General features: G+C 63.0%; 108 protein-coding genes, 1 tRNA gene and 1 riboswitch (2 of these 110 running past the window's edge). Of the genes, 83 read left to right on the top strand and 26 right to left on the bottom strand.

The features are described from left to right. Positions 1–761, bottom strand: the 5' portion of a protein-coding gene (locus WDU96_RS12460; RefSeq protein ID WP_337338842.1) for an alpha/beta fold hydrolase. It extends 202 nt beyond the left edge of the window; 761 of the gene's 963 nt are visible here — the first part of the coding sequence; its start codon is at positions 759–761; its stop codon lies off the left edge, out of view. Positions 762–822: 61 nt separating this feature from the next. On the opposite strand from WDU96_RS12460, the gene WDU96_RS12455 reads away from it, so the two are divergent. From WDU96_RS12455 to WDU96_RS12445, 3 genes are read left to right on the top strand one after another with little or no spacing between them, the layout of a single operon-like run. Further along, positions 823–1,323: a carboxymuconolactone decarboxylase family protein gene (locus WDU96_RS12455; RefSeq protein WP_337338841.1), complete on the top strand. Its 501-nt coding sequence runs from the start codon at positions 823–825 to the stop codon at positions 1,321–1,323. Further along, entirely contained in the window at positions 1,320–2,048 is a 729-nt protein-coding gene (locus WDU96_RS12450) for a tyrosine-protein phosphatase (protein ID WP_337338840.1), read from the top strand. Before WDU96_RS12455 ends, WDU96_RS12450 begins: the two co-directional genes overlap by 4 nt. A gap of 51 nt (positions 2,049–2,099) precedes the next feature. Continuing rightward, entirely contained in the window at positions 2,100–2,561 is a 462-nt protein-coding gene (locus WDU96_RS12445) for an SIP domain-containing protein (RefSeq protein ID WP_337338839.1), read from the top strand. Between the two features lie 7 nt (positions 2,562–2,568). Here WDU96_RS12445 and WDU96_RS12440 read toward each other — a convergent pair whose 3' ends face one another. The 4 genes from WDU96_RS12440 to WDU96_RS12425 form a co-directional block, all read right to left on the bottom strand. Further along, on the bottom strand, positions 2,569–3,027 hold the full coding sequence (locus tag WDU96_RS12440; RefSeq protein ID WP_337338838.1) for a Fe-S oxidoreductase: 459 nt from the start codon (positions 3,025–3,027) through the stop codon (positions 2,569–2,571). Then, positions 3,024–3,845: an arginase family protein gene (locus WDU96_RS12435; RefSeq protein WP_337338837.1), complete on the bottom strand. Its 822-nt coding sequence runs from the start codon at positions 3,843–3,845 to the stop codon at positions 3,024–3,026. The genes WDU96_RS12440 and WDU96_RS12435 overlap by 4 nt, the downstream gene beginning before the upstream one ends. A gap of 68 nt (positions 3,846–3,913) precedes the next feature. Further along, a complete protein-coding gene (locus WDU96_RS12430) occupies positions 3,914–4,675 on the bottom strand; it encodes a PspA/IM30 family protein (protein WP_337338836.1) in 762 nt (253 codons plus the stop codon). Positions 4,676–4,731: 56 nt separating this feature from the next. Then, the gene (locus WDU96_RS12425) at positions 4,732–6,735 is read right to left on the bottom strand and encodes a TPM domain-containing protein (RefSeq protein ID WP_337338835.1); all 2,004 of its coding nucleotides are present in this window, start codon (positions 6,733–6,735) and stop codon (positions 4,732–4,734) included. 154 nt (positions 6,736–6,889) lie between these two features. Between WDU96_RS12425 and WDU96_RS12420 the strand changes: the two genes are divergently transcribed. The 15 genes from WDU96_RS12420 (at position 6,890) to WDU96_RS12350 (ending at position 18,691) form a co-directional block, all read left to right on the top strand. Next, complete coding sequence (locus tag WDU96_RS12420) at positions 6,890–7,729, top strand: DUF3097 family protein (protein ID WP_337338834.1); 840 nt, start codon at positions 6,890–6,892, stop codon at positions 7,727–7,729. A 90-nt stretch (positions 7,730–7,819) separates the two neighbouring features. Beyond that, positions 7,820–8,485, top strand: coding sequence for a tRNA (guanosine(46)-N7)-methyltransferase TrmB (trmB, locus tag WDU96_RS12415; RefSeq protein WP_337338929.1), 666 nt, complete (start codon positions 7,820–7,822; stop codon positions 8,483–8,485). A 31-nt stretch (positions 8,486–8,516) separates the two neighbouring features. Then, positions 8,517–9,413 carry a CPBP family intramembrane glutamic endopeptidase gene (locus WDU96_RS12410; protein ID WP_337338833.1) on the top strand — a complete coding sequence of 299 codons (897 nt, stop codon included), beginning with the start codon at positions 8,517–8,519 and terminating at the stop codon, positions 9,411–9,413. 42 nt (positions 9,414–9,455) lie between these two features. Beyond that, positions 9,456–9,520, top strand: a riboswitch (guanidine-III (ykkC-III) riboswitch). Positions 9,521–9,529: 9 nt separating this feature from the next. Further along, positions 9,530–9,850: a DMT family transporter gene (locus WDU96_RS12405; protein WP_337338832.1), complete on the top strand. Its 321-nt coding sequence runs from the start codon at positions 9,530–9,532 to the stop codon at positions 9,848–9,850. 236 nt (positions 9,851–10,086) lie between these two features. After that, entirely contained in the window at positions 10,087–11,646 is a 1,560-nt protein-coding gene (locus tag WDU96_RS12400) for a carbohydrate-binding domain-containing protein (RefSeq protein WP_337338831.1), read from the top strand. 95 nt (positions 11,647–11,741) lie between these two features. Next, positions 11,742–12,596, top strand: coding sequence for a PhzF family phenazine biosynthesis protein (locus tag WDU96_RS12395; RefSeq protein WP_337338830.1), 855 nt, complete (start codon positions 11,742–11,744; stop codon positions 12,594–12,596). A gap of 109 nt (positions 12,597–12,705) precedes the next feature. After that, the gene (locus tag WDU96_RS12390; protein ID WP_337338829.1) at positions 12,706–13,095 is read left to right on the top strand and encodes a DUF1761 domain-containing protein; all 390 of its coding nucleotides are present in this window, start codon (positions 12,706–12,708) and stop codon (positions 13,093–13,095) included. A 27-nt stretch (positions 13,096–13,122) separates the two neighbouring features. Further along, a complete protein-coding gene (locus WDU96_RS12385) occupies positions 13,123–13,485 on the top strand; it encodes a YciI family protein (protein WP_337338828.1) in 363 nt (120 codons plus the stop codon). Further along, entirely contained in the window at positions 13,482–14,714 is a 1,233-nt protein-coding gene (locus tag WDU96_RS12380; protein WP_337338827.1) for an RNA polymerase sigma factor, read from the top strand. The genes WDU96_RS12385 and WDU96_RS12380 overlap by 4 nt, the downstream gene beginning before the upstream one ends. A gap of 101 nt (positions 14,715–14,815) precedes the next feature. Then, entirely contained in the window at positions 14,816–15,520 is a 705-nt protein-coding gene (locus tag WDU96_RS12375; RefSeq protein ID WP_337338826.1) for an alpha/beta fold hydrolase, read from the top strand. Between the two features lie 28 nt (positions 15,521–15,548). Beyond that, positions 15,549–16,289, top strand: coding sequence for an EI24 domain-containing protein (locus tag WDU96_RS12370; RefSeq protein WP_337338825.1), 741 nt, complete (start codon positions 15,549–15,551; stop codon positions 16,287–16,289). Between the two features lie 38 nt (positions 16,290–16,327). Then, positions 16,328–16,699: a hypothetical protein gene (locus WDU96_RS12365; protein ID WP_337338824.1), complete on the top strand. Its 372-nt coding sequence runs from the start codon at positions 16,328–16,330 to the stop codon at positions 16,697–16,699. 115 nt (positions 16,700–16,814) lie between these two features. Continuing rightward, positions 16,815–17,351, top strand: a complete 537-nt coding sequence (locus WDU96_RS12360) for an RBBP9/YdeN family alpha/beta hydrolase (RefSeq protein WP_337338823.1) — start codon at positions 16,815–16,817, stop codon at positions 17,349–17,351. A gap of 119 nt (positions 17,352–17,470) precedes the next feature. After that, complete coding sequence (locus tag WDU96_RS12355) at positions 17,471–18,031, top strand: TetR/AcrR family transcriptional regulator (RefSeq protein WP_337338822.1); 561 nt, start codon at positions 17,471–17,473, stop codon at positions 18,029–18,031. A 3-nt stretch (positions 18,032–18,034) separates the two neighbouring features. Further along, complete coding sequence (locus WDU96_RS12350; protein ID WP_337338821.1) at positions 18,035–18,691, top strand: NAD(P)H-dependent oxidoreductase; 657 nt, start codon at positions 18,035–18,037, stop codon at positions 18,689–18,691. Positions 18,692–18,746: 55 nt separating this feature from the next. Here the strand turns inward: WDU96_RS12350 and WDU96_RS12345 are convergent. Together WDU96_RS12345 and WDU96_RS12340 are read right to left on the bottom strand one after the other, a co-directional pair. Further along, a tRNA-Arg gene (locus tag WDU96_RS12345) sits at positions 18,747–18,819 on the bottom strand. A 44-nt stretch (positions 18,820–18,863) separates the two neighbouring features. Continuing rightward, on the bottom strand, positions 18,864–19,676 hold the full coding sequence (locus WDU96_RS12340) for an SGNH/GDSL hydrolase family protein (protein WP_337338820.1): 813 nt from the start codon (positions 19,674–19,676) through the stop codon (positions 18,864–18,866). A gap of 123 nt (positions 19,677–19,799) precedes the next feature. Between WDU96_RS12340 and WDU96_RS12335 the strand changes: the two genes are divergently transcribed. From WDU96_RS12335 to WDU96_RS12290, 10 genes are all read left to right on the top strand, one after another. Further along, a complete protein-coding gene (locus WDU96_RS12335; protein ID WP_337338819.1) occupies positions 19,800–20,645 on the top strand; it encodes a transglutaminase-like domain-containing protein in 846 nt (281 codons plus the stop codon). Between the two features lie 49 nt (positions 20,646–20,694). Next, entirely contained in the window at positions 20,695–22,362 is a 1,668-nt protein-coding gene (gene argS, locus WDU96_RS12330; RefSeq protein ID WP_337338818.1) for an arginine--tRNA ligase, read from the top strand. Positions 22,363–22,368: 6 nt separating this feature from the next. Further along, positions 22,369–23,181, top strand: coding sequence for an LmeA family phospholipid-binding protein (locus tag WDU96_RS12325; RefSeq protein ID WP_337338817.1), 813 nt, complete (start codon positions 22,369–22,371; stop codon positions 23,179–23,181). 179 nt (positions 23,182–23,360) lie between these two features. Further along, on the top strand, positions 23,361–24,752 hold the full coding sequence (gene lysA, locus WDU96_RS12320) for a diaminopimelate decarboxylase (protein WP_337338816.1): 1,392 nt from the start codon (positions 23,361–23,363) through the stop codon (positions 24,750–24,752). Next, positions 24,749–26,065 (top strand): homoserine dehydrogenase, encoded by a 1,317-nt coding sequence (locus tag WDU96_RS12315; protein ID WP_337338815.1) that lies wholly within the window; start codon positions 24,749–24,751, stop codon positions 26,063–26,065. Before lysA ends, WDU96_RS12315 begins: the two co-directional genes overlap by 4 nt. A gap of 2 nt (positions 26,066–26,067) precedes the next feature. Next, positions 26,068–27,156, top strand: a complete 1,089-nt coding sequence (gene thrC, locus WDU96_RS12310; protein ID WP_337338814.1) for a threonine synthase — start codon at positions 26,068–26,070, stop codon at positions 27,154–27,156. Then, a complete protein-coding gene (gene thrB / locus WDU96_RS12305; protein WP_337338813.1) occupies positions 27,153–28,109 on the top strand; it encodes a homoserine kinase in 957 nt (318 codons plus the stop codon). The genes thrC and thrB overlap by 4 nt, the downstream gene beginning before the upstream one ends. A 159-nt stretch (positions 28,110–28,268) precedes the next feature. Then, a complete protein-coding gene (rho, locus tag WDU96_RS12300) occupies positions 28,269–30,359 on the top strand; it encodes a transcription termination factor Rho (protein ID WP_337338812.1) in 2,091 nt (696 codons plus the stop codon). Between the two features lie 18 nt (positions 30,360–30,377). Further along, on the top strand, positions 30,378–31,457 hold the full coding sequence (prfA, locus tag WDU96_RS12295; RefSeq protein WP_337338811.1) for a peptide chain release factor 1: 1,080 nt from the start codon (positions 30,378–30,380) through the stop codon (positions 31,455–31,457). A gap of 85 nt (positions 31,458–31,542) precedes the next feature. Continuing rightward, a complete protein-coding gene (locus WDU96_RS12290) occupies positions 31,543–31,947 on the top strand; it encodes a hypothetical protein (RefSeq protein WP_337338810.1) in 405 nt (134 codons plus the stop codon). Positions 31,948–32,009: 62 nt separating this feature from the next. Here the strand turns inward: WDU96_RS12290 and epsC are convergent, their stop codons facing one another. Both epsC and cysK read right to left on the bottom strand, forming a co-directional pair. Next, positions 32,010–32,621 (bottom strand): serine O-acetyltransferase EpsC, encoded by a 612-nt coding sequence (gene epsC / locus WDU96_RS12285; RefSeq protein ID WP_420063960.1) that lies wholly within the window; start codon positions 32,619–32,621, stop codon positions 32,010–32,012. A gap of 5 nt (positions 32,622–32,626) precedes the next feature. After that, positions 32,627–33,565: a cysteine synthase A gene (gene cysK / locus WDU96_RS12280; RefSeq protein WP_337338809.1), complete on the bottom strand. Its 939-nt coding sequence runs from the start codon at positions 33,563–33,565 to the stop codon at positions 32,627–32,629. A gap of 130 nt (positions 33,566–33,695) precedes the next feature. Between cysK and prmC the strand changes: the two genes are divergently transcribed. From prmC to WDU96_RS12180, 20 genes are all read left to right on the top strand, one after another. Beyond that, on the top strand, positions 33,696–34,574 hold the full coding sequence (prmC, locus tag WDU96_RS12275) for a peptide chain release factor N(5)-glutamine methyltransferase (RefSeq protein WP_337338808.1): 879 nt from the start codon (positions 33,696–33,698) through the stop codon (positions 34,572–34,574). A 53-nt stretch (positions 34,575–34,627) separates the two neighbouring features. Further along, positions 34,628–35,299, top strand: a complete 672-nt coding sequence (locus tag WDU96_RS12270; RefSeq protein ID WP_337338807.1) for an L-threonylcarbamoyladenylate synthase — start codon at positions 34,628–34,630, stop codon at positions 35,297–35,299. Next, complete coding sequence (locus WDU96_RS12265; RefSeq protein ID WP_337338806.1) at positions 35,296–36,450, top strand: MraY family glycosyltransferase; 1,155 nt, start codon at positions 35,296–35,298, stop codon at positions 36,448–36,450. Before WDU96_RS12270 ends, WDU96_RS12265 begins: the two co-directional genes overlap by 4 nt. Next, complete coding sequence (locus WDU96_RS12260) at positions 36,447–36,986, top strand: Cg1360 family ATP-synthase-associated protein (RefSeq protein ID WP_337338805.1); 540 nt, start codon at positions 36,447–36,449, stop codon at positions 36,984–36,986. The genes WDU96_RS12265 and WDU96_RS12260 overlap by 4 nt, the downstream gene beginning before the upstream one ends. 106 nt (positions 36,987–37,092) lie before the next feature. Beyond that, a complete protein-coding gene (gene atpB, locus WDU96_RS12255; protein ID WP_337338927.1) occupies positions 37,093–37,908 on the top strand; it encodes a F0F1 ATP synthase subunit A in 816 nt (271 codons plus the stop codon). Positions 37,909–37,953: 45 nt separating this feature from the next. Beyond that, the gene (atpE, locus tag WDU96_RS12250) at positions 37,954–38,187 is read left to right on the top strand and encodes an ATP synthase F0 subunit C (RefSeq protein WP_045274135.1); all 234 of its coding nucleotides are present in this window, start codon (positions 37,954–37,956) and stop codon (positions 38,185–38,187) included. Positions 38,188–38,217: 30 nt separating this feature from the next. Beyond that, a complete protein-coding gene (locus tag WDU96_RS12245; RefSeq protein ID WP_337338804.1) occupies positions 38,218–38,778 on the top strand; it encodes a F0F1 ATP synthase subunit B in 561 nt (186 codons plus the stop codon). After that, a complete protein-coding gene (locus WDU96_RS12240) occupies positions 38,778–39,569 on the top strand; it encodes a F0F1 ATP synthase subunit delta (protein ID WP_337338803.1) in 792 nt (263 codons plus the stop codon). Before WDU96_RS12245 ends, WDU96_RS12240 begins: the two co-directional genes overlap by 1 nt. A gap of 78 nt (positions 39,570–39,647) precedes the next feature. Then, the gene (gene atpA, locus WDU96_RS12235; protein ID WP_337338802.1) at positions 39,648–41,285 is read left to right on the top strand and encodes a F0F1 ATP synthase subunit alpha; all 1,638 of its coding nucleotides are present in this window, start codon (positions 39,648–39,650) and stop codon (positions 41,283–41,285) included. A 20-nt stretch (positions 41,286–41,305) separates the two neighbouring features. Then, positions 41,306–42,202 (top strand): F0F1 ATP synthase subunit gamma, encoded by an 897-nt coding sequence (locus tag WDU96_RS12230; RefSeq protein WP_337338801.1) that lies wholly within the window; start codon positions 41,306–41,308, stop codon positions 42,200–42,202. A 21-nt stretch (positions 42,203–42,223) separates the two neighbouring features. Beyond that, positions 42,224–43,672: a F0F1 ATP synthase subunit beta gene (gene atpD / locus WDU96_RS12225; protein WP_337338800.1), complete on the top strand. Its 1,449-nt coding sequence runs from the start codon at positions 42,224–42,226 to the stop codon at positions 43,670–43,672. A gap of 1 nt (position 43,673) precedes the next feature. Beyond that, complete coding sequence (locus WDU96_RS12220) at positions 43,674–43,934, top strand: F0F1 ATP synthase subunit epsilon (RefSeq protein ID WP_337338926.1); 261 nt, start codon at positions 43,674–43,676, stop codon at positions 43,932–43,934. A gap of 68 nt (positions 43,935–44,002) precedes the next feature. Then, positions 44,003–44,752 (top strand): YaaA family protein, encoded by a 750-nt coding sequence (locus WDU96_RS12215; protein ID WP_337338799.1) that lies wholly within the window; start codon positions 44,003–44,005, stop codon positions 44,750–44,752. A gap of 131 nt (positions 44,753–44,883) precedes the next feature. Further along, a complete protein-coding gene (locus tag WDU96_RS12210; protein WP_337338798.1) occupies positions 44,884–45,630 on the top strand; it encodes a large exoprotein in 747 nt (248 codons plus the stop codon). A gap of 71 nt (positions 45,631–45,701) precedes the next feature. Then, entirely contained in the window at positions 45,702–46,694 is a 993-nt protein-coding gene (locus WDU96_RS12205; RefSeq protein ID WP_337338797.1) for an aldo/keto reductase, read from the top strand. Positions 46,695–46,834: 140 nt separating this feature from the next. After that, the gene (locus WDU96_RS12200; RefSeq protein WP_337338796.1) at positions 46,835–48,568 is read left to right on the top strand and encodes an ABC transporter ATP-binding protein; all 1,734 of its coding nucleotides are present in this window, start codon (positions 46,835–46,837) and stop codon (positions 48,566–48,568) included. Beyond that, positions 48,565–50,598 carry an ABC transporter ATP-binding protein gene (locus WDU96_RS12195; protein ID WP_337338795.1) on the top strand — a complete coding sequence of 678 codons (2,034 nt, stop codon included), beginning with the start codon at positions 48,565–48,567 and terminating at the stop codon, positions 50,596–50,598. Before WDU96_RS12200 ends, WDU96_RS12195 begins: the two co-directional genes overlap by 4 nt. Positions 50,599–50,652: 54 nt before the next feature. Then, positions 50,653–51,444: a PP2C family protein-serine/threonine phosphatase gene (locus WDU96_RS12190; protein WP_337338794.1), complete on the top strand. Its 792-nt coding sequence runs from the start codon at positions 50,653–50,655 to the stop codon at positions 51,442–51,444. A 157-nt stretch (positions 51,445–51,601) separates the two neighbouring features. Further along, positions 51,602–54,505 carry an FtsK/SpoIIIE domain-containing protein gene (locus tag WDU96_RS12185; protein WP_337338793.1) on the top strand — a complete coding sequence of 968 codons (2,904 nt, stop codon included), beginning with the start codon at positions 51,602–51,604 and terminating at the stop codon, positions 54,503–54,505. Between the two features lie 9 nt (positions 54,506–54,514). Further along, complete coding sequence (locus tag WDU96_RS12180; protein ID WP_337338792.1) at positions 54,515–56,017, top strand: APC family permease; 1,503 nt, start codon at positions 54,515–54,517, stop codon at positions 56,015–56,017. Positions 56,018–56,065: 48 nt separating this feature from the next. Here the strand turns inward: WDU96_RS12180 and WDU96_RS12175 are convergent, their stop codons facing one another. Continuing rightward, positions 56,066–57,055 carry an asparaginase gene (locus WDU96_RS12175; RefSeq protein WP_337338791.1) on the bottom strand — a complete coding sequence of 330 codons (990 nt, stop codon included), beginning with the start codon at positions 57,053–57,055 and terminating at the stop codon, positions 56,066–56,068. Between the two features lie 52 nt (positions 57,056–57,107). Here WDU96_RS12175 and WDU96_RS12170 point away from each other — a divergent pair, with 52 nt between their 5' ends. Next, a complete protein-coding gene (locus tag WDU96_RS12170; protein ID WP_337338790.1) occupies positions 57,108–57,593 on the top strand; it encodes an OsmC family protein in 486 nt (161 codons plus the stop codon). Here the strand turns inward: WDU96_RS12170 and WDU96_RS12165 are convergent. After that, positions 57,562–58,278: a lysophospholipid acyltransferase family protein gene (locus WDU96_RS12165; protein WP_337338925.1), complete on the bottom strand. Its 717-nt coding sequence runs from the start codon at positions 58,276–58,278 to the stop codon at positions 57,562–57,564. The genes WDU96_RS12170 and WDU96_RS12165 overlap by 32 nt on opposite strands. 236 nt (positions 58,279–58,514) lie before the next feature. Here WDU96_RS12165 and WDU96_RS12160 point away from each other — a divergent pair, with 236 nt between their 5' ends. Together WDU96_RS12160 and dxr are read left to right on the top strand one after the other, a co-directional pair. Then, positions 58,515–59,459, top strand: coding sequence for an FKBP-type peptidyl-prolyl cis-trans isomerase (locus tag WDU96_RS12160; RefSeq protein WP_337338789.1), 945 nt, complete (start codon positions 58,515–58,517; stop codon positions 59,457–59,459). Positions 59,460–59,487: 28 nt separating this feature from the next. Beyond that, positions 59,488–60,579 (top strand): 1-deoxy-D-xylulose-5-phosphate reductoisomerase, encoded by a 1,092-nt coding sequence (gene dxr, locus WDU96_RS12155; RefSeq protein WP_337338788.1) that lies wholly within the window; start codon positions 59,488–59,490, stop codon positions 60,577–60,579. A gap of 13 nt (positions 60,580–60,592) precedes the next feature. On the opposite strand, the gene WDU96_RS12150 is transcribed toward dxr, so the two are convergent. From WDU96_RS12150 to WDU96_RS12140, 3 genes are all read right to left on the bottom strand, one after another. Continuing rightward, positions 60,593–62,248 (bottom strand): Mur ligase family protein, encoded by a 1,656-nt coding sequence (locus tag WDU96_RS12150; RefSeq protein WP_337338787.1) that lies wholly within the window; start codon positions 62,246–62,248, stop codon positions 60,593–60,595. Positions 62,249–62,347: 99 nt separating this feature from the next. Continuing rightward, the gene (locus WDU96_RS12145) at positions 62,348–63,115 is read right to left on the bottom strand and encodes a YcnI family copper-binding membrane protein (protein WP_337338786.1); all 768 of its coding nucleotides are present in this window, start codon (positions 63,113–63,115) and stop codon (positions 62,348–62,350) included. Positions 63,116–63,192: 77 nt separating this feature from the next. Then, the gene (locus WDU96_RS12140) at positions 63,193–63,795 is read right to left on the bottom strand and encodes a hypothetical protein (RefSeq protein WP_337338785.1); all 603 of its coding nucleotides are present in this window, start codon (positions 63,793–63,795) and stop codon (positions 63,193–63,195) included. A 75-nt stretch (positions 63,796–63,870) separates the two neighbouring features. On the opposite strand from WDU96_RS12140, the gene WDU96_RS12135 reads away from it, so the two are divergent. Next, the gene (locus WDU96_RS12135; RefSeq protein ID WP_337338784.1) at positions 63,871–65,190 is read left to right on the top strand and encodes a M50 family metallopeptidase; all 1,320 of its coding nucleotides are present in this window, start codon (positions 63,871–63,873) and stop codon (positions 65,188–65,190) included. Positions 65,191–65,209: 19 nt separating this feature from the next. Here WDU96_RS12135 and WDU96_RS12130 read toward each other — a convergent pair whose 3' ends face one another. Then, entirely contained in the window at positions 65,210–67,156 is a 1,947-nt protein-coding gene (locus WDU96_RS12130) for an anthranilate synthase family protein (RefSeq protein ID WP_337338783.1), read from the bottom strand. A gap of 242 nt (positions 67,157–67,398) precedes the next feature. Here WDU96_RS12130 and ispG point away from each other — a divergent pair, with 242 nt between their 5' ends. From ispG to WDU96_RS12105, 5 genes are all read left to right on the top strand, one after another. Then, positions 67,399–68,529 carry a flavodoxin-dependent (E)-4-hydroxy-3-methylbut-2-enyl-diphosphate synthase gene (gene ispG / locus WDU96_RS12125; RefSeq protein WP_337338782.1) on the top strand — a complete coding sequence of 377 codons (1,131 nt, stop codon included), beginning with the start codon at positions 67,399–67,401 and terminating at the stop codon, positions 68,527–68,529. Positions 68,530–68,533: 4 nt separating this feature from the next. After that, positions 68,534–69,412 carry a phosphotransferase gene (locus tag WDU96_RS12120; protein WP_337338781.1) on the top strand — a complete coding sequence of 293 codons (879 nt, stop codon included), beginning with the start codon at positions 68,534–68,536 and terminating at the stop codon, positions 69,410–69,412. 73 nt (positions 69,413–69,485) lie between these two features. Next, complete coding sequence (locus WDU96_RS12115; protein ID WP_337338924.1) at positions 69,486–70,643, top strand: benzoate/H(+) symporter BenE family transporter; 1,158 nt, start codon at positions 69,486–69,488, stop codon at positions 70,641–70,643. 25 nt (positions 70,644–70,668) lie between these two features. Beyond that, a complete protein-coding gene (locus tag WDU96_RS12110) occupies positions 70,669–72,465 on the top strand; it encodes a proline--tRNA ligase (RefSeq protein WP_337338780.1) in 1,797 nt (598 codons plus the stop codon). A 59-nt stretch (positions 72,466–72,524) separates the two neighbouring features. After that, entirely contained in the window at positions 72,525–73,580 is a 1,056-nt protein-coding gene (locus WDU96_RS12105) for an LOG family protein (protein WP_337338779.1), read from the top strand. A gap of 41 nt (positions 73,581–73,621) precedes the next feature. On the opposite strand, the gene WDU96_RS12100 is transcribed toward WDU96_RS12105, so the two are convergent. After that, positions 73,622–75,133: an alanine/glycine:cation symporter family protein gene (locus WDU96_RS12100; protein ID WP_337338778.1), complete on the bottom strand. Its 1,512-nt coding sequence runs from the start codon at positions 75,131–75,133 to the stop codon at positions 73,622–73,624. A gap of 155 nt (positions 75,134–75,288) precedes the next feature. On the opposite strand from WDU96_RS12100, the gene nusA reads away from it, so the two are divergent. From nusA to rbfA, 4 genes are all read left to right on the top strand, one after another. Continuing rightward, positions 75,289–76,278, top strand: coding sequence for a transcription termination factor NusA (nusA, locus tag WDU96_RS12095; RefSeq protein WP_337338777.1), 990 nt, complete (start codon positions 75,289–75,291; stop codon positions 76,276–76,278). A gap of 29 nt (positions 76,279–76,307) precedes the next feature. Continuing rightward, positions 76,308–76,580, top strand: coding sequence for a YlxR family protein (locus tag WDU96_RS12090; RefSeq protein WP_337338776.1), 273 nt, complete (start codon positions 76,308–76,310; stop codon positions 76,578–76,580). A 56-nt stretch (positions 76,581–76,636) separates the two neighbouring features. Next, positions 76,637–79,483, top strand: a complete 2,847-nt coding sequence (gene infB / locus WDU96_RS12085; protein WP_337338775.1) for a translation initiation factor IF-2 — start codon at positions 76,637–76,639, stop codon at positions 79,481–79,483. Between the two features lie 92 nt (positions 79,484–79,575). Beyond that, complete coding sequence (gene rbfA, locus WDU96_RS12080; RefSeq protein WP_337338774.1) at positions 79,576–80,115, top strand: 30S ribosome-binding factor RbfA; 540 nt, start codon at positions 79,576–79,578, stop codon at positions 80,113–80,115. A gap of 25 nt (positions 80,116–80,140) precedes the next feature. Here the strand turns inward: rbfA and pcp are convergent, their stop codons facing one another. Both pcp and WDU96_RS12070 read right to left on the bottom strand, forming a co-directional pair. Then, entirely contained in the window at positions 80,141–80,773 is a 633-nt protein-coding gene (pcp, locus tag WDU96_RS12075; protein WP_337338923.1) for a pyroglutamyl-peptidase I, read from the bottom strand. Between the two features lie 55 nt (positions 80,774–80,828). Then, entirely contained in the window at positions 80,829–81,689 is an 861-nt protein-coding gene (locus tag WDU96_RS12070) for an HhH-GPD family protein (RefSeq protein ID WP_337338773.1), read from the bottom strand. Between the two features lie 72 nt (positions 81,690–81,761). On the opposite strand from WDU96_RS12070, the gene truB reads away from it, so the two are divergent. From truB to WDU96_RS12035, 7 genes are all read left to right on the top strand, one after another. After that, positions 81,762–82,655, top strand: coding sequence for a tRNA pseudouridine(55) synthase TruB (gene truB, locus WDU96_RS12065; protein ID WP_420063959.1), 894 nt, complete (start codon positions 81,762–81,764; stop codon positions 82,653–82,655). After that, complete coding sequence (locus tag WDU96_RS12060; protein ID WP_337338772.1) at positions 82,652–83,020, top strand: hypothetical protein; 369 nt, start codon at positions 82,652–82,654, stop codon at positions 83,018–83,020. Before truB ends, WDU96_RS12060 begins: the two co-directional genes overlap by 4 nt. Positions 83,021–83,070: 50 nt before the next feature. Next, positions 83,071–83,499, top strand: coding sequence for a hypothetical protein (locus WDU96_RS12055; RefSeq protein WP_337338771.1), 429 nt, complete (start codon positions 83,071–83,073; stop codon positions 83,497–83,499). Beyond that, positions 83,496–84,470: a bifunctional riboflavin kinase/FAD synthetase gene (locus tag WDU96_RS12050; protein WP_337338770.1), complete on the top strand. Its 975-nt coding sequence runs from the start codon at positions 83,496–83,498 to the stop codon at positions 84,468–84,470. Before WDU96_RS12055 ends, WDU96_RS12050 begins: the two co-directional genes overlap by 4 nt. Positions 84,471–84,592: 122 nt before the next feature. Then, positions 84,593–85,624, top strand: a complete 1,032-nt coding sequence (deoC, locus tag WDU96_RS12045) for a deoxyribose-phosphate aldolase (RefSeq protein WP_337338769.1) — start codon at positions 84,593–84,595, stop codon at positions 85,622–85,624. A gap of 11 nt (positions 85,625–85,635) precedes the next feature. Next, on the top strand, positions 85,636–87,075 hold the full coding sequence (locus WDU96_RS12040; RefSeq protein WP_337338768.1) for an aldehyde dehydrogenase family protein: 1,440 nt from the start codon (positions 85,636–85,638) through the stop codon (positions 87,073–87,075). Continuing rightward, positions 87,072–87,929 carry an aldehyde dehydrogenase family protein gene (locus tag WDU96_RS12035; protein WP_337338767.1) on the top strand — a complete coding sequence of 286 codons (858 nt, stop codon included), beginning with the start codon at positions 87,072–87,074 and terminating at the stop codon, positions 87,927–87,929. The genes WDU96_RS12040 and WDU96_RS12035 overlap by 4 nt, the downstream gene beginning before the upstream one ends. A 10-nt stretch (positions 87,930–87,939) precedes the next feature. Here the strand turns inward: WDU96_RS12035 and WDU96_RS12030 are convergent, their stop codons facing one another. Beyond that, complete coding sequence (locus tag WDU96_RS12030) at positions 87,940–88,659, bottom strand: NRDE family protein (RefSeq protein WP_337338766.1); 720 nt, start codon at positions 88,657–88,659, stop codon at positions 87,940–87,942. A 50-nt stretch (positions 88,660–88,709) separates the two neighbouring features. Here WDU96_RS12030 and coaBC point away from each other — a divergent pair, with 50 nt between their 5' ends. The 3 genes from coaBC (at position 88,710) to WDU96_RS12015 (ending at position 93,507) form a co-directional block, all read left to right on the top strand. Beyond that, positions 88,710–89,927, top strand: a complete 1,218-nt coding sequence (gene coaBC / locus WDU96_RS12025) for a bifunctional phosphopantothenoylcysteine decarboxylase/phosphopantothenate--cysteine ligase CoaBC (protein ID WP_337338765.1) — start codon at positions 88,710–88,712, stop codon at positions 89,925–89,927. Between the two features lie 275 nt (positions 89,928–90,202). Beyond that, the gene (locus tag WDU96_RS12020) at positions 90,203–92,359 is read left to right on the top strand and encodes a DEAD/DEAH box helicase (RefSeq protein WP_337338764.1); all 2,157 of its coding nucleotides are present in this window, start codon (positions 90,203–90,205) and stop codon (positions 92,357–92,359) included. 119 nt (positions 92,360–92,478) lie between these two features. Continuing rightward, positions 92,479–93,507: an ATP-dependent 6-phosphofructokinase gene (locus WDU96_RS12015; protein WP_337338763.1), complete on the top strand. Its 1,029-nt coding sequence runs from the start codon at positions 92,479–92,481 to the stop codon at positions 93,505–93,507. A 44-nt stretch (positions 93,508–93,551) separates the two neighbouring features. Here the strand turns inward: WDU96_RS12015 and WDU96_RS12010 are convergent, their stop codons facing one another. Next, positions 93,552–95,675, bottom strand: coding sequence for a S9 family peptidase (locus WDU96_RS12010; protein ID WP_337338762.1), 2,124 nt, complete (start codon positions 95,673–95,675; stop codon positions 93,552–93,554). A 158-nt stretch (positions 95,676–95,833) separates the two neighbouring features. Between WDU96_RS12010 and WDU96_RS12005 the strand changes: the two genes are divergently transcribed. The 3 genes from WDU96_RS12005 (at position 95,834) to WDU96_RS11995 (ending at position 98,960) form a co-directional block, all read left to right on the top strand. Beyond that, a complete protein-coding gene (locus WDU96_RS12005; RefSeq protein ID WP_337338761.1) occupies positions 95,834–96,742 on the top strand; it encodes a phosphodiesterase in 909 nt (302 codons plus the stop codon). A gap of 123 nt (positions 96,743–96,865) precedes the next feature. Next, entirely contained in the window at positions 96,866–98,359 is a 1,494-nt protein-coding gene (locus WDU96_RS12000; RefSeq protein ID WP_337338760.1) for an aspartate ammonia-lyase, read from the top strand. A 73-nt stretch (positions 98,360–98,432) separates the two neighbouring features. After that, positions 98,433–98,960 (top strand): DUF4190 domain-containing protein, encoded by a 528-nt coding sequence (locus WDU96_RS11995; protein WP_337338759.1) that lies wholly within the window; start codon positions 98,433–98,435, stop codon positions 98,958–98,960. Between the two features lie 52 nt (positions 98,961–99,012). Here WDU96_RS11995 and WDU96_RS11990 read toward each other — a convergent pair whose 3' ends face one another. Further along, positions 99,013–99,879, bottom strand: coding sequence for a fumarylacetoacetate hydrolase family protein (locus tag WDU96_RS11990; RefSeq protein WP_337338758.1), 867 nt, complete (start codon positions 99,877–99,879; stop codon positions 99,013–99,015). Between the two features lie 65 nt (positions 99,880–99,944). Between WDU96_RS11990 and WDU96_RS11985 the strand changes: the two genes are divergently transcribed. From WDU96_RS11985 to WDU96_RS11975, 3 genes are all read left to right on the top strand, one after another. Beyond that, positions 99,945–101,162: a PrsW family intramembrane metalloprotease gene (locus WDU96_RS11985; protein ID WP_337338757.1), complete on the top strand. Its 1,218-nt coding sequence runs from the start codon at positions 99,945–99,947 to the stop codon at positions 101,160–101,162. A 163-nt stretch (positions 101,163–101,325) separates the two neighbouring features. Then, positions 101,326–101,694 (top strand): FKBP-type peptidyl-prolyl cis-trans isomerase, encoded by a 369-nt coding sequence (locus WDU96_RS11980; protein ID WP_337338756.1) that lies wholly within the window; start codon positions 101,326–101,328, stop codon positions 101,692–101,694. A gap of 151 nt (positions 101,695–101,845) precedes the next feature. Continuing rightward, complete coding sequence (locus tag WDU96_RS11975; protein WP_337338755.1) at positions 101,846–102,406, top strand: YceI family protein; 561 nt, start codon at positions 101,846–101,848, stop codon at positions 102,404–102,406. A gap of 6 nt (positions 102,407–102,412) precedes the next feature. Here WDU96_RS11975 and WDU96_RS11970 read toward each other — a convergent pair whose 3' ends face one another. Next, positions 102,413–103,411 carry a DMT family transporter gene (locus WDU96_RS11970; protein ID WP_337338754.1) on the bottom strand — a complete coding sequence of 333 codons (999 nt, stop codon included), beginning with the start codon at positions 103,409–103,411 and terminating at the stop codon, positions 102,413–102,415. A 207-nt stretch (positions 103,412–103,618) separates the two neighbouring features. On the opposite strand from WDU96_RS11970, the gene rpsO reads away from it, so the two are divergent. Next, positions 103,619–103,888 carry a 30S ribosomal protein S15 gene (rpsO, locus tag WDU96_RS11965; RefSeq protein ID WP_337338753.1) on the top strand — a complete coding sequence of 90 codons (270 nt, stop codon included), beginning with the start codon at positions 103,619–103,621 and terminating at the stop codon, positions 103,886–103,888. Between the two features lie 91 nt (positions 103,889–103,979). Here rpsO and WDU96_RS11960 read toward each other — a convergent pair whose 3' ends face one another. Together WDU96_RS11960 and WDU96_RS11955 are read right to left on the bottom strand one after the other, a co-directional pair. Next, positions 103,980–106,103 carry a RecQ family ATP-dependent DNA helicase gene (locus WDU96_RS11960; protein WP_337338752.1) on the bottom strand — a complete coding sequence of 708 codons (2,124 nt, stop codon included), beginning with the start codon at positions 106,101–106,103 and terminating at the stop codon, positions 103,980–103,982. Next, entirely contained in the window at positions 106,100–107,284 is a 1,185-nt protein-coding gene (locus WDU96_RS11955) for an acyltransferase family protein (protein ID WP_420063958.1), read from the bottom strand. Before WDU96_RS11955 ends, WDU96_RS11960 begins: the two co-directional genes overlap by 4 nt. Positions 107,285–107,395: 111 nt before the next feature. Here WDU96_RS11955 and WDU96_RS11950 point away from each other — a divergent pair, with 111 nt between their 5' ends. From WDU96_RS11950 to WDU96_RS11935, 4 genes are all read left to right on the top strand, one after another. Continuing rightward, positions 107,396–108,547, top strand: coding sequence for a N(5)-(carboxyethyl)ornithine synthase (locus tag WDU96_RS11950; protein ID WP_337338751.1), 1,152 nt, complete (start codon positions 107,396–107,398; stop codon positions 108,545–108,547). A gap of 77 nt (positions 108,548–108,624) precedes the next feature. After that, positions 108,625–109,713 carry an LLM class flavin-dependent oxidoreductase gene (locus WDU96_RS11945; protein ID WP_396668880.1) on the top strand — a complete coding sequence of 363 codons (1,089 nt, stop codon included), beginning with the start codon at positions 108,625–108,627 and terminating at the stop codon, positions 109,711–109,713. Next, positions 109,710–110,354, top strand: coding sequence for a CE1759 family FMN reductase (locus WDU96_RS11940; RefSeq protein ID WP_337338749.1), 645 nt, complete (start codon positions 109,710–109,712; stop codon positions 110,352–110,354). Before WDU96_RS11945 ends, WDU96_RS11940 begins: the two co-directional genes overlap by 4 nt. Before the next feature lie 155 nt (positions 110,355–110,509). Next, positions 110,510–112,477, top strand: coding sequence for a glycosyltransferase (locus WDU96_RS11935; protein ID WP_337338748.1), 1,968 nt, complete (start codon positions 110,510–110,512; stop codon positions 112,475–112,477). Between the two features lie 7 nt (positions 112,478–112,484). Here the strand turns inward: WDU96_RS11935 and WDU96_RS11930 are convergent, their stop codons facing one another. Continuing rightward, entirely contained in the window at positions 112,485–113,132 is a 648-nt protein-coding gene (locus tag WDU96_RS11930; RefSeq protein ID WP_337338747.1) for a hypothetical protein, read from the bottom strand. A 25-nt stretch (positions 113,133–113,157) separates the two neighbouring features. After that, entirely contained in the window at positions 113,158–113,340 is a 183-nt protein-coding gene (locus tag WDU96_RS11925; protein ID WP_337338746.1) for a DUF5302 domain-containing protein, read from the bottom strand. 303 nt (positions 113,341–113,643) lie between these two features. On the opposite strand from WDU96_RS11925, the gene WDU96_RS11920 reads away from it, so the two are divergent. Next, positions 113,644–114,666, top strand: the 5' portion of a protein-coding gene (locus WDU96_RS11920) for a polyribonucleotide nucleotidyltransferase (protein ID WP_337338745.1). The gene runs 1,269 nt beyond the window's last position; the window shows 1,023 of its 2,292 coding nt (coding positions 1–1,023); its start codon is at positions 113,644–113,646; its stop codon lies beyond the right edge, outside the window.

Below are 114,666 nucleotides of genomic sequence, written 5' to 3'. Positions count from 1 at the left end.
CCAGTTTCGCCCAGCGAAGACACCGCGGGCGGTGACGGTGCTGTCTGGTCTGCTGTGGTTGCGCTCGCCGCGACCATCGCGGCGGCTAGATGAGCGAAGTGATGCTTCCATTCGACTCGCCCATCGTCGCGAATGCGCGAATTGAAGTAGACGCCACGCTCCACCTTGGCCCGCGAATCACCGCCGAAACCGAAGCTGATCGCACGATCGACGAGTTCATCTCTGCTCGCCCAGTCTGTCGGCCCAGCGAAGAACGCACTCAGCTCAGACGGACCTCCTTGAAGCGAAACCCCCGGCGTGATGTCGACGATCATCAGCTCGTGCACCAGATCGCTGCGTTCGGCGGCGACTGCGGCAGCGGTCAAACCGCCAAGTGAGTGGCCCACCAGCAGCTGCGGCCCATCGGTCCACGCGTCTATTGCCGCGGCAACATCAGGCCACAAGGTCGCGGCGACGTAGGTTGCGTCGCCTCGCCACGAGGAGTCACCGTGCCCTGGCAGATCGATTGCGAGCACAGGCAGGCCGAGCGCAACGATGGTGGTATCCCACGTGTGAGCGTTCAGGCCTGCTCCGTGCAGCAACGTCACTGCGGGGGAGGGTGATTCGCCACCAGGGGGCATATACCGAAGCGCACTCAGCGTTCGACCATCGGCGAGCTGCAGACTCACTCGCTCACCGTGCGGCAGCGCGCCGGTGATGCCGGCGGCGAGTGCCTGGTCGCTGAGAAAGGAGAACTCGTCGTTGGGTTCGTTCACTCTCATAGTCTGACTCACTCGGCATTTGTTCGCGACACGCGAGTGTGGCTCTAGCTAGGCTGGCGGCATGAGCGAAGAATCCCGGGTGCACCTATCGAGATCGGCGCCCAAGGCGTATCAGTCTCTCGCAGCGTTCTCCAAGACCGTCGGCGCGCTGGCAAGCGATGCGGCAATCGACGCGCGGCTCAAAGAGCTCGTACAGATTCATACCTCGCAGATCAACGGCTGTGCCTTCTGTGTGCGGGTTCACGTGGATAGCGCGGGGCGCGTGGGTGTCTCAGCTGACGAGATCGCTCAGATTCCAGTGTGGCGAGAGTCCGGCGTGTTCAGCGCTCGCGAGCGGGCGGGGTTGGAGCTTGCCGAAGCGTTCGCGCATATTGATCGAGGTGGCGTGCCCGATGACGTCTACAACCGGGTCGGCAGTGTCTTCACAGAGGAAGAATATGTCGCGCTGAGCTGGATTCTGGTTGCGATCAACGCCTTCAACCGCGTCGCGATCGCGGGCCGCTATCCTGTGCCGCCGATCGCAGTTGCGGCCGAGGGTGCTACTGCGAGCGAGAGCGAGTGACTTTGGTGAACGGCGCTCCGCTTGTCGCGGGTGCAATGAATTTTCGAGACACCGGCGGTCTGGCCGCGGGCTCGGGCTTCACGCGTCGAAGCATTCTGTTTCGCTCGGGAAATCTGGCGCGTCTCGAACCGGCCGGCACGCGTGCGCTCGGCGAGATGGGGCTGCGTCGCATCATCGACCTGCGTTCCGACGCCGAGGTCACACATGAGCCAAGCCGAATCGAGGGGCTTTCGCTCACGACGCAGCGTGTGCCGCTGTTCTTAGGCTCCGTCGCATCGATGTTCGCAAACGACATCAGCCTCGATGAGATGTATCAGCTGCTGCTCGATGATTCCGCGCTCGGCGTGGTGGCGGCTGTGCGTGGGATCATCTCGGATCAACCCGTGCTGGTGCATTGCACAGTCGGCAAGGATCGCACCGGTGTAGTTGTGGCACTCGCGCTTGCCGCAGCGGGCGTCGACATCGAGGCAGTCGTGAGCGACTACGCTCGCACCGAGAGCCTGCTGCCCGCGCAGCGAAACGAGTATGTCGTGGCGCAGCTGCGTCAACGTCATCCCGAGGCGCGATACATCGAAGACCTCGCAACGCGGTCGCCCGCGCCCGTGATGAGCGCGCTGCTGTCGAGGCTGAGCGAGACCCACGGATCGGCCGGCGACTATCTGCGCGCGCATGGAATCGCCGATGACGAACTCCTCGAGCTGCGCCGAGTGCTCATCGAGCCGTAGCTCCAGGTGAGGTTAGGCAACCCTTTGCTCACGCGGTATAGTGAGGGGACCATGAACTCTTCCACCGAGCACAGCGCGCGAGCATGTCGCGCATCGCGGCATACGCGAGTGCAGCACCTCATCACCGCAGATGAGTCATCGTTGGCAGAGCTAGAGGCGCTCCTGGCGACGCTGCCGATCTGTTCGACCGGACGCGTGTTCGTAGAGATTCCTGACCCGAGCTGGCAGGGCTCGATCAACGCTCCCAGCCGCATGGTGGTCACCTGGCTCGATCGCTCCCAGCGGTCGGGCGCCCCGGGAACAGGCCGTGGCTGTGCCAGCGGTGAAGCGCTGTCACGGGCCGTGACTGCATGGGCCGACGAGATGCTCTGCGAAGAAAACAACTCGACCCGCGTTCACCTGCTCGGCGGCTATCTCGGCACCGCCGACATCGTCGATCACCTGATCGAGATGGGCACAGCGGCCGACTCGATCTACAGTCCGGCGCGCTACGGCCTCACTGCTTCGCGCTAAGCAGCCGTCACCCGTTGCCGCGAGGAACGTAGTTGCCGTCTTCGAGACCTGCTTCGATCTCGAAACGATTGCGAAGCGCATTGCGCCCGGCGAACTGGTAGAGAATCGGCATCAAGATGCCGTAGCGCTCCCACTGCCGCTTGTGAACCGCTTCATGCCGCAGTACTTCATTCGTCACGGGGCGGTCGCCGGTCAGATAGCACCCACCCGCGCAGACGCCACCCCGGGGGAAAGCCCACTTCGGCATGCCCTGAAACACCCACAGGCCTTCGCGGTTCTCCACCCGGCCCGTACTCCACATAGAGCCCCAGATCCATCCCACCGCGTGCCCGTAGAGATAGCCGAGTTGGCTGATCGGCGAGTCGAGAAGCACGCTAGGAATCATGCGGTCGAGGCGCCGACCGCGATCGATCGCCGATGCGGCGTGCTCGCGCCAGTCGGCAGGAGGCTGCGCGATGGGGCTCATGCGAGGCTTCCCACGAGGCGCAGAATCGAGCCGAGGTCGTTTACGGCGGCAGCGGGCGAGGCCGGAGCGAATCCGCAGATGCTGCTGCCGACGAGTTCAACGCGCGAGCGCAGCTGAGATATCGACGCGACGACGTCGGCGACTTGTGCTCCGAATGGCACCGGAGCCGTCACGCCAGAAATGGCGGAGGGGTCGAGCACATCGAGGTCGATGTGCACGTAGACCTTCGTGGCGCCCAGGGCAGATACCGCGTCGGCGAGATCGTCGGGCGCCGCAAGCTGAGCGGGATCGATGACGGTGATCGGCACGCTGCCGACGAAGGCCCGCTCGCTGTCGTCGTATTCGCGCACGCCCGCCATCACGACCTGCGTCGGCGAGAGCGCGTGTGCGTTCAGTCTCAGTGATTCGGTTCCCTCGCCGAGCGCTGCGCGCAGCGCCATGCCGCCGAACGCGCCAGAAGGAGAGGTTTCGGGCGTGTGGAGATCGGCGTGAGCGTCGAACCACACCAGCACGAGATCGGGATGCCGCGAAGCCACGTGCTCAATAGCCCCGACGGCAGCGCCGCAATCACCACCGATCAGCATGGTCGGCTCATCGCTTTGTGCAAGTGCTTCGCGCAGTCGGTCGCGCGTGCGCGCGATCGCGCTATGACGTCGCACCCCAGTGTCTTGCGCATCGCCGGCCTCGGACGCCACATCAATCGTCGTGCACGATGCGCGAGGCAGATCTCCCGCGATCGACTGCGCGCCGTCGATGAGCCGCATCGCGCGCGGTGAATCAGAACCTTGCCACTGCGGCACAATCATGAAACGCGTCATAGTTCCAATCCCTGCGGTGGAGTGACGAGAGGCCCCGATCCCGCGGGACCGGGGCCTCTCATGCATTACTACGGAGTGTACGGCTGGCTGGGGGCGTTGATCGCCGCCGCCGGTGGGGTGCCGCCCGTCTTGATCGCAGCTAGACGCGCCTCGACCTCGGTGAGTTCGCCGACATCTTCGAGGGCTTCAAACTGCGCATCGAGCGATGACGCAGCCAGTTCCTGCTTGCCGGCGGCAAGGGCTTCCTGGCGACGTACCTTGTCTTCGAAACGACCGAGTTCGCTCGTGGGATCAAGCACATCGATCGACTTGACTGCGTCGTGCACCTTGTTCTGAGCCTCGGCCGTCTTCGCGCGTGCGAGCAGCTCAGAGCGCTTCGACTTCAGCTCTTCGAGCTTCTGCTTCATGCCGTTCAGGCCGTCTTTGAGCTTGGCGACGACCTCGGTCTGCGACGCAATCGTCGGCTCGACAGCGCGGGCTTCGTTCTCTTCGCTGATCTGGCGTTGCAGAGCGATCTTGGCAAGGTTGTCGAATTTGTCGGCATCGGCGGTGTTGCCCGCGCCGCGCAGCTCGTCAGCCTTGCGGCTGGCAGCGAGCGCTTTGTTGCCCCACTCGGCTGCGGCCTGAATGTCTTCCTGGTGGTCGCGTTCGAGCAGGCGCAGGTTGCCGATGGTCTCAGCCACGGCCGACTCTGCGTCAGCGATGCTGTTGCTGAAATCGCGCACCAGCTGATCGAGCATTTTCTGCGGGTCCTCGGCGGAGTCGAGGAGCGCGTTGACGTTTGCCTTCATGAGAGTCGAGATACGACCGAAGATGGACTGTTTCGCCATGGGATTTCCTTCCTAGTGGACTGAGAGTGAATGAATGAGGTGAAAAAGAGCGCAGCTCAGAAACGACCACCGCCTCGGCGACCCCGCGAGCCGCCGCCGCCGAAGCTGCCGGTGCTTCTGCCTCGCGAGCCGCCTCGTGAGCGCCCCATGCCGCCGTAACCACGCGATGAGCGTGCACCGCCGCCCAAAAGCGAGTTGATCACGATGCCACCGAGCATGGCTCCCATCATGTTGTTTCCGCCGCCACCTTGTCTATGGACAGAGTTGGTCTGAAAGGTGCCGACATCATTTTGGGCGAGCTGGGCGGCATGCGCCGCGAGCTGATTGGCGCGTTGGGCGTAGCCGAGAGCCTGCTCGGGATCGCTGTTGTGCAAACCCTGCGCGCGCACGAGCGAGGCACCAGCTTCGGCGAGCCGCGTGCGCGCTTCGGCACCAACGGCTCCTCGGCGTGCCGTAATGAAGTCCTCGGCTGCTGACACCTGCGCCTGTGCTTGCAGGATCTGCTCGCTCACCTGTGCGCGAGCGCGCTGCGCATTTGCCGCGGCGTCGCGCACCTGCTGCACAACCGAGTCGATTTCGTTGTTCGCAGCTTCGAGGCTTCGCATCGCCACCAGCGGGCGCTTTGCACTGTCGCCCAAACTCGCGCGTGCTGCAGCGATCTGCTGGCCGGTGGCGGCGATGACTGCGGCGACGTGCCCGTTGCTATCAGGAAGCGTCGCAGCGGTGCGCATATCGCTTTCGAGTTCCGCGATCAGCGCGACAGAGCGCTGCTCGGCGGCGGCCAAATCTGCGGTCAGCTTCTCGATGGCTTCTTCGAGAAGTGCTGCTTGGCCGATCGCTTCCTCGGCAGCGCGTATTCCCACCGCCGCTTCGCCACCGTCGCCGCGAGTGAGCGCGGCAGAAGCCGCGGCGATCTGCTCGTCGGCGAATGCGATGCGTGTGCTTGCCTGCGTGGGGTTGTCGGCGATCGTCGCGAGCGCCTCGGGTGCATAGCGCGATTGCAGCGAGGCAAGGTGCGCGGCGGCCGCGTCCAGCGCCCCGACTGCAGCGTCGCGAGACTTCTGCACCCGCGCGAGTGCGTCAGGGGCGTTCTGCTCCAGCTTGCGAAGGCTGTCGAACTCATCTGCCTTGGCATCAAGCGCCTCGTTCGCTCCGTTGCAGAGCTCGATGATGCGGGCGTTCCACGAGCGCACGTCAGCGGCAGCGTCTGGAACCTCGTCGTCGAGTTGCTGTTTCAGCGCGAATGCGTCATCGAGCTTCTGTTTAGCCTCGGCGAGTGTCTGCTCGAATGATTCCGTCGCGTCATCGCCGAACTGTGCCCTCGCGAATCCCAGTTCTTGAGCGCTTGTCTTGATTGCGTCATCGGTCTCAATCAGACTCGACGCGGCTTGTTGCTGGAGTTCTTCGATCGACACGGGTGGCTCGACGTGTGATCGAGCACCAGCGCCAGCCGGTACTGATGCTTTCTTGCGTCGGCGCGCGAACCAGACGACGAGATAGATGATCCCGCCAACCACCACGATCCCGAGCAGCAGCGGAAAGAACCAGCCGCCGGATCCGTCTGAGGTGCCGCTCGAGCCAGTTCCGTTAACGGCTGATGTGAATCCGTCTGCGGCCGCGTCGATTGCCCCAACCCAGTTTTCGTCTGCGAGTGCGGGCTGCACATCTTCTTGCTCGATGGTGGCGAGCTGTTCGAACGAGACGGGCCCTTCGGAATCGCCTGAGATGTAGTACTGCCGTGTATCAACAGCCACGGCCATCAGATACTGCGTCGGCCCGAGTCCGTTGGCTTGTGCCGTTTCGTTCGCCCAGTCAGCAGAGTCGGAAGGATTGGTGAACTCATCGACGTAGACAACCCATAGGTCGACACCGGTGACACTTTTCAGCTCCTCCAGCCGCGACTGGCCATCGGCAGCGTCGCCACTGGAAAGCACTCCCGCGTCGTCCAGTACGTAACCTGAGCTGAGCGGGACCGGATCGGTCGCGCTGGCTGCTCCCGCTGCCAAGGTGAGTCCAACCGCTACCGTTGCTGCCAGCATCGCTGCCCATCGCGTGCGCATCCAGGTCCCCTCCGGGCGCATCTCCTGCCCCCAAAAGTCGAGTCTATTCAGCGATGGGGGTGGCGTGGTAGCCCGGCCGCCAGTCAGCTGAGGTGCGCGCGTCGCTGGCGTCGTTGGCTTCGCGGCGCGCTATGGTTTCGCCTTCGGAGGATTGATGGACGATCGGTATGGTGCAGACGTGTTGGCGTCTGGTTGGCGCACGCGCGGGCAGCGCGAGATTCCCCGTGTGCAAGCGCAACGAGATCTCGTAGTCGAAGTGGTCGAAGACGGCTTCTGCGGTGCGGTGGTCGGTATCAGCTCGGGAATGGTCGAGCTCGAAGATCGCCGACGCAAGCGGCGACTCTTTCCGCTCGGTGGCGGATTTCTCGTCGACGGCGAACCAGTAACGCTCATCGTTCCGCAACGTGCCGCTGACCGGCCGCGACGCACTGCGTCGGGTTCCTTCGCCGCCCCCGAAGCGCGAGCGCGCGTAGCGCGCGCCAGCCGCATTCTCGTTGAGGGTCGACACGACGCTGAACTCGTCGAAAAGGTATGGGGCGCAGACCTGCGTGCCGAAGGCGTCGTTGTGGAGTACTTGCAGGGAATCGATTTGCTGCACGACTTGCTCGAGGCGGAGCCACCGTCAGCTGAGCGACGCTATGGCGTGCTGGTCGACCACCTCGTTCCCCACTCGAAAGAATCACGTGTCGCGCAGCAGATCGAGCGCGGAAAGCACGGTGCGCACCTGCGCATCGTCGGACACCCGTGGATCGATGTGTGGCAGTGCGTCACGCCTAAAGCGATGGGAATCGCTCGTTGGCCAGAGATCCCTCGCGGTACCGAATTCAAGGTCGGCATCTGCCGCGCGTTCGGATGGCCCGCAGAAGATCAGGCCGACATCGCCCATGCGTGGCAACGCATTCTGTCGCGGGTGAGCACCTACCGCGACCTGGAACCCGCGCTTCTTGGGCGCGTTGAAGAGCTGATCGATTTCGTGACGCAAGAGGGTAGATAGCCTAGAAGGGTGACCGACCTGCCCCCTGCCATTCCGGAACCTTCGACTTATCGTGACCGCCCGGTCTCGTTTGTGCGCCGTGGCGGACGCATGTCAGACGCGCAGGAGCGCGCGTGGGCAGAGCTGGCGGACTTCTATGTCATCGACCCGCCGCGTGATGCGGCTGCCACCAGCATCCTTCCCGGTTCGGCTTTTTCTCCCGCGGACGTCTGGGAACGAAGTGCGCGCCTGGTCGCCGAGATCGGGTCGGGCCAGGGCCACGCGATCATTCACGCTGCGACCGAGAACCCTGACACCGACTTTCTGGCGATCGAGGTCTTCCGCTCAGGTCTCGCTCGCACCATGCTCGCCGCCGAGCAGGGCGAGCTGCGTAACATCCGCCTCGTCGAGGCGAACGCTCCAGAAGTGCTCATGCATTTGATCCCTGCTGCTGCTCTTGACGAACTGTGGGTCTTCTTTCCTGACCCGTGGCACAAGAACAAGCACACCAAGCGTCGAATGGTCACTGATGAGTTTGCTGGCCAAGCGGCCGAGGCGATCACTAACGGCGGCTTGCTGCGCCTGGCAACCGACTGGGAAGACTATGCCCTGCAGATGCGCACCGTGCTTGATGCATCCGCTGATTTCGAGCGGGCCTTCGAGGGTGCGTGGGCGCCTCGATTCGAGGGGCGAGTGATCACCGCCTTCGAGCGGAAAGGTGCGCGAGTCGGGCGCGACATTCGTGACCTCGCCTACCGCCGCCGCGACCGCGCATGAGTGCGTCGTTGATCGCTAGCTCGGAACTCTGATGCCCGCCGCTGACGTGATTCTTCCGGTCCGCTCGGCTCGCTCGTGGGCGCTGCTCCCGGCGTTTCTTGTGTGTCTGGCCGCCCCCGCGTTCTTCGTGGTGCGCATTCCGTGGGTGGGCTGGCTGTTGCTTGCCGCAGGGCTCGCAGGAGCGTTCTGGCTTTCACGAGGGGATGCTGCCGCGCAACCCGCAGCTGCCGAACCGTCGGCCAGCACGGGCGCCATCAGCATCCGCCCACCGAGCCTGGTACGCGACCTGTCTTTGGTAGCCCTTGGGATGCTCATAGTCAGCGCAATCCCTTTGAAAGCCGAACTCGACAACTGGGCCATGGTGCGGTTCAGCCTCGTGCTCGGGGGAGCGGTCGCGGTGCCGTACCTGATCTCACGGTTCGTCTTTCGAGATCATGCCACCCGGTTTCCCTGGCGCGGCGGTGGCCGGTGGACATCATTCCAGTGGGGCTGGCTCGTGCTGGTGTTGGTGCTCGGCTGGCTGATTCTGCCGTTCTATTTCATCACTTCTGGCGTCTACCTCAACTGGCCTGTGGTCGATACTCCCGAGATGATTGCGCGCCTCTTCGTCGGAGTCGGAGCGGTGGGAATCTGGGACGAGCTGTTCTTCATCTGCACTGTTTTCGCGCTGTTGCGACGCCACTTTCCGGACTGGCAGGCCAATCTGCTGCAGATGGTCGTATTTGTGTCGTTCCTCTGGGAGCTCGGCTACCAGGCGTGGGGTCCGCTGCTGACGATTCCGTTCGCGCTGCTGCAGGCATTCATCTTCATGAAGACCCGTTCGCTCGCCTACGTCGTCACGGTGCATCTGCTGTTTGATGCTGTGGTGTTTCTCGTTCTCGTGCACGCGCACAATCCGGGAGCGCTTGACGGACTCTTTCTCGTGTGACGGTGCCCAGGCCGTGATCAGCGACCCTCGCTAGAGTGGGTCGCTGGAACCCGAACTGGTTCCCCGGACGACGGATCAGTACCCGGTGTGCGACAAGACTGGCCAGGAGCACAGTCATGTCGTGGGTCATTCTTGTTATCTCTGGTGTTCTCGAAGCCGTATGGGCGACAGCCCTCGGCAAATCCGAAGGGTTCACCAAACTGTGGCCGAGCATCGTGTTCGCCATCGCGCTGGTGGCAAGCATGGGCGGACTCGCATGGGCCATGCGCGATATCTCGACGGGCACTGCCTACGCGGTGTGGGTCGGCATCGGTGCAGCGTTGACGGTTGCGTATGCGATGGTTACCGGCGATGAGGCGTTCTCGGTTGTCAAGATGCTCTTGCTTTTCGGGCTGGTGGGGTGCGTTGTAGGGCTGAAGATGGTCGGCAGCGAGTAGACGTCGCGCCGGTGATCGCACTGCCGATCGCCCATAGGAACTTCATTGACTGCACAAAGGCCCGTGGTAGCGGCGCGCTGAATAGTGGCCCTTATGGAGATCACACAGCCCCGCGCGAATGTTGTTCGCGTCGCGATGTGCGGTGTCGGCACTCTCCTTCCCGCGAAACCGATCGGGGTGGCGTTTGCCCCCGAGGTCGGGCGAGTTTTGCGTCGACGAATCACAAGGAGCACAAAATGAAAAACAAGAAGTACACGCTCACCGCAGTAGCCGGTTCGTTCTTGATCGGTGGCCTCATTCTTGCGGGATGCGCGTCGCCCGAGACTGCTACCGAAGTATCGCCGGTAGTGACTACCGAAGTGGCGACGACACCCGTTGAGGTCACCGAGTCGATCGGAGCGGTCGCCGCAGAGGTTCTCGCGGCCAACGCGAACACGACGACGGTGAACAGCGACGAGTGGAGCATGGACGGCGCAGTGTCTATCGCGCTTGACGGAACCACGGCGTCGGCAGAGGGCGAGGGGGTCACCGTCGCTGACTCCACGGTCACCATTTCTGCGGCCGGCACCTATGTGCTGAGCGGCCAGTTCGACGGTCAAGTCGTTGTTGACACTGAGGATGAAGACGTTGTCGCTCTCGTGCTCGACGGGGCGGAGATCTCCAACTCGACGAGTGCTGCCATCAACGTCGTGAACGCAGAAGACGTCGTCGTTTCGCTGAGCGGCACCAACGTGCTCACCTCTACCGGCGACGATGAAGAAGCCAACGCCGCGCTGTTCAGCGACGCGGATCTCACGATCACGGGCGATGGTTCGCTCACAGTGAGCAGCGTGAACGACGGCATCACTAGCCACGACGATCTCGTGGTGCTGTCGGGCACCATTGATGTCACTGCGGGCGACGATGGTCTTCGAGGCAAAGACTCACTCGTCGTCGAGGGCGGCACCATCACGGTGGATGCCGCCGGCGACGCGCTGAAGTCAGACCAAGAAGAAGACGACACTCGCGGGTTCATCCACATTGCCGGCGGCACGCTCGATCTTGCGGGTGGCGATGACGGCCTGCAAGCGCAAACTGACCTCGTCATTACCGGCGGCGAGATGACAGTGGATGCTGAGGACGATGGGCTGAAGTCAGAGGTCTACATCGTTGTCTCCGGGGGAGAAACCTCGGTGGTCAACTCATATGAGGGCGTCGAGTCGTACTACATCACGATCGAGGGCGGTGCCCTGGGCGTGCAGGCGAGCGACGATGGGATCAATGCCACCAGCGGAACCAGCACGACGACTGACGTCGGGGGAGTGGTGGAAGAAGACGACGGTGCAATGCTGACCGTCACCGGCGGCGAGACCATCGTCTCTGCTGAGGGCGATGGCGTCGACACGAACGGTTCTGCGCTGATCACCGGCGGCACCCTCACGGTGTTCGGATCGTCGAGCGATCGAGAAGGCGCGCTCGACGCCAACGGGTCGATCGTGGTCGACGGTGGCACTGTGCTCGCAGTCGGAACAACAGGCATGGCGGTTTCGCCCGATGCGTCATCGGCGCAGGGGTGGTTCTCGGCTTCTCTCGACCAGAGCTTCGGCGCCGGAGAGACGGTGCAGGTTCTGGATGACAGCGGTGAACTGATCGTTGAGTTCACCTCGGTGAAGACGTTCCAGTCGGTCGTTCTGTCGGATGCTGCGCTCGAACAAGACGCAAGCTACACGATCACAGTCGGAGGCCAGAGCGCCGGAACCGCGGTAGAGGGCGTTGAAGCTGCCAGCACAATGGGCGGCGCTCCAGGGCGACCGTAGCAACGAGCGGGCCACCGCTGAAGAAGAGAAGATCGCCGTCCGAGAGCGGGCGGCGATCTTCTTGTCGCCGCGCCTTGTCGCTGTACTCTTTCAGAATGCTCGAGCCTGAGGTTCTCAAATACGCAGCATTCAGTGCACTACCCGACGGCGGCAATCCTGCCGGCGTGGTTCTGTCGGCAGGCGAATTGGATGAGCCGGCGATTCAAGGAATCGCAGCCGAGGTTGACTTCGCTGAAACGGCATTTGTCACGGGAGTGAGAGGCGACGGTGCGCTCAGAATCCGCTACTTCTCCCCGATTGCCGAGGTTCCTTTTTGCGGACACGCAACGGTAGCGACCGCCATCGCGTTCGCTGAGAGGAACGAGTCAAGCGGCGACGAGCCGATTACATTCGCGACCCCGGTAGGTGATGTGGTGATCGCGGTATCTCATGAGGAGCAGGGGATCCGGGCGGCATTCACAAGCATCCCCCCGTCAGTCCGCGAACTCACCGGCGGCGACCTCGCGGCGATCCTCCGACTCATTGGGCTCGCGGCCGACGACATAGATCTTGAGCTGCCACCACGTATCGCTCACGCGGGCAACCCGCACCCGGTTCTGGTGCTCGCCGATCGTGAGACTTTCGACAGATTCACCTTCGACCCTCACGAGGCCCGCGCACTCATGGACGACCGAGGGTGGCCCGCAACGATCACCATCGCGCACCGCGTTGCGCCCGACCGGTTCGGTGCACGCAATCTGTTCCCGGTTGGACGGATCACCGAAGACCCGGCCACCGGTGCCGCGGCAGCGGCATTCGGCGCGTATCTGCGAGACCTCTCAGCAGTACCGGTGCCCAGCAGAATCATGATTGAGCAGGGCTCTCACGTCGGACGACCCGGGTTTCTCACCGTCGACATCCCGATGACCGGCGGCATCGTCGTCTCAGGTCACGCCGTGCCCATCGATTGAGTCACACTCGAGTCGAGCCCCCGAAAAAACTCTGGCCCATCTTGTCGATTGCTGACAGGCGTTGCGTCATACCGGTGAGGCGGAAGTGCCGCCACCAAAGGAACGCGCTATGAACGTGCCACTCAACTTCGTCGCAATCGCGGTAGCCACCCTGGCAGCGATGATCATCGGCTATCTCTGGTACGGGCCACTGTTCGGCAAATACTGGCGGCGGCTCTCAGGACTCGACAGCAAACCTGCGCCAAAACCGCAGATCATATATCCCGTCACACTCGTCGCCAGCTTTGCTACGGCCTTGAGCCTGGCATGGGTCAGTAGTGCTACCGGTGTGAACCCGGTGGCGGTGGCCGCTATTCTGTGGCTGGGTTTTTCTGCCTCGAGGGCGCTCATCGTGACTCTGTTCGAAGCGAGGCCTCTGCGGCTGTTCATGATCAACACAGGTCACAACCTGGCCGTCGCACTCGCGATGGCTGTCACTATCGGTCTAATGGGCGCTTAGCCTGGCCGACGTCAGAAGGAAACGCACATGGAATACATGATTCTCATTCACTCTGATGAGTCGTACGCAATGCCCGAGCCCGGTGAACAGGGATTCGACGAAGCAATGGCGGCCTGGATGGTGTTCAACCAGAAGCTCATTGATGGCGGCCATTGGATCGCCGGTGCAAACCTGGAACCCACGACGACCGCAACGACGATTCACAAGGTGCCCGGTGGCGCTCCGACGTTGACGGATGGCCCCTACGCCGAAACAAAAGAGCAGCTGGGGGGCTTCTATCTGGTGAAGGCGGCAGATCTCGACGAGGCACTCGCCCTCGCTTCTTCGTTGCCGCTCCCCGCCGCCTCTATCGAGGTGCGGCCCGTCAAGGTGAGGCCAGACGCAGCTTGACCGGCACGATTGCCGAGGCGATTACTCGGCTCGCGCGTGAGGAGGGCGGGCGCGTCGTAGCCCTCCTCACCCGTCGCTTCGGCAGTTTGGATATCGCTGATGAGGCGGTGCAGGCGGCGCTCGTCACCGCCGTGGAGGCGTGGGAGCTTTCTGGTGTGCCCGATAACCCGGCCGCGTGGCTGTACACGGTTGCCCGCAATTCCGCGATTGACGAACTCAGGCGCGAAGCGGCGATCCGGCGGCGAACGCTCGCTGTCGCATCCGAGGTTCTAGAGAGACAGAGCTGGGAGGCGGAACCGAGCATGATCGAGGACGATCATTACGACGGGTCTGAGAGTCTGCGACTGATGCTGCTCTGCTGTCATCCCTCGCTTGACTGCGACTCGCAGGTCGCCCTTACTCTGCGACTCGTCGGGGGGCTCACAACGCCAGAAATCGCCGCAGCCTTTCTGATTCCCGAAGCGACTCTCGCGCAGCGTATCGTGCGTGCCAAACGCAAGATTCGTGCCGCGGGCATTCCGCTGTCGATACCCGCTTCACTCGATCAACGCGTGGGCGCACTGCTTGGTGTGCTCTACCTGGTGTTCAACGAGGGCTATCTGTCTCGTTCGCGCGAGGGTGTGCGGGTGGATCTCGTCGACGAGGCGTTGCGGCTTACCCGGCACGCGCGCGAACTGCTCCCTCATAACGCCGAGGTAGAGGCGCTGCTTGCGCTCGAATTGTATGCGCACGCGCGCACCACATCGCGAGTCGACCCGCTGGGAGATTTGGTGCTCCTTACCGATCAGGATCGCAGCGCGTGGAACGTGGTTGAGATAAGCGAAGCCAATGGCCTGCTTCGCTCCGCCATGAAACGGCTGCAACCGGGCACGTTCCAGATTCAGGCGATGATTGCCGCCCAGCACGCGAACGCGCGAACTGCAGAGGGCACTGATTGGGCACTGATCGCCGCCCTGTACACCCAACTGCGTCAAATGGCGCCGTCGCCTGTGGTCGCGCTCAATCATGCGGTCGCGGTCGCCATGGCCGACGGGCCCCTCGCAGGCCTCGCACTGTTGGAAGAAGTCGACTCGCTTCAGGATTACCATCTCTTCCACGCGGCACGCGGGGAGCTTCTCCTGCGCGCCGACCAACGAGATCTGGCGCAAGATGCCTTCGTTCAGGCGCGCGCGCTCACAGCCAACGCCGCAGAACGGAGACATCTCGAGCGGCGACTCTCGGCGTGCTAAAGCTGTTGCGCACACCACGGTGGGCGCCGGCGGCTTTCGGTCTCTGATGCGGAACTCGCGCGGCCCTCGACATGCCGGGAAAGGGGTGGGACTATGTGCGCATGAGCACTCAGATCGTCCTCGTCCCCGGGTTCTGGCTCGGCGCGTGGGCTTGGGATGATGTTGCGCCCATGCTGGCCGCCCGTGGATACGCCGTTGCTGCACTGACGCTGCCTGGCCTCGAGCCGAACAGTCGCGGGCGCGGCGAGGTAACGCTTGACGACCACGCTCGGGCCATTGCCGATGCCCTCGATCGCGGCGTCGATCGACGTGTGCTCGTCCTGCATAGCGGGGCCGCGCTGCCGGGCACCATCGTGCTCGACCGGCACCCCGATCTGGTCGACCACGTCATATTCGTAGATACCGCGCCGGTGCCGGACGGATTCGCCATGAACGCCGAGCTTGAAGGCGCGGAGTTTCCACTCTCTGCCGCATGGGAGACCGAGATGGCCGATGGCAGCATGCGCGAACTGACCGACGAGCAACTGAGTACGTTCCGCGATCGCGCTGTACCGCAACCCGGTGGTACCGTCCGCGATCCGGTAGTTCTGCTCGATCCGGCTCGTCTCGCAGTTCCCGGCACTGTCATCTGCACCGCCTTTTCGAGCACGGACTATCGCTCGTATGCCGCGCAGGGGGTCGGGTTCTTGGCCGGGCTGCTAGAGCACACCGCACTCGACCTCGTCGATCTGCCGACTGGGCACTGGCCGATGTGGTCACGACCGGCGGAACTCGTTGAGCTGATCGCCCGCGCTGCGGGCCGCTGACGACGCGGCCACCCGTAGGCTGGAGCCGATGCGCGAGTTCATCCGTGGTGCGGGCCTGCTCTTTCGGGGATTCGCCCATTGGCGTCGACGCCCAGGCGCGATGGCGCTCGGCCTTATTCCGGCAGCGATCGTCGCTGTGCTGTTCGCCGCCGGTCTCGTCGCGCTCGGCTTGCTGCTACCCGGACTCACGAGCTCGCTGACTCCGTTCGCAGATGGCTGGTCGCCCGTCTGGGCGACGATCATCCGTGTCACGCTCGGCACGGCGGTGTTCGGCGCAGCCCTGGCCATCGGCGCGGTGTCATTCACCGCTCTCACCCTGCTGATTGGCGAACCGTTCTACGACCGCATCTGGCGTTCTGTCGAAGCGGCCGAGGGCGAAGGGCCCCTCGAGGCAGACTATGGCTTCTGGCGCGCCGCACGTGACAGCCTCACGCTGATTGCGCGTGGAATTCTGATCGCACTGATCGCCGTGCTCATCGGGCTGGTGCCGGTCGTCGGTTCGATACTGAGCGGCGCAGTTGGCGTCACGCTTACGGGTTGGCTGCTCGCTGACGAGCTGACCTCCCGTGCGCTCACCGCACGGGGCCTGCTCGGTCCCCAGCGACGCGCGGCGCGGCGCGGTCAACGGGCACGAGTGCTGGGCTTCGGCGTCGCCACGCAACTGTGCTTCCTCGTGCCCCTCGGGGCAGTTGCGACGATGCCGGCGGCTGTCGCCGGCTCGACACTCCTCGCACGTTCTCTCCTCGCGGAGGCAGCCGACGCACCCTGAGCGGCGCTGCGCAAACACGTGTGGCTATATTGGGCTCCATGCCTTTCGCTATCGCGCTCAGCGGACTGCTCGGCGTGCTCGCTCTGTTCCAACTTGCACTCATCTTCGGCGCCCCGCTAGGCGCTTTCGCCTGGGGCGGCCAACATCGAGTGCTACCCACGCGGCTGCGGATTGGAAGCGCGGTGTCGATCGTTATCTACGCGCTGATCGTGGTCGTCGCCTGGGATCGCGTAGGCGCCGTCGACATCTTTGATGAGTCGGTTGCAGAGGTCGCGATGTGGGTGATCTTCGCCTACTTCATGCTCGGCATCGTGATGAACGCGGTTTCGCGCAGTAAACCAGAGCGCTACACGATGGTGCCGATGTGTGTTGTTCTTGCAGCGCTGTCGTACTTCATCGCCACGGGATAGAGCGAAATCGCGGTCCGATTCGGACGAATGATCCGCCAACCCGCTGCTGCGTTGAGGAGAATCACCAACCAGCTGCTGCCGCTGTGCGCTCTGTCGTTCTCACTATCATCGTCTCGTGACCAAGAACGCGATCATCTTCCACGGCACGGGTGGCTCCCCGGACGTAGCGTGGTACCCGTGGCTTGACCATCGACTGAGCGAGCGGGGATATCGGGTGGAGCGCCCACACCACCCCGGCATCAATGTCGAGCCGATCGCCGCGTTGTTGCCGAAGGTGCTCGCCGCCCACGACTTCGACGCCGACACCGTGCTCGTCGGTCACTCTGGTGGTGCCGCGCTTCTGCTCGCGGTGCTTGAGAACCTCGAGTGTGCTGTCGCCCAGACGATCCTCGTTGCCGGATATGCCACGCGGGTCAATGGGTCAGAGGAGCCAGTGCTCCAAGACACCTACGACTGGGATCGGATCGGCGCTCACGGCGGAGACCTTTACTTCATCAACTCGGTCACCGACCCTTACGGGTGCGATGCCAGCCAAGGCCGACTGCTCTTTGACCATCTCGGCGGCACTCAGATAGTTCGTGATGACGGGCACTTTGGAGACTACGACCAACCGTTCGACACCTTCGAGCTCTTGGACCGACTGATCCGCTGAGGAGTAGCAACGAGCGCTGCTCGTTGCTGAAACCAACCGGGGCGCTCAAGGATGAACGCACCCGGGCCAGCGACGAGCCAGTGAGAAGAACTGTAAAACGATCGTTGTACAGTTGTCGTATGGAGACGAAGATAAGGATCCTCAGGCAGGCGGAACATGTGTTCGACGAGCATGGATTCGCCGCCTCGGGTGTGGATCGAGTGACCGACGCGGCGGGCGTCTCGACGCGAACGCTTTACAAGCATGTCGGGAGCAAAAGCGCACTCATTGAGGCCGTTCTCAGTGAACGACAAGCTCGATTCTTCGCCAGCGTGAACGGGTCGAGCCTTGACGAGCTCTTCGATTCTCTCGAAACCTGGATGGTCAACGAAGGGGCGAGAGGCTGTTTCTTTCTGCGAGCCGAAGGCGAGAACGCTGGTCAGATCTCAGAGATCACGAACGCTGTAGACGAGTACCACCGGTTGCTTCGCGATCTCATCGACAGGATCGTCAGCAACGAGCTTCACGCGTCCGACCCGATGCTCTCTGACCAGATCCTCATCCTGTTCGAGGGCGCGACGTCTGCGGCAACCTACCGGGGTGCATCAGTTGTTCGCACGGCATCTGCCGCTGCATCCGCCCTGCTTCAGGCTCGCATTTTGGAGATGTTCGACCATTCTGACGATAGAAAGCGATCCTGATCTATGCATCTGCTCACCGTGTTCTCCCACCCGTTCTCCGATCACTATCCAGCCGCCGTGATGGATGCGTTTCATGCTCCGTTTGTTGCGCAAGCGGCCAGCATCGATGTGCTCGATCTGCATGCTGAAAACTTCGACCCGCGGTTCACCGAGGCTGATCACGACCACTTCTGGGGCGGACCGATTCCGGGCGGCATCGTCGAGATGCACCGACGGGTCGAGGCGGCCGACCGCCTGGCTTTCGTCTTTCCCGTCTACTGGTGGGGAATGCCGGCGATGATGAAAGGGTGGATTGAGCGCGTCTTCACCGCAGGATGGGCGTACCAGTACGGTGCCGGAGTTCACGACCGCGGCAAAGTCGCGGATGCATCCTCGCTTCTGCCCCGCATCCCGACCATCTTGATCGGCGTCGGCGGGTCCAAGCAGGCGACATACGACCGATATGGCTACGCCGACGCGATGCGCACTCAGCTTGACGTGGGCACTCTGGCGTATTGCGGACTCACCGACGTCGAGTCACATCTCATATTCGATGTCGAAGGTGATCACAACGCAGACAAGCGACTTGCCGGGCTGGAGCAGGCGCGAGCCGCGGCTGAGAAATTTCTGCTTCCGGATCGCATTCCTCGCGACGCGAAGCGTGATCACTTCGAGGAGTGATCACGCGAACAAAAAATCGCGGGTCGTGAAGACCCGCGATTCCTTGTGTCTGCTGTGCCCCCGGCGGGAATCGAACCCACGACCTTTGGTACCGGAAACCAACGCTCTATCCCCTGAGCTACGGAGGCGCACCGATCGAGATTACCACCCATGCGGCTTCGTCTTTGCCGGGTCAGGGCGTAACGGCCGGTTCGGCATCGCCCGGCGCATCGGCGACAACTTCGGTTGGGGCGACGATGTCGGCAAACGCCGTCATCACGCGCTCAGCAAGGTACGCGTGTCCCTCGGTTGACGGGTGATCCCGCCCGGCGCCGGTGTCGATCACATCAAGGTAGTTCGACGCAATGATCCACGACTCGGCGATCGGCGAGATGTACCACCAGCCACGCTCCGTGGCGAGCGCCGCGAGCTCTTGATCGATCTGCTCGGTTGCCGTCTCGACCGGCAGCACCTGAGGGGCGGGTCCAAGAATGACGATGGATGCGGCAGGGTACTTCGCCGCAAGCTCATCCCACGCGGCGTTGACCGCTAACCGATAGTCAACGGACTCATAGAGGCGACGGTCATTGATTGAACCCTGCACGATGATGAGGTCGGGGGAGACAGCAGCATCCATTGCCTCGATTCGGGTGCCATATGCGGGCCCGTCGATTCCCGGCTTGAGATAGCCGCTGCCACGCACACCGTCAACGCGCACCTGCCAGCCGAGGTCTGCGCCGAGTCGGTAGGCAAAACCCAACTCGGGAACGATCGCCGCGGAACCATAAACCCACGAATCGCCGAACACCAGCACGCTAGGCGACGTGGGAAGAACAAGCGCTTCAGCGGTCGCGCCGACCGGCTGCGACTGCGCACCAGCGACCGGCGCGGACGTCTGCAACCACGGGCGCCATAGCGCCGTAGCGCACACCACAGCGAGAGCGAAACCGACCGCCATCGCCGCCCACCACGGGCGTGACACCCGGGTTGCGGAATGCGATGTCATGCTTCGAGGCTACGCGACGATGAGGCGGGGCGACCCCTTGGCTTCGAGACGGAAGCGCATGCGCGACGAGTGGCCCGCCGACGCGTGGCGCCGGGCTGGTATTTCACGTGCGAGGATACTTCGATGCACCGCTTCGTCACCGCTGAACTGGACCTCGATCTGGGGGCATCCATCGACCTGATTTTCCAGATCACTGCGGCGCAGTCGATGCCCCTTTCGAGCGAACAGCTGACCTTCACCCAGGGTGACCGCGTGTACACGCCGACCGAGATCGTCGACCAGTCTGGCAGCCGTCTGCATCGCCTCACAGGCGAGGCTGGCCGACTCGAAGTGCGCTATGAAGCCGTCGTTGAAGGGCGGGCGACCCACGCCCGCACGAGCGACCTCGAAGCGATTACCTACCTGCGCCCCAGTCGTTACTGCCAGTCCGATGAAGTGTTTCAGCAGGCACGACGGCAGTTCAAAGGTCTACAGGGCCACGAACTGATCGCCGCGGTGTCAGAGTTCGTCTTCACCAGCACGACCTATACCCCCGGACTGAGCCAGGGCACTGACAGCGCCGTGACGACGCTGATGACCGGTCAGGGCGTATGCCGTGACTACGCGCACGTCGTCATTGCGCTGCTGCGCGCCATGGACATGCCGGCGCGCTACACCGCCTGCTTCGCCCCTGGCCTCAGCCCGATGGACTTTCATGCTGTGGCGGAGGCTTACTTCGATGGTGCCTGGTACGTCATTGACGCGACCCGGCTGTCGAACCGAAACTCGCTCGTGCGCATGGCCACCGGACGCGATGCGTCAGACTGCGCTTTCTTGAGCTACCACGGTGGATTCGTCGGGCTTGAGCGCATGCGTGTCGATGCATGGGTGTTGCCAGACGACCATGAAGATGCCGTGCGCGTGGGGGCTCCGGCCGATGTCGCCGACCCCGCCGCGGATGATTTCTTCGAACTTGTGCAGATCGCCTGAGCGATACGGCGGAGTTGAGCTCAGCCGCCACAACTAGACTGGCACGGTTATGAATCCTGATGCCCTCTCTGCCGCTCTGCTCGCCGTCATCGCCCCGCTCATCGAGGCGCGACGCCCGGGCTCGAGCGACGGTCTGACGTCGGCCGACGTTCCGCTCGAGCGTCCCAAGAACCGCGACCACGGCGATTGGGCATCGAACGCGGCGCTCAAGCTGTCAAAGGCGGTAGGGGCGAATCCTCGAGAACTCGCAGCTGAAATCGCCGAGGCGCTCGGCGCGATCGATGGCGTCGCCAGCGTCGAGGTTGCCGGGCCCGGGTTCATCAACATTCGATTGGATGCTGCCGCCGCAGGCGCCCTCGCCAAGACCATCGTCGAGGCTGGCGCTGCCTTCGGCACCAACGAGACGCAGTCCGGTCGCACCATCAACCTCGAGTTCGTCAGTGCGAACCCGACCGGTCCTCTTCACATCGGTCACACTCGATGGGCAGCTCTGGGCGATTCCATCGCTCGTCTGCTGCTCGCCAGCGGGGCCACCGTCGATCGCGAGTTCTACATCAACGACGCCGGCGCCCAGATGGAGCGTTTCGGTCACTCCGTGCTTGCGGCGGCGCAGAACAAGCCGACCCCTGAGGGCGGCTATGCCGGTGCCTATATTGACGAGCTGGCGCGACGCGTGCTGGCCGCAGAACCGCGACTTCTCGAGTTGAGCGACGATGAGCAGCTCGAACGTGCGCGCGAGCTGGCTTACCGATTCCAACTGGCTGAAGTGCAGTCGTCACTGTTGCAGTTCAACGTTCACTTCGACGTGTGGTTCTCGGAACGCACGCTTCACGCCCCCGGTGCGACGGGCGAACCGAGTCTGGTCGACGAGGCAGTAGACCGGTTGCGCGAGCAAGGACACGTCTTCGACGACGGTGACGCGGTGTGGGTTCGCACGACCGACTTCGGTGACGACAAAGACCGTGTTATTCGCCGTTCGAATGGTGAGTACACCTACTTTGCCGCCGACGCTGCCTACTACCTCAACAAGGGCGACCGCGGCTTCGCGCACAAGATCTACCTGCTCGGTGCTGACCACCACGGCTACGTGCATCGTCTGAAAGCGCTCGCCGGTGCGGCAGGAGACGACCCCGAGAAAGACATCGAGGTGCTGATCGGTCAGCTCGTCTCGGTGAATGGTGCGCGTCTGAGCAAGCGCGCCGGCAACATCATCGAGATGGACGATCTTCGCGAATGGCTCGGCACCGACGCTCTGCGCTATTCGCTGGCACGGTATCCCGCCGATTCGCCGCTCACCCTCGATCCAGAGCTGTTGCGCAAGCGCACGAACGACAACCCGGTCTTCTACGTGCAGTATGGCCACGCGCGTACGCACAATGTCGGACGAAATGCGGCAGCATCCGGCGTTGACCGCAGCGAATTCGCTCCTGAACTGCTCACTCACGAGACCGAGTCAGCGCTCCTCGGTGCGCTGCAGGAGTTTCCGCGCATCGTCGCGTTCGCCGCCGAGGTTCGCGAGCCGCATCGCGTCGCGCGATACCTCGAAGAGCTCGCAGGCCTGTACCACCGCTGGTATGACAATTGCCGAATCATTCCGCTCGGCGACGGTGAGATTGAAGCGGTGCATCGCACGCGCCTGTGGCTCAACGACGCCACCGGTCAAGTGCTGCGCAACGGACTCGACCTGCTCGGGGTTAGTGCACCAGAACGGATGTAAGAGCCGATGAGCCTGAACGATACGCAGCCGACAACGGTCATTCCTGACTGGGGTTATGCAGAGCCGCCCAAGAAGCGACGCTGGCCGTGGATCGTGATTCTGGTTCTCGTCGTGGGCGGAGCGATCGTGGCGTGGTTCGCCGCCGAGGCCGCCGCGCGCGACATCGCCGAGAAGATGATCAGCAACGGTGTGGCAGAGCAGCTCGATCTTCCCGCGGATCATGAGATCGATGTCGACATTGAGGGCACTGTGATTCCGCAGCTCATCGTGGGGCGACTCGACACCGTCGTGGTCTCATCCGACGACGTGCCGCTCGGTGATGTCGTCGCCGATGTCAGCGTGACCGCGCACGATGTACGGGTGCGTGAACCGCAGGGCATGAGCGGGGCGATGGCAACGGTCGCTCTGAACGAAGAGCAACTGCGCGGATTGATGTCGACGGTCGAAGGATTTCCCGCTGAGACAATGGGCCTTGATGACTCAACCATCACGATGAACATGGAGCTGTCGCTTCTCGGCATCGGCGTGCCGGTCGGCGCCGCCCTCACACCTTCTGCGGTCGAGGGCGAGCTCGTGCTCAGTCCCGATTCGGTGGAGGTGGCGGGCGCTGAGCTCACCGCCGACCGGTTGCGGGATCAGTTCGGAGTCGTTGCCGACGTCGTGTTGCAGGACTGGCCGGTATGCGTGGCGGAATACCTGCCGACCGGAGTCACGCTGACCAGCGCCGAGGTGAGCGGTGGCAAGCTCATCGCTGACTTCACGGTCGACAGCGCCCTGCTCACGACCGACGCACTGCAGCAGAACGGTACCTGCGAGTGACACCACGCCATCGGGCGTCACAAGTCACGGGCTCGGCATACACCGTGCCGTAGACTCAGAAACTGCCCGGCGTGTGCGCCTGCCGGCCGCGGCTTCTTGCCGCCTTGGCTGTTCTGGCGGCACCGCAACCCAAGTTCCCACCGATTGGTCTTTCTGTGTCCGCCGCTTCGCCCTCTTCCGTGTCGACACGGCCGGATGCTCCCGACGACGCCAACGAACTTGTCGAGACCGTATGGCCGAGTAGCGCGACCCGCGACGAGCGTGGCGAAATCGTGCTCGGCGGCATCACAGCTTCTGCGCTGCGCGAAGAATTCGGCACCCCGCTGTGGGTCGTCGACGAAGACGCCATTCGTGCTCGCGCACGGCAGGCCCTCGCTGCATTCAACTCGGCGGCAGGGCGTCACGGCGTAGACGCCCGCGTCTACTACGCCGGCAAGGCGTTGCTGACTGCTGAGGTCGTGCGCTGGGTCACCCAAGAAGGCCTCGCCGTCGATGTGTGCACGGGGGGCGAGCTGGCTCTTGCGCTCGCGGCAGGGGCAGAACCTGCGCGCCTCGGCTTCCACGGAAACAATAAGAGCGCTTACGAGCTCGAAGCCGCTGTCGCCGCCGGAGTTGGCTCGATCGTCATCGACAGTCCGATCGAGATCGAGCGTCTCGCAGCAATCGCTGAGCGCCTTGGCATCAATCAAGCGGTGCTGATCCGTGTGAACAGCGGTGTGCACGCTGAGACTCACGACTTTCTTGCCACCGCTCACGAAGACCAGAAGTTCGGCTTCACCCTGGCGGATGCTCCAGCCGCCGTCGCGCGCATCCGCGAACTCTCTTCGCTGACCTTCATCGGCTTGCACTGCCATATCGGCTCGCAGATCTTCGGTACCGCTGGCTTTGAAGAGTCAGCCGCGCGACTCATCGAACTGCACGCCGAGCTCGCCGAAGCTGCGCCGGTGCCGGTACTCAACCTCGGCGGCGGATTCGGCATCGCCTACACCGCGTCAGACCAGCCGACCCCGATCGAAGAGCTCGCGGCAGGTATCGCCGATGCCGTCGCTCGAGAGTGCGAGGTGCGCGGCATCGCTATGCCCAACCTGGCATTCGAACCAGGCCGCACGATCGTCGGCCGCGCTGGTGTCACGCTGTATGAAGTGGGCACCACCAAGACTGTCAACCTCGAAGACGGCGCGACGCGTCTCTACGTGAGCGTTGATGGTGGCATGAGCGACAACGCGCGCCCGGCGCTGTACGGCGCGCAGTATTCGGCGCGACTCGCTTCACGCATCAGCGACGCCGACCCCGCGCTCGTGCGCGTCGTCGGCAAGCACTGTGAGTCTGGTGACATCGTGGTCGACGCGGAGTACCTGCCCGGTGACGTCGCCCCTGGCGACCTGCTCGCGGTGCCGGCCACCGGCGCCTACTGCTTCTCGCTGGCAAGCAACTACAACTTCGTTCCCCGGCCGCCCATGGTGGCGCTGCGCGGGGGAGAGGCGCGGGTAATCGTTCGCGGCGAGACGATCAACGATCTGCTCTCGCGTGATGCCGGCCTCACCGAATCTCCGATGGAAGGGATCGCATGACCGATTACCGCCGCCTCCGCGTCGCACTTCTGGGTGCTGGCTCCGTGGGCTCTCAAGTTGCTTCGTTGCTCCGACAGCACGGTGACGAACTCGCCGACCGCGCGGGAGCAACACTCGAGCTCGTTGGCATTGCCGTGCGCGACGTCAACGCACCGCGCGAAGTCGATCTGCCTCAAGAACTGCTCACCACCGACGCGAAGACGCTCATTGTCGGCGCAGACATCGTCATCGAACTGATGGGCGGCATCGAGCCCGCGCGTGAGTACCTGCTCGAAGCGATCAACTCTGGTGCAGACGTCGTCACGGCCAACAAGGCGCTGCTGGCAACCCACGGGCCTGAGCTGTTCGCCGCTGCAGACCAGGTGGGCGCCCAGGTGTACTACGAGGCCGCGGCCGCCGGTGCGATCCCCATCATCCGCCCGCTGCGCGATTCGCTTGCTGGCGACAGGGTGCAGCGCATCATGGGCATCGTCAACGGCACGACGAACTACATCCTCGACCGCATGGACAAAGAGGGCGCCGAATTTGCCGACGTTCTCGCCGACGCGCAAGCTCTGGGATACGCCGAGGCTGACCCGACGGCTGATGTCGAGGGCTACGACGCGGCTCAGAAGGCCGCGATTCTGGCGAGCCTTGCGTTCCACACGACGATTCCGCTCGAGTCCGTGCACCGCGAGGGCATCACTCAGATCGATAAGTCGATGATGGATGCTGCCCGCAAAGCGGGCTACGTCATCAAGCTGCTCGCCGTGTGCGAGCGGCTGAACGACGACGCCGGCGGCGAATCCATCTCGGTACGGGTGTATCCGGCGCTCGTCGACCGTGAACACCCGCTCGCTTCGGTGCACGGTGCGAACAACGCTGTCTTCGTGCAGGCAGAGGCTGCCGGAAACCTCATGTTCTATGGCGCGGGAGCGGGCGGCGTGCAGACCGCATCGGCCGTGCTCGGCGACGTCGTTTCGGCGGCACGTCGTCATATCGCAGGCGGTGTCGGTGTCGGCGAGTCAACCCTTGCCAACCTGCCGATCGTGCCGATCGGGCACGTCACCACGCGCTATCAGATCACGCTCGAAGTGAACGATCGCCCCGGAGTGCTCGCAACGGTTGCCGGCACACTGAGCGATGGCAAAGTGTCAATCGCGACCGTCGAACAGACAGTGATCGACGCAGACGACACCGACGCGGCCACGGCGCGCTTGGTGATCGGCACGCACAAGGCACGTGAACAAGATCTCAGCGACACCGTAGACACACTCGCCGCAAGTGGCGTGGTGGCGCGGGTCGTATCGGTATTGCGGGTAGAAGGAGACTGAAAATGGCACACCTTTGGCGCGGAGTTCTCCGCGAATATGCAGATCGTCTTGGCGTCACTGACGCCTCGAGTGTCGTCACCCTCGGCGAAGGTGGCACGCCGCTGCTGCCGGCGCCATCGTTGTCACGCCGCACCGGCGCCGACGTATGGGTGAAGTTCGAAGGAATGAACCCGACGGGGTCGTTCAAAGACCGCGGGATGACAGTGGCGCTCTCGCGTGCCGTCGAACACGGTGCCAAGGCGGTTATCTGCGCCTCGACGGGCAACACCTCAGCATCCGCCGCCGCGTACGCGGCGCACGCTGGAATCACCGCCGCCGTGCTGGTGCCGGAGGGCAAGATCGCCATGGGCAAGCTCAGCCAGGCGGTCGCGCACAACGGTCGTCTGATTCAAGTGCGCGGAAACTTCGACGACTGCCTCGAGATCGCACGCGAGCTTGCCGATAACTACCCCGTGCACCTCGTCAACTCGGTCAACCCCGACCGCATCGATGGCCAGAAGACGGCCGCCTACGAGGTCGTCGAGGTGCTCGGCGATGCTCCCGACTTCCACTTCATTCCGGTCGGCAACGCGGGCAACTACACCGCATACTCGCGCGGCTACACCGAAGAAGCCGAGCGCGGCGTCTCAACTCGCGTGCCGCGGATGTTCGGCTTGCAGGCCGAGGGCTCAGCGCCGTTTGTTCGTGGTGAGGTCGTGAAGAACCCCGAGACGATCGCCAGCGCGATTCGCATCGGCAACCCTGCTTCGTGGGACCTCGCGCTTGCCGCGCGTGAAGCCACCGACGGCTGGTTCGGCGCAATCGATGACGAGCGCATTCTTGCCGCGCAGAAGCTTCTCGCCTCTGAGGTCGGCATCTTCGTCGAGCCCGCATCTGCGATCAGCGTTGCCGGTCTGCTCGACCGCGCTGAAGCGGGAATCATTCCTGCCGGCTCACGCGTCGTTCTCACTGTCACCGGTCACGGCCTCAAAGACCCGCAGTGGGCGTTGCGCAACGCTGACGGCACCGACGTGACTCCCACGGTTGTTGACGCAGCTACCTCAGAGGTCGCATCGGTTCTCGATCTTCAGCCGGTCCAGGCCTCGGCGTGAACGCGGCGCTTTCGCCGGCGCCCGGGCGGAGTGTCGTCGTCAGGGTGCCGGCAACCAGCGCCAATCTTGGCCCCGGGTTTGACACTCTTGGACTAGCTCTGAGCGTGTACGACGAACTCGTGGTCACCGCCCTTGCGGAGGGCGAACTCGACATCGAGCTCACTGGCCAAGGCATCGACGACGTTCCCCGCGATGCCTCGCACTTGGTTGTGCGCACCATCGCGTATGCGTACGAGGCTGTGGGTCGGCGTATGCCCGGCCTGCGACTGGAAGCACACAACGTCATTCCGCACGGCCGAGGAATGGGCTCCTCTGGTGCGGCCGTTGTGGCCGGCTTGCTCGCAGCCAAGGGTTTGCTTGCTGGCGATGTTGAACTCGGCGACGAAACCCTGCTGCGACTTGCGACGGAACTCGAAGGCCACCCCGACAACGTTGCCCCCGCGCTGTTCGGCGGGTTGACGATCGCGTGGGTCGACGAGACCGGACCGATGCACAAGAAGCTGCTCGTACACCGTGGCGTCTCGCCGCTCGTGTTCGTTCCCGAGTTCACGATGTCGACCAGCGTGGCTCGCAGCCTGCAGCCGTTGCACGTTCCGCGTGAAGACGCCGTTTTCAATGTGTCGCGCTCGGCGCTGCTGATCGCCGCTCTCACGCAGAGCCCTGAGCTTCTGCTCGCCGCAACCGAAGACAAGCTGCACCAGAACTACCGCGCGCAGGCGATGCCCGAGACCACTCGACTCGTGTTGGAGTTGCGCGCACAGGGATTCGCGGCTGTTGTGTCTGGTGCCGGGCCGAGCGTTCTCGTTCTGGCTGACGGGCCAGGGCAGCGGCTCGCTGCCGCCGAGTTCGTGGCCACCCAGATTGACACCCCGTGGGAGGCGCTGATGCTGGCTGTCGACTTCAAGGGTGGTACAGTGAAGGAGTACGCGGAGGGTTCCACGCAAACAGCGTGACTCTGGCCTCCGTCGCAAATCTGCGAAATTTCCGCACGGCCGTCTGTTGACGAACTCTGACCATCACTTGGGTATCCGAACCCGTCTTCAGCAGGTGTCTGCCCCGCAAACATCCCGTGCGAACGTGCATATTCCAATCGTTTTGACAAGGGAGAACTCGTGGAGTCCATCTCCGAGATCCACACCACCGACAATTCAGCTGAAGAGCGCGTAGACGCACCTCAGAAGGCTGAGTCAGTGGAGACCACTACCGACGCCGCGGCATCAGCACCGGCTGAAGCGCCAGCGAAGGCGCCACGTAAGCGCGCCCCCCGACGCGCCAAGACTGCAGATGTCGAGGCAGCAGCAGCTGACGCCGCAAGCGCTCAGCAGAGTGCGCCCGCTGCGGCAGCGCCTGCTGAGGCAGACAGTGCGACCACCGCGCCGGCTACCGCTGAGTCGCCAGCTGCGCCTGACTCGTCTGACGCTGCTGCTGCGGATGACGCATCGAGCGCACCGGTCAAGAAGCCCGTGCGCAAGCGTCCGACCAAGGCTGCTGCTGCGAAAGCTGCTGCGGAAAAGGCAGCCGCCGCAGAAGATGCGAACAGCGCCGCGGCTGGCACCGAAGCGCCAGTCGCTGCCGATGACGCGCCCGCGGCGACCCAGAACGACGGCGCCGCGAAGAACGACAACGCTGCGAAGAACGACGACGCTGCGAAGAACGACGACGCCGCGAAGAACGATAACTCGGCCAAGAACGATAGCGACGCGAAGAACGACGGCGACAACGCGAGCGACAACGGCGCGCAGTCTGACGGCGACGACTCAAGCGAAGGAACTCCTTCGCGTGGGCGCAACCGCAACCGCAACCGCAACCGCAACCGCAACGCACAGGGTGGCCAGAGCAACGGTCAGAACGCGCAGGGCGGTCAGCAGAACAATGGCCAGAGCGGGCAGGGCCAGCAGAACAACGGGCCGCAGCCCGACAGCGACGATGATCAGTCGCAGTCGCAGTCGGGTGGCCGCGGCCGTCAGCGCAACAAGCGTCGCGGCCAGCCGGGTGACGAGTTCGAAACTGAGATCAACGACGACGACGTTCTGATTCCGATCGCGGGCATTCTCGACGTTCTCGACAACTATGCATTCGTGCGCACGTCGGGCTACCTGCCCGGAAACAGCGACGTCTATGTGTCGCTCGGTCAGGTCAAGAAGTACAACCTGCGCAAGGGTGACGCTGTCGTGGGCGCGATCAAGCAGCCACGTGAAGGCGAGCAGTCGGGCCGGCAGAAGTACAACGCTCTGGTGAAGGTCGACGCGGTGAACGGCTTGTCGGTTGACGATGCCGCAGCGCGCGTCGAGTTCAACGAACTCACACCCCTGTACCCTCAGGACCGCTTGCGCCTTGAGACCGCTCCTGAGAAGCTCACGCAGCGAATCATCGACCTGGTGGCACCGATCGGCAAGGGCCAGCGCGGCCTCATTGTCGCTCCGCCCAAGGCCGGAAAGACGATCGTGCTGCAGCAGATCGCCAACGCGATCGCTACGAACAACCCCGAGGTGCACCTCATGGTCGTCCTCGTGGATGAGCGCCCCGAAGAAGTGACCGACATGCAGCGAACGGTCAAGGGCGAGGTCATCGCCTCGACCTTCGATCGTCCGGCAGAAGATCACACCACGGTCGCTGAGCTCGCCATTGAGCGGGCGAAGCGTCTCGTTGAGCTTGGTCGCGACGTCGTCGTGCTTCTCGACTCGATCACTCGCCTCGGCCGTGCCTACAACATCTCGGCTCCCGCTTCGGGCCGTGTGCTCACTGGTGGTGTCGACGCTTCCGCGCTCTACCCGCCCAAGCGGTTCTTCGGCGCTGCACGCAACATCGAAAACGGTGGATCGTTGACCATTCTCGCGACGGCACTCGTAGAGACCGGCTCGAAGATGGATGATGTGATCTTCGAAGAGTTCAAGGGCACCGGCAACAGCGAACTTCGTCTGTCCCGCCAACTCGCCGACAAGCGCATCTTCCCCGCTGTTGACGTCAACGCTTCAAGCACACGTCGCGAAGAGATGCTGCTGTCTAACGACGAGGTCAAGATCACGTGGAAGCTGCGTCGCGCCCTTGCGGGCCTTGACACCCAGCAGGCGCTCGAAGTGGTGTTGGGTAAGCTCAAAGAGACACAGTCCAACGTTGAGTTCCTGGTTCAGATGCAGAAGTCGATTCCGGCGCCAGCATCTGGCAACGGACACGGCCACACAAACGACAACAGCATTCGCTGAGCGACGGGGGAGCACCACGTGTTCGACTCCGTAAAAACGCTGGTCGAAGAGCACCAGGCCCTTCAAACTGAGCTTTCCGATCCCGCTTTGCACGCTGATGCTCGGCGTGCGAAACGAGTCAATCGGCGTTACGCCGAACTGAGTCGCATCGTCGCCGCGCACGATGCGTGGCTTGCAGCTGCAGACGATCTTGAAGCGGCCAGGGAACTCGCGAAAGAAGACGAAGTCTTCGCCGAAGAGGTGCCGGCTCTTGAAGAGCTAGTGGAGCAGACGCAAGAGAAGCTACGCCGTCTGCTCATTCCACGCGACCCCGACGACGCGCGTGACGTGATCATGGAGATCAAGGGCGGCGAAGGCGGCGCGGAAAGCGCGCTGTTTGCGGCTGACCTGTTGCGCATGTACATGCAGTACGCCGCCTCGAAGGGGTGGAAGACCGAGCTGCTCGAGCGCAACGAATCCGATCTGGGCGGCTATAAAGACGTTCAGGTCGCGATCAAGGGCTCGTCGAGTGACCCCGCGCAGGGTGTGTGGGCACACCTCAAGTACGAGGGTGGCGTGCACCGCGTCCAGCGTGTGCCAGCTACCGAGTCACAGGGGCGCATCCACACCTCGACGACAGGTGTTCTCGTCTTTCCCGAGGTCGATGAGCCAGACGAGGTCGCGATCAGCCCCAACGACCTGAAGATCGATGTGTTTCGGTCTTCCGGTCCGGGTGGGCAATCGGTCAATACGACCGACTCCGCCGTGCGCATCACACACATTCCGACAGGCATTGTGGTGTCGATGCAGAACGAGAAGTCACAGCTGCAGAACCGCGAAGCGGGAATGCGCGTGCTGCGCGCGAGGATCCTGGCGAAGCAGCAAGAAGAGATCGACGCAGCAGCCTCAGACGCGCGCAAGTCCCAAATCCGTGGGATGGACCGTTCCGAGCGAATCCGCACCTACAACTTTCCCGAGAACCGCATTGCCGATCACCGAACGGGGTACAAGTCGTACAACCTCGATCAAGTGATGGACGGCGCGCTCGACCCGATCATCGAGTCCGCTGTGAGCGCTGACGAAGAAGCGCGATTGGCCGCACTCGGCTCGGAGTCTTAGGCTCCGCCTTTCTCGGCCGCTGGCTAGCGTTCACTGAAGCGTGTCGACGTTGGGCGCGGGTTCTTTGCAACGCTATGCTCGCGGCATGATCATGTTTCTCATTCGCGCGCTGATTTTCGTTGCTTCGGCGGCACTGGGCATTCTGGTAGCTGACTGGGTCCTTGAGGGATTCGTCATTGACTGGAGCGATTGGTGGGGCTTTGTGCTCGCCGTGCTGATTTTCGCGGTGCTGCAGAGTGTTCTTGCGCCCTGGATCACGAAGGTTGCCCGTCGAAACGCACCTGCTCTTCTGGGCGGCATCGGAATCATTTCGACCCTCGTGGCGCTGTTGATCGTCGTGTTGCTGCCCATCGGCGGCATTCGCATCACCGACGCCCTCTCATGGGTTCTTGCTCCGGTCATCGTGTGGGCGGTTACCGCCTTGGCCACATTGCTGCTGCCGATGATCTTTATCAAAAAGAAGGTAGAAGACCGCCGCGACGCGAATTAGCCGCAGAGACGACAAGCGGCCCTGTCTTCGCCAATCGGCGAGGACAGGGCCGCTGTCGTTATTCAGATGCTGTAATCGGGTGCGGTCAGGATTGCTCTCGTATCTTCACGCTGGCGGCGCGCGCGCGCCTTCGCCGGAATGCCGACCAGCACGCTGTCCGCAGGAGCGTCACGTGTGACCACGGCGTTCGCGCCGACGACGCAGCCGGCTCCAAGTGTGATCGGTCCGAGAACCTTGGCGCCAGCGCCCACTGCTACACCGTTGCCCAGCGTGGGGTGGCGCTTGCCGCCCTCGCGCTGGCGGCCGCCGAGCGTGACACCGTGATAGAGCATCACATCGTCACCGACTTCAGCCGTCTCGCCGATCACGACACCCATCCCATGATCGATGAAAAAGCGGCGACCGATCGTCGCGCCCGGATGGATCTCGATTCCGGTCAGCCAGCGGGTGAGCTGCGATCCCGCTCGCGCGAGAAAACGCAAACGTCGAGACCACAAGGCATGCCAGACCCGGTGCGCCCAGAGTGCGTGAAGTCCTGGGTAGAGCAGCGCAATCTCGAGCGAGCTACGCGCGGCGGGGTCGCGCAGCTTTGCGGCGTTGAGATCCTCGCGAAAGCGCGCAACGACATCTGACGAAGCCACCGCAGCGAGTCCGCGTGGTGAAGCGTTAGGCACAGCGATTATTCAGCGCTGAGGTTCTCGAAGAGCACGGTCGACAAGTAGCGCTCACCGTTCGACGGGATCACGACCACGATGTTCTTGCCCGCGGCCTCGGGGCGTGCGGCGATCTGCAGAGCCGCCCACACCGCGGCACCCGAAGAGATGCCAACGAGAATGCCGTCCTTCGTGCCTACGGCACGCGCGGTCTCGACAGCATCTGACAGCTCCACATCGATGACCTCATCGATGACGCTCTGGTCGAGGATCTCGGGAATGAAGTTGGGGCCGATGCCCTGGATCTTGTGGGGGCCTGGCGTTCCCTTGGTCAAGAGCGGCGAGTCAGCGGGCTCCACGGCGATGACCTTCGCGTTCGGCGCCTTTTCTTTCAAAACCTGTCCGACGCCGGTGATCGTGCCGCCAGTGCCAATGCCCGCGACGAAGTAGTCGACCTGACCATCGGTGTCGCGAAGAATCTCTTCGGCAGTGGTGGTGCGGTGGATAGCCGCGTTTGCCTCGTTCTCGAACTGCCGAGCCAGCACCGCACCGGGGGTCTCGGCGACAATCTCGGCAGCCTTGTCGACCGCACCGCGCATACCCAAGGCGGGCTCGGTGAGAACAAGCTCAGCGCCGTAGGCCTTGAGCAGCAGGCGACGCTCAATCGACATCGACGACGGCATCGCGAGAATCACGCGGTAACCGCGAGCGGCTCCGACCATTGCCAGGGCGATACCGGTGTTTCCACTGGTGCCCTCGACGATGATTCCGCCTGCCTTCAATTCGCCTGACGCTTCAGCGGCATCGACGATGGCGATGCCAAGCCGGTCTTTGACGCTCGAGGCGGGGTTGTAGAACTCCAGCTTTGCCAGCACGTTGCCTTCAACGTCTTCTGCGACGCGGTTCAGGCGAACCAATGGAGTGTTGCCGAAAGTGGAGGTGATGTCGGGATAGATACCGGGCATGTGTGAGCCTTTCACGGGTGGTAGTCGCGTGCGATGGCTAGCCTAAGGGAGCGATCCCGAAAGGGGCCTTGTATGACGATTCAATTCATTTCGCCTGGATTTGACGCCGGGCGTATTGTTTATAGCGCTTATGGCTCCCGTTCATTCCCCCCAGGCGATTTCGCCGTCACTTCGGCGCGCGTCAGCGGCGCTTCAGCGCGCCGGCATCACTGACCCCGACGTTGATGCTGAGTTGCTCGCAGCGTTCGTTCTGGGGTCGAGTCGCGGGGGAGTGCAAGCCAGCGCCGTGCGCGGCGACGATTTCACTGCAGAGCAGACCGCTCACTTTGAGCAGCTTGTCGCACGACGCCTCACCCGCGAGCCTCTTCAACACATCACGGGCTTGGCGCCGTTTCGGCACCTAGAGCTACGCGTTGGCCCAGGAGTGTTCGTGCCCCGCCCCGAGACCGAGATGGTCGCCCAGCTGGCCATTGACGCGCTCGGCGCGGTGGCGTCGCCTGCCCCTATCGCCGTTGATCTCGGCACCGGTAGTGGGGCGATCGCCTTGGCGATGGCAACGGAAGTGACCCACGCTCGCGTTTTCGCGGCAGAGAACTCGGTCGAAGCGTTCTTGTGGACGAAAGAGAATTTCGCGAGGGTGGATGCTGAAAACGCCACCCTGGCATTCATCGACCTCGCGCAGGCCTTTCCTGAACTCGATGGCACAGTTTCGGTCGTGGCATCCAATCCGCCGTATGTTCCCGACGATGCGATTCCGCGGGATCCCGAGGTGCGCTTCTTCGATCCCGAAGTAGCCCTGTACGGCGGCGCAGACGGGCTCGACGTCGTGAGAATTCTCAGCCAGGTCGGTCTGCGACTCGCGCACCCCGGCGGCACCATCGTGATCGAGCACGGCGAATGGCAGGGCGCCGGTATTCGCGAGATCCTGGCCCGTGACGGTTGGTTGGGTGCGGCAACTCACCCCGACCTCACGTTGCGTGACCGCGCGACCACCGCTTTGCGGCCGTGAACTCCCGTTCGATTCGGGCTGCGCTCAGCAGTCACAATTAGACTGTGCCCGACATGTCTGAGATCTTCGATTGCCGTGATGAGGCGCAGGTGCTCTCGGGCATGCGCCAAGCTCGCCAGGCCATTGGCCGTGGTGAACTGGTTGTCCTTCCCACCGACACCGTCTACGGGGTCGCGGCAAATGCCTTCGATGCCGCGGCAGTGCAACGGCTTCTCGACGCGAAAGGCCGCGGACGCCAGTCGCCGCCCCCGGTTCTCGTGGCGGGCGTCACCACGCTGCGCGCTCTGGTCGCCGAACTTCCAGAAGCCGTGGAGCGGCTCGTGGAAGCGTTCTGGCCGGGTGGGCTCACCATCGTGTTGCCAGCCCAGCCCTCACTCACCTGGGATCTCGGCGAGACGCGCGGCACTGTCGCGCTGCGCATGCCCGCACACCGCATTGCGCTCGAACTTCTCGAAGAGACCGGCCCGCTCGCGGTTTCGAGTGCGAACCGAACGGGCAAAGCGGCCGCGATCACGGCAGAAGAAGCGCAGGACATGCTTGCCGACAGCGTAAAGGTCTATCTCTCGGACGGCATGGCTACCACCGGCATTGCGTCGACGATTGTTGATGCGACCGGATTGATCGGCACGGACGAGAAGATCGTCAAAGTGCTGCGCGAAGGCGCGGTGAGCCGTGTGCAGCTGCGAGAGGTTCTCGGGGATCTGTTAGAGCCGGACGTCGCGTGAAGCAATACGTCTTCACGATTCTCTTCACCGCCACGCTGGCCTTCGTTCTTTCGTGGGTCGTATGGCGCGTGAGCATCCGCTACAAGCTGTACCCAGGCATCCGTGAGCGCGACGTGCATAAGACGCCGACTCCACGGCTCGGCGGGGTGGCGATGTTTCTCGCGGTCACCGCAGCCATACTGCTCTCGTCGCAGAACCCATTCTTTGCGATCGTTTGGGCTGAACCGCAGCGCGTATGGGCGATCTTGGGCGCGACCGCGCTGATCGTATGCGTGGGACTGGCAGATGACCTGTGGGATCTGGATTGGACCATCAAGCTCGGCGCCCAGTTCCTTGCCGCTGGCATCATCGCAGGAATCGGCCAACTGCAGATTGTGTCGCTCCCTATCGGCGGCCTCGCGGTGGGCTCGAGTTGGGTGAGCTTCACCCTCACGGTGTTCTCGATAGTGATCGTGATGAACGCGGTCAACTTCATCGACGGTCTGGACGGCCTGGTCGCAGGCGTCTGCCTCATCGCAAACTCCGTGTTCTTCGCCTATTCCTACCTGCTCGTGCGCGACATCGGCGCCAGCAGCTACTTCAACCTCGCCTCATTCATCGCCGCGGTACTCATCGGAGCATGCATCGGCTTTCTTCCACTGAACTGGAGCCCGGCGAAGCTGTTCATGGGCGATTCTGGTGCGCTGATGCTCGGTCTGCTCATGGCATGCTCCGCCATCGCCATCACCGGGCTTGACCCAGCGCTGATCGGTGACAACGATCAGTTCGGACGCTCGCAACTGCTCGGTGCCTTCATTCCGATCATCTTGCCCGTCGTCGTTGTGCTCTTGCCGTTGCTTGATTTTGCGCTGGCCGTGATCCGACGTATGGCTGCCGGAAAGTCACCGTTCTCGCCAGACCGCAAACACCTGCACCACCGCATGCTCGACATGGGTCACTCCGACCGCGACGCCGTGCTGATCTTCTATGCCTGGACCGCCATCTTCAGCCTCGCCGTGCTGCTGATGTACATCGGAACGCAGCAGGAGTGGCCGGGCAACTACTTGATCGGTGTCATCTTCGGCGTCGTGGGCATCATCGCCTGCCTCGTCGTCACCTTCCTTCCCTCGCGCCGACGTGCGCCCGCGCCCGCACTGGAGAACGCCCCATGACCAATTCGCCCGTCTCAAGCACACCGATTCTGCGAACCACCCTCGTGTGGTCGGCAGCCGTCACCGCCGCTCTTGCTGTGATCGGCGCGATCATCGGCTACGTCGTAGACGGCACCACCGGAATGCTCAGCGCGCTGACCGGGGTGCTGATCGCCGCGGTGTTCCTCGCGATCACAGGCGTCAGCATCCTGATCGCGAACCGATGGTACGGCGACGACCTCTACGTGCCGATCTTCTTCGGAGTGGTCTTGGGTGGGTGGATTCTGAAATTCGTCCTCTTCTTGGTTGCCATGCTCGTGCTCAGGGATCAGCCGTGGATCAATCCGACCATCTTTGTGCTTGCCGTGATCGCGAGCGTTCTCGCCTCGCTCGTGGTCGATGTCGTAGTGCTCACTCGCATGCGTGTGCCCCACGTGAGCGATGTCTCACTGCCTACCGACCCCGATGAGGGCGACAAGGTGGACGAGAAGCCTGTGAAAGACGAACTCTCTAAGAATCAGAAGCCGTCTGCGGCGGCAGAGGGCCCGGGAGTTTGATAGGCTCAATCTGCGCCCGCCCGCTTGCCTCGCAAGTACTGCGGCGTGACGCTCATCGACCATCGTCGCAACGGTTTACGCCGGTGCCCCGAAGCTGGAGTCAGCGCTGTTTACTCATGCTGCGACCCTGATCGCCCACGCCACTGCCGACGGAGGGGCCGAATTCCACGGACCCTCGGTCAATGAGTTCTTCCCTGAAGTTCTCTTCGACGCATTCGGTGTCGTTCCGATCACGCGAATTCACCTCATCCAGTTCTTGGCGACGCTCGCCGTCGTACTGATCTTCTGGCTCGGCACGCGCCGCATGAAGGTCGTCCCGGGACGTTTCCAGAGCCTGGTAGAGATGGGCCTGGACTTCGTCCGGGTCAACATCGGTGAAGACCTCCTCGGCAAGAAAGACGCCCAGCGTTTCTTGCCCATCCTTACGACGATGTTCTTCATGATCTTGTTCATGAACATCACGGGAATCATCCCGTTCTTGAACATCGCCGGTACCAGCATCATCGCTGTGCCGCTCACGTTGGCCATCGTGAGCTACGTGACATTCATCTATGCGGGAATCAAGAAGAGCCCGAAGAACTTCTTCAAGAACGCGTTGTTCCCCAGTGGCGTGCCGTGGCCCATCTACATCATCGTCACGCCGATCGAACTCATTTCGACGTTCATCATTCGCCCCGTGACGTTGACGTTGCGATTGCTGATGAACATGATGGTCGGTCACTTGCTGCTGGTGCTGTTCTTCGCGGCTACCCAGTTCTTCGTCGTCGACCTTGGCGGTTGGTGGACGCTTCTCGGCGCCGGCAGCCTCGCCTTCGGGTTCGTCTTCACACTCTTTGAAATCCTCGTGGCCGTACTCCAGGCTTACGTCTTCGCCCTCCTCACCGCGGTCTACATTCAGCTCGCGGTAGCGGAAGAGCACTAAGCGGGTCGGCTGCACGCCGCCCATAATCGAAAGGAAACACAACCCGTGGACGCAACTACGGTTCTCGCAGAGCTCAGCGGCAACGTCGCAACGATGGGCTACGGCCTCGCCGCCATCGGCCCCGCCATCGGCGTGGGTATCGTCGTCGGCAAGACCATCGAGGGTGTTGCTCGTCAGCCCGAGCTGGCTGGTCGCCTCCAGGTCCTCATGTGGATTGGTATCGCCTTCACCGAGGCGCTCGCCTTCATCGGCATCGCGACCTACTTCATCTTCGTCTGATCCGTTGACACTCAGCCTTAAGGAGACAGGATGCTAAACGCTCTTGTCGCGTACGCCGCGGAAGAGGGTGAAGTGACTAACCCACTCATCCCCGCTTGGTACGACATCATTTGGTCGACGGTGTGCTTCGTCGTCATCCTCGTCATCTTCTGGAAGGTCGCCCTTCCCAAGATGAAGGCGCTCCTCGACGAGCGTGGCGCGGCTATCGAGGGGAACATCGCCAAGGCTGACGAAGCGCAGCGCAAGGCCGAAGCCGCTCTCGAGGAATACACCGCTCAACTCGCCGACGCACGCAAAGAAGCCGGTGAGATCCGCGACGCTGCCCGTGAGGATGGCAAGAAGATTCTCGCCGAAGCCAAGGACTCTGCGACGGCTGAAGCCAGCCGTCTCACCTCCTCGGCTCATGCACAGATCGAGGCAGAACGACAGACAGCGTTCGTCTCACTGCGCAGCGAGGTCGGCACACTGGCACTCGACCTTGCTGGTGGAGTCATTGGTGAGACACTCTCAGACGACGCGAAGGCTCAGGCTGTCGTAGACCGCTTCCTCGCTGACCTTGAGGCATCTGAGGCAGAAAAGGCATCGAAGTAATGGGGAGCGCGACCACTCAGGCCCTTGCGGCAACGACGCGGGCACTTGATGCCGCGTCGGGCGTCAACCTCGACGTTGCTCGCGAGCTCTTTGCCGCGGCCCGCGCCGCAGGAGAAACGTCACAGCTGAGCGGCGCGCTTGCCGACTCCGCAGCCCCGATCGAAGCGCGACGGGCTGTCATTGCGTCGGTGTTCTCGCCGACATCAACGGCGACAACGAGCGCCCTGCTGAACGCTGTCGTCGATCAGCGCTGGTCTTCGGCTGCCGACCTCGTTGACGGTATCGAGGAGCTGGCGATCCGCGCGGCAGCGGTAGCAGAGCCTCAGGTCGACCTCGGCGCAGAGCTGTTTCAGTTCTCGCGGACCGTCGCAGAGAACCCTGAACTGGAGCTCGCTCTTGGCAGCCGCCTCGGCGATGTTGCGGCGAAGGGTGCACTCGTGCAGAACCTCCTCGGTACACGCGCGAGCGAAGCAACGACTGTGATCCTCGCCTCGATGGTGCAAGCACCGAACGAACGGCGCGTCCGCGAGCTGATCGCTCGTGCGTCACATCTTGTTGCCGATCAGCGCGGGCGCAGCGTAGCCACTGTTTACACGGCTGCACCGCTCTCGGCCGCGCAAGCCGAACGATTGGCTGCAACGCTCTCTCAGCGCTACGGCAACGCCGTAACGCTGAACACGGTTATCGACCCGTCAGTCGTTGGCGGACTCCGCGTGCAGATCGCGGATGACGTTATCGATGCAAGCGTGTCGGCACGACTGGCGGACCTGCGTCAGCGACTCGCTAGCTAGTACAGACTTCCCGCCCGGGTGGCGGAGAGATTTTGGGGCCACGCCCCACCGAGAAATATTGATTACAAAGGGAAGACAATGGCAGAAATCTCAATCAGCCCCGACGTCATCCGTGACGCGCTGAAAGACTTCGTAGCCGCCTACGAGCCCACCGGCGCTGCGGCTACCGAGGTCGGCACCGTCATCGACACTGCAGATGGCATCGCTCACGTCGAGGGTCTCCCCGGCGTAATGGCAAACGAACTCGTTCGTTTTGCCGATGGCACCGAGGGCCTGGCCCTCAACCTCGACCAGGATGAGATCGGTGTCGTCGTGCTCGGCGACTTCTCCGGCGTTGAAGCCGGCCAGCAGGTCACGCGCACCGGCGAGGTTCTCTCTGTAGCTGTCGGCGATGGCTACCTCGGCCGCGTTGTCGACCCGCTCGGAAACGCCATTGACGGTCTCGGTGAGATCGCGACGAACGGCCGTCGTGCGCTCGAACTCCAGGCTCCTGGTGTGATGCAGCGTAAGAGCGTGCACGAGCCCATGCAGACCGGCATCAAGGCAATCGACGCCATGATCCCGATCGGCCGCGGCCAGCGTCAGCTGATCATCGGTGACCGCCAGACAGGCAAGACGGCGATCGCGATTGACACGATCATCAACCAGAAGGCCAACTGGGACTCTGGCGACACCAACAAGCAGGTGCGCTGCATCTATGTCGCTATCGGTCAGAAGGGCTCGACCATCGCTTCGGTGAAGGGCGCGCTCGAAGACGCCGGTGCGATGGAGTACACCACCATCGTCGCCGCTCCCGCGTCTGACCCTGCCGGCTTCAAGTACCTGGCTCCCTACACTGGCTCGGCCATTGGACAGCACTGGATGTATGAGGGCAAGCACGTCCTCATCATCTTCGATGACCTGTCGAAGCAGGCCGAGGCCTACCGTGCAGTATCGCTGCTGCTGCGCCGTCCGCCGGGCCGCGAAGCATACCCGGGTGACGTGTTCTACCTTCACTCCCGTCTGCTTGAGCGTTGCGCAAAGCTCTCCGACGAGCTCGGCGCGGGTTCGATGACGGGCTTGCCGATCATCGAGACGAAGGCCAACGACGTGTCGGCCTACATTCCGACGAACGTGATCTCGATCACCGACGGTCAGATCTTCCTGCAGTCCGACCTCTTCAACGCCAACCAGCGTCCCGCCGTCGACGTGGGTATCTCGGTGTCGCGTGTTGGTGGTGACGCCCAGGTGAAGTCGATCAAGAAGGTTTCGGGAACGCTCAAGCTCGAGCTCGCGCAGTACCGCTCGCTCGAAGCGTTCGCAATGTTCGCTTCCGACCTCGACGCAGCTTCGCGCCGTCAGCTTGCTCGCGGCGCCCGCTTGACGGAGCTGCTCAAGCAGCCGCAGTACTCGCCATACCCGGTCGAGGAGCAGGTTGTTTCGATCTGGGCTGGCACGAACGGCAAGCTCGACACGATCGAGGTTGAGGACGTCCTCGACTTCGAGCGTGAACTGCTTGACTACCTACGCCGCAACACCTCGGTGCTCGACTCGCTTCGTGAGTCGAACGTCCTTGACGACGAAACCGTGGCGACGCTGAGCGCAAAGACCGATGAGTTCATCCTCGAGTTCCAGGCCGGTAAGGGCCAGGCAATCTCGAAGCCCGGCCACGAAGAGGTCGCGGCGGCTGAGGCGGATGACGTGAACCAGGAGAAGATCGTCAAGGGTCGCCGCTAAGGCGACACCGGACAGAGACAATGGGCGCACAACTCCGGGTCTACAAGCAGAAGATCACTTCTGCTCAGACGACCAAGAAGATCACGAAGGCGATGGAGCTGATTGCTGCTTCGCGCATTCAGAAGGCGATGACGCGCGTGCGCGCATCATCACCTTTTGCGCGAGCAGTGACGCGGGCCGTTTCTGCCGTGGCGACGCATTCGAACACCGATCACCCGCTCACCCACGAACGCGAGACGATCCTGCGTTCTGCCGTCGTGATTTTCACGTCGGACCGTGGGCTCGCGGGCGCGTTCAACTCGCAGATTCTGCGAGAGGGATTGCAGCTCGCTGAGCTGCTTCGCTCGCAGGGCAAAGAGCCGGTGTTCTACCTCGTGGGTCGCAAGGCTGTCGGCTACTTCCAATTCCGCCGCATTGCAAGCGCGGCCGAATGGACGGGCGACACTGACACCCCCCACTTCTCCACAGCGGAGGAGATCGCAGCGGTTCTGCTCGACTCCTACGATCGCGGTGGTGCTGACGGTGGCGTCGATGAGATCAACCTCGTCTACAACCGCTTTGTCAGCATGATGACGCAGTCACCCGAGACAGTTCGGTTGCTGCCACTCGAAGTTGTCGAATCAGACGAGCAGGAAACTGCACAGGTGTACCCGCTCTACGAGTTCGAGCCGGAAGCCGAAACCGTTCTAGACGCACTCTTGCCGGTGTACATCCAGAGTCGTGTCTTCAACGCTCTTCTGCAGTCGTCCGCAGCAAAGCATGCGGCAACTCAGAAGGCGATGAAGTCAGCCTCAGATAACGCCGACAAGCTCATCACCGACTACACCCGCCTGCGCAACAACGCGCGTCAGGCCGAGATCACGCAGCAGATCGCCGAAATCGTCGGCGGCGCCGACGCTCTGGCATCGGGCAAGTAGAAAGACGAAAGAGAAGAAGCCATGAGCCTCACCGAAGAGAAGACCGTGTCAACGGGCGTCGGGCGTGTTGCCCGCGTGACCGGACCCGTCGTCGACATCGAGTTCCCGCACGACTCGATCCCCGAGATCTACAACGCGCTCAAGACCACCATCACGATTGATGGTGAGTCGAACGAGATCACGCTCGAAGTTGCACAGCACCTCGGTGATGACCTCGTGCGCGCCATCTCGCTGAAGCCCACCGATGGCGTCGTTCGCGGCCAGGAAGTGCGCGACACCGGCGGCCCCATCACAGTGCCCGTTGGAGACGTCACCAAGGGCAAGGTGTTCAACGTGATCGGCGAGGTGCTCAACGCAGCCCCCGACGAGAAGATCGAGATCACCGAGCGCTGGGGCATCCACCGCAAGGCGCCGAGCTTCGACCAGCTCGAGTCGAAGACCGAGATGTTCGAGACCGGCATCAAGGTCATCGACCTTCTGACGCCGTACGTGCTCGGTGGAAAGATCGGTCTGTTCGGCGGTGCTGGTGTTGGAAAGACGGTGCTCATCCAGGAGATGATCCAGCGCGTCGCACAGGACCACGGTGGTGTGTCGGTGTTCGCTGGTGTCGGTGAGCGTACCCGTGAAGGTAACGACCTCATCTTTGAAATGGAAGAAGCCGGCGTCTTCGAGAAGACCGCCCTTGTGTTCGGTCAGATGGACGAGCCGCCGGGAACGCGTCTTCGCGTTGCGCTGTCGGCGCTCACCATGGCTGAGTACTTCCGTGACGTTCAGAAGCAGGACGTGCTGTTGTTCATCGACAACATCTTCCGCTTCACCCAGGCCGGGTCTGAGGTTTCGACACTCTTGGGTCGTATGCCTTCTGCGGTGGGCTACCAGCCGAACCTTGCGGACGAGATGGGTGTGCTCCAGGAGCGCATCACGTCGACTCGTGGTCACTCGATCACCTCGCTGCAGGCGATCTACGTGCCCGCCGATGACTACACCGACCCAGCTCCTGCGACCACATTCGCTCACCTCGACGCGACAACTGAGCTCTCGCGAGAGATCGCATCGAAGGGTCTTTACCCGGCCGTCGACCCGCTCACCTCGACCAGCCGCATCTTGGACCCGCGCTACATCGGTGCTGACCACTACCGCGTGGCTACCGCTGTCAAGCAGATTCTGCAGAAGAACAAGGAGCTCCAGGAGATCATCGCGATCCTCGGTGTCGATGAGCTCTCTGAAGAAGACAAGATCGTTGTCTCGCGCGCGCGTCGCATCCAGCAGTTCTTGTCGCAGAACACCTACATGGCTAAGAAGTTCACGGGTGTCGAGGGCTCCACGGTTCCGATCAAGGAGACCATCGAGTCCTTCGACGCGATCGTCAAGGGCGACTTCGACCACGTAGCGGAGCAGGCGTTCTTCAACGTCGGCGGTATCTCTGACGTGGAAGAGCAGTGGGCGAAGATCCAGAAGGAGAATGGCTGAGATGCCGCTCCACGTAAGCCTGGTCTCCGCTGACGCAGAGGTCTGGACCGGAGAAGCTTCGCTCGTCGTCGCCAAGACGGTCGTCGGCGAGATCGGCCTCATGCCGGGTCACGAGCCGATGCTGGCGATCCTCGCCGAGGGACAGGTGCGCATCACACAGCTGTCTGGCGAGAAGATCATCGCCAATGCTCAGGATGGCTTCGTGTCGATGGAAGGCAACGAGCTCACCATCGTCGCCGGCAACGCAGCGTTGATCTCCTAGCGATCAGTCATTTCAGAACGGCCAGCCCCTGCGGGCTGGCCGTTCTGCGTCTCAGGAGAATACTCTGCATGCTGGTCCTGTTACCGCCCTCTGAAACGAAGCGCTCAGGCGGGTTCGCGCAACCGCTCGATCTTGCTCAGATGTCGTACTCATCGCTTACTCCGCAACGCGAGGCGGTGGTGCGATCGCTCGTTGCACTCTCTGACGATCCCCTCAGCGCGACGCGGGTTCTGAAGCTGGGACCGAAGCAGATCGGTGAGATTGAAGTCAACGCCACGCTGCGAGAGTCGCCAACGATGCCGGCCGCCGATCGGTACACCGGCGTGCTCTTCGATGCGCTCGATGCTGTCTCGCTAGATGGTGCGGCACGACGATGGCTCAGTTCTCACGTTCGTATTCAGTGCGCTCCTTTCGGTCTCGTCGGCGCTCTTGAGAAGATCCCCTCCTATCGACTGGGCGCCAGCGCGTCACTGCCAGGACTGCCTTCTCTCAAGCGAGTGTGGGCCGATGCCGTCTCGGCAGCTCTCCACGAGGCGTCGCCGCGTCTGGTGCTTGACATGCGGTCTGAGGCATACGTGGCGCTAGGGCCCGTGCCTGCGACGGTTCCGTCGGTGTACGTTCGCGTCGTGAGCGATAGCGGCGAAGGAGAAGTTCGCGCGCTGAATCACTTCAACAAGCATGCAAAGGGTGCGCTTGTTCGCTTGTTGGCTACCTCGCGCCCGCGGGTTTCTACGTTGACCGGACTCTTGCGCTGGGCATCGTCGGAGGGCGTGAACATGCGGGTGACCAATGACACCGAGGTGCTCCTGATCGTCTGATACCGGAACGTCATTCTTCAGGAATGCTTGTTGGCGAGGAACGTGAGTCGCTAGCATGTAGCACGCGGGCCGAAAGGGTCTGATTCGTATTGGGCTTCGGGCTCGAACAATCCATGGGGGAGCGCTTCACCGTGAACACCACTTATTACGACTACGACGACGCCAGCGGACTGCTGGCGTTCTACCTGGTCCTTATCCCGTTTCTGCTGATCCTCGCCCTTGCCGGCTACATCATCTTCTCAATCTTCCTGATGAAGATCTTCGAAAAGGCCGGGGTGAAGGGCAAGTGGCGTGCATGGGTGCCCGTGTACAACACCATGATCTTCAGCAAGCTGGGCGACCTGAGTCCATGGTTGATCCTGATCGCTGCCGGTGCCGCGATCTTCTTGAGCTGGATCCCCGTAATCGGCCAGCTCTTCGGCCTTGCAGCGTTCTTGGTCACGCTGCTCGCCGCTTGGCGGGTGGGACTCAAGCTGCAGAAAGAGGCAGTTTGGCTGATTCTCTACTTCTTCCTGAGCATCGTCTGGTACGGCATCAACGCGTTCGACAAGTCGCGCTGGAACACCGCGATTCCCGCAGCACCGTGGGCGAGCAACGGGTTCCTCTCTGACAAGACCGTGTGGGATGCAGTGCCCAGCCAGGTTCCCGCCGGTGGCTTCCCGCCCAACCCGACGACCACTCCTGGCGCATACCCGCCCGCAGCTGGCAACACCCCGCCCGCGGCGCCCCCGGTCTACCAGCCGCCGGCAGCACCTGCCGCTCCTCCCGCAGCGGCACCGACACCGCCGCCCGCAGCTCCGACACCTCCGCCGGCAGCAGCTCCGGAGCCACCGGCAGCGACTGAGCCGCCCGCGGCGCCTGAACCGCCCAAGGCCTGACACCTTAGCTGAAGCCCCTCGCCACGCGGTGAGGGGCTTCAGCTGTCGTGGGGGAGAGATAGCGTGGAGGCATGAGCAACTCAGTTCCCCTGCGCCGTGTCGGCGCCTCCGGTCTTCAGGTCTCGGCTGTTGGTCTCGGCTGCAACAACTTTGGGCGCCCAGGCACTCGATCAGAGTCGCTGGAAGGCACCCGTGATGTGCTTTTCGCAGCGATAGACGCTGGGGTGACCTTTCTCGATACCGCCGATATGTACGGCAAAGACCCTGGACTTTCGGAGTCGTTGATGGGGCAGGCGTTGAAGGGGCGACGCGACGAAGTCACGTTGGCCACCAAGTTCGGCCATTTCGGCCGCGACATGGGCTATCCGCCCTCGGGCGCTAAAGCCTCGCGCAGCTACATTCGACGGGCCATTGACGGGTCGTTGTCACGGTTGCAAACGGATTGGATCGATCTCTTCCAGCTTCACACGCCCGACCTTGAGACGCCCGTTGAAGAGACACTCGACGCTCTGAGTGATCTGGTGCGTGAGGGCAAGGTTCGCTACATCGGCCACTCCAATTTGTCAGGTTGGCAGATCGCCGAAGCGCACTATGCAGCGCTGCAGCGGTCGAGCGTTCCGTTCGTGTCGGCGCAGAACCACTACAGTCTGCTTGCACGTGCGGCCGAGCGCGAAGTGATTCCCGCTGCTGCCCGCTTTGAAGTGGGACTGTTTCCTTATTTCCCGCTGCACAACGGGTTGCTGACAGGCAAGTTCAGCCGCGACCACGCGCCAGAGGATTCGCGCATCGCGAGGCAACGTCCTCACATCTGGCAAGACGCTCCCTGGGACGCCCTCGAGCAGTATCAAGCGCTGTGTGATGAATGGGGCATCACGATGCTCGAGGCGACATACGGGTGGATGCTGGCACAACCGGCGATTTCCAGCGTGATCGCCGGCGCCACCAGTCCCGAACAAGTGCGCGCGAACGCCGCGGCCGCTACCGCATGGACGCCGACAAGCGACCAGCTCGAGGCGATCGATGCGTTGTTCCCATTGCCGGAGGACCCGGGCGCGAAAACGTAGGGTTCTTGGCGCCAGATATTGGCGCGAGATATCGCCCACGGCGTACGTCCCGAGTCGCCGCATGCTCAGTTTCGGGCGTAGCGTACCTGTGGGTGTGTGTCGCGCGAGCGGGTTGAGATCACGCTCTAGAAAGGACCGTCGTGCTCGGCAAACTTCTCGGACGCTATCTGCGTCCCGCCTGGCTGTTGATCGTCGCTGTGGTGATCTTCCAGCTTGCGCAGTCGATTGCTTCGCTGCTGTTGCCGACGCTCAATGCCGACATCATCGACAACGGTGTCGTCGTGGGCGACATCCCATACATCTGGTCGACCGGCGGCGTGATGCTGGCGATCAGTTTCGTGCAGATCATTTGCGCCATTGTCGCGGTCTATTTCGGGTCGCGATTGGCGATGGGCATCGGCCGCGATCTTCGCAACGACCTCTTTCACCGCGTTGTCGCCTTCTCACAGCGCGAAGTGGGGCAGTTCGGTCCGCCTTCTTTGATCACTCGGAACACCAACGACGTGTACCAGGTGCAGATGCTCGTGCAGGTTTCTGCGACCCTGATGATTTCTGCACCGATGCTGGCCATTGGCGGCGTGATTATGGCTGTGCGCCAAGACGCCGGGCTCTCCTGGCTGATGGTGGTGTCGATTCCTGTTCTTTTAGTGATCGTCAGTCTCATCGTGTGGCGGATGGTGCCTGCCTTCACCCAGATGCAGAAGCGCATTGACCGGGTCAACCAGATCATGCGTGAGCAGCTCACCGGCATGCGAGTGGTGCGAGCGTTCGTGCGTGAACGCGAAGAGCGGGTGCGCTTCGCCACGGCCAGTGACGATGTGAAAGACACCGCGCTGCGAGCGGGCAACCTGATGGCGCTCATGTTCCCGGCCGTCATGCTCGTGATGAATCTCTCGAGCGTCGCCGTGATCTGGTTCGGTGCTTACCAAGTGCAAAACAGCGGCGTCGAGATCGGCACGCTGTTCGCTTTTCTCACCTACCTGATGCAGATTCTCATGGGCGTCATGATGGCGACCTTCATGTTTGTGATGATCCCCCGTGCAGCGGTGAGCGCTGCGCGCATCGGCGAGGTGCTCGACACTGTGCCCTCGGTGGCAGCGCCAGCGTCAGCATCCACACCTCCAAGCGCGTCAGGCCGTGTGCAGTTCGAGAATGTGGATTTCTCTTACCCAGGCGCCGAAGACGCGGTGCTCAAAGGACTCACCTTCACGGTGGAACCTGGCACGACGACAGCCATTATCGGATCAACCGGCGCGGGTAAGACCACGCTGATTGGACTTGTGCCTCGTCTGTTTGACGCGACTGCGGGCTCGGTCACTGTTGACGGTCTCGACGTTCGCGCCTACGACCCCGACGAGCTGTGGCGGCGCGTCGGCCTGGTGCAGCAGCGCGCGTTCCTCTTCACGGGCACGATCGCTGACAACCTTCGCTATGGCGACCCCGACGCGACCGACGACGAGCTGTGGCGAGCACTCGATATCGCGCAGGGCCGTGTGTTCGTTGAAGCGCTGGCTGAGGGACTGCAGGCTCCGATCGCCCAGGGCGGATCCAACGTGTCCGGTGGACAGCGGCAGCGCTTGGCGATTGCGCGCGCACTCGTGAAGAACCCGCCGATCTACATCTTCGATGACTCCTTTTCGGCTCTTGACCTTCGCACCGACGCAGCGCTTAGACGAGCCCTCGACGACAAGCTGCCGGCTGCCACCCGACTGGTGGTCGCGCAGCGGGTCTCGACGGTGCAGCAAGCCGACCAGATCGTGGTGCTCGATCACGGCCGCATGGTCGGAATAGGCAAACACGATGAGCTCGTAGACACATGTGAGACGTATCGAGAGATCGTGGAATCTCAGTTGGCAGCGGAGGCAGCAGCATGAGCGGCCCGTCACGTCCAGGGCCCGGTCCTCGCGGGCCGGGCGGAAACACCGCACCGGTAGTGAAGGCTCAGAATTTCGGCCCGAGCGCGAAGCGTCTGCTCGGCACGTTGCGCCCAGACAAGCCGCGGCTGATTGTGGTGCTGATCTTCGCCGTGCTGTCGGTAGGACTGTCGGTGCTCGGACCGAAACTGCTCGGCGAGGGCACCAACGTTGTCTTCGCGGGCTTCGTCTCACTTCAGGTACCTGCCGACGCTACCCAGGAGCAAGTGGTAGCGGGCCTCGTCGCCTCTGGGCAGCAAGAGCAGGCTGACATGCTCTCGGCGATGGATTTCACCCCGGGCGCGGGCATCGACTTCGACAAGCTCGCCGGCATTCTCGTGGTCGTTTTGGCGATCTATCTGTTCTCGGCCCTGTTCGGGTGGCTGCAGGCACGCATGCTCAACGGCATCGTGCAACGGGCCATGCACCGCCTGCGCCTGCAGGTCGAAGACAAGGTGCAGCGCTTGCCGCTGTCTTACTTCGATCGTGTGCAGCGCGGCGACCTCTTGAGTCGCGTCACCAACGACGTCGACAACATCGGCCAGACCATGCAGCAGACGGTGTCGCAAGTCGTGATCTCACTGCTCACGGTCGTGGGCGTACTCGTGATGATGTTCATCATCTCCCCGCTATTGGCGGTGATCGCGCTCGTGACCATTCCGTTGACGATCGTCATCACGGTGCTCGTCGCCCGTCGCTCCCAGAAGCTGTTCGTCGCACAGTGGAAGAGCACCGGAGTGTTGAACGCGCGGGTCGAAGAGACCTATTCAGGGCACGCGATCGTCAAGGTCTTCGGCCACCAAAAAGAAGCTGAGGCGGCGTTTAGAGAAGAGAACGAAGAGCTCTACCGGGCCAGCTTCGGCGCACAGTTCATTTCTGGCATCATCATGCCCGCGATGATGTTCATCGGAAACCTCGTGTACGTCGCGATCGCCGTCGTAGGCGGGCTTCAGGTGGCAGCCGGAATCATCTCAATCGGTGACGTTCAGGCGTTCATTCAGTACTCACGTCAGTTCACGCAGCCGCTCAGCCAACTCGGCTCGATGGCAAACCTGTTGCAGTCGGGTGTAGCGAGCGCAGAGCGAGTGTTCGAGCTTCTCGACGAGCCTGAGCAGACGATGGATGCTGATCCCGCCAAGACTGCGCCTGCTGACGCGAGCCACCTTGAGTTCGCGAATGTTTCGTTCCGGTACTCGGCGGACAAACCGCTGATCGAGGGGCTGAACCTGAAAGCAGAGCCGGGAAGCACGGTAGCGATCGTCGGCCCGACTGGAGCCGGGAAAACTACGCTGGTGAACCTCATCATGCGTTTCTACGATGCCGACAGCGGACGCATCAGTCTTGACGGCGTCGACATTCAGACGATGACGCGCGATGATCTGCGTGCCCGCACCGGTATGGTGCTGCAAGACACGTGGCTGTTCTCGGGCACGATCCGCGAGAACATCGCCTACGGTCGGCCGGGGGCGTCAGAAGCTGACATTGTGCAAGCAGCGACCGCGGCGTACGTTGACCGATTCGTGCACGCATTGCCAGATGGCTACGACACCGTGCTGGACGACGATGCGACCAACCTCAGCGTGGGCGAGCGGCAGCTGATTACGATCGCGCGCGCGTTCCTGGCGGATCCGCGCATCTTGATTCTCGACGAAGCGACCAGCTCTGTCGACACCCGCACTGAACTGCTCATCCAACGTGCGATGTCACGGCTTCGCGCTGACCGCACCGCGTTCGTGATCGCGCATCGGCTCTCGACCATCCGTGATGCTGATCTCATCTTGGTCATGGAAGAAGGCGCGATTGTCGAGCAGGGTAGCCACGATCAGCTGCTGCGCGCGCGCGGTGCGTACTGGAACCTCTACAACGCACAGTTCGAAGCACCTATGGAAGAAGAACCCGAAACCGGCGCGGTCGCAGTGGTCACCGGCGCGATCGACGCGCCGCCGGGGGATGGCGATGATGGTCTGAACCGTTCAGCTACTAGTATGTGATGACACGGCAGGCTGAATGGTCTGGAGTGAGAGAGTCTATTGGGAGGACACGGCGTGCCCGAGGTATCCGCCCATTCTGCGACGGTGAGCACTCCTGATGGCCAGGTGAAGTTGAACTGGGCTGGCGTCACCGATACCGGCCGTCGTCGCGAGATCAATCAAGACGCGTTCTTCGCTGAGTATCCGCTTTTCATCGTGGCCGACGGCATGGGCGGCCACATTGGGGGCGAGATCGCCAGCGCGAGCACAGTCGCCCGCATGCAAGCTATCGCAACGGGCGCGAAGATCACGCCCAAGGTCATCGACAAGGCGCTTGCACTCGCTGTGAAGGACATCGCTTCGCACCCTGAGACCACCGATGAGGGAACGGGAACAACGCTCACCGGCGTCTATCTCGATACCAGCGGCAGCGAGCCCCACTGGGTGACGATGAACATCGGTGATTCGCGTGTCTACGTGCTTCGCGATGGCGCCATCGTGCAGATCACCACTGATCACTCGGTCGTTCAAGAACTGATCGCGGCCGGGCGGCTCAGCCCCGAAGAAGCCGAGAACCATCCATATGGCAACGTCATCACGCGAGCGGTAGGTCCGACTGAGGGTGCGACTCCCGACTATGTTCGCCTCGATGTCATCGATGGTGACCGCTTCGTCATCTGTTCCGACGGTCTGACCAAAGAACTCACCGACTACGGAATTCGACACTTTCTCGAAGAGAACGCTGACCCCGCCGACGCGGTCCGCGCGATGCTCGCCGCTGCTCTCGAGAACGGCGGGCGCGACAACGTGACAGTCATCGTGCTCGACGTCGCAGACGAGCGCTCTCGAGCTGCCAGCGACGACTGAGCCGACGTTCGGCTCAACGACTGAGCGCAACGACTGAGCCGACGTCCGGCTCGACGACTGAGCGCAACGACTCCTCCCCAGGCGCTCGCACAGTGCACACCAGCACATGACGCTTGTGCTCCCGGTGGTGTACGGCTTTGTACGCTGAACTCGAGGAGTGCCACACACCTTCCTCGCCGAACCGATCGCTCGCGTGCCCCGTCACCTTTCTCGGGGGGTGCCTTCGTCGAGCGAAGCTCCCGAGGAGCTGCCTCACGCACCCGCGGGACACGAGGCCATCGACGAAGACGCGCTGAGGCTGCCTGCGAAGTGGACGGCACCTGCGCGACCGCCGATCCCGGTGGTGGCGTCTGTCGTCCCGCTGATGGGCGCCGTTGTGCTCTGGCTGGTCACGGGATCTCCGATGATGCTGTGGTTCGCACTGCTCGGCCCGCTGATCGCTGTCGGGTCGATGATCGATGGCAAGCGCGCAGCGCGTCGCGGGCGCCGCCAGGCAGAAGCGGATGCCGCACAGCAACGCGAACGTGTGGCCGACACCATCGCCAAGTGGCAGTCTCGCGAACGTGCGAAGCTCTGGGCGCGCCACCCCGATGTTGCGCTGCTGATGCGACGCGACGCTGAAATCTGGCGGGCAGCGTCGGGGCGAGACGATGCGCTCGTGCTGGGCGCGGCCAGTGTGCCGAGTGGTCTGCGCGTCACCGGCGGAGACGGAGACCCGCTCTCCACGCGGCTGCGCACCGAAGCGGCGTGGATCCCGCAAGCACCTCTCGTTGTGAGAGCAAGTGGTGGCGCAGTGGCCGTTGGGCCACCCGTGCTCGCCAGCGCGGTACAGCGCGCGTGGGCCATTCAGCTGTGCGCGGCCCTGCCGCCGGGTGAGCTGCGCATCGTGGGACCGCTGCGAGGAGATCTCGAGTGGGCAGCAGAGTTGCCTCACCGCAGGTCGACGGCGGGTATGGCGCTTGCGCTCATCGGCCCTGGCGAGCAGCCACCTGTCGAAGCAGAGATCGTGCTGGCGCGCTCACTGGCAGGTGAGCCACTTCCACCGCGGTGCGCCGCAGTGCTCGAGCTGGAGACGCTCTCCCGCGCACATCTCGACCTCGCAGGGGAGCGGTTCGCAATAGAGGCAGAGGGCATTGCTCTGGAGCAGGCGAAAACGATTGCCAGCATGCTCAATCGCCGCGCTGCCGGCGCATGGGGTTTTTCGAGAGACGAGACACCGCTGTTCTTGCGGGAGCTCCCGACCCTGTCGCCGGCCGTGACCTCGAGTGGCTTGGCTGTCTCGATCGGCGCGAATGCTGGCGAAGCGGCTGTCGTCGATCTGGTCTCGGACGGTCCACATGCGGTGGTGGCGGGGGTGACAGGTTCGGGCAAGAGCGAACTGCTCATCACGTGGATAGTCGCCCTGTGCTCCAGCCGTTCGACGACGGAAGTCAACTTCCTCCTCGCCGACTTCAAAGGCGGCACCGCGTTTGACTGCCTCAAGGGCGTGCCACACGTCACGGGCGTCATCACCGACCTCGATGGCGCAGGGGCCAGACGGGCCATTCAAAGCCTGCGCGCAGAGGTGCGCTGGCGCGAGGCGGCGATCGCGAGTGTGGGCGCGCGCGACATTCTCGACCCGCGCGTGGCCCTGCCACGGCTGGTGGTGGTGGTCGACGAGTTCGCTGCGCTGCTGGGGGACCACCCAGAGTTGCATGCAGTGTTCACCGATGTCGCCGCACGCGGCCGTGCTCTTGGGATGCACCTCATCTTGGGCACGCAGCGTGCGGCTGGAGTGGTGCGCGACAGCCTGCTTGCCAATTGCCCGCTGCGTATCAGCTTGAGAGTTACGGACGGAGCGGACAGCCGCGCACTCATCGGCGTCGAAGACGCCGCCATGCTGCCCGGCGGCGTTGAGGGCCGAGGAATTGCCCTCATCCGTCGCGCGTCTGACTCCCGCCCTTGCAAGGTGAGAATCGCGCTTTCGCAGCCGAGCGATGTCGCGCTGGCGCGTGATGCCACAGCGACGCTTCCACGGCGTCCATGGCTTCCCGCGCTTCCCACTCAGCTCACCCTGAAAGAACTGGTGCCTGGTGGCGAGAGCGCAGCAATAGCGCTCGGTCTGCTCGACGAGCCTGAACGGCAGCGTCAACGCCCCATGACGCTCGATGTGACAGATAGAGCCATTCTCGTGATCGGGGGCGCAGGAAGCGGCAAAACGAACACCCTCGAGGTGATCGCCGCCCAAGCTGAGGGTCGGCTGGTTCGAGTTCCGAGCGATCCAGAGCGCGCATGGGATGCGCTGGTCACTCTTGCTGAGGGGCGCATTGAACCCGGCACGGTAATCGTCATTGACGACCTCGACATGGTTCCCACGCGGTTCGGTGCCGAGTACGCGCATGCCGCGCTCGAGTGCGTCGAAGACCTCGTGCGCACGGCTGGCGTGCGCGGGGTTCTGGTCGTCGCGTCTGCGCAGCGGCTGGTTGGATCGGTGACCCGAATTGCTGAACTCTTTCCTCGGCGCATTCTGCTCGCGCTGCCGTCGCGGGCAGAGCATCTGGCGGCCGGCGGATCACCCGAGCACTACGCGCCCGATGCCCCGGCAGGACGTGGCCGCATCGACGGCGTGATGGTTCAAATAGCGACAGTCCCCGAGCCCGACCCTGCCCCGACCGCGCCACCGAGACAAGAATGGATGCCAGGAGTCAACCTGACCGGCTACGTTGCGCGCCGCTCGCCTGCCGCTCGCAATGCCATCTCACGCTGGCAGTCAGGTGGAGTTCGAGTGGTCTCGCTCGACGACTACGTCGCGCACCCCGAAGTCACCGCCGATGCCTGCGTCATTGTTGCCGGAGAACCCGACGAATGGCAACGGCACTGGCGCATGCTGTCACAGATCCGGGGCGATCATGATCTTGTCATCGATGCTTCGTGCTCCGCAGAGTTTCGTCTGCTGACCGGGTGGCGATCGCTTCCGCCCTACATCGAACCGGGCCGCGGACGTGCCTGGTTGACGGCGTCAGGCGGTGATCCTGAGCGAATCGTTCTGCCGACTATTGACCCGCGACCACCACACCCATAACGTCAGGTTGTGGCTACATCCCCAATCGAACTTGATCACCCGCAGGGCAAAGGTCTTGCAACCGGCACGCTCGGTTTGTGGGGGTCGACTGTCATCGGTCTCGCGTCGACGGCGCCCGTGTATTCGCTGGCGGCGACGCTGGGCTGGGTCGTGCTGGCAGTGGGCGCTCAAGCGCCGATCGCGTTTGTGCTCGCATTCATTCCGATGCTGTTCATCGCATTCGCATACCGTGAGCTGAACAACGCCGTGCCAGACTGCGGAACAACGTTCACCTGGGGAACGAAAGCGTTCGGCCCGTGGGTGGGCTGGATGGGCGGCTGGGGTGTTGCCGTTGCGGGAATGGTCGTTCTCGCGAACCTCGCGCAGATCGCGGGCATCTACTTCTGGTCGCTCTTCGGCGACGGCTCCTTGGCAGACAACGCGCCGCTCGTCACCGCGACCGGGGTGGTCTTCATCGCATCGATGACGTGGGTGAGCTGGCGAGGGGTCGAGATCGGCGAGCGCATTCAGAACATCTTGCTCGGCATCCAGTACCTGGCTCTGGCGATCTTCGTGATTGCGGCCCTGTGGCAGTACTTCGACGGGTCGGCGCCCAACCCGACCCCGTTCAGCTGGGAGTGGTTCAACCCGCTGGGCTTCACCGACTGGAGCGCATTTACCGAGGCTGTGTTGCTCGCGCTATTCATCTACTGGGGCTGGGACACCTGTCTCGCCCTCAACGAAGAGACCAAAGACCCCAAGCGCATCCCGGGACGCGCGGCGCTTCTGACCACGGTCATTCTGCTGTTCACGTATGTGGGGGTGACCGTCGCAGCCATGATGTACGCGGGCCTCGGTGATGATGCCACCGGCCTGGGAAACGAAGCGATCGCTGATGACTTCTTCCTCGCGGTCAAAGACGGACTCTTGGGTCCCTTCGGGTGGGTGCTGCTGGTTGCTGTCATGATCTCTGCTGTTTCTTCAACCCAGACGACCATCCTTCCAACCGCACGGGGCACCCTGTCGATGGCCGCCTACCGGGCGTTGCCGAAGCGGTTCATGACGGTGCACCCGCGCTACAAGACCCCCTCATTCTCGACTCTCGTGATGGGCATCGTCGCGAGCCTCTACTACATCGGCATGACGCTGATCAGCGACAACATCTTGCAAGACTCGATCCTCTCGCTCGGCCTCGCAATCGCTTTCTACTACGCGATCACCGGCTACGCCAGCGTGTGGTTCTTCCGGCGAGAACTCTTCCGTTCCGGTCGCAATCTCGTCTACAAGGGTTTGCTGCCGCTACTCGGCGCGTTGATGCTCACGCTGGCGTTCGTGCAATCCGCGATCGATATGTTCGATGTCGATTACGGCTACACCGTGCTCTTCGGGGTAGGAGGAACCTTCGTTCTCGGTGTCGGCTCGCTTGCCTTCGGCGTCGTGCTCATGCTGGTGTGGTTCATGTTCTCCCACTCCAAGCCATTCTTCCGGGGCGAGAGCCTCAACGCAGACACCGAGGTGCTCGTGCCCGAGTAAAGGCGATCGGCTTGGAAGAGCCGGCGCCGGCTCCTCCTGGGGGCGTGCCTAGAAGGTGGGGCGGATGGCCCCGACACTTTGGCCGCCACCGGCAATCGACAGCGAAAGATGCGCAATGGTGTCATCGACTGCTGATTTTTCCAGAGCGCCAGAGCGCTCGAGCAGGCGCAGCGCGACTGCGGTCGCTGCGCGGCCGTTGCCATCGAGGATCTTCGCAGCCACTGTCGATCCGTCGGGCGCGACCATCACCATGACGCCCTCGGCGCCGTGTTTGGTGAACACGCCCAGCCGTTCGGTGGCGATGGTGTCTGGCAAGCCAGGGCCTTGGATCGTCCAGGGATTCTGCCGCACGGCTTGAACGAGAGCACCAGCGCTGCGGTGCAGCGCAAACGGCGACGTGACAGCAGAATTGCCCAGGCGGTGGATGGCCCGCGCTAGACCGAAAAGCGTGGTGGCGTACACCGGTGCGCCGCATCCATCGATCGCAGTGGCGGCGGCCTTCTCGCCGACGAGTCGTTCGACCACTTCGCGAATATGCGCCTGCAGGGGGTGATCCAGCTCGAGATAGCTCGCGGTGTTCCAGCCGTTCGTCGTGCACGCCAGCAGCATTGCCGCGTGCTTGCCCGAGCAGTTCATTCGGATCGACGCCTTATCGCTGTGCTCACGCACCATAGCGTCGCGCGTTGCCCGGTCACCCGGCCACGCGGCGGGGCAGGCGAGATCGTCCTCGCCCAATCCCGCCGAACCGAGAATCTCGCGAACAACGGCAACATGTCGATCGGTGCCGGCGTGACTGGCCGTTGCCAAGCCGAGGCGTTCGCCCTCAAGTGGCGCTCCGGCTGCCAAACAAGCAAGAGCCTGCAGCGGCTTCATGCTTGAGCGAGGCAGCACCAGCGCGGTGGGGTCGCCGAGCTTGTGAATGATCGTGCCGTCGGGCGCGAGCACGATTGCTGCACCCGCATGTCGGGACTCGATGAACCCGCTTCGTTCGACGACGGCGAGTTCCACAGCATCGGCTACGGCAAGGGTCTGCGGCACCCCGCTAGCCTACCGCCGCGAGCGCCCGCTGTGTCGTGGCAGACTGTGCATCATGTTGGGTGAGCATCGATACTCCGTCCGAACCACCTGGACCGGCGATCGCGGGTCGGGTACATCTGGCTATCGCGATTACGACCGCTCAGTCACCCTCACCGTTCCTGGTAAACCCGAGTTGCTGGCCTCGGCTGACAAGCCGTTTCGGGGCGATGCGACCAGGTGGAATCCAGAAGACCTATTGCTTTCGGCCCTCAGTGAATGTCATCTGCTGTCGTATCTGCATGCCTGTGTGAAGAGCGGAGTAGTGGTGGTGGCCTATGAAGATAACGCGCTTGGAATCCTCGAAGAAGACGGCCGCGGAGGAGGGGCGTTTCGCGAAGTCGTGTTGCGGCCCCACGTGACGATTGAAGCGGAGTCGATGAGGGATGCTGCCACAGCCGCCCATGCGCAGGCCAACGAGTGGTGTTTCATTGCGAACTCGGTGAATTTTACGGTTCGCCACGAGGCGACTATCTCCGTTCGTGCGGAAAAGCCTGCCTGATTCTCTCGATCGGCGTGTGAGCGGGAGCCTCGTTGTAGGCGTTCGCAAGTTCCTGGCCCGACAGTGAGTGGATCGCCGCCATAATGTCATCGGTTGCCAGACGGCGCGCGCGACCTGACGTCGACGGACCATGGTGGGCGAGCTCAAGCGGTTCGCCGAAGCGAACGGTGATGCGGTGCTTCACAGAAGGCATCTTCGCGCCCACGGGCATCACAAGATCGGTGCCCACCAGGCCGACAGGAACAACGGGAGCGCCCGTCTGCAGGGCGAGAAAAGCAACTCCGGTGCGCCCCTTATACAAGCGACCGTCGAGGGAGCGGGTGCCTTCTGGGTACAGTGCCACTGCGCGGTCTTGATCGAGCAGCCGACGTTGCTGGTCGAGGGCATCAAGGGCCGCTTTTCCTGCTCCTCGTTGCACCGGGATCGCGCCGATTGCACTGAAAAACTGGTTCGATACCCAGCCTTTGAACCCAGGCCCGTCAAAGTAGCTCGATTTGGCGAGAAAATGCACCGGGCGGGGTGCGGCAACGGGAATGGCGATCGAGTCGATAAACGACAGATGATTGCTCGCGAAAATCACCGGCCCCGACTTCGGAACGTGACTGCGGCCTTCAATGCGGGGTCGGTAGATAAGCCTCGCCAAGGGCGTGATGACCATTCGGCCCATCGCGTAGGTCGCGCCCATGCGCGTTACCTCGGCGTCAGTTTCGACTGCTTCTTCTTGTTCGGGATCGGCGGCGCTGACCGGCTCTTCGGGGGCCGACGATGCACCCGAATTCTCGGCCTCGGCGGAAGAGTCAGGAGTCACCCATCGAGGCTACATGCGATTTCATTCCTATTACGGCACGTATGTATTCAGCGGAGAGATAGAAACGTGCGAGACAATGAGGTTTCACCCCTAATTGACTATGAGGTTTATTCGTGCGTATTCGCCCGTTCGCCGCCGCGTCTGTTGCCGCACTATCCATTGTGCTGCTCGCCGGATGTACATCGACCACCGACGCTGACACCGATGCGTCGCCTTCGACCGATACCGCGACTGATCTGTGCAGCGCCGCCGTGTCTTCGGGGTCTGCCACCGACGCGCTCGTCGTTGAAGGCGAGGTTGGTGAAGAATCGACGCTGGTGTTCGACACTCCGCTCGAGGTGGACGAGCTGCAGAGCTCCGTTGTCGAGGAGGGCTCAGGCGACCCGGTTGCTGATGGCGACCTCGTCGTCTACGCCCTCTCAGCGTTTGACGCCGAGACCGGCGAAAGCCTGGGAGCGTTCGGCTACGACACTTCCGCACTGCCCCAGCAGATTTCCGCAGATAACCCGCTCGGTCAGCTGCTCGGCTGCGCTACCCCGGGAACCCGCGTTGTCGCCGCATTCCCGGCAGCAGCGGACGGCACCACGACTGCCGAGGCCTACATCATCGACCTCATCGACGTTGTGCCCAGCGCTGCCTGGGGCGAGCCCCAGGACCCAGTAGACGGCATGCCGACCGTCGAGCTCGCTGAAGACGGTGCGCCAACCATCACCGTGCCCGATGCCGATGCTCCGACCGAAGTGCAGATCGAAACCCTGAAACTCGGCGACGGCGCGGTCGTTGCTGAGGGCGACACGGTGCTCGTGCACTACACCGGTGTGAAGTGGTCTGACGGGTCTGTCTTCGACTCGAGCTGGGAAAGCGGCACACCCGCATCGTTCCAGACCACGGGCGTTGTGGCGGGATTCCAGCAGGCGCTGGAGGGACAGACCGTCGGTTCCCAGGTGCTCGTAGTGATTCCACCGGAATTCGGCTACGGCGCGTCGGAAGGCCACGAGCTTCAGGACGAGACTCTCGTGTTCGTGGTTGACATTCTGGGCACGCAACCCATCCTCTAGGACATCGCTGGCTGATTAGGCTGAGGTCATGCGACGCATCCTCATCCTTGGCTCCACGGGTTCGATCGGAACGCAAGCGCTCGATGTCATTCGAGCGAATGCGGGACGGTTCGAAGTCGTGGGGCTGGCCGCGGGCTCCAAACACGCTGCCGTTCAGGCCCAAGCGGCAGAGTTCGGGGTAGAGCATGTTGCGCTCGGCGCGCTCGAAGCTGAACAGCTGGTGCGTGACGTCGAGGCCGATGTGGTGCTCAACGGCATCACCGGATCTGTGGGGCTCGGACCGACGCTGGCGGCACTCGAGTGCGGACGCACGCTTGCGCTAGCGAACAAGGAATCGTTGATCGTCGGTGGCGATCTCGTCACAGCCATCGCCGCACCGGGCCAGATCGTTCCGGTCGACTCTGAGCACTCGGCGATCGCGCAGGCGCTTCGTACCGGTGACCATTTTGAGGTGCGACGACTCGTGCTCACGGCATCTGGCGGCCCGTTCCGTGGTCGTAGCTACGAATCGCTGGCGGCGGTGACACCCGCCGAGGCGCTTGCTCATCCGACCTGGGATATGGGGCGTGTCGTCACGACCAACTCGGCCACGCTGGTCAACAAGGGCCTCGAAGTGATCGAAGCACACCTGTTGTTCGACGTTGCCTACGGCGATATCGATGTGGTGGTGCATCCGCAGTCGATCGTTCACTCCATGGTCGAGTTCAACGACGGTTCGACGATCGCACAAGCGTCTCCGCCTGACATGCGTCTGCCGATCTCACTTGGCCTCGATTGGCCGCACCGCGTCTCGGGTGTCGGGCATCCTTTGGACTGGACGACAGCCAGTGCCTGGACCTTCGAGCCGCTGGATGAGGTGGCGTTTCCGGCAGTTCGGCTCGCCAAGAGCGTGGGGCGTGCGCGCCGCACTTTTCCCGCCGTTTTCAACGCGGCGAACGAGCAGGCGGTCGATGCGTTTCACGACGGCAAACTTCCGTTTACCGGGATCGTCGAGACCGTGCAGCGCGTGGTGGACGATCACGAGGCACCAGCGGAACTCACTCGAGATTCGCTCGCTGAGGCCGAACGCTGGGCGCGCGAGCACGCCGACGCCGCCATCGCCGCGTTCGCCACTCGGTAGCCGCGCCGAGCGGCTAGTACAGCGGGCGCGTGGGATCAGACAGTGGGGTCTCATCGGGAGGATAAGGAACCGGCCATGCCGAGTCCGGAACATCCCACCCAGCGGCTTGGAGCGCGCGGCGTGACAACTCACGCGCCGAATACGGTTGTCGCATTCCGCGCACATCGCGGTAGTCCTGGTGGCCCGGTCCAGCCCACAGGATGGCGTCGCCGTCACTGACCAGCGCGATTGCTTCGAGAATTGCGCGCTCGGGCGGCGAATACTCGCGAATATCCGCGTCTGGACGAGCCCGACGGGCGCCTTCGATGAGAGTGGCGCGTATCGAATCGGGCTCCTCGTTGCGTGGGTGATGGTCGGTGACGATCAGAATGTCACTGCCCTGCACCGCCGTTCGGCCCATGTCATACCGCTTCGTCGCGTCTCGATCGCCATCAGCGCCGAACAGCATGACAACTTTGCCGGGAGTGACGCGACGCACCGCGGCAAGAGTCTTCTCGAATGCATCGGGGGAGTGCCCGAAGTCGACGTACACCGCCGGACCTGCGTCACCAGACACGCGCTGGGTGCGGCCGGGAAGGTAGGCGTCGATACGTGACTCATCGAGCGCCTCGACCAAACGTTCCCACGCGTAGCCGCCCTCAAGAATCATCACAATCGCGAGCCCCGCGTTGGCCGCCATGTGGCGACCGATGACGGGAACGGTCGTGGTGAGCGTGCGACCGTCGCGACAGGTCAACGTGAACTCGGTGCCGTCCTGTCGCTCTTCGCGGATGTCGACTATCCAGTCGGCGTTGCTCGCAGCATCCACATTCTCGGCGATAGCGGGGGTGCCGACCGAGACCGTCGGCACTTCACTGCGTGCGAGGATCTCGACGCCGGATGGCGCGTCGATGCAGACAACGGCACGGCGTGAACGATCAGAACGAAACAGCGGAATCTTGGCTTCGAAGTACTCACGCATATCGGCGTAGTCATCGAGATGATCATGGGTCAGATTGGTGAAGCCGGCAACGTCGAACATGATTCCATCGACGCGGCGGCGCGAAAGAGCCTGTGCACTCACCTCGACGGCGACGGCCTCGACACCTCGCTCTCGCATCAGCGCGAGCAGAGCGTGCATTTCGTAGGCCTCGGGGGTCGTCAGACGCGAAACGATTACTTCACCGGCGATATGACGCTCGGCGGTGGAAGACAAGCCCGTCGTGGCGCCTAGCTGGGCGAGGATGCCCTCGAGCAGATGAGAGACGCTTGTCTTGCCATTCGTGCCCGTGGTCGCCAACAGAATTGGCAGGTCGTTCGCCGGCCCGGTCGAGTAGACCCATGCCGACAACTCACCCAAGATGCCGCGCGGGTCTTCTACCAGCACGACGGGCAGCCCTGACTGCTCTGCGATGTCGGCGCCGCTTGAATCCGTGACGACGGCAACCGCTCCTCGCGCTGCAGCCTGTGCGGCGAACTCAGCGCCATGGCGGTTCACGCCTCTCACCGCGACGAACACATCGCCGGGGCGAAGATCTGCGGTGGCGAGAGTGATACCGCTCAGCGTGACACCCGAAACGTTTCCACGAACTTCGGTGCCGAAGTGCGCGGCAAGGTCGCTCAGCTCGTGCGTGGGAGGTGAGGCCGGGCGCAGCACAGGAGGCAGGTTCGAGGGAATGTCATTCGGCATGGCCCGTCTATTCTCTCACCCTCCCCACCGTGATTCTGATCAAGATCACGGTGGGGAGGGCGTCCGCTTTCGGACGCTCCTCCCACCGTGTTTGTGGGTCTAGCTCTTGCTGGGGCGGGTGCGCACGATCGCTACGATCAGGCCGGCGAGGCCCGCGGCGAGACCTCCGATGCCGAGCCACAGCGCGGCAATGGCGAGCGATGAGCCAGACTCGGTCTCGGCGCCGGCATCTTCGGCATCAGCATGATCGTTGTGCTCATCGTCAGCGTGCTCATCGTCAGTGTGCTCGGCGCCTTCAGCGCTCTCTTGGTCGGCCGCGTCGTCATGGTCGTGTGAGCTCTCTTGAGCCAACTCGCCGACGCTCACCACGGGAGCGGGCGAATCGAGATCGTGAGAGTCGGCGCCGTCTTCGGCTACCTCAATCCACGCATTCTCGCCTTCTTCGCAGAGCTGGGTTACCGGAAAGGCGATGTCGGTGTTGGCGGTCGCCTCTTCGAAGAGCACAGCCATGCTCATCGTTGCCTTGAGCCCGTCTTCGATGGGCGCCAGCGCGGTGTATGTCACCTGTGTGGCGATGCCGTCGCTTCCAAGTACACGCGAGATTGAGTACGCGCCGTCAATGACAGGGGCGACCGAGGTGACACCTTCGGGAATGTCGACGACGAAAGCGGTGGTGGGTGAACCATCGCAACCGTGCGACGACGAGAATGTCAGCGTTTGACTCGACCCGGCGGCGACTTCACCCGGATCGACGTGTACGTGGGCCGAAGCCATCAGCGGCGTGGCCACAACGAGGGCGATGCCGGTGGCAACGCCAGCGAGAGTCAGCGTTCGACGGCGTGCAGGGGTATGGGAAACAGCGTTCATGAATATGTCTTTCGTCAAGAGCGCGCGAGAGCGCGCGGTGAAAACTACGGATGCAAGCAGATCCGGTGTGGATGCGGCTAGAGCGCCGCGCTGACGAAAGCTGGGGGTCCCCGGCGTGAGACATCGCTCAGCAGGGTGATTGCACGCAGCGTGGGCAACACGCGCGCTGCCGGGTGCGCACAAGGCAGGGAGTCGAGCGGAATGAGCGCGTGTGCGCGCGCGAATATCGACCGCACGCCGCGCCCGAGAGTTCGCAGCATTCGGCCGCCGAAGTAGAGCCCGGCGACGGTGACGATAGCTGCGGTGAGGTGGCCCGCGAGCATGGCAGCATCCGGAAAGATACCCGCAACGCCCGCTGACGAAAACGATCCGAGAACGTGGTGCGCGTGCGTTGAGGTTGCAGCCTCGACAGTCCCGGACGAAGCCGAGGCTCCGGAGGTCATGGCGAACGCGAGATGAAACACCATCTGGCTCGCGAGCACGGTTGCCGTCATGCGCCAGAGCGCGAGGCGTCTGCCGGCGATAGCGACAGCAACGGGCGAAAGCAGAATCGCCAGCGCGACCACAAGAAGAGGATGGGGTGCCCCGCCGCCAGACAGCGTGTGGGACGTCGCGGCGATGATCGTCGCCACCCACGCGGCTGTCGCGCCGCGCAGAGCGCGGTAGTGGCGTGCGGTCATGGCAGTCCCTCCCCGCGCAATCCTAGAACACACGCGCACGGCCAACTCGTAGGTTTGTGCGGGTACCGTGAGCGTGTGGAAGTCATTGCGTTCATCATCGGCGTTGTTCTCATGGTCGTGGGCCTCGCCGTGTCGATCGCGTTGCACGAGATCGGCCACCTGGTGCCGGCAAAGAAGTTCGGCGTGCGGGTCGGGCAATACATGGTCGGCTTCGGGCCGACGCTGTGGTCAAAGCGCAAAGGCGAATCCGAATACGGGCTCAAGGCCATTCCGCTCGGCGGGTACATCTCGATGGCTGGCATGTATCCGCCATCGCCACACTCGGCACGCACGGGTCGCGCGGGCGGCGGGTTCTTCGCCACGATGGTGCAGGACGCCCGGGCCGCCAATGACGAAACTCTGGTCGGCGACGATGACCAGCGAGTGTTCTACCAGCTTCCCGTCTACAAACGCGTGATCATCATGCTCGGCGGGCCGTTTATGAACCTGGTGCTGGCGATCGTCTTGTTCACGATTCTGCTCTCGGGCATCGGGGTGCAAACCGCAACCACGACGATCGCTTCGGTGAGCGAGTGCATACCCGCAGATAGCACCCGCACCGAATGCGTGGACTCTGATCCAGCGGCGCCCGCGGCGCAGGCAGGACTGCAGGCGGGCGATGAGATCATCGCTATCAACGGTGCCGAGATCTCGACATTCACCGAGGTGTCGACTGCGGTTCGAGACGCCCCAGATGAACGCATCGAAGTCGTTGTGTTGCGAGACGACGCCGAATACACGATGGCGCTGACCCCCGCCGCCGTAGAACGTCAAGTGGTGGATGCTGATGGCCTCCCCGCGGTTGACGCAAACGGAGAACCCGAGGTCGCGGTCGTGGGGATCGTGGGAATCAGCCCGGTCGTTGAATTCGAGCGTCAGCCAGTGTGGAGCGGAGCCCAGACCGCGGCCACCAATGTGAGCGCGGTTGCAGGCATCATCTGGCAGCTTCCGGTCAAGGTCTGGGAAACCGGAGTTGACACTGTCACGGGCCAGGAAAGAGATCCCGACGGACCGCTGAGCGTGGTGGGCGCGAGCGTGATCGCGGGTGAAGTCGCCGCGGCGGATGCCCCAATTCTGAACCGGGTTTCTGCGCTGCTGTCGTTGCTCGCCTCACTGAACATCGCCCTATTCGTGTTCAACCTGGTGCCGCTGCTGCCACTGGACGGCGGCCACATCGCGGTAGCGCTGTGGGACGGCGTCAAACGCGTGTGGGCAAAGCTCTTCCGGCTGGCGCCGCCCAAGCCGGTCGATGCGACAAAACTGGTGCCGGTGACGTTCGTGGTGGTAGTGGCGTTGATCGCGATGGGTGCCGTGCTGATTCTGTCTGACCTGATCAACCCGATGTCGTTGTTCTAAGCGACGCGTCTAGTCTCAGCTAGGCGGTGATTGGCTCGAGAGCCTGGGCGACCAGCCGTTCAAGGGTAGTCATGCCATCGCGCGACAGGATCGATTCGAGGTGACCCTGCACCGAGGCGAAAGCGGGCCCACGCAACGCATACACGGCCCCGGTTGCGTCGGCCGCGATCTCAGCTTCTTGAACGACGGTGGTGCCAGGGGCCACTCGCGCGGTGAACGTGTTGTAGAAGCCAATTGAAGCGTTCACACCGAAGATGTCGACCGACTTCTGAAGACCCTGGTGCGGAGCAGCGAGCGGAGCGAGTTCGACTCCGAGCGAGTCAGCCAACACCTGGTGGCTCAAACAGACTGCGAGAAGCGGGGAGTGATTCTCGCGCCGGCGCGCCACGATCTCGCGCACTCGCTGGATACGTGCGCTGTCCCGGTCGCGAGGATCGCCCGGTCCGGGGCCTGAGACCACCAGCTCCGCAGCATCGATCTGCTCGTTGGTGACGCCTCCCCACGGTGCAATCTGCACGCTCAAACCGAGGTGGCGCAGCTGATGAGCGAGCATAGTCGTGAAGCGGTCTTCGGCATCGATGACCAGGGCGCTATGCCCGGCGAACGGGCCGGCACCGTCGCGGCCTTGGGGGTTCAGCCAGAACGCTGCGAGTCGAGAGTTGCGTGAGGCGAGCAGCGCGCTGATGGTTGGATCGTCAGCGAGGCTTCGCGGTTGGGGGGCGGGGGCGTCCTCGTCGATCACGTCCCCGCTGGCGGCTGCGGACGCGCTGATTGGCGACCTGGCGGTGTCGAGCTCGATCGCTCCGATCGCGCCGAGAACGCCCGCCGCTTTTCCGTGCGTCTCGCCAACTTCGCCGTATGGATCGGAATGACGCACGAGCGTAGCGCCCACGGGCACCCGCAGACGCCCGTCTTCGAGGTAGGCGGTACGAATCAGAATCGGCGCGTCGAGATCGTGGGTCGCTTCATCTGCGGTGGGACTCTCGCGAGGCGTGAACAGTGCAGCGACCCCAGAATAGTAGCCGCGTGCGGTTGACTCGTGGCGGGCGATGACTGTGCACGCGTTCTGCATTGGCGAACCGGTCACGGTCGGGGCGAACATCGTCTCGCGCAGGATGTCGCGAGGGTCGAGCTTGCTGCGTCCTCGCAGTACATACTCGGTGTGCGTCAGTCTTGACATCACCTTCAGCTGTGGACCTGTGATGCGCCCGCCGTCCGAGCAGACGGCGCTCATCATCTTGAGCTCTTCGTCGACGACCATGAAGAGCTCTTCGGTCTCTTTCGTCGACTCGAGAAACTCTGTCAGCGTTTCGGCGGTGGCCCCGCCGGCGGGGTGGCGGAACGTTCCCGAAATGGGGTTCATCGTCACGACGCCGCTTTGAGCGCTGACGTGGGCTTCGGGGCTGGCGCCCACCGCAACATGACCATCAGTCACGATCGCAAACGTCCAGTACGCGCCGCGCTCATGCTCGAGCAGTGCTTTGAACCAGGTGAGTGCCGCTGTTGCGGCGTCAGCATCGACGGCCGCGACAAAGTCTCGCCGAATGACGAAATTGGCGCCTTCCCCCTGCCCGATCTCCTCTGAGATCACCCGGCGCACGATGTCGGCGTAGTCGTCATCGCCGATATCGAAACCTGCGTCGGTGAGCGCGATGGCTGCCGAGGGAAGAACTTCGATGACGTCGGCACGATTGAGTGTGATGTGATCCGTCACCACGATGCAGCGCAATGGGGCGCCATCGTCGTGGCACTCGAAACCGCGTTCGCGCACCTGGCGAAACGGCACAAGCGCGAGGACTTCTCGCGGCGTGCCCTTCGCATCGACGAGAGGAACGTCGGCGAGCAGTTCGACGTCGACAACGTCGCCTAGGAGGAGTTCGACGGTGGATTCATCGCGAGAGATGAGCGCGAATGGCGTGCCGTTTGCTGCCAGCTCGCGCAGAGAAGAGGGGGTGTACCCGGTCATCGTCGGTCTTTCGTCGTGGGGGCGGCCGCCCTACGAAAAAGACCGCCCGTGGGCGGTCTGTAGTCACACATACCCACCGCCTATGCGGTGAGCCACCAGGAAGTGTGCGCGGACATGGGCCGAACTTACCACAAGCGTGCGGGTCGGCACGTTTGCCACAAATGTGCAAGACAAGGTGCGCTTCCCAGCACGCACGCCGTTGCGCGGCGTAGGCTGGGGGAGTGCCAGCCGTGAATCTTGGGATGCCTAAAGCTCCCGTAGTCCTCGCCCCCCGCCGTAAGAGCCGACAGATCAAGGTCGGCAAAGTACTGGTGGGTGGCACCGCCCCCGTGAGCGTTCAGTCGATGACGACCACGCCGACGACCAACATCAACGCCACTCTGCAGCAGATCGCCGAGCTCACCGCTTCTGGATGTGAGATCGTGCGCGTCGCGGTGCCGACTCAAGAAGACGCCGACGTGTTGCACATCATTGCCGCGAAAAGTCAGATTCCGGTGATCGCAGATATTCACTTCCAGCCGAAGTACGTGTTTCAGGCGATCGACGCCGGGTGCGCTGCGGTGCGGGTCAATCCCGGAAACATCCGCAAGTTCGACGATCAGGTCGGCCAGATTGCCGCCGCGGCCAAGGCTGCCGAAGTGTCGCTGCGTATCGGTGTGAACGCTGGCTCGTTGGACCGGCGCATTCTCGAGAAGTACGGCAAGGCGACTCCCGAGGGGCTCATGGAGAGCGCCGTGTGGGAAGCATCCCTCTTCGAGGAGCACGATTTTCACGACTTCAAGATCTCGGTCAAGCACAACGACCCGGTTGTGATGGTCAAGGCCTACCGGCTGCTCGCAGAGCGCGGTGAGTGGCCCCTCCACCTCGGTGTCACCGAGGCAGGCCCCGCGTTCCAGGGCACGATCAAGAGCGCGACCGCTTTCGGCATTCTGCTGGGAGAGGGCATCGGAGACACGATTCGTGTGTCGCTGTCGGCACCGCCCGCCGAAGAAGTCAAGGTGGGGCACCAGATTCTGCAGTCGCTGAATCTTCGCGAGCGCAAGCTCGAGATCGTTTCCTGCCCCTCCTGCGGTCGTGCCCAGGTCGACGTGTACACGCTGGCCGAAGATGTTACTGAGGGTCTCAAAGACATGACGGTGCCGCTGCGTGTCGCTGTCATGGGCTGTGTCGTAAACGGTCCCGGCGAGGCGCGAGAGGCAGACCTCGGTGTTGCTTCCGGCAACGGCAAGGGCCAGATCTTCGTCAAGGGTGAGGTGATCAAGACCGTTCCTGAGTCTGAGATCGTCGCCACGCTCATCGAAGAGGCTCAGCGCATCGCCGATGAGATGGGTCCAGAAGCCACACCAGGAACCGCGCAGGTGATCACCGCTTAATCTCATGTCTGCACCAGATCCTCTCTTTGCTGTTTCCCGCTCCACGCGTCTGTCGCCCCGACAGCGCACACTGATCGAGCAGTGGGAGCCCACCGCTGAACTGGTCGCAGACCTCAGCTGGAGGTTAGGTGGCACCACGGTGCTGCTTGCCCGCGCCGGAGACACTGAGATCGTGGTGAAGGCTGGCGAGCGTGGCGATCTCAACGTCACTCGCGAGATCGAAGGGCGCGAGCACTGGGCAGGCGTATGGGTAGAACTTGGCGTCGCGGCCAAGACGTTTCATGCTGACAGTGACGCCAACATCCTGCTTCTCGAGCATCTTCCCGGCGATCTCATCGCGGGCAGCGAAGCAGCGATTGATCCAGAGGTGCACCGACGCGCGGGCGAGCTGCTGCGAGTTTTTCACGACCAGCGTGCAATCGACCCAGCCGACAGCGACGAAGAAGAGACCCGGCGCGCCTCAGCGTGGCTGGACTCCGCACATCGCATCGATGCCGACGCGGTGCAGCGACTGCGATATGCGCTCAGCGTGCTTCCCGGAGTCACCGCACCCCTGGTGCCGACCCATGGCGACTTTCAGCCGCGCAACTGGCTGCTCGACGACGGCGAGGTGCGTTTCGTCGATTTCGGGCGGTTTGGGCACCGCGCCGCCGCAACAGATTTCGCTCGAATGGCCGCGCAGGAGTGGCTGCAGAATCCTGCCTGTGAGACGGCATTCATCGAGGGGTATGGCATCGATCCTCGCGACGACCAGGAATGGCTGATGATCCGCCTGCGTCAGGCGATCGAAACCGCGGCTTGGGCCTACCAGGCAGGCGACCCCGCCTTTGAGCAACAGGGGTTGCGCATGGTCGATGAGGTGCTCGAAGACCTCGAGCTGTAGGACCGCGCACGCGGCTGTCGCCAGGCACCGCATCCACTAGCGTTGTCGGGTGAGTGCACCTGCCGCAGACCCGATGTCGCGCCCCATCGTCGCCGGCATCGTCACCGCGCTGGTCGGATTCACGAGTTCATTTGCTGTTGTGCTCACCGGCCTCGCGGCCGTGGGCGCCTCGCCCGCGCAGGCAGCGAGCGGCCTGCTGGCGCTAAGCCTGCTGATGGGGCTGTCGTGCATTGTTCTCGCGTGGCGTTATCGCATGCCGATCACGGTGGCGTGGTCGACTCCGGGCGCGGCGCTGCTGGCTGCGACGGGGCTTGTTGAGGGCGGCTGGTCGGCCGCCGTCGGCGCTTTCATCGTTGTCGCCGGTCTGATTCTGCTCACCGCTGTGTGGCCGCAGCTCGGTCGCCTGATTGCTCGAATTCCGCCGTCTATCGCCCAAGCCATGTTGGCCGGTGTTCTGCTGCCCCTGTGTCTGGCTCCGGTGAGCGGGGTTGTGACGAATCCGTGGGGCGTGCTGCCGGTGATCATCACTTGGCTGGTCTTCCTTCGGCTTGCGGCGCGATGGGCAGTGCCGCTCGCGTTCGTCGCAGCATCCATCGTTGTGGGGGTTCACCTTGCGACGAACCAGACCGTGATCGACCCGACCACGCTGATCCCGGCGTTCGAACTCACTGTGCCGACGTTCACTGTCGGGGGCATCGTCGGTATCGCGCTTCCGCTGTTCTTGGTGACGATGGCGTCGCAGAACGTGCCAGGCGTCGCGATCATGCGCAGCTACGGGTATGAAGTTCCCTGGCGCCCCGCGATGTTCGTCACAGGAATCGGCACCGCGGTGGCTGCACCCTTCGGCGGTCACGCCATCAACCTTGCGGCCATCAGCGCTGCGCTCGCCGCCGCCCCCGAGGCGGATGCAGACGCGAAGCGTCGTTGGGTTGCGGGCGTATCGACCGGTGCGACTGCCGTGTTGCTCGGTGCGGCGTCAACGCTGTTTGTGGCTCTGGTGCTGCTGGCGCCGGCGGCCGTCATTCCCGCCGTTGCAGGGATCGCCTTGTTCAGCGCCTTTGGCTCAGCGGTGCAACAAGCCATCGACGACCCGGGTGAGCGCATGCCCGCGGTCGTCACTTTTCTCGTCGCCGCATCCGGAGTGGCGATCGCGGGCGTGAGCGCCGCATTCTGGGCGCTTGTCGTCGGGCTTGTCGTGCGTCTGGCGTTGCACGCTGGCCGCCGCGGTTGAGTCCGCACAACTAGGATGGACGATCGTGGTCACACGTCTTTCGAACTTCTTCCTCCGCACACTCCGCGAAGACCCGGCTGATGCCGAGGTCGCGTCGCACCGACTGCTCGTGCGCGCGGGCTACATTCGACGACAGGCGCCCGGCATCTTTGCGTGGTTGCCGCTCGGACTGCGCGTCAAAGCCAAGCTCGAGACCATCATCCGCGAAGAGATGGCGAATGCCGGCGCGTTCGAAGTTCATTTTCCTGCCCTGCTGCCTCGCGAGCCCTACGAGGTGACGGGCCGGTGGGAAGAGTACGGCGATGGGCTGTTCCGCCTGCAAGACCGCAAGGGCTCTGACATGCTGCTTGCGCCCACCCACGAAGAAGTCTTCACCCTGCTGGTGAAAGACCTCTACTCGTCGTACAAAGATCTGCCTCTGACGATCTTCCAGATTCAAGACAAGTATCGCGACGAAGCCCGCCCTCGCGCGGGACTGCTGCGCGGTCGTGAGTTCACAATGAAAGACGCCTACTCGTTCGATGCATCAGATGAGGGCCTCGACGCGAGCTATATGGCGCAGCGCGATGCTTACGAGCGCATCTTCCAGCGGCTCGGGCTCGAGTACGTCATCGTTCAGGCAGACGCCGGAGCCATGGGCGGCTCTCGCTCAGAAGAGTTCCTGCACCCGACCGTCGTCGGCGAAGACACGTTCGTGCGATCCGCGAACGGCTACGCGGCAAACGTCGAGGCGTTCACCACCGTGGTTCCCGACGCCATCGACTTCGAGGGTCTGGGAGCGCCGGTGATCTTCGACTCGCCGAACACCCCCACGATTCAGACTCTCGTTGACCACTGCAACGCAGAGCTCGCTTCCCCGGCCGCAGGCATCGCAGGCCCTGCCACGACGGATGCAAGTGAGTGGACCGCGGCACATACCCTGAAGAACGTGGTGCTCGCGCTCACGCAGCTCGATGGAACCCGCGAGCTTGTCGTTGTCGGACTGCCCGGCGACCGCGACGTCGATGACAAACGCGTGGAAGTCGCTTTCGCCCCCGCCACTGTGGAGGCGGCGAACGAGCAAGACTTCGCCAAGCATCCGCAGCTTGTCAAGGGATATATCGGCCCCTGGTCAGAGTCGGGAGCCGTCCTGGGCGAAGAATCGATCACGGGGATCCGCTACGTTCTTGACCCGCGAGTGGTCGCTGGCACCGCGTGGGTCACCGGAGCGAACGTCGATCAGAAGCACGTGCACTCGCTGGTGGCGGGCCGTGATTTCACCGCTGACGCCGTCGTTGAGGTCGCCTCGGTGCGCGCCGGTGACCCGGCACCCGACGGCTCCGGCCCGGTAGAGCTTGCCCGTGGCATGGAGATCGGACACGTCTTCCAGCTTGGGCGCAAGTACGCCGAGGCGCTCGGGCTCAAGGTGCTCGACGTGAACGGCAAGCTCGTGACGGTGACGATGGGTTCGTACGGCATCGGCGTCACTCGCATTCTCGCGATCATCGCAGAGCTGAACAACGACGAAAAGGGTCTCATCTGGCCTGCCTCTGTCGCACCGTTTGACGTGCACGTCGTTGCCGCTGGTCGGGATCAGGTGGCTTTCGAAGTCGCTGATTCCCTGTCACGTGAACTCGAAGCCGCGGGCATTGACGTGCTCTATGACGACCGGCCCAAGGTATCGCCCGGCGTCAAGTTCGGCGATGCCGAACTCGTTGGCGTCCCTTACATCGTGATTGTGGGCCGCGGTGCCGCGGACGGCCAGGTCGAGCTGTGGAATCGTCACACCGGTGAACGTGAGAGCATCGCGGTGGGCGATGTGTTCGGTCGTCTGCCGCGCTAGATTGCCGTTCGTTCACGCGTCGTTCGCCGAGACGCCGTTGGTCATGACACGCTGGGTGCATGCCCGATAGCGCATCCGTTCCAGCCGACGCCACCGACGACCTACGCACGCTCATCGACGACGCGGGCATCACCCGAAACGCCGACCTGGTCGCGCGCATTCTGGCGACCGGCGTGGGCCTCGGACTCGACGAAGCCGATCGACTCGACCTCAAGATCACCTCGGCTGCGCTGACTGAGATGCGGGCGGCATTCAGTCTGTTCGCGCCGTACGCGGGCATTCCGAAGGTCACGATCTTCGGTTCAGCTCGCACGAAATCGCACGATGCGCAGTATCAGCAGGCATCAGCCGTCGCCGCTGTGCTTGCTGACCAGGGGTGGATGGTCGTCACGGGAGCAGGTCCGGGAATCATGCAGGCGGCTGCCGAGGGTGCTGGCGCAGACCGCTCAATCGGCGTGTCGATTCGGCTGCCCTTCGAAGACAAGCCGAACGCGATCATCGCAGGCGGTGCCAACGTCGCGATGAAGTACTTCTTCACGCGCAAGCTCATGCTGGTGAAAGAGTCGCGCGGCTTTGTCTGCGTGCCCGGCGGGTTCGGCACTCTCGACGAGATGTTCGAGCTGCTCACCTTGCAGCAGACGGGCAAGGCAGAGCCGACGCCGATCGTGCTCTTGGATGCACCTGGCGGAACGTTCTGGAAAGGGCTGGAAGCCTTCATCGACGAGCATCTCATTGCCTCGGGGGTCGTTTCGCCGAACGACTTCGACCGTGTGTTTGTAACAGATTCGGTGGATGCTGCTGCCGCCGAGATCACCGGGTTCTGGCGCAACTACGATTCGCTGCGCTGGGTGGACGGTCGGCTGGTGCTGCGGCTGAGAGCCGAGCCGACAGATGCAGAGATCGATGGGCTCAACGACTCGTTCGCCGACTTGCTGGCGGAAGGTCGTATCGAAAGAGGTGCACCACACCGTCACGAGATCACAGACGGTGACAAAGTCGAACTGCCTCGACTGGTGCTGACGCTCAATCAGTTCAAGATCGGCGCGCTGCACACGCTGATACGCGGCATCAATTCGCTTGAGACGGCGCCACAGATCGACGCCATCGACGGCTGACTCCTAGCCACGCAGCGCCTGGCTTCGCGATGCCTACGGCGTCACTCGGCGCGTGGGGCACCGTGCAGGTGGTCGCGGTGCTTGTTGGCTTGGCGCTTCTTCGTCGGCAAATCGATCGGACCGGTGACAGAGAGCGCGTCTTCCCAGACTTCCACTCCCTTGACCTCGGGCAGTCGGTCGCTCGTGAAGACGGGATCCAGTCCTGCACGCCGCTGCTGTGAGTAGTCCTTCAGCAGTTTGAACGCCACCCCCGACAGCAGAGCGATCGCGACGAGGTTGGTCAGCGCCATGAATCCCATCACACCGTCGGCGAAGGTCCACACGACGCCGGCCGAAATGAGCGCGCCTGCGAAGACCGAGACGATCGCCACAATGCGGTAGCCCAAAAGTACGGCGCGGCTCGAAGTGATGAACTCGATGTTCGACTGCCCGTAGTAGTAGTTGCCGAGGATCGAAGAGAACGCCAACAAGAAGATGATGATGATCAGCAGCACGTTCGCCCAGTCGCCTAGGGTGCTCGTGATCGCATCCTGAGTGAGACCGATTCCCTGCGTGGCTGTCGATAGGTCTGGCACCGAAACCAAGATGATGAATGCCGTAATGGAGCAGACGAGAAAGGTGTCGAAGTAGACGCCGAGCGTCTGCACGAGACCTTGCTTCACGGGGTGCGTGACCGCAGCTGACGCTCCTGCGTTGGGGGCAGAACCCAGTCCGGCCTCGTTTGAGAACATTCCGCGCCGAGCGCCGGTGAGAATGATGTAGCCGAGCGCGGCGCCAACGACCTCGTTGTAACCGAAGGCATCGGCAAAAATCGAGCTGATGACGGCAGGAATGCGATCGACGTGCATCGCCACGATTGCAATTCCGATCAGCAGGTACAGAACGGCCATCGCGGGCACCAGAGCCTGGGTTACTGAGGCGATGCGCCGGACGCCACCGAACACGACGAGACCCATGAGCAGCGCAAGCCCCACGCCCGTTGCGGGAGCGAGCCAGTCGGCAGCGCTCTCGCCCATGCTTCCGGCGATCGTGGCTTGAATAGTGTTGGCCTGCAGCGACGAGAAGGCGATCGGAAAGCAGACGATCAGGATGATCGCGAAAACGATGCCCATCCAGCGGGCGCCGAGCCCTCGTTGCATGTAGTAGGCGGGCCCGCCACGGAACCCGTCTTTGTCGCGGGTCTTGTAGAGCTGGGCGAGCGAAGATTCAATGAAGCTGGATGCTCCGCCAATGAGCGCCATGAGCCACATCCAGAAAACGGCTCCTGGGCCGCCCAGCGCGATCGCGGTGCCTACGCCGGCGATGTTTCCCACGCCGACGCGCGACGCCGCCGAGATCGTGAACGCTTGGAACGCAGATACCGATTGAGGTTCGCCATTCTCGTCTCGTGGAGTCTTGTCTGTCAGCGTCCTGAACATCTCTGGGATCAGGCGAAACTGCACGCCCCTCGAGCGGATCGTGAAATAGAGCCCGAGCCCCACCACCACCGGCAGCACAATCCACGTCCAGAGGTTGTCGCCCCACACTGCCATCCACTCGGTCACTGCATCCATCCGCTCAGTATGGAGGCGAGATGCCGATTTTCACCAGCACGACGTGAATATTGCGCGTGTCGATATCTCTCAGGAAGCGCAGCCCTCTGATCCTGTAACGTTGTAGGGTTCCGGCGGCCCGAATGCGTCGGTAAGAGCTGAATATGGAGGCACCTGTGGACATTGATCTGGGACTGTTGAGGACCGTCGAGCGGGAGAAGGAGATTCCCTTCGAAGAACTCGTACGGATCATCGAGCAGGCGATTCTTACCGCCTACGCCAAGCACACCACTCCCGATGGTGAACTGCACGAAGGTGCGCGCGCGGTACTCGACCGCAAGACCGGCCACGTTGCTGTTTTCATTCCGCTGCTCGACGAAGAAGACGTCGTCATCGGCGAAGAAGAAAGCACACCCGAGAACTTCGGTCGCATTGCTGCTTTCGCCGCTAAGCAAGTGATCAGTCAGCGCCTGCGCGATATCGCAGATGACGCAGTGCTCGGCGAGTTCAAGGGCAAAGAGGGCGACATCGTCGCCGGCATGATCCAGCAGGGCCCCAACCCGCGTATGGTGCACGTCGATCTAGGCACCGTCGAGGCGATCCTGCCACCCGAAGAGCAGGTGCCCGGCGAGGAGTACACGCACGGTTCGCGGCTGCGCGTGTACGTCACCGGCGTGACAAAGGGCACCAAGGGTCCGCAGATCACGGTCTCTCGCACCCACCCCGGTCTGGTGCGCAAACTCTTCGCGCTCGAGGTTCCCGAAATTGCCAGCGGCGTCGTCGAGATTGTTTCGCTTGCCCGTGAGGCCGGTCACCGCAGCAAGATTGCGGTGAAGGCGAACGACCCGAGCATCAACGCGAAGGGTGCCTGCATCGGCGAGCTGGGGCGCCGCGTGCGAGCGGTGACCGAAGAGCTTGCCGGCGAGAAGATCGACATCGTCGACTACGACCCGGAGCTGGCGAAGTTCGTTGCCAACGCGCTCTCGCCCGCCAAGGTCACCTCATCGTTCATTCTGGACATGTCGAGCAAAGCGGTGCGAGCGCTCGTTCCCGACTACCAGCTGTCGCTCGCGATCGGCAAAGAAGGCCAGAACGCGCGCCTCGCGGCCAAGCTCACTGGAGCCAAGATTGACATCCAACCTGACAGCATCTTGGAAGACAGCTGACAATCGGCCGGTGGCTGTCGGGGTGTAGGATGGGACCAGTACGAACGTGTGTCGGATGCCGCACGCGTGAGTCGCGGGCTGCTCTTCTCAGAGTGGTATCAATCAACTCAACGCTCGTTGTTGACGAGCGCGCAGTGATGCCGGGACGAGGCGCGTGGGTGCATGAGACAAGCGAATGTGTGGAGGCCGCGATCCGGCGCCGCGCTTTCGTGCGTGCATTACGTGTGTCAGCGCCGCTTGACACGCAGACCATCGAGAAACGGCTGAATGGCTATGGAAACAAAGTGAACGGCTCGAAATGAGACCCGTCCGCGACTAACGGTCTGCCCTGTCTGGGGAGACCTCAGACAGGAGAATTGTGGCAAACGCCAAACCACGCGTACACGAGATCGCTTCAGAACTCGGTGTTGACAGCAAGGTGGCTCTCGCGAAGCTGAAGGAACTCGGAGAGTTCGTCAAGAGCCCCGCGTCCACCATCGAACCCCCCGTGGCGCGCAAGCTGCGCGCCGCACTCCAGGCTGACGGTGAAGCAGCATCCGCTGCCGCCGATTCAAAGCCTGCTGCGTCGGCGAAGCCAGGCGCAAAGTCTGCTGCGGCCAAGCCAGGCGCAGCCAAGCCTGGTGCTGCGACGCCGGCTAAGCCTGGTGCAGCGACCCCGGCGAAGCCGGGTGCGCGACCCGGCCCTGCCAAGCCGGCCGCGCCGGCCGAGCCGGTTGCGGCTGAACCTGCAGCTACTCCGTCGCCCGCTACTCCCTCGGCAGCTAAGCCGTCTGCTGCAAAGCCAGGCGCGCCGACTCCGGCTCCCGCTCCGGCGGCGCCCGAGGCTGCTGCTCCTGAAGCACCGTCCACCGATGGCGCGTCGCCCGCTCCGCGCCCAGGCGGCGCAGCACCGCGTCCGGGCAACAACCCCTTCGCATCTGCTCAGGGCATGGGACAGCGTCCGGCAGGTCCACGTCCGGGCAACAACCCCTTCGCATCTGCTCAGGGCATGGGTCAGCGCCCGACACCCGGCAACATTCCGCGTCCGCAGGCACCTCGTCCTGGATCCCCTCGTCCCGGAGCTCCTCGCCCCGGTGGCGGAGGTCGTCCCGGTGGCGGTCGTCCCGGTGGCGCTCCGTTCCAACAGCGTCCGGGCGGTCCTGGCCGTCCCGGCGGTGGCGGTCGTCCCGGCGGTGGCGCTCCTGGCGGTCCTCCCGCAGGTGGTTTCGCCGGACGCCCAGGTGGCGGTGGCGGCCGTGGCCGTGGTCCTGGCGGTGGCACCGCGGGTGCCTTCGGCAAGGGCGGCGGCAAGTCGAAGCAGCGCAAGTCACGTCGGGCGAAGCGCCAAGAGTTTGAGATGAGAGATGCGCCGACCGTAGGTGGCGTAAACGTTTCGCGCGGCAACGGTGAAACCATCCGCATGCGCCGCGGCGCGTCGATCTCGGACTTCGCAGACAAGATCGAGAACTTGACCGGCTACACAGTGCAGCCAGGAACGCTCGTCACCATCCTGTTCAACCTGGGTGAGATGGCGACGGCTACTGAGTCGCTCGACGAGGCCACTTTCGAGGTGCTTGGTGAAGAGCTCGGCTACAAGATTCAGATGGTCTCGCCGGAGGACGAAGATAAGGAACTCCTCGAGACGTTCGGTCTGAATCTTGACGCAGAACTGGAAGCTGAAAACGAGGAAGACCTCGAGATCCGTCCTCCAGTTGTCACTGTGATGGGTCACGTTGACCACGGTAAGACGCGTCTTCTCGACGCGATCCGAAATGCGAACGTTGTCGCGGGTGAGGCCGGCGGCATCACCCAGCACATCGGTGCGTACCAGGTCTGGACCGAACATGAGGGCATCGAGCGAGCGATCACGTTCATCGATACTCCGGGTCACGAAGCGTTCACCGCGATGCGTGCCCGTGGTGCGCAGGTCACTGACCTCGCGATCCTGGTGGTTGCAGCTGACGACGGCATCATGCCGCAGACGGTTGAGGCTCTCAACCACGCGCAGGCAGCGAACGTGCCGATCGTGGTTGCGGTCAACAAGGTCGACAAGCCAGATTCGAATCCCGCTAAGGTTCGTCAGCAGCTCACCGAATACGGTCTGGTGGCCGAGGAATACGGCGGAGACGTTATCTTCGTCGACGTCTCAGCTCGCGATGGCTTGAACATCCAGCAGCTGCTGGACGCTGTTCTGCTTACCGCCGATGCTGGCCTTGACCTCACGGCGAACCCGAACAAAGCTGCTCGTGGCGTTGCCATTGAAGCCAAGCTCGACAAGGGTCGCGGTGCTGTTGCTACCGTGCTCATCCAGTCGGGAACGCTCCGCGTGGGCGACTCGATCGTGGCTGGTACGGCATACGGCCGCGTGCGTGCCATGGCAGATGAGAACGGCGAAGCTGTTCTCGAAGCCTTCCCGTCGCGTCCGGTTGCCGTGCAGGGTCTGAACTCAGTGCCTCGCGCCGGTGACACATTCATCGTCACCGACGAAGACCGACTGGCACGCCAGATCGCTGAGAAGCGTGAAGCGGCTGAGCGCAACGCGCAGCTGGCCAAGGCTCGCAAGCGCATTTCGCTTGAAGACTTCACCCGTGCACTGCAAGAAGGCAAGGTCGAATCGCTCAACCTCATCATCAAGGGTGACGTGTCGGGTGCCGTTGAGGCGCTCGAAGAATCGTTGCTCAAGATCGAGGTCGACGACTCCGTTCAGCTGCGCATCATCCACCGCGGTGTGGGTGCGATCACCGAATCCGACGTGAACCTGGCGACGATCGACAACGCGATCATCATCGGCTTCAATGTTCGTCCCGACCCGAAGGCTCGTGAGCGCGCGCAGCGTGAAGGCGTCGACACCCGTTTCTACTCGGTCATCTACAACGCGATTGATGACGTCGAGCAGTCGCTTCAGGGCCTGCTCAAGCCAGAGTACGAAGAGGTTCAGTCCGGTGTCGCCGAGATTCGCGAGGTGTTCCGCTCCTCGAAGTTCGGCAACATCGCGGGTGTCATCGTTCGCTCCGGCACGATCACACGCAACGCGAAGGCTCGCGTCATCCGCGACGGCGTCGTCGTCGCAGATGGTCTCGCCATCGAGTCGCTGCGTCGTTTCAAGGATGACGTCACTGAAGTTCGCACGGACTTCGAAGCCGGTATCGGCCTCGGCAAGTTCAACGACATTCAGGTCGGCGACGAGGTCGAAACAACCGAAATGGTAGAAAAGCCCCGAGGCTGAGCCTCGTAGCATCGGTTCAGGATGCCCCAGCAACAGCCGGGGCATCCTGAACCTTCGCGGTCACCTCAGACCGCACAGAGAGAGAGTTTGATATGGGCAGCGAACGTCAGGCGCGACTGGGTGACCGAATCCGAGTGATTCTTGCCGAGCGCCTCGAGAAGGGTCTTCGTGACCCCCGTCTTGGCTTCGTAACGATCACGGACGTGCGCGTCACGGGCGATCTTCAGCATGCATCGGTGTTCTACACCGTTTATGGTTCCGACGAAGAGCGTGCGAACTCGGCTGCAGCGTTGAAGGCCGCCACTGGCATGCTTCGCTCCGAGGTGGGAAAGCATTTGAATGTGCGACTCACGCCTTCGCTCGAGTTCATTCTCGACGCACTGCCCGATAACGCGGGCCACATTGCTGACCTGCTGCGCGAAGCGCGCGAGCGGGATGACGCGGTTACCGCAATTGCCGCTGGCGCAGCCTACGCGGGCGAAGAAGACCCCTACATCAAGCCGCGCACGTTTGACGAAGACGACGAGCTGCAAGCCACTTCTGCTGATGCTGATGCTGATGCTGATGCTGATGCTGAAGCTGAAGCTGAAGCTGAAGCGGCTGACGAGTCAACACCCACCGAAAACAGCTGACACCGGCTCGGCTTGGCGATGATCGTCAGCTGAGCGATCCGCCCACCGAGTGCCGATCTTCGTCATTGTCGATGCTCGTGCGCATAGCGACGTTGAGCGCCCGAGCGATATCAGCCAGCGGCAGTTCAGGTTCGCTCGTGGACTGCCCGGTTGCCCACGGCACGTGGATGAAGCCGGCCTTGCGGTCGCTGCCGCTCGTTGCCCACGTCGCTGCGCGGTAGAAGATGTGATTGCACACGAATGTGCCAGCGGTCGTTGACAACGACGAAGGAATACCCGCCGCTGAGAGCTCGTGGGCGATCGCTTTCACCGGCAACGATGAGAACACCGCTGCTGGAGCATCGGCAATCGAAGACTCATCGATGGGCTGCGCACCGTCGTTGTCTGGAATCCTGGCGTCGACGAGGTTTACGGCGACGCGTTCAACTGAGATCGTGGAGCGACCGCCTGCGAGTCCTACGGCGATGACCACCTGCGGCTGATGCCGCGTCAAGAGCTCTTCGAATACGGATGCTGCGCCGTCGAATGTGACCGGAAGCACCGCGGTGACGAGAACCTCTGGCCCCTCCCACAGTGCGGCGGCCAGGTGTACGGCTTCGCCGCTGGGGTTGCTGGAGTCGCCCGCGAACGGCTCGAATCCTGTCATCAGTACGGTCATCACCGATCCAGCGTATGCCGACATGCGCGGTCGTGGCGCTCGATCGAAGGTGCACTCAGCGGGGGAGTTGCAGCATCCCATCAAAGACCTCGGCGAGACCGTCGGCTATGAGTGAGTCAATCGCTCGGTGACGTTGCGCAGCGTCGGGCCAGTCGGCGATGACACCCTCTAGAGCGACCACGTGGGTTGCCGCATCCCTCAGCTCTTTGAGCACCGCACCCCGCGCCTGTCGGTCGCTGCCCTCATATCGTGCCTGCTTGCGTCGGTCGTCGCCGGTATCTGGGTAGCCCGCCGCTCGCCACGCACAGATATCGGCGAGCGGACAGACTTCGCAGCGCGGAGCGCGAGCGGTGCACACCACGGCGCCGAGTTCCATGGCTGCGGCGTTGACGATGGCAGCTGACTCGTCGTCGGCCGGCAGGATCGACGCCATGTCGTCTAGATCGCGACGTGAGGCATTGCCCGGCTGCGAGCGTCCGCCGACAGCGCGCGCGAGCACGCGGCGCGTGTTGGTATCGACCACTGGGTGGCGCTGGCCGTAGGCGAAGACCGCAACCGCACGCGCGGTGTAGTCCCCAACCCCGCTGAGCGCGAGCAGCGCGGACACCTCGGTGGGGACCTCGCCGCCGTGCTGGTCGCGAATCTCGACCGCTGCCTGATGCAACCACAGCGCGCGGCGCGGGTAGCCGAGGTTCGCCCATTGGCGTACCGCATCGGCGGGTGAACTATCGGCGAGTGCGGTAGCAGTGGGCCAGCGCCTCAGCCACTCTTCGAGACGCGGAATCACACGGGTGACCGGCGTCTGCTGCAACATGAACTCGCTGACGAGCACGCCCCACGCCCCGAAGTCAGGATCGCGCCATGGCAACTCGCGCGCGTTTTCGCCGTACCACTCGATGAGGGGGAGCGCGGGCATCGCACCAGCCTAATCGCGCCCGACACGCACTTAGGCTAGAGGCATGCTTTTCACGATCGCGTCCGACAGCTGATGCCGACGGGAATTCTTCTCGTCGACAAATCGGGCGGTATGACCAGTCACGATGTGGTCTCTCGTGCACGCAAGGCGCTCGGCACACGCAAGATCGGCCACGCAGGCACTCTTGATCCGATGGCAACGGGGCTATTGGTGCTGGGTGTTGACGCTGCGACCAGATTGCTGACCTTCATCGTCGGCCTCGACAAGACGTACGAAGCGACGATCCGACTGGGGATGAGCACCGACACCGATGATGCCGAGGGTGAAGAAACCGCTCGCGCGCCTGAATCCGCCGTGGCCCGCATCACTGCGTCACAGACCGACGCGGGAATCGCAATGCTGACCGGGGAGATCTCGCAGGTGCCGAGCACTGTGTCGGCTATCAAGGTGAACGGCAGGCGTGCCTACGACCTGGCTCGTGCTGGCGAAGAGGTCGTGCTCAAGTCTCGCAACGTCACCGTGGCGCGCTTCGAAGTTGTCCGCGAGCATCGCGTGGCTGGGTTCATCGATCTTGACGTGATCGTCGACTGTTCAAGCGGCACCTACATTCGGGCACTGGCACGCGACCTCGGAACCTACCTCGGTGTCGGCGGTCACCTGACCGCGTTGCGGCGCACGCGAATAGGGCCTTTCGAGGTTGCAGATGCAACCGGCACCGACAACCTAGGCGACGCTGCGCTGGTCGCACCGGCAGAGGTAGCGGCGGAAGTGCTGGGCAGAATCGATGTCACCGAAGACGAAGCACGAGACCTGCGCCATGGCAAGAAGCTGAAGGGCGCGGCCTCACGCTTGGTGCGCACCCCAACCGCCGCAGTTGATCCGGCAGGTGTGCTCGTCGGCGTCATAGAAAAGCGCGGAGATGACGTCAAGAGCGCAATGAATATGCCCAAGGAGATGCCCGCATGATCATGTGGTTCACGATCGTCCAGATCGCTATTGCTGTCGGCGGCGGGCTCTTCTCTGTGATTGCCGGTCTTGCAGGTCGCCGGCCGAGTGATTTCACCGTGGGCGCTGTTGCTCTTGTCGAGTTGCTGCTCATCGTGCAGATCGTGATCGCGATCGTCGCGCCCTTCGCAGGCAACGAGCCCACCGGTAGCTTGCTTGAGTTCTGGGTCTATCTCGTCTCGGCGGCGCTGATCCCGCCGGCCAGCGTGTTCTGGGCTCTGCTGGAGCGCAGCCGTTGGAGCACCGTGATCATGGGTGTCGGCGCCTTGTCGGTAGCGGTGATGCTGTGGCGTATGCAGAGCATTTGGACGCTGCAGATAGCCTGAGCCCGTCGCGGCGGCTCATCTCGTCGCTTCCCGCTTAAGATTGATCAGTCATGACAACTCCTACCCGCCCCCGTATGACCGGAATCGGCCGTGTTCTCGTGATCGTCTACGCGATCATGGCACTCGCCGCAACGGGACGCTCGTTCGTGCAGATCGTGAGGGAGTTCGACGATGCGCCGCTGGCTTACTCCTTGTCAGCACTGGCGGCGGTGGTCTACATCGTCGCCACTTTGGCGCTCGTCTTTGCCGGCTCACGCGGCTGGTACTTGGTCGCGTGGATTGCCATCACATTCGAGATGCTCGGCGTCATCGTTGTCGGCACACTGAGTTTGGTCTGGCCCGAGCTGTTCGGCCACCCCACCGTCTGGTCGTGGTTTGGGATGGGCTATGTGTTCATCCCGCTGGTTCTGCCGTTCTTCGGAATGTGGTGGCTGGTCGCACACAACCCCGCCGATCGTCCTGTATTGGCGGCGGCATGAACGTCTTTCGTGAACTGTCTGAGGTGCCGTCGAGTTTCGGCCCCTCCGTGGTGGCGATCGGAAAGTTCGACGGGGTGCACAGCGGCCACCGGGCGGTGATCGATCGAGCTCGAGTGGATGCTGCTTCGCTCGGCGCGCGAGTGGTTGCGGTCACGTTCGACCGCAACCCGCTGGCCTATCTGCGGCCAGAGCTTTGCCCGGAAGAGCTCGTCGGAGTCGATCAGAAGCTTCGCCTGTTGGCCCAGGCAGGTGTCGATGCGACGCTCATGCTGCATTTCGATGAAGACCTCGCCACTGTCGCAGCGGAGGATTTCGTTGCGCAGATCTTGGTCGAGGCGCTTGGCGCGGTGGCCGTGCTCGTCGGCAGCGACTTCAGGTTCGGCCACCTCGGCCGCGGCACGCCCGAGCTATTGCGTGCGTCCGGCAAGCATCATGGTTTTGGTGTTCAGGTGATCGATGATGTGCGCGCCATCGACGCGGGTCGTCGTGTGTCATCAACTTGGATACGCGAGGCGCTCAGCGAGGGCGATGTTGAGACGGCGTCTCGACTCTTGGGCCGGCGTCACGCCGTGAGCGGCGAGGTCGTTCACGGGCAGAAGCGAGGGCGCGAGTTGGGTTTCCCCACCGCGAACCTCGCCACAGACCTCAACGGTTTCGTGCCCGCAGAGGGCGTTTATGCGGGCTGGCTCGTAGATCACGGCGCAGGCGGAACCGCTCGCAGGGTCGCTTCGGCGGACCGCAGCGTTCGATACCCGGCGGCGATCAGTATTGGCACCAACCCGACCTTCGGTGACGTCGTCGTGCGTCAAGTCGAGGCGTATGTGCTCGACGAGACGGACCTTGATCTCTACGGTCATGAGGTGTCTGTCGAGTTTGTTTCGCACATTCGCGGAATGGTCACCTTCGACGGGATTGAACCTCTGATCGCTCAGATGTCGGACGATGTCGAGCGAGTGCGCGCTCAGCTCTAGCAGACTCACGGTGATGTTCGACGCGATCAAGACGTAGACCGACGGGCCTTGCCCGCCTACGATCGAAGCGAGTGCATCGACGGCGAATCCTCATCGGTGTGCGGGGAGCATCGAGGAGGACTATGAGTGCGACAACCGCCACTGCGCGCCCGACGCGCAATATCGAATCTCTGACTGAGCGTGCGGCTGCACTGCTGGGCGGAACACCCGATGACGAAACACTGCGGCGCTACCTCAACGGCTTGTCGGGCGTCGACGCGGTAGGACTCGAGGCACGCGCTGCCGATCTCGGAACCCGCTCGATCAAGACCACCTCCAAGGTGTGGGCCCTCGACAAGATCGTCGAGTTGATCGACCTCACCACGCTCGAAGGAGCGGATACACCGGGCAAGGTTCGCTCTCTCGTCGCGAAGGCACTCAACCCTGACGCTTCGGATCAGTCCTGCCCAAGGGTTGCCGCGGTCTGTGTCTACGGTGACATGGTCCCGATAGCTATTGAAGCGCTCGGATCAGCTCACGGTGACCCTGACGACGGCGGGGTCAGCGTCGCGGCAGTAGCCACCGCCTTCCCGAGCGGACGAGCCTCGCTGGCGGTGAAACTGGCTGACACCGCTGACGCCGTGAGCAACGGCGCTGATGAGATCGACATGGTGATCGATCGAGGCGCATTCCTCTCTGGCCGCTACGGGGTAGTTTTCGAGCAGATCACGCAGGTGAAGGCCGCGTGCGTGCGCGCTGATGGTACGTCGGCCTCGCTCAAGGTCATCCTTGAAACCGGCGAGTTGAACACCTACGACAACATCAAGCGTGCTTCGTGGCTTGCAATTCTGGCGGGCGGTGACTTCATCAAAACGTCGACTGGAAAGGTGCAGCCAGCTGCGACCCTGCCGGTCACCCTGCTGATGCTCGAGGTCGTGCGCGATTGGTACCGCGCGACCGGCGAGAAGATCGGTGTGAAGCCCGCGGGCGGCATCCGAACCTCAAAAGATGCGATCAAGCACGTTGTCACCGTCGCCGAGACCGCGGGCGAGGAGTGGCTGCAGCCGCATCTGTTCCGCTTCGGCGCGTCGAGTTTGCTCAACGATGTGCTTCGTCAGCGCCAAAAGATATCGACCGGTCATTACACCGGCGCCGACTACGTGACGATCGACTGAATCGAGACACTGTGACTTTCCTCGAGTACGCTCCTGCACCCGAGTCTCGCGCTATTTTGAGCCTGCGCGACGAGTATGGACTCTTCATCGACGGGCAGTTCCGGCCCGGCACGGGGGAGAGCTTCGCGACGATCTCGCCGGCCGATGAGTCGCACATCGCCACTGTGGCAGCGGCGTCTGAGGCAGACATCGACCAGGCCGTGGCAGCAGCTCGGCGCGCGCACGATAAAGTCTGGGCCAAGATGCGCGGTCGCGACCGCGGCAAGTATCTGTTTCGAATCGCCCGACTGGTGCAAGAGCGTGCGCGCGAACTCGCCGTTGCGGAGAGCCTCGACAACGGCAAGCCGATCAAAGAGAGCCGTGATGTCGATGTGCCGCTGGTGGCGGCATGGTTCTTCTACTACGCGGGCTGGGCAGACAAGCTCGACTTCGCGGGTCTTGGGGCGAACCCGCGGTCGTTGGGTGTCGCTGCACAGGTGATCCCGTGGAACTTTCCGCTGTTGATGCTCGCGTGGAAGGTTGCCCCCGCGCTCGCCGCGGGCAATACCGTGGTGATCAAACCGGCCGAAACGACGCCCCTGACGGCACTGATCTTCGCCGAGATCCTGCAACAGGCTGACCTGCCCGCGGGCGTCGTAAACATTGTCACCGGTGCCGGATCGACCGGTGCCGCAATGGTTCGGCATCCCGACGTCAATAAGGTTGCCTTCACCGGATCCACTCCGGTCGGACGCGAGATAGCGAAGGCGGTAGCTGGCACCGACAAGAAGCTCACGCTCGAGCTCGGAGGCAAAGCAGCCAACATCATCTTCGAAGACGCCCCCATCGAGCAGGCAATTGACGGCATCGTCACGGGAATCTTCTTCAATCAGGGGCAAGTGTGCTGCGCGGGCAGTCGCTTGATCGTGCAGGAGTCGATTCATGACGAAGTCGTGGAGCGGCTGAAACGGCGGCTGTCAACCCTTCGCATGGGTGACCCATTGGACAAGAACACCGACATCGGTGCGATCAACTCGCTTGAGCAGCTCAACCGGGTGCGCGAGCTCAGCCAGATCGGTGAAGAAGAGGGCGCGCAGCGCTGGAGCGCGAACTGCGTCATCCCCGAAAAGGGATTCTGGTTCGCGCCCACGATATTCACCAATGTGCAGGCAAGCCACCGCATCGCTCGCGACGAGATCTTCGGACCCGTGCTTTCGGTGCTGACCTTCCGAACGCCAGCCGAAGCGATCGCGAAAGCCAACAACACGCCGTACGGACTCTCGGCGGGCATCTGGAGCGACAAAGGCTCGCGCATCCTGGCTGTTGCCGACAAGCTGCGTGCGGGTGTGATTTGGGCCAACACGTTCAACCGTTTTGACCCAGCGAGCCCATTCGGCGGCTACAAGGAGTCGGGCTACGGGCGCGAGGGCGGCCGGCAGGGGCTGCTCGCGTACTTGAAGGGGGCAGCATGAGCAAGCGACTGACCGTGCCGAAGACCTACAAGCTCTATATCGGCGGCAAGTTCCCCCGCAGTGAATCAGGGCGAATCTACCCGGTGACGACGGCCAAGGGTGCGTTCTTGGCGAACGCGTCGCGGGCTTCACGCAAAGACGCGAGAGATGCCGTATCTGCGGCGCAGGCAGCTGGTCGATCATGGGCAGGTGCGACACCGTACAACCGCGGTCAGGTGCTCTATCGGGTCGCCGAGATTCTCGAAGGTCGGCGGGCTCAGTTCATCGACGAGATCTCGGCGCAGACCCAAGCCTCGGCCTCGGTCGCGAGTGCAGAGGTCGACGAAGCGATCGACACGTGGGTGTGGTACGCGGGCTGGTGCGACAAGTTCGCTCAGGTCGCGGGCAATGCCAACCCCGTCGCCGGTCCGTTCTTCAACATCTCGCTGCCGGAACCGACGGGCGTTGTCGCGATCATCGCACCGCAAGAATCTGCTCTGTTGGGACTGGTATCGGCCATTGCCCCGGCGCTGGTGACGGGCAATTCGGTCGTGGCCGTGGCCTCGCAGCAGCATCCACTATCGGCGATATCTCTGTCAGAAGCGCTTGCCACAAGCGATGTGCCCGGGGGTGTGGTGAATGTGCTCACTGGTTCGCCGGCAGAGATCGCGCCGTGGTTGGCCTCGCACCCTGACGTGCACGGGCTCGATCTTGTGGGTGCGGGCGAGATCGATTGGGTCGAATTGCAGATCGCAGCGGCCGAGACGCTCACTCGAGTGCTCGGGCCAGAAAGCGCGGCAGCGGCCCCCAGCCTCCACCGCATCGCGGCGTTCACAGAGACTAAGACCGTGTGGCACACCAAGAGCCTCCTCTAAGCGGGGCGCACTAGGCCAGATCGATCCCGCTGCCCCACTTGCCTGGTTCCGCGAGTTCCCCGTAGCGAGCGTCGACACCCGATGCAGATACCGACACTGCGCACGCGAGAAGCGACAGTGTCGGGTAGCCATGTGGGCGGTTGTCGCGGATGATCGCACGGTCATCGGTGCTGTCAAGTGTGGTGGAGCTGTCCAAGATCTCCACCCACGATGTCCACCATTTCGGATCGGCACTGAGGGGTGCCGATCGAAACTGATCGAGCCACCGCGCAATGCGCGGAGTGCTCTCATCATTGATGCCGTCATGAGCGATCATGTGGGTGCCGGGCGAGAGGGCGGTCTCGGTGAGAGCTACACCGTCCCATGTGAAGACCCTGGCGATGCCATCCGCTACCGTCACGAGGTTGAACCCGTGTGTTGCCACCGGCGCCGTCGGCAACACGCCAGAAGCGGCGTCGAGCACGATGTTGCCGCGAGAGTGCAGTTCTGATTCGGGGAGCGACGCGAGGTCGGCCCTGTTCAGCAGCACCGCGAATCGCGACGACGTCGCCTGCGCGGCAAGCCACGCGCCGCCTGCGCGCGCATCACGCACTCCGGCGATGCCGTGGTGAGTGTCGGGCCACCACTCACCGAGCCGGTCCCATGGGCGGTGCGGATCTTCGTCGCGAATCGCGAGCACGCGCACGGCGTCGTTCGGCTGAACGGGAACGCGAATGATGACTGTGCACACGCGTCAAGTCTCTCGTGCTTGAGCGAGGCCTGGCGTGCAATGATCGGAACGTGTTCATTGTGGTAGCAGTCACCGGAGGTATCGCCGCATACAAGAGCGTTCACCTTGTGAGACTTCTCGTGAAAGCAGGCCACGAGGTTCACGTGGTGCCGACTGATGACGCGCTGCGCTTTGTCGGCTTGCCAACGTGGCAAGGGGTGAGTCGCAATGCGGTGACAACATCAGTGCACGACGACGTCGCCAGCGTCAGGCACGTCGCACTTGGGCAGTCCGCAGACCTCGTGATCGTCGCGCCGGCGACGGCGAACAGCCTCGCGAAGATGGCTGTTGGCATCGCGGACAACCTTGTGGGCACGACGCTGCTCGCGACGCGCGCGCCAGTTGTGGTCGCGCCAGCCATGCACACCGAGATGTGGCAGCATCCGGCCACCGTGAACAACATCGAAGTTCTCCGCTCACGTGGTGTGGTCGTGGTCGGTCCAGAAACCGGCGAACTCACCGGCGGCGACAGTGGAGCGGGCCGAATGTCGGAGCCGGAGACGATCGTGGATGCTGCTCTTTCGGCGGCAGGTGCGGGGCGCGATCTCGCGGGGCTTCGAGTTCTCGTAAGCACCGGCGGCACGCGAGAACCGATCGACCCGGTGCGATTTCTCGGCAACCGCTCAAGTGGTCGTCAAGGGGTCGCGGTGGCGCTCGCCGCAGCCCAGCGAGGCGCGGCAGTCACGTTGGTCGCCGCACACACCGACGAGGGTGTGCTTGCTACGGTTTCAGGCCAGCGACACATTGCTCTTGAGCGCGTGAGTACGGCGCGTGAGCTCGAAGAGGCCATGCACACGCGTGCGGCCTTGAGCGACGTCATCGTGATGGCCGCGGCCGTAGCCGACTATCGGCCGGTGGAGGTGTCGTCGCACAAGCTGAGCAAGGAAGCCGCGGGCGACGGGGTGCGGTCGCTCGACCTCGCAGTCACCCCAGACATCTTGCGGGCGCTGGTTGCTGATCGCGCGAACGGGCAAACGATAGTCGGCTTTGCGGCCGAGACTCCGCAGAACGGAGAAACGCTCGTAGATCGGGGGCGTCGCAAAGCAGCGCGCAAGGGCGTCGACCTGCTTGCTGTGAACGAGGTGGGATGGTCGCAGGGCTTCGAAAGCGAAGCGAACGCGCTCACGATCATCGATCGCGCTGGTGCGGTGTTGAACGATGTCAGCGGCACGAAACGACAAGTGGCCGATGCCCTTTGGGACGCGATTGTCGTCACGCGCAGCCGGTGAACCCGCGGTGTGTGTGAACCTTAGACCGAGCACTGCGAGGCGGACCACCTGACGCTCGAGTGATTGCCGTGGGTTGTTTTGCCGAGTTTCCGCTAGACTGAGCGTCGAAGCTATACCCGGCGATGTCGCTGCTCGCAGAAGTGAGTGCCCGCGGCCGTTGGTACAGGTTTCACCCTTCGCGTTCGCGACGGCGACCGTGTCGCCCGCGGAACAGACAGCACAACCGGCTCTGGCCGGTCCTCGCCGGACTTCCGGCACTCACGCTCAGGAGGAGCATGCCGACCACGGCGTCCGCCCAGTCGTCCGCACAGCGACGCAGAAGGCCTTCATCGTCTCGTCGAGACGATGAAGCCCCGATCATCCCGATTCTCGCCCGCAAGGTGCGCGAGGTCGAAGCGAAGTCGCAGCGCGGCAAGCTCGGCCCCACGAACCGCGTGAAGTTCCAGGTGATTGCCTTCCTGGTGCGCGAAGAGCGCGCCAGAGTCAAAGCCGACGCAGACATCGCTGAAGGGTCGCGCGCTGAGCTGCTCAAGCGCCTCGACGGCGTTGCAACGATTCTCGCGAAGACCGCAGCCCGCGACACTTCGCTTATTCAGCTGTTGGAAGCAGACCAGGCCACGTCTCCGGTGGCCCGGCGCATGCGACGAGACTGGTTGATCGAATCCGGCGCCGAGTTGGCTCCCGATGAGCTCATCATCACCGATGCCAAGCCTCAATCAGCGCCCGTCGTTCCCGCTGCGCTTGCCGAGCGTCAGGTGATTCCGCCGCAGGTTGAGTCGCGCCAGATGGCGAACCCATTCCTCGCGCCAGATCTCAGCGCTCCGGCGTCGAAAGAGACGCCACGCCGTCGCCTCGACGGATGGGAGCTGATGGGTCCGCTCTACAAAGCATTTGAGATGGGCGCTGGCGGCACCAGCGCGTCGATGGATCTGCCCCCGGTGCCCGAATACGACCGTCTCTCGCCCAAGGGGCTTGAGGTCATGGTGCATCAGTCTCGATTCCTCGAGTCGGTGCGTGGCGGACACCGCACGTTCTTGCTCGCCGACGAGCCAGGTCTGGGAAAGACCGCGGAATCTGTGCTGGCAGCATCGGTGGCTGAGGCCTACCCGCTGCTGGTGGTCGTGCCGAACGTCGTCAAGATGAACTGGGCCCGCGAGGTCGAGCGTTGGACGCCGAACCGGCGGGCGACGGTCATTCAGGGCGACGGCGAAGATGTCGACGCCTTCGCCGACGTGTTCATCGTGAACTACGAGATTCTTGATCGGCACCTCGCGTGGCTCTCGTCGCTCGGGCTCAAAGGGATGGTTGTTGACGAGGCGCACTTCATCAAGAACCTCACATCTCAGCGCTCGAAGAACGTGTTGGCTCTGGCAGGTCGCATTCGCGAGCAGGTGCGCAATCCACTGCTGTTGGCGCTGACAGGCACGCCGCTGATCAACGACGTCGAGGACTTCGACGCAATCTGGCGCTTCCTCGGCTGGACTACGGGCGAAAAGCCCGGTTCGACGCTGATGGCGAAGCTCGATGAAACGGGGCTGACCCCGGCCGACAAAGCCTTCTATCCCGAAGCGCGCGACGCAGTCATCTCGATGGGGATCGTGCGCCGCAAGAAGAAGGACGTTGCCGCTGATCTGCCCGACAAGCTGATTGCCGATCTTCCCGTCGAACTCGATGATGACTTCGGTCGCTCAATCCGACAGGCTGAGCGCGAGCTCGGCGAGCGATTGGCAGCGCGCTACCGGCGCATCATCGAGGCTCGCGGCGACCGCGGTCTCGACGCCAACGAGATCGATACCGACATCGTGCGCCTCGTCGCTCAGAACGAGCTCGAGGAATCGAAGGCTGCCGGAACCGGGTCAGAGAACGTCTTCACGATGGTGCGCAAGATCGGCCAGGCGAAGGCGACCCTCGCCGCCGACTACACCGCGCAGCTGCAGCGTGCCGTGGGCAAGGTTGTCTTCTTCGCCAAGCACATCGATGTGATGGATGCTGCTGAGCAGCACTTTGCTGCCGCCGGAATCTCGTCGGTGTCGATTCGTGGTGACCAGAGCACCGCTGCGCGTCAGCAGGCGATCGATTCCTTCAACAACGATCCCGACGTGGGAATCGCGGTGTGCTCACTCACCGCCGCCGGCGTGGGACTGAACATGCAGGCAGCATCCAACGTCGTATTGGCGGAGCTTTCGTGGACAGCCGCCGAGCAGACGCAGGCCATCGACCGCGTGCACCGTATCGGGCAGGACGAACCGGTCACGGCGTGGCGCATCATCGCCGCACACACGATCGATACCAAGATCGCTGAGCTGATCGACTCGAAACAGGGGCTTGCTGCTCGTGCGCTCGATGGCGAAGCGGTCGACCCGCAGTCGAGCGACTCCGTGCAGCTTTCTGCACTCATGCACCTGGTTCGCCAGGCGCTGGGCGGCGAATAGTCCAAATGGGTGGGGCTGCGTGACCGACGCACGTCGTGTAGCCACAACTGGCGGTGAGCGCTAATGTCGGTGGAGGCAGCGTCGCCGACTCTACCCCCGACACTAGCGAGGACCACAGCATGAAGATCGGCATCCTGACCAGCGGAGGCGACTGCCCCGGACTCAATGCGGTTATTCGCGGCGTGGTGCTGAAAGCCACGACCGCCTACGATATCGAGTTCATCGGGATTCGCGATGGGTGGCGCGGTGTCGTTGACGGTGATTTCTTTCCCCTCACGCGTCACGATGTGAAGGGCCTGTCGAAGGTCGGCGGCACGATCCTCGGCACAAGCCGTACAAACCCCTACGAGGGACCTCGCGGTGGCGCTGAGAACATCGCCAAGACCCTCTACGGCCACCGCATCGATGGCATCATCGCCATCGGCGGCGAGGGCACCCTCGCCGCTGCCAATCGGCTCGCAAACGACGGCATCAACGTTCTTGGTGTTCCCAAGACGATCGACAACGATCTGCGCGCCACCGACTACTCATTCGGTTTCGACACCGCCGTGAACATCGCCACCGATGCCATGGATCGTCTGCGGACCACAGGCGACTCGCACCAGCGATGCATGGTTGCCGAGGTCATGGGGCGCCACGTCGGCTGGATCGCGCTCCACGCGGGAATGGCGGCCGGCGCGCACGCTATCTGCATCCCCGAGGTGCCCATGTCGATCGACGAGGTCGCCGACCTCGTGACGAGTGCCCACGACCGCGGCCGCGCCCCGCTTGTCGTGGTATCTGAGGGTTTCACCCTCACCGGCATGGACGAAGCCTTCAGCGATAAGGGACTCGACGCCTTCAACCGCCCACGTCTTGGCGGAATCAGTGAAGTGCTGGCTCCCGAGATCGAGCGCATCACGGGAATCGAGACGCGTGCGACGGTCTTGGGCCACATTCAACGCGGCGGCTCACCCTCCGGGTTTGATCGCGTTCTTGCAACGCGTCTGGGACTGCACACGGCCGACGCCATCATGGACGGCGCGTGGGGGCAGATGGTCGCGATGCGCGGCACCGATATCGTTCGTGTACCTTTCGCCGAAGCTCTCGGCGAGTTGAACACCGTGCCGCGCTACCGCTACGACGAAGCTGCGGCGCTGTTCGGATAATCCGGTGCGGGCGCTCGCGGCCATCGGCCGGAGCGCCCACCCCATTAACGGTCAGCGACTCCGAGTACGTCCAGCAACCACGCGAGTTCAAAAGCTCGTTCTTGCCAGGCGTTGTAGCGGCCGCTCACGCCACCATGACCGGCAACCATCTCACACTTGAGCATTGCGTCTGCGCCAACCTCGCGAAGGCGGGCAACCCACTTCGCGGGCTCGACGTACATCACACGAGTGTCGTTGAGCGAGGTCACCGCGAGGATTCTCGGGTAGTGCACTCCAGGGCGCACGTTCTCATAGGGTGAGTACGACTTCATGTATTCGTATACGTCGGAATTGTGCAGCGGGTCGCCCCACTCATCCCACTCGATGACAGTGAGCGGCAGTGTCGGATCGAGGATTGTCGTGAGCGCATCGACGAACGGAACGTCGGCGAGCACGCCTGCAAACAACTCCGGCGCCAGGTTGGCGATTGCGCCCATCAGCAGGCCACCCGCCGAGCCGCCTTCGGCCACGAGTCGGTCGGCGCTGGTGTAACGCTGATCGATCAAGTGCCGTGCGCAGCCCACGAAGTCGGTGAACGTGTTGCGCTTTGCGAGCAGCTTGCCGTCTTCGTACCACTGGCGCCCCATCTCACCGCCGCCGCGCACGTGAGCGACCGCGAAGATGACCCCTCTATCGAGTTCCGACAGCCGTGCGATCGAGAACCCCGGGTCGATCGAGTGCTCGTAGGAGCCGTATCCGTAAAGATGAAGCGGGCGCGGCTCGGATCCTGCTTCGCCGAAGGATCGCTTCCACACCAGCGAAAGAGGAATCTGCGTCCCATCCGCGGCCGGTGCCCATACTCGCGCTTGGGCGTAGTCCTCGGGGTCGTACCCACCGAGCACGGGCTGACGCTTGCGCAGATGGAGCCTTCTCGACGCGATGTCGAGGTCGTAGACGGTGCCCGGGGTGACGAAAGAGCCGTAGCCGAGGCGCAAGATCGGGGGAGCCCACTCAGGATTCCCCCCGCCGCCGACGGCATAGAGCGGCTCATCGAACTCAAGCTCATCGACGGCGTTGGTCTCGTAGTTCAAAAGACCCATGCGTGCCAGGCCGTCACGTCGATAGCCGACCACACCCCAGTCGCGGAAGGTCGAGATTCCCAGAAGTCGCTGACCCGGCTTGTGGGTGATCACGCCGGTGCGCGCACCAGCCGGGTCGGCCGCAGACACCCGCACCAGTTCGAAGTCGAGCGCGTCTTCGTTGTGGAGGATATAGAGCACGTCTTCGCCATCGATCACCGCGTGCTCGGACTCGTACTCAACACCTTCTCGCCGTGGCCACACGACCCGAGGCTGTGAGCGTAGGTCGTCGGCATCGATGAGCCACTCTTCGGACGTTATCGATGAGCCGAGGCCGATCACCAGATATCGGTCGCTTCGGGTGAACCCCGCACCTACCCAGTAGCGTTCGTCTGGTTCGTGAAACAGGGTGACATCGTGCTCGACCGGCGTGCCGAGTTCGTGCAGCAGCACGGTGTCGGGGCGCCACGCGTCGTCGACAGTTGAATACACGATGAACCGGCCGTCAGGCGAGAACCCGGCGCCCGCGCTGGTGCCGGCGATCTGGTCGGGCAGCTGCTCGCCCGTCACAAGGTTGCGCACCTGAACCGTGTATCGCTCATCGCCAGCGAGGTCGACGCCGAACAACATCAGGGTGCCGTCGTTCGACACCTCGAAGCTGCCGAGGGAGAAGAAGTCATGCCCCTCCGCCTCTTTGTTGCCGTCGAGCAAGATCTGCTCGCCATCAATGACGGTGTCTGGCGACAACTCCGGTGGCGTCCAGTCGTCGGCTGATGCGAGCGGTGCGCGACACTGAATGCCGTACTGCGATCCCTCGACCGTGCGACCGTAGTACCACCACTGGCCGCGCCGAGTCGGCACAGACAGGTCGGTTTCAAGCGTACGGCTCTTGATCTCTTCGAAGATCGTGCCCCGAAGTCCGTCAAGATGCTCGGTGCGCTTCTGGGTGTATGCGTTCTCGGCCTCAAGGTGTGAGATCACTTCCGCATCATCCTTGGCTCGAAGCCACTCGTAGCGGTCTTCGACCGTGTCGCCGTGGTGGCTTCGCGCGGTCGGCCGCGGAAGCGCAACGGGTGGATTGGGTACGGTGGTGTTGTTGTCAGCGGTCACGCCTCCACGCTAGCCGAGCGTCGTCGTTCACCGGCGTGAAATCGGATGCTGTCCTTGGCCTAACGCGAGCCCTGGACGGGTTATCTCGCGTTCGGACTGGTGCTAATTCTCTGCAGCCACAGAGCATCGTCGGGCCCTCGACGTAGGCTGAAGCTGTCATGGATGCTGAAGCAACTCGATTCGGTCAATACCCGCCCGCAGTGAGAACACTGCTGCATGTGAGCGACACGCATCTGCTTGCGGGAAACCCCCTGCTAGGCGAGCGATATGACACGATGGCGAATCTGGCGAGAACGCTCGAACGTGTCGAAGAGATGCGGCTTTCGCCCGACGCCATTGTCTTCACGGGAGATCTCGCTGACCGCGGCGAACCCGAGGCCTACCGCACTCTGCGAGAGATGGTCGAGCCGGTGGCTGAGCGAATGTCGGCACCGATCGTGTGGGTGGCAGGCAATCACGATGAGCGTTCCGTGCTTCGTCGCGAGCTACTGGGCGCTGAGCCGACCCAGGCGCCCGTCGTGTCTGTGCACGACGTGGCTGGGCTGCGTGTGATTGCGCTCGACACAACGGTGCCCGGGTGGCATCACGGCGACTTCGATGACCATCAACTGCAGTGGCTGAGCGACGTGCTTTCGACTCCCGCGCGACTGGGCACTGTGCTGGCGATGCATCATCCTCCGTTGCCTTCGCACATCCCGTTCTTCGACATTCTCGAGCTGCGCGAGCAGAAGCGGCTTGCTGAGGTGGTCGAGGGAACAGACGTCCGCGCGATTCTCGCCGGCCACCTGCACTACTCGACCAGCGGAACCTTCGCCGGGATTCCGGTGAGCGTCGCGTCGGCAACCTGTTACACGATGAACCTCGCGCGCCCCGCGACTTCGGTCAACGGCATGGACGCAGGTCAGTCGTTTCACCTGGTGCATGTATACGACGAGACGATCACGCACTCGGTCGTGCCGGTGGTCGACGCCTCGACCGCTGACTTCTTTTCTGCGGATTGGGTGCGTGAAATGAGCGCGCTCACCCCACAACAGCGGCTTGAGGCCTTTTCGCGCAAGCGCCAGTAGCAAGTCCGCGATGTATAGAACGCAGCGCCCGCTGGCCGCGATGTACACGGCCGACGGGAGCCGCACGAAGGTAGGCTCGGCACAACATCACCCGCCGAATGAAACTCACGAGGATTCAGCATCATGGCAATGGACGCAACGACGCGTACCCGTACCGAAACCGACTCTCTTGGCTCCGTCGAGATCCCTGAGGACGCGTATTGGGGGGTGCACACAGCTCGCGCGCTTGAGAACTTTCCTATCTCGATGCGACCGATCTCGGTGTACAAAGATCTTGTCGCCGCGCTCGCGATGGTGAAGCAAGCCTCCGCCAGGGCGAACCGTGAGATCGGCGTGCTCAGTCCATCGAAGGCCGATCTCATCGATCGTGCCGCGCAGCTCGTCATCGACGGCCAGTTTCACGATCAGTTCGTCGTAGGGGTCGTTCAGGGCGGCGCCGGTACGTCAACCAACATGAACGCGAACGAGGTGATCACCAATATCGCGCTTGAGCTTGCGGGTCGTGAGAAGGGCGACTATGCCTATCTGTCACCTATCGATGACACCAACCGCAGCCAGTCGACCAACGATGTCTACCCGACGGCGATCAAGCTCGGTCTCAGCCTTGATCTGCTGACTCTGCTCGAAGAGCTCGACCTTCTGCGTGGCGCCTTTCTGGCTAAGGCCGTGGAGTTTCACGACGTGCTGAAGGTCGGGCGCACCCAGTTGCAGGACGCCGTGCCGATGACCCTGGGGCAGGAGTTCCACGGTTTCGCGACAACCCTGGGCGAGGACTATCACCGGCTCAGAGAGAACGCGTACCTGCTTTACGAGATCAACATGGGCGCGACGGCAATCGGCACCGGCATCACTACGCATCGAGACTACGGCGAAGCCGTGCTCCGCCATCTGCGCGAGATCTCGGGCCTCGACCTCGAGACAGCCACCGACCTCGTCGAGTCGACGAGCGATACCGGCGCATTCATGTCGTTCTCTTCGACACTCAAGCGAAATGCCATCAAGCTGTCGAAGATCTGCAACGACCTGCGACTGCTCTCGTCTGGTCCGCAGGCAGGCTTTGGCGAAATCAACCTGCCCGCCCGCCAAGCGGGCTCCAGCATCATGCCTGGAAAGGTCAATCCTGTGATCCCCGAGGTGGTCAATCAGGTTGCCTTCTCGGTCGCTGGAGCAGATCTTACGGTGACGATGGCGGTCGAAAGCGGTCAGTTGCAGCTGAACGCCTTTGAACCGATCATCGCCCACTCCATATTCCAATCGATCACGTGGATGCGTCGCGCTATGCGCACTCTTCGCGTGAACTGCGTCGACGGCATCTCGGCGAATCGCGAGCGACTGGGCGCGATGGTAGGGGCTTCGGTGGGCGTGGTTACCGCGCTGACGCCGTTCATCGGCTACGCCGCATCGGCGGCGCTCGCGAAGACTGCGCTTCTGACCGGCCGTAATGTTGGCGACCTGGTCGTCGAGGCGGGTCTGATGACTCGTGACGCGGTCGACAAGCAACTTTCACCGGCACGTCTATCTGGACTCGAAACGGCGACCGCGGCGATACCGGTCATGTTTGTGGATGAAACAGGCTTCGCCACCGTTCCTGAGGGGCGCACTGGCGCGCAGGCCTGATCGAGGCAGTGTTCTTTGCGCAGAACCGACTGAGACCGATACCGTCGTGTCGTAGTCCGTTGAAAGGAATGCCATGACCGATCCGCAGAGCCCTGATTCGACGCCTCGTCCAGCTGAGGGAGAGGCATCGGTTCCGCCAGCGCCTGCCCCGCCGGCATATGTGCAGCCGCCACCGGCCTACAACCCGGGTTCGGTTCCGCCCTACGGCGCGCAGCCAGGTTCTGGCCAGCCCTATGCGGCTGCGCCGCCGGCTGCATACGGACCCGCCGCAGGCGGTGCCGTTCCCGGAAAGACACTCGGCATCGTCGCCTTCGTGCTGTCGCTGCTGCTCTTCCAGCTGATTGCCTTGATTCTTGGAATCGTGGCACTCGTGCAGAGTAAGAAAGCCGGCGCGAAGAACGGGTTCGCGCTCGCGGCGATCATCATCAGCTCTGTGACGATGGTGCTCGGGTTGATCTTCTTGGCGATCTTCCTGGCGGTCGTGCTGCCGACGCTTGCCATGGGAGCAGAGGAGTTGTATTCATTCTGCTTGGCGAACGGCCCAGGTGTTTACGAGACGAACGGCATCGAGATCGACTGCGGCGAGATCCTCGATCAGTAGCCGATCACTCGTGACAACGGCTGCCCGCACTGCGCGGGCAGCCGTTGTGCGGTTAATCCGTGACCCGACAGTGTGTGGTCAGCGACCCGATGCCGTCGACACCGACCGTCACCGTAGAACGGTCGCGGATGAAGACTTGCGGATCGCGCGAGTAGCCTGCGCCACCCGGACTTCCCGTCGAGATCAAAGTGCCTGGAAGCAACGTCGCCGATTCTGACAGGCTTGAGACGAGGGTCGCGACCGAGCGAACCATCTGCGCGGTTGATCCGTCTTGCATCGTCTTGCCATCCAGAACCGTCCAGATGTGCAGATCTTGCGGGTCGGGAACTTCATCGGCTGTGACGACAAAGGGCCCTGTCGGCGTGAACCCGTCGAATGACTTGCACCGAGACCACTGAGCTTCGGAGTACTGGATGTTGCGCGCGGTGATGTCGTTGACCACCGTGTAACCCCACACGTGCGATAGCGCTTCTTGAGCTGAGACGTTCTTCGCGGGGCGCCCGATGATGACCCCGAGTTCGGCTTCGTAGTCCACCGCCTCGCTGAGTGAGCGTGGCCAGGTCGTGGTTGCGTCGTGGCCGGCCAGCGAATTGGGCCAGAGTACGAAAACCGTCGGCGTCGCATCGGTTTTGAGGCCAAGCTCGCTCGAGTGTGCGGCGTAGTTCAATCCGATAGCCAGAATGACCGGGGGAGTAAGGACGGCCGAGGCGAACTCGACGCCGTCCAGGCTGAAGCGATCGGAATGGGATGACGCAGCACTTCCCACGCGCTCGAGCAACTCATCGCCACCAGCGATCAGCTCTTCGAGCACACGTGGTGCCCCGTCGAAGAGCTCGTGCACGAAGATGCCTTCGCTCCCAAGCACCAGAACGAGCTGGGGGGCCGCCGCGGGTGTGGGGACGACGTGGGCGAAGCGCATGATTCAAATCTACCCGGGGGCGAAGCCAGCGAGGTTGCATGTGTCACGCGCATAGGCTGAAGGCTATGACGAGTGATCTGGGTGGCGAACGTTCGCGCCCGTCTTTGACACCGCCCGATTATCCTTCTGCGCTGGCTGGCCCGGGTCCTGGCCACCCCGCCCACATCCCGCGCCCAGAACACGCGCCGCTCGAAGTGCCGGTTGCCCCGCGTGCAGGCCGCACCGCTCCGCTGTGGATCATCGGTGTGCTGGTGCTGATTTCTGTCGCGCTCGTTGGCTACTTTCTGACCAACCTCGGCGCGGTCTCATCGATCATCGGCATGGTGCTTGCGCTGATCCCGCTGGTGGTTGTGCTCTTTGCTGTGCGGATCATCGACAAATGGGAGCCTGAACCGTTAGGGCTGTTGATCCTGGCCGTCGCGTGGGGTGCGATCGCGGCCGTGGGCATGGCGCTGGCAGCCGACTTCGTGATCACCTTGCTGATCGGATACGACGGTTCTGCACTTCGCGAGGCCTTCTCGACGGTCATCCAGGCGCCTGTGGTGGAAGAGTTTGCCAAAGGGCTCGGGGTGTTCTTGATCTTCCTCACGGCTCGCCGAGCGTTCGATGGACCCGTCGACGGCATTGTCTACGGAGCGCTCGTTGGCGCCGGCTTCGCCTTCACCGAGAACATTCAGTACTTTGCGATCAGCTTCATTGAAGGTGGTGTGGTCGATACTTCGGCTACGTTCTTCATTCGCGGCATTCTCTCGCCGTTTGCTCACGTCATGTTCACGAGCATTACCGGCTTCGCCCTTGGTCTTGCCGCGAGGCGAGGCGCCGCGCTCGGGCCGGCGGCCGGAGCCTGGGTGATCGGAATGATGGGTGCCACCGCGCTGCACGCGCTGTGGAACGGTTCCGCCATGTTCGGCGATTTCTATGGCCTTTATCTCACCCTGCAGGTGCCGTTGTTCGTCATGTTCATTCTGGGAATCATCGCCCTGCGCAAAGAAGAGACACGTCTCACACGGCGCCGCCTTGGCGAATACGCCGCGGCGGGGTGGTTCACCGAGCAAGAGGTCGACATGCTCGCTACGCCTCCGGGGCGCAAGGCAGGTCTTGAATGGGCGAAGACGCTGAGAGGCGATCGCACCGCGTTGATGGAGAGGTTCATCCGGGATGCTACGGCGCTTGCAGCTGCCCGCCAGCGTGCCCTCTCTGGACGCGATCCGCACGCTGATCAAGACGAACGCGCGCTGCTGGCGAGCACTGCCGCGTCGCGTGCGGCATTGTTTGCGCTGTGAGGTCTTGACACGGGCGCACAGGCTGGGCATCCTGGAAACAGATCAACTCAACGCTCGGGCGACACGCCGGCTATGCCGCGGCCCCGAGCGTTGAGTCTTGTTCGGGGCTGTTCGTTGATGTCAGCGACTACGCAAACCGGTGATCGCGTGCTTGGATAGACACATGACTGACGACCGCACCAAGCCCGAATTCGACGCACCCGAGGGCCCTGCCCCCACAGAACTCGTTGTTCGCGACATCATCGTCGGCGACGGCGCTGAAGCAAAGCCCGGCGACACTGTCACCGTGCACTACGCAGGAGTCGAGTACGAATCCGGAGAAGAATTCGATTCGTCCTGGAACCGCGGCGAGACAATCCAGTTTCCGCTTCGCGGCCTGATCCAGGGCTGGCAGGACGGTATCCCAGGAATGAAGGCTGGCGGACGCCGTGAACTCGTCATTCCTCCCCACCTCGCCTACGGTCCCGCAGGTGGGCACTTCTTGGGTGGCAAGACTCTCGTCTTCATCATTGATCTGATCTCGGTCGGCTGAGCCCAACACGTTTCAAAGAGAAGGGTGGATGCTGCGGCATCCACCCTTCTCTTTTCAAGTTTTTTCATTCATGGGAATAGATGTCTTGGCGTCTTGTTGGGGCAAGGGAGCGCAAGTGCGCCACACCCCAAAACTGTGAAGGATTACCACCATGGCAGAAACAATGATCGACGTTCCCGGGTACAAAGCTGGCACCTGGGTGTTGGACCCCTCTCACAGCGAGGTGACCTTCAGCGTTCGTCACATGATGATCTCGAAGGTGCGCGGCAGCTTCGGAGTAAAGAGCGCGACGATCGTCGCGCCCGAGAACCCGCTCGAAGCCCGGGTCGAGGCGACTGTTGATGCGTCGTCGATCGACACGAACGACGAGGGTCGCGACACACACCTGCGCTCGGCTGACTTCTTCGACGTTGAGACCTACCCCACGATTGAGTTCCGTTCGACCGCTACTCGGGTCGAAGCTGGCGACCTTTTCGTTGATGGCGATCTCACCATGCACGGCGTCACCAAGCCCGTCAGCTTTGAGCTAGAGCTGGGAGGCTTCGGTGTTGACCCGTGGGGAAACTACAAAGCAGGCGCCACTGCCACGACCGTGGTCAACCGCGAAGACTTCGGCCTCACCTGGAACGCGGCGCTCGAGACCGGCGGAGTGCTCGTAGGCAAAGACATCACCATCACGCTTGACTTGCAGGGATCGCTCGAGCAGTCCTGATCGCGGTTAGGAAGCGGGTGTCGGGCGCTCGGCACCCGCTTTCTTCGTGTCGGACGGCATCGATCGAGAGCTGCCAAGTCGCAGGCGATTCTGTGCGAGCAGAATGCCGACGAACACGATCACTGCGCCGGCCGGCTCGTTCCAGGTGAAGTGTTCGCCAAGAATGAGCACGCCCAGCAGCACCCCGACAAGCGGTGTGATGTATGTGACGGTGGATGCGCGTGTGGGACCCCAGGCGCGCACGGTGTTCTGGTTCCACACGTACACCACGCCGGTTCCCAATACCCCCAACAACAGCACGCAGACGATGATCCACGGGGTCAGCTGCACTGGCGTGAGAATCAGCACCGGAGAGAGCGCGAGCATGATCGCTGCCGCGATGCCGATGTTGAGAAATGAGAACATCACCGCGCTCATGCCGGTGTTCGCAACGAAGCGGCGCATGTAGGCGAGGCTGAATCCGTAAGACGCGGTCGCGCCTAGCGCGGCAAACTGAGCCACGATGCTCTGCGACAGATCGAGGCCTTGCCAAGGTGCGATGATCACCACTACCCCAGTGATCCCGAGCGCGATGCCAGCAACTTGCGCGGGCTTGAGCTTCTCCACGCGAAGCACGAGCCCGGCCATGACGGCCGTCATGATCGGCGTGGTTGCGTTGTAAATGCTCGCCAACCCTGATGTGACATGCTGCTGCGCCCACGAGAACAGCAAGAACGGCACCACGCAGAACGTGATCGCGAGCACAAACATGTGGCCCCAGATCCGCAGAACGCGCGGAAGCGGCTCGCGGCGGATGAGAACGAACAATCCCAGTGCGAGTGCGCCCAGCACGAGTCTTGACCACACCACCTGTGCGGGTGAGAGCCCGTCGAGGGCGACCTTCATAAAGAGGAAGCTCGACCCCCACACCAGCCCCGCGAGCACGAACTGCACCGCCACCGAGACCTGGAGTCGTGACGGGGCATCAGGCAGGGGCGTAGGGCGGGAGACGCTGGGGGTGGGCACGTGCAGACTCTAGTCGTGCGTGAGTGCGTGCTGGCGCGTGCCGCAGTGCAACGACCGAAATCCGCTGAGGTATGACTGTTCGCCGCGTGTTCGGGGATCAACTCTCGGGCTGGTAGACTCTTGAGGTTGCCGTTTGATCGGCCGCGGATAAGAGAGCTCACGCATCAGGCGATGGGCGCCGCGCAACGAACAGAGAGGGGATCACCTATGGCACTGGAAGCAGACGCTAAGAAGGCGATCATCGAAGAGTACGCGACGCACCCCGGTGACACCGGATCCCCCGAGGTGCAGGTCGCGATGCTGACGCAGCGCATCAAGGACCTCACCGAACACCTCAAGGAGCACAAGCACGACCACCACTCGCGTCGTGGTTTGTTCCTTATGGTCGGTCAGCGCCGTCGTTTGCTCGGCTACCTCCAAGACGTCGACATCAGCCGTTACCGGTCGTTGATCGAGCGTCTAGGACTGCGCCGCTAGTCGCACCAGCGTTCAATCGCCTTTTTCAAGAAGTCGTCCCACGGTGTGGGGCGACTTCTTTTTTTGCGTGATGATCGCCGGCAGCCCGCCGCTACGCGCGAACGGCAAGGGCGAAGGGCAACACGCTCTCGGCGCCTGCGGCACGAAGCAAGCGGCCGGCGACCGTCAGCGACCAGCGGCTGTCGACGAAATCGTCGACCAGCAACACGGGCCCGGGTTCGAGGGTGTGAAGGCGCTCGACGAGTTCGTTGCTGACCCTGAAGCTGCTGGCGACGCCGGCAAGACGGTAGGCGCTATTGCCATTGCTGTTTTTCGGGCCGTCTCCGGTGAGTTCTAGAGCACCAAGCCAGGGAAGTCTGCCGATGTGCGAAATCTCTCGAGCCAGCGACGCAACGAGTCGTGGGCGCGAGCGTGACGGCATCGACGCGACAGCGATAGGTCGCGGCCCCCAATCCCACTCGGCGAGCACTCGAACAATTGCCTGGGTCAGTGCTGGCGCGATATCGCTGTCAGGCGTGCTCGGCTGCAACAGCTCGCGCAGCGGACCGCCCCAACCAAGATCGGTGAGTCTCGCGAGCGCTCGTCCCGCGGCAAGTCGCTCGCCGACGGCGATCTTTCCGCGCAGGTCGACCCCCAGCGCAGACATGCCGCTTGGCCACTGTGCCCGCGGTTCGATAAGAACCCCGACCCGGTTCAAAGCCTCGTCGGCGCTGGTGGTGGCCGATGTGGCGATCTGAGTCGGGTACCACGGCGCCGTGCAGTTATCGCATCGGCCGCAGGGCCGGGCTGCGGGATCGTCGAGCGAGCGCTGCAGAAACTCCATCCGGCAGGCGCTCGTGGTCTCGTAGTCTTTCATCGCCTGCTGCTCGCTGCTGCGGGCGGCGCCGATGCGGGCGTAGCGCTCCGCGTCGTAGTGCCAGGGTGTGCCAGTGGCTCGCCAACCGGACTGCACGCGCTCGACTGCGCCATCCACATCCAGCACCTTCAGCAGCAGTTCGAGCCGACTGCGACGCAGGTCGACCCGAGACTCCAAGGCGATTGTCGAGACAGTGCCACCGTCATGCTGCAACTCATCGATCACCGCGGCGGCTTTGGCCTCGTCAGGCATCGACGAAGAAGCAAAGTACTGCCAGATGGCCTCGTCTTCGGGCCCGGGCAACAGCAGCACATCGGCGTTCTGAGTCGCACGTCCGGCGCGCCCGACCTGCTGGTAGTAGGCCACCGGTGATGACGGTGCACCGAGATGCACCACGAACCCCAGATCAGGTTTATCAAAGCCCATCCCCAGCGCACTCGTCGCGACCAGGGCTTTCACCTCGTTGGCTTTGAGCTGTTGTTCCGCAGCTTCGCGTTCGGTGGGGTCGGTTTGCCCCGTGTAAGCGAGTACCGAATAGCCCGCTTCGCGAAGAAGCCTGGCGGTGTCTGCGGCTGCAGCTACGGTCAGGGTATAGATGATGCCGCTGCCGGGGAGTGAATCGAGGTTGCTGAGCAGCCATGCCAGCCGGCTCGCCGCGTCAGGCAAGCGCAACACGCCAAGCCTGAGGGATGTGCGCGCGAGCGGCCCACGAATGGTGATCACGCCGCTCGTCAGCGAGCCGAGTTGTTCTTCGACGTCGTGCACTACACGCTCGTTCGCAGTCGCGGTCGTGGCCAGAACCGGAACGCCAGCCGGCATCTGCGCGATCAGGTCGCGTAGTCGACGGTAGTCGGGTCGAAAGTCGTGTCCCCAGTCTGAGATGCAGTGCGCCTCGTCGACGACGAGCAGCCCGACGCGGGCGATGAGGGCAGGAAGCTGCTCGTCTCGAAAGCGCGGGTTGTTCAATCGCTCTGGGCTCACCAGCAGCACGTCGACTTCGTCGTTGTCCAGACGCGTGAGAACCTCGCCCCACTCGTGTGCATTGCCAGAATTGATGCTGACCGCTCGAACGCCCGCGCGCGCCGCAGCAGCTACTTGATCTCGCATGAGTGCCAGCAGGGGTGAAATGAGAATGGTCGGGCCTGCTCCGCGGCGACGCAGCAGCAGCGTCGAAATGAAGTAGACGGCCGACTTGCCCCAGCCGGTGCGCTGCACGACGAGCGCTCGCGAATGGTCACGAACGAGCGCATTGATTGCCTCGAACTGGCCCTCGTGAAAGCGAGCATCGGCGTGCCCTACGAGGGTGCGAAGAACATCGAGCGCTTCGTCACGAACATCGCCGGTCGGCTCGCCGCTCACGATTGCTCTCGATGCGATGGCGACTCCCGCGGGCGTCGTGAGCCAGTGGGGTCAGCGCGTCGACCTTCTCGAGCGGCGAGCGACGAATCGGAGAACAGCCATGTAGGTCGGGGCTCGACGAGTGGGCGAAAGACTCTTCGAACGGGCTTGGTAGCGAGGCCCAGCGCGGTGAGCACCGATGCCACGATCACAAGCGGCAGCCAGATCCAGGTCGGCTCCAGGTTTCTGAGCACTCCTGACTCTCGCAGCGGATAGAGCACGAACGAGTGCAGCAGATAGACGTACATCGTGTACTGGCCGAAGTGAGTCCACCAGGTGCTGCGCAGCGGAACGAGAACAAAGAATGCCAACGACAACACCAATGCAATGCCCATGAGCGCCAGGCGCACACCGCCCGCCCACCACTGCGTGCCGCCCATGTCAGCGTACGAGTCGTCGTAGAAGAGCCAATGCCGAAGATTCACCGCGTTCCAGAGCTCCACGAAATTCCACGCTGCCCACCCGGCGATGGCGAAAACGCCGATCGCCGTGACGTACGTCCACCATGGGCGGCGTTCGAGCAGGCGGAGTCGATCAACGATCTGGTGCTCGCTCAACCACCATCCCAAGGTGAAGAACGGCAGCAGCCCCAGAGTGCGGGCGAGTGAGAACGTGTCACCGAGGTTGGTCAGGTAGCCGGCGCCGACCGAGATCGCGATGGTCCACAGCAACGGCCAGCGAAGCAGTGCGAGATATGGCAGCACGAGACGGAAGATACCCAAGGCGAGCAAGAACCAGAGCGTCCATGACGGCTTGGTGATGTTGGGGTCAGCGCGGCCCTCGACGAACCATTTGGTGACCGTCCACAAGAACTCGAAAATGACGTAGGGCACCAAAATGTCAGTGATGACACGCGCCATCTGTCTCTTGGTAGGTGCGGCTGACTTTGAGAAGTAGCCGGCGATGATCGCGAAAGCGGGCATATGGAATGCGTAGACGAGCAGGTACAGTCCGAGCGCTATATCGGAGTCATAGGTCAACCGCTGAACGGCGTGCCCTAGAACCACCAGCACGATGCAGGCGAACCGGGCGTTATCCCAGAAGGGCATCCGGCGCCTCGTCGACATGGCGGTGGCGCCCGTGTGAGGCGGGGTGGTTGCCACCGGGCCGGTCGGAGAGGGGGAGTGCGCGGATTCAGTCATAGCCGAGGCCACCATATCCCGCCACACGAGTGTGCGCAGGTGCTGAAATGGAGGTGTAGCGTCAAGGCTCCCGGGGCTGGCTTCTGCCCGGTCCACGGAACGAGGGACATAGTGTCCGCTGCAAGTCCAGTCCTCGGCGTTATTGGCGCCTCCCGCAAGCCCGACGAGCGACGGGTTCCCATTCATCCGGGTCACCTTGAGAGAATCCCCGTCGAGCTGCGGCCTCGAGTCTTGCTGGAGCAAGGTTACGCGGAGCGCTTTGGCATCGGCGACGAAGCCCTACGGCCCTTTGTCGGAGCCATACTGCCGCGAAGCGAGATCATCGCGAGTTCTGACACGATCCTGTTGCCCAAGCCCCAGCTGCAAGACCTTCGCGAGCTCCGCGACGGTCAGACACTCTGGGGGTGGCCTCACCTTGTTCAAGACGAAGCCATGACGCAGCTCGCTATCGACAAACGGTTGACGCTCATCGCGTTCGAAGCCATGCAGCACTGGGGTGCAGATGGCGCCTTCGGGCTCCACGTCTTCCACATGAACAACGAGCTCGCGGGCTACTGCTCGGTACTGCACGCGCTCGAGCTGTGTGGGTCCACAGGTGACTACGGACGAAGGCTCACCGCGGTAGTCATCGGCTTTGGCGCCACAGCGCGAGGGGCGGTAACCGCGTTGCGCGCCCACGGCGTTCACGACGTGCGTGTGCTGACCAACCGTCGCACCGCATCTGTCGCCTCGCCCATCCATTCCGCGCAGATGATCCAATTCGATCACGATGACGGGCCATATCTGAGCGAGGTCATCACTGACGAAGGTCGGCTGCCACTGGCGCCGTTCCTTGCCGAGAGCGACATCGTCGTCAACTGCACGTTGCAAGATCCGAACCAGCCACTGCTGTACCTGCGAGAGCGCGACCTCGACGCGTTCCGGACGGGAAGCTTGATCGTCGATGTGTCGTGCGACGAGGGCATGGGATTCGAATGGGCGAGACCCACAAGTTTCGCTGACCCGATGTTCACCGTGCACGGCCGCGTGAACTACTACGGAGTAGACCACAGCCCGTCACACCTATGGAACTCGGCCAGCTGGGAGATCAGCGAGGCGTTGCTGCGCTTCGTCCCGACCGTCATGAACGGCCCGCAAGCCTGGAGTCAAAGTGAGACGATCAGAAGGGCGATTGAGATTCAAGATGGGGTGATCATCAACCCCGCAATTCTCGAGTTCCAGGGTCGCGCAGCGAAGCATCCACACGCACGAGGAATATCCTGACGCAAGCCGCGTTGCATGAGATACATTCAAATGCATAGAAAATGCGAGGAGCGATCATGAGCGACGTCACATCCCAGATGCAGTTCGGCATCTTCACTGTCAGCGATATCACCGAAGATCCAACGACCGGTGCAACGCCGACCGAGCGTGACAAGATTCGTGACACCGTCACGCTCGCTAAACACGCTGAAGATGTCGGACTCGATGTGTTTGCACTCGGCGAACACCACAATCCGCCGTTCTGGTCCTCATCGCCCACCACAACACTCGCCTATATTGCGGCGCACACTCAGAACCTCGTGCTCTCTACGGCCACGACACTGATCACGACCAACGATCCTGTCAAGATCGCCGAAGACTTCGCCATGTTGCAGCACCTGTCTGACGGACGAGTCGATCTCATGCTCGGGCGCGGCAACACCGGGCCCGTCTATCCGTGGTTTGGCAAAGACATTCGGCAGGGATTGCCGCTGGCGATCGAGAACTACAACCTGCTGCACCGGCTATGGCGCGAAGAGGTGGTGGATTGGGAAGGCAAATTTCGCACGCCACTGCAGGGTTTCACATCAACGCCCAGACCCTTGGACGGCGTTGCACCGTTCGTATGGCACGGTTCCATTCGCACCCCTGAGATTGCCGAGCAGGCGGCCTATTACGGTGACGGATTCTTCGCCAACAACATCTTCTGGCCAAAGGAGCACTACCAGCGCCTGATCGCACTGTACCGTCAGCGCTACGCCCACTACGGGCACGGTACGCCTGAACAGGCGATCGTGGGCCTCGGCGGCCAGGCGTTCATGGCGGCGAAGTCGCAAGACGCCGTGACCCAGTTCCGTCCGTACTTCGACAACGCACCGGTGTACGGACATGGTCCCTCACTCGAAGACTTCAGCGAGATGACACCGCTCACGGTCGGCTCGCCCCAGCAGGTCATTGATCGCTACGCCTCGATGCGCGAGTACTACGGCGACTACCAGCGGCAACTGTTCCTGATGGATCACGCGGGCCTTCCGCTCAAGACGGTGCTTGAGCAACTCGATATTCTCGGCGGCGAGGTTGTGCCTGCGCTGCGCAAAGAGTTCGCCAAGAATCGACCCGCCGATGTGCCAGATGCGCCGACACATGCGCAGCGCGTTGCGACGGCGAACGTCGAGGTGGCTCGATGAGCGCTCGCCGTATCGCGGTAGTGTCTGCCGGCTTGTCCAGCCCGTCCTCCACTCGCATGCTCGCCGATCGCTTGGCGGCCGCGACCATCGCGGCGCTGGGGGAGCAGAACGTAGCTGCCACCACTGATGTGTTCGAACTGCGCGACTTCGCGCACGACATCACGAACAACCTGCTGACCGGGTTCGCTCCCGCCTCGCTCGATTCGATGATCAACACCGTGGTATCAGCAGATGCCGTGATCGCGGTGACGCCCATCTTCTCAACCAGCTATTCCGGACTCTTCAAGTCGTTCATCGACGTGCTTGAACCGAATGCACTGGCGACCAAGCCCGTGCTGCTCGGAGCCAACGCCGGTACAGCTCGGCATTCACTGGCTATCGACTACGCAATTCGGCCGCTGTTCACCTACTTGCACGCCGAGCCGGTGTCGACGGGGGTGTTCGCGGCGTCGAGCGATTGGGGCACCAGCGGCGATCAGGTCGCCCCGTTGAGCGAACGGATTCAGCGCGGAGCGCGGGAGCTTGCCGGGGCTATCCTCCGCCACGAATCCACGCCGAACGCCGACCCTTTCGATCCGTCGGCCTACTTGGGTGGCGGGCAGTCGTTTGGTCAGCTGCTCGGCGGCTCGGCCGGCGAGTAGCTTCGGGTTCAGTCGAGCCCAATCAGGTGAACGCAGTGCGAACGGATGGCGTTCAGTCGCACTCCCGGTGACGTGCGGGCAAGGACTGTATGAACACTCGTGCGCGATGGCCGGTTTGAAGCACATGCACGCCAACATGGCCTCACCCTGGAGACGTGAGAGTCGCACTGCTCGCCGAATCGTTCCTGCCGCACATGAATGGCGTCACCGGGTCTGTGTTGCAGGTGCTTCGCCACCTTGCCGCAGGTGGCCACGAAACGCTCGTGATCGCGCCGCGATCAGGGGAGGTGGATGCTGATCTGCATGGCGCGCAGACGGAGCTGTTGCGATCAGTGCCGCTGCCGAGCTACCCAGAGGTGCGGGTGGTTTTCGCTCGCGCTGCACGGTTGACGAGCATCCTGCGGGCGTTCAACCCTGATGTTGTGCACCTGGCGTCGCCGTTCGTTCTTGGCTGGCAAGGCGTGGCCGCAGCCGATGCGCTCAAGATTCCCACGGTGGCTGTCTATCAGACCGACATCGTCGCGTACGCGCAAAAGTACGGGTTGCCGAAGGCGACTGCTCTCGTCAGCGGTCACGTCGCTCGACTGCACCGCCGCGCCACGCTCACGCTCGCACCGTCATCGGCCTCGCAACGGCAACTCGAGCAACTGGGCGTGGACCGCCTGCGGCGGTGGGGTCGTGGCGTCGACATCGAACGCTTCTCGCCTTCGCGGCGCAGCGAGCAATGGCGCTCTCGCGTGGCGGGGGAGCGCACAGTGGTTGGCTACGTGGGGCGTTTGGCCCCCGAGAAGCAAGTGGAAGATCTGCGTGTGCTCACCGACCTTGAAGGTATTCAGCTCGTCGTCGTAGGCGATGGCCCTTCGCGCGCCACGCTGCAGCGGATGCTTCCGCAAGCGGTATTCACCGGGCACCTCTCGGGTGCCGACTTGGGTGAAGCGATAGCGAGCTTTGACGTCTTCGTCCACACCGGCGAGAGCGAAACCTTCGGCCAGACGATTCAGGAAGCGCTCGCCAGTGGTGTGCCTGTCGTGGCTCCCGGCGTCGGAGGGCCTGCAGACCTGGTGCGATCGAGCGTTGACGGATGGCTCTACCGTCCGGGTGATCTTGACGAACTGCGAGCGCGAGTGTCTGATCTCGTCGGCGATGAGAGCAAGCGTCGGGCTTTCGCCCGAGCTGCTCACGAATCGGTTCAAGAGCGCACCTGGAGTGCTGTGTGCGCGCAGTTGGTTGAGCACTACGAAGAGGCGCGGGCGCTGCGGCCTCTTGACGATGCATTGCTCGCCCGTGCAGCGACGCGCCCGACGATCCCCGTCGTCGGTCTTGCGCCGCGATGGTCACGATACGTGGCCCTAGGGGACTCGCTTACCGAGGGGCTGTGCGATACCTCACGAGTTGAGGATGGCAGCCACCGCGGCTGGGCAGACCGACTCGCGCAATTGTTGGCCTTCAGGCGTGCCGATGCGCCTTCGTTGCACTACGCCAACCTGGCCGTACGCAGTCGCAGGGTGCGCGACCTTGCCGGTTCGCAGCTGCCGCAGGCGCTGCGGTTGCGGCCAGACCTCGTGTCCATCCTGATGGGGGGCAACGACCTGGTCAGTCACCGTGCGGATCCCTGCGTGCTGGCTCGCGAACTCGAACAGGTTGTACGAGTGCTGCGAGACGAGGGGATCGATGTGCTCCTGGTGACTCCGTTTCTCCCGCGGCGTCTCACCGCGAAGCCGTTTGCCCGGCGCTTCGCGATCTACGCATCTGAGCTGCGCCGCATCGCTGCCGACACGGGGGCGATCCTGCTGGATCTGGAGTCATCGCCAGCAATTGGCGATGTGACCCACTGGGCCGAGGACCGAGTGCACTTGCGCTCGAGCGGTCACCGATTCTTGGCCTATCGCGCTGCGGAGGCACTCGGCGTGCCCGATGCCGAAGCGCTCGGAGGCCTCGACGCCGCGCTGCACGAAGACCGTGAACAGCCGACACACGGCACCTGGTTCGTTCGCGACGTGTTGCCGTGGATGTGGCGCCGAGTGCTCGGAAGAACCGCGGGCGACGGGCTGTCGGCAAAGCACGATTCCTGGACGCTCGTCGGTGGACGCGACGACGAGCGTTCGAATGCGCCGGTGAGCTAGATCCCTCTCACTTGAGCGGGATTGCTCGGCGCGACAGGATGGCGGCGAGAAAGAAGCAGACCGCGCCGATTGCGGTGCCGACGGTGGCCCAGAACGCGCTGAGCAGATCGCCGCTCGAGGGCAGCACATACGCGCCCACTGCTGAAACGCCGAAGGCAACCGCCCCGAGCGCATTGAGCCACGTTCCGTGCCACGTTCGCGCGTCCGTGTCCCAGAGCTGTCCTCGTCGCTGAGTCGCGATCAGCGCAAAGCCACTGGCGATGAGGAAGGCCAACGAACCCCACGCGTCTGGACGCCACCCGACGCCCACCGCATCGGGCTCGCGAATAGACGCAAGTAGGGCGAGAATCGTTGAGAGGTTGAACAGCAGCGTCCCGACGAACTGCACGGCGGCACCGAACCAGTCGGCGCGATCAGCTCGGTTCATTTTCGCGTGCGGCACATGGCGGCCACTCAGGCTCAGTTGAATGAAGCCGGCGAGTGTGAAGAACACCGACCCGACCACGAACGTGACGTTCGTCGCAACGATGCCGACGGCGTCAGCGTAGAACGGGAGCGCACCGACGAAGAACAGTGCCGAACCCACCGCAAACCCCCACGCCTCGCGACGTAGACGTCTGACTGCGGTGGCGGCGCCGTTTGTCTCTGAATCCACGGGAAGCGTCACGGTGTCAATCGCATTAGCCGCTTTTGCGGCGGAACTCGCGCTTGGTCACCGCGCCGTGAGTGCCGTGCACGGCTGAGTCTCCATCGAGGTGTGACTCGCCCTCGCGCTGATGCGAGTTCTTCTTGTCCAGCGCCGCTTTGAACTTGCGCTTCATCTCATCTGACGCCGCGCCTGCCGGCTGATCCTCGGTACTCATAGACCAACCATACGGCGGCTGGCCGGATCGCGCCCAGGATAGGGGTCAAATCGCCCCTCGCTGATACCCTTAGGAAGGTTGCCCGTGTGGCATCCGCTCAATTCAATATGAGCTCCCGGAGCAGGCTGGCAGAAAGCTGGTCCCCTGTGGTGGACTCCCATCGACTGATGGTGCTCTTCTACTGGTGGCCAGCGCAGGCGGTACGCAGAAGATTCGCACGCCCATATCTGCCTGTTCCTGCTCCTTCGCATGCACTCGCGCGCCATACGGGCGCGCGAGTCAAAACAAAGAAGGAGAGACCTCTTGGAAGGTCCTGAAATCACCGCTGCTGAAGCTGTTCTCGACAACGGCCGCTTCGGCACTCGCACAGTCCGGTTCGAAACCGGACGCTTGGCACAGCAGGCGCAGGGCGCCGTTGCTGCCTACCTCGACGAGGAGACAATGCTCCTCTCGGCTACCAGCGCAGGAAAGCACCCGCGCGAAGGCTTTGACTTCTTTCCGTTGACAGTCGACGTCGAAGAGCGGTCGTACGCAGCTGGCAAGATCCCCGGCTCGTTCTTCCGTCGTGAAGGTCGCCCCTCGACCGAGGCGATTCTCGTGTGCCGTCTCATCGACCGGCCGCTGCGCCCGTCGTTCGTTTCGGGCCTTCGCAACGAAGTGCAGATCGTTGTCACCGTGCTCTCGATCGCGCCCGGCGAATTCTACGACGCCCTAGCCATCAACGCGGCGTCGTTGTCGACGCAGATCTCTGGTCTGCCGTTCTCGGGCCCCATCGCCGGTGTGCGCCTCGCGCTGATCCCCGGCCAGGGCGAGACCGCTGACCAGTGGATCGCGTTCCCCACCGTCGGCCAGCTTGAAGAAGCTGTCTTCGACCTCATTGTCGCCGGTCGCGTCGTGACCGACGCTGACGGTAACGAAGATGTCGCGATCATGATGGTCGAAGCCGAAGCAACTGAAGGTTCGTGGAACCTCATCAAGGGCGGCGCCGTCAAGCCCAATGAGCAGGTTGTCGCTGAAGGTCTCGAAGCATCGAAGCCTTTCATCAAGCAGCTCGTTGATGCCCAGAGTGCTGTCGCAAGCACCGCAGCGAAGGAGATCAAGGACTTCCCGGTCTTCCCGCCCTACCAGCAGCAGACGTACGACTTTGTTGCGGGCCGCGCCTACGACAAGCTCGTTCCGATCTACCAGATCGCCGACAAGCAGGAGCGTCAGTCCGCTGATGACGAGCTCAAGGATGCTGTCAAGGCTGAGGTTGCCGCCGCCGTTGAGTCCGGCGAACTGCCTGCCTCTGCAGCGGCTGAGTTCAGCGCTGCCTACAAGTCCGTC

This window comes from Microbacterium marmarense (genome assembly GCF_037204165.1).
In the GTDB taxonomy this organism is placed as follows: domain Bacteria; phylum Actinomycetota; class Actinomycetes; order Actinomycetales; family Microbacteriaceae; genus Microbacterium; species Microbacterium marmarense.
The sequence above is the reverse complement of the archived record's forward strand: the minus strand, read 5'-3'. Positions and strand labels throughout refer to the sequence as shown.

Excerpts from the sequence above, each read along its gene's own strand:
- WDU96_RS11990 (WP_337338758.1), bottom strand. The coding sequence starts at position 99,879 with ATGCGCTTCGCCCACGTCGTCCCCACACCCGCGGCGGCCCCCCAGCTC.
- deoC (WP_337338769.1), top strand. The coding sequence starts at position 84,593 with ATGAGTGCGACAACCGCCACTGCGCGCCCGACGCGCAATATCGAATCT.
- rpsO (WP_337338753.1), top strand. The coding sequence starts at position 103,619 with ATGGCACTGGAAGCAGACGCTAAGAAGGCGATCATCGAAGAGTACGCG.
- WDU96_RS12400 (WP_337338831.1), top strand. The coding sequence starts at position 10,087 with ATGAAAAACAAGAAGTACACGCTCACCGCAGTAGCCGGTTCGTTCTTG.
- atpD (WP_337338800.1), top strand. The coding sequence starts at position 42,224 with ATGAGCCTCACCGAAGAGAAGACCGTGTCAACGGGCGTCGGGCGTGTT.
- WDU96_RS12020 (WP_337338764.1), top strand. The coding sequence starts at position 90,203 with ATGCCGACCACGGCGTCCGCCCAGTCGTCCGCACAGCGACGCAGAAGG.
- WDU96_RS12090 (WP_337338776.1), top strand. The coding sequence starts at position 76,308 with ATGGGACCAGTACGAACGTGTGTCGGATGCCGCACGCGTGAGTCGCGG.
- WDU96_RS12425 (WP_337338835.1), bottom strand. The coding sequence starts at position 6,735 with ATGCGCACGCGATGGGCAGCGATGCTGGCAGCAACGGTAGCGGTTGGA.
- WDU96_RS12205 (WP_337338797.1), top strand. The coding sequence starts at position 45,702 with ATGAGCAACTCAGTTCCCCTGCGCCGTGTCGGCGCCTCCGGTCTTCAG.
- WDU96_RS12005 (WP_337338761.1), top strand. The coding sequence starts at position 95,834 with ATGGATGCTGAAGCAACTCGATTCGGTCAATACCCGCCCGCAGTGAGA.
- WDU96_RS12390 (WP_337338829.1), top strand. The coding sequence starts at position 12,706 with ATGAACGTGCCACTCAACTTCGTCGCAATCGCGGTAGCCACCCTGGCA.
- WDU96_RS11945 (WP_396668880.1), top strand. The coding sequence starts at position 108,625 with ATGCAGTTCGGCATCTTCACTGTCAGCGATATCACCGAAGATCCAACG.
- WDU96_RS11975 (WP_337338755.1), top strand. The coding sequence starts at position 101,846 with ATGGCAGAAACAATGATCGACGTTCCCGGGTACAAAGCTGGCACCTGG.
- WDU96_RS12340 (WP_337338820.1), bottom strand. The coding sequence starts at position 19,676 with ATGACATCGCATTCCGCAACCCGGGTGTCACGCCCGTGGTGGGCGGCG.
- WDU96_RS12015 (WP_337338763.1), top strand. The coding sequence starts at position 92,479 with ATGAAGATCGGCATCCTGACCAGCGGAGGCGACTGCCCCGGACTCAAT.
- WDU96_RS12230 (WP_337338801.1), top strand. The coding sequence starts at position 41,306 with ATGGGCGCACAACTCCGGGTCTACAAGCAGAAGATCACTTCTGCTCAG.
- WDU96_RS11985 (WP_337338757.1), top strand. The coding sequence starts at position 99,945 with ATGACGAGTGATCTGGGTGGCGAACGTTCGCGCCCGTCTTTGACACCG.
- WDU96_RS11925 (WP_337338746.1), bottom strand. The coding sequence starts at position 113,340 with ATGAGTACCGAGGATCAGCCGGCAGGCGCGGCGTCAGATGAGATGAAG.
- WDU96_RS12445 (WP_337338839.1), top strand. The coding sequence starts at position 2,100 with ATGAACTCTTCCACCGAGCACAGCGCGCGAGCATGTCGCGCATCGCGG.
- WDU96_RS12355 (WP_337338822.1), top strand. The coding sequence starts at position 17,471 with ATGGAGACGAAGATAAGGATCCTCAGGCAGGCGGAACATGTGTTCGAC.
- WDU96_RS12240 (WP_337338803.1), top strand. The coding sequence starts at position 38,778 with ATGGGGAGCGCGACCACTCAGGCCCTTGCGGCAACGACGCGGGCACTT.
- WDU96_RS12440 (WP_337338838.1), bottom strand. The coding sequence starts at position 3,027 with ATGAGCCCCATCGCGCAGCCTCCTGCCGACTGGCGCGAGCACGCCGCA.
- WDU96_RS12060 (WP_337338772.1), top strand. The coding sequence starts at position 82,652 with ATGATCATGTGGTTCACGATCGTCCAGATCGCTATTGCTGTCGGCGGC.
- WDU96_RS12170 (WP_337338790.1), top strand. The coding sequence starts at position 57,108 with ATGTTGGGTGAGCATCGATACTCCGTCCGAACCACCTGGACCGGCGAT.
- WDU96_RS12315 (WP_337338815.1), top strand. The coding sequence starts at position 24,749 with ATGACCGATTACCGCCGCCTCCGCGTCGCACTTCTGGGTGCTGGCTCC.
- pcp (WP_337338923.1), bottom strand. The coding sequence starts at position 80,773 with ATGACCGTACTGATGACAGGATTCGAGCCGTTCGCGGGCGACTCCAGC.
- WDU96_RS12070 (WP_337338773.1), bottom strand. The coding sequence starts at position 81,689 with ATGCCCGCGCTCCCCCTCATCGAGTGGTACGGCGAAAACGCGCGCGAG.
- WDU96_RS12100 (WP_337338778.1), bottom strand. The coding sequence starts at position 75,133 with ATGGATGCAGTGACCGAGTGGATGGCAGTGTGGGGCGACAACCTCTGG.
- atpA (WP_337338802.1), top strand. The coding sequence starts at position 39,648 with ATGGCAGAAATCTCAATCAGCCCCGACGTCATCCGTGACGCGCTGAAA.
- WDU96_RS12140 (WP_337338785.1), bottom strand. The coding sequence starts at position 63,795 with ATGACCGCACGCCACTACCGCGCTCTGCGCGGCGCGACAGCCGCGTGG.
- ispG (WP_337338782.1), top strand. The coding sequence starts at position 67,399 with ATGCCTAAAGCTCCCGTAGTCCTCGCCCCCCGCCGTAAGAGCCGACAG.
- WDU96_RS12055 (WP_337338771.1), top strand. The coding sequence starts at position 83,071 with ATGACAACTCCTACCCGCCCCCGTATGACCGGAATCGGCCGTGTTCTC.
- WDU96_RS12130 (WP_337338783.1), bottom strand. The coding sequence starts at position 67,156 with ATGACCGGGTACACCCCCTCTTCTCTGCGCGAGCTGGCAGCAAACGGC.
- WDU96_RS12245 (WP_337338804.1), top strand. The coding sequence starts at position 38,218 with ATGCTAAACGCTCTTGTCGCGTACGCCGCGGAAGAGGGTGAAGTGACT.
- WDU96_RS12420 (WP_337338834.1), top strand. The coding sequence starts at position 6,890 with ATGGACGATCGGTATGGTGCAGACGTGTTGGCGTCTGGTTGGCGCACG.
- rbfA (WP_337338774.1), top strand. The coding sequence starts at position 79,576 with ATGGGCAGCGAACGTCAGGCGCGACTGGGTGACCGAATCCGAGTGATT.
- WDU96_RS12215 (WP_337338799.1), top strand. The coding sequence starts at position 44,003 with ATGCTGGTCCTGTTACCGCCCTCTGAAACGAAGCGCTCAGGCGGGTTC.
- prmC (WP_337338808.1), top strand. The coding sequence starts at position 33,696 with ATGGCTCCCGTTCATTCCCCCCAGGCGATTTCGCCGTCACTTCGGCGC.
- WDU96_RS12385 (WP_337338828.1), top strand. The coding sequence starts at position 13,123 with ATGGAATACATGATTCTCATTCACTCTGATGAGTCGTACGCAATGCCC.
- WDU96_RS11940 (WP_337338749.1), top strand. The coding sequence starts at position 109,710 with ATGAGCGCTCGCCGTATCGCGGTAGTGTCTGCCGGCTTGTCCAGCCCG.
- WDU96_RS12405 (WP_337338832.1), top strand. The coding sequence starts at position 9,530 with ATGTCGTGGGTCATTCTTGTTATCTCTGGTGTTCTCGAAGCCGTATGG.
- WDU96_RS12220 (WP_337338926.1), top strand. The coding sequence starts at position 43,674 with ATGCCGCTCCACGTAAGCCTGGTCTCCGCTGACGCAGAGGTCTGGACC.
- WDU96_RS12365 (WP_337338824.1), top strand. The coding sequence starts at position 16,328 with ATGCCTTTCGCTATCGCGCTCAGCGGACTGCTCGGCGTGCTCGCTCTG.
- WDU96_RS12375 (WP_337338826.1), top strand. The coding sequence starts at position 14,816 with ATGAGCACTCAGATCGTCCTCGTCCCCGGGTTCTGGCTCGGCGCGTGG.
- WDU96_RS11955 (WP_420063958.1), bottom strand. The coding sequence starts at position 107,284 with ATGACTGAATCCGCGCACTCCCCCTCTCCGACCGGCCCGGTGGCAACC.
- WDU96_RS12260 (WP_337338805.1), top strand. The coding sequence starts at position 36,447 with ATGACCAATTCGCCCGTCTCAAGCACACCGATTCTGCGAACCACCCTC.
- WDU96_RS12410 (WP_337338833.1), top strand. The coding sequence starts at position 8,517 with ATGCCCGCCGCTGACGTGATTCTTCCGGTCCGCTCGGCTCGCTCGTGG.
- WDU96_RS12455 (WP_337338841.1), top strand. The coding sequence starts at position 823 with ATGAGCGAAGAATCCCGGGTGCACCTATCGAGATCGGCGCCCAAGGCG.
- WDU96_RS12150 (WP_337338787.1), bottom strand. The coding sequence starts at position 62,248 with ATGCCGAATGACATTCCCTCGAACCTGCCTCCTGTGCTGCGCCCGGCC.
- WDU96_RS12325 (WP_337338817.1), top strand. The coding sequence starts at position 22,369 with ATGAGCCTGAACGATACGCAGCCGACAACGGTCATTCCTGACTGGGGT.
- WDU96_RS12435 (WP_337338837.1), bottom strand. The coding sequence starts at position 3,845 with ATGACGCGTTTCATGATTGTGCCGCAGTGGCAAGGTTCTGATTCACCG.
- WDU96_RS11995 (WP_337338759.1), top strand. The coding sequence starts at position 98,433 with ATGACCGATCCGCAGAGCCCTGATTCGACGCCTCGTCCAGCTGAGGGA.
- WDU96_RS12350 (WP_337338821.1), top strand. The coding sequence starts at position 18,035 with ATGCATCTGCTCACCGTGTTCTCCCACCCGTTCTCCGATCACTATCCA.
- WDU96_RS12270 (WP_337338807.1), top strand. The coding sequence starts at position 34,628 with ATGTCTGAGATCTTCGATTGCCGTGATGAGGCGCAGGTGCTCTCGGGC.
- WDU96_RS12165 (WP_337338925.1), bottom strand. The coding sequence starts at position 58,278 with ATGGGCGCGACCTACGCGATGGGCCGAATGGTCATCACGCCCTTGGCG.
- thrC (WP_337338814.1), top strand. The coding sequence starts at position 26,068 with ATGGCACACCTTTGGCGCGGAGTTCTCCGCGAATATGCAGATCGTCTT.
- WDU96_RS12395 (WP_337338830.1), top strand. The coding sequence starts at position 11,742 with ATGCTCGAGCCTGAGGTTCTCAAATACGCAGCATTCAGTGCACTACCC.
- truB (WP_420063959.1), top strand. The coding sequence starts at position 81,762 with ATGCCGACGGGAATTCTTCTCGTCGACAAATCGGGCGGTATGACCAGT.
- WDU96_RS12115 (WP_337338924.1), top strand. The coding sequence starts at position 69,486 with ATGTCGCGCCCCATCGTCGCCGGCATCGTCACCGCGCTGGTCGGATTC.
- WDU96_RS12430 (WP_337338836.1), bottom strand. The coding sequence starts at position 4,675 with ATGGCGAAACAGTCCATCTTCGGTCGTATCTCGACTCTCATGAAGGCA.
- WDU96_RS12290 (WP_337338810.1), top strand. The coding sequence starts at position 31,543 with ATGATCATGTTTCTCATTCGCGCGCTGATTTTCGTTGCTTCGGCGGCA.
- WDU96_RS12195 (WP_337338795.1), top strand. The coding sequence starts at position 48,565 with ATGAGCGGCCCGTCACGTCCAGGGCCCGGTCCTCGCGGGCCGGGCGGA.
- WDU96_RS12370 (WP_337338825.1), top strand. The coding sequence starts at position 15,549 with ATGCGCGAGTTCATCCGTGGTGCGGGCCTGCTCTTTCGGGGATTCGCC.
- WDU96_RS12335 (WP_337338819.1), top strand. The coding sequence starts at position 19,800 with ATGCACCGCTTCGTCACCGCTGAACTGGACCTCGATCTGGGGGCATCC.
- WDU96_RS12145 (WP_337338786.1), bottom strand. The coding sequence starts at position 63,115 with ATGAACGCTGTTTCCCATACCCCTGCACGCCGTCGAACGCTGACTCTC.
- WDU96_RS11980 (WP_337338756.1), top strand. The coding sequence starts at position 101,326 with ATGACTGACGACCGCACCAAGCCCGAATTCGACGCACCCGAGGGCCCT.
- cysK (WP_337338809.1), bottom strand. The coding sequence starts at position 33,565 with ATGCCCGGTATCTATCCCGACATCACCTCCACTTTCGGCAACACTCCA.
- WDU96_RS12120 (WP_337338781.1), top strand. The coding sequence starts at position 68,534 with ATGTCTGCACCAGATCCTCTCTTTGCTGTTTCCCGCTCCACGCGTCTG.
- WDU96_RS12050 (WP_337338770.1), top strand. The coding sequence starts at position 83,496 with ATGAACGTCTTTCGTGAACTGTCTGAGGTGCCGTCGAGTTTCGGCCCC.
- WDU96_RS12105 (WP_337338779.1), top strand. The coding sequence starts at position 72,525 with ATGCCCGATAGCGCATCCGTTCCAGCCGACGCCACCGACGACCTACGC.
- dxr (WP_337338788.1), top strand. The coding sequence starts at position 59,488 with ATGCGACGCATCCTCATCCTTGGCTCCACGGGTTCGATCGGAACGCAA.
- WDU96_RS12035 (WP_337338767.1), top strand. The coding sequence starts at position 87,072 with ATGAGCAAGCGACTGACCGTGCCGAAGACCTACAAGCTCTATATCGGC.
- WDU96_RS12000 (WP_337338760.1), top strand. The coding sequence starts at position 96,866 with ATGGCAATGGACGCAACGACGCGTACCCGTACCGAAACCGACTCTCTT.
- argS (WP_337338818.1), top strand. The coding sequence starts at position 20,695 with ATGAATCCTGATGCCCTCTCTGCCGCTCTGCTCGCCGTCATCGCCCCG.
- trmB (WP_337338929.1), top strand. The coding sequence starts at position 7,820 with ATGTCAGACGCGCAGGAGCGCGCGTGGGCAGAGCTGGCGGACTTCTAT.